The 110,123-nt window shown below is 69.0% G+C and carries 118 protein-coding genes and 1 tRNA gene (2 of these 119 running past the window's edge); 30 read left to right on the top strand and 89 right to left on the bottom strand.

The features are described 5' to 3' along the window. The 35 genes from AB0J87_RS01735 to AB0J87_RS01565 form a co-directional block, all read right to left on the bottom strand. A protein-coding gene (locus tag AB0J87_RS01735; protein ID WP_185070637.1) for an adenylate kinase crosses the window boundary here: on the bottom strand, window positions 1-306 show its 5' portion. It extends 345 nt beyond the left edge of the window; only the first 306 of its 651 coding nucleotides appear in the window; the start codon lies at window positions 304-306; its stop codon lies beyond the left edge, outside the window. Then, the gene (secY, locus tag AB0J87_RS01730) at window positions 306-1,610 is read right to left on the bottom strand and encodes a preprotein translocase subunit SecY (protein WP_350730995.1); all 1,305 of its coding nucleotides are present in this window, start codon (window positions 1,608-1,610) and stop codon (window positions 306-308) included. Before secY ends, AB0J87_RS01735 begins: the two co-directional genes overlap by 1 nt. Window positions 1,611-1,776: 166 nt before the next feature. Next, window positions 1,777-2,232, bottom strand: coding sequence for a 50S ribosomal protein L15 (gene rplO / locus AB0J87_RS01725; protein ID WP_350730993.1), 456 nt, complete (start codon window positions 2,230-2,232; stop codon window positions 1,777-1,779). Between the two features lie 2 nt (window positions 2,233-2,234). Beyond that, window positions 2,235-2,417: a 50S ribosomal protein L30 gene (gene rpmD, locus AB0J87_RS01720; RefSeq protein WP_080043226.1), complete on the bottom strand. Its 183-nt coding sequence runs from the start codon at window positions 2,415-2,417 to the stop codon at window positions 2,235-2,237. A gap of 2 nt (window positions 2,418-2,419) precedes the next feature. Next, on the bottom strand, window positions 2,420-3,049 hold the full coding sequence (rpsE, locus tag AB0J87_RS01715) for a 30S ribosomal protein S5 (protein ID WP_091090115.1): 630 nt from the start codon (window positions 3,047-3,049) through the stop codon (window positions 2,420-2,422). Between the two features lie 25 nt (window positions 3,050-3,074). Continuing rightward, window positions 3,075-3,458, bottom strand: a complete 384-nt coding sequence (rplR, locus tag AB0J87_RS01710; protein WP_185070632.1) for a 50S ribosomal protein L18 — start codon at window positions 3,456-3,458, stop codon at window positions 3,075-3,077. A 2-nt stretch (window positions 3,459-3,460) separates the two neighbouring features. Then, the gene (gene rplF / locus AB0J87_RS01705; RefSeq protein ID WP_192789899.1) at window positions 3,461-4,003 is read right to left on the bottom strand and encodes a 50S ribosomal protein L6; all 543 of its coding nucleotides are present in this window, start codon (window positions 4,001-4,003) and stop codon (window positions 3,461-3,463) included. Window positions 4,004-4,019: 16 nt separating this feature from the next. Beyond that, a complete protein-coding gene (rpsH, locus tag AB0J87_RS01700) occupies window positions 4,020-4,418 on the bottom strand; it encodes a 30S ribosomal protein S8 (RefSeq protein WP_192789898.1) in 399 nt (132 codons plus the stop codon). 155 nt (window positions 4,419-4,573) lie between these two features. Continuing rightward, window positions 4,574-4,759 (bottom strand): type Z 30S ribosomal protein S14, encoded by a 186-nt coding sequence (locus AB0J87_RS01695; RefSeq protein ID WP_020542298.1) that lies wholly within the window; start codon window positions 4,757-4,759, stop codon window positions 4,574-4,576. 4 nt (window positions 4,760-4,763) lie between these two features. Continuing rightward, window positions 4,764-5,339, bottom strand: coding sequence for a 50S ribosomal protein L5 (gene rplE, locus AB0J87_RS01690; protein WP_106253395.1), 576 nt, complete (start codon window positions 5,337-5,339; stop codon window positions 4,764-4,766). Then, window positions 5,339-5,632 (bottom strand): 50S ribosomal protein L24, encoded by a 294-nt coding sequence (gene rplX, locus AB0J87_RS01685; protein ID WP_350731450.1) that lies wholly within the window; start codon window positions 5,630-5,632, stop codon window positions 5,339-5,341. Before rplX ends, rplE begins: the two co-directional genes overlap by 1 nt. Window positions 5,633-5,640: 8 nt before the next feature. Further along, a complete protein-coding gene (gene rplN / locus AB0J87_RS01680; RefSeq protein WP_106253399.1) occupies window positions 5,641-6,012 on the bottom strand; it encodes a 50S ribosomal protein L14 in 372 nt (123 codons plus the stop codon). 196 nt (window positions 6,013-6,208) lie between these two features. Next, complete coding sequence (gene rpsQ / locus AB0J87_RS01675) at window positions 6,209-6,493, bottom strand: 30S ribosomal protein S17 (RefSeq protein WP_185070626.1); 285 nt, start codon at window positions 6,491-6,493, stop codon at window positions 6,209-6,211. Continuing rightward, a complete protein-coding gene (gene rpmC, locus AB0J87_RS01670) occupies window positions 6,486-6,722 on the bottom strand; it encodes a 50S ribosomal protein L29 (RefSeq protein WP_106253417.1) in 237 nt (78 codons plus the stop codon). The genes rpsQ and rpmC overlap by 8 nt, the downstream gene beginning before the upstream one ends. Continuing rightward, entirely contained in the window at window positions 6,722-7,141 is a 420-nt protein-coding gene (rplP, locus tag AB0J87_RS01665; protein ID WP_185070624.1) for a 50S ribosomal protein L16, read from the bottom strand. The genes rpmC and rplP overlap by 1 nt, the downstream gene beginning before the upstream one ends. Before the next feature lie 2 nt (window positions 7,142-7,143). After that, window positions 7,144-7,989: a 30S ribosomal protein S3 gene (rpsC, locus tag AB0J87_RS01660; RefSeq protein WP_363962198.1), complete on the bottom strand. Its 846-nt coding sequence runs from the start codon at window positions 7,987-7,989 to the stop codon at window positions 7,144-7,146. Then, window positions 7,989-8,342: a 50S ribosomal protein L22 gene (gene rplV, locus AB0J87_RS01655; protein WP_020542306.1), complete on the bottom strand. Its 354-nt coding sequence runs from the start codon at window positions 8,340-8,342 to the stop codon at window positions 7,989-7,991. The genes rpsC and rplV overlap by 1 nt, the downstream gene beginning before the upstream one ends. Window positions 8,343-8,366: 24 nt before the next feature. Further along, entirely contained in the window at window positions 8,367-8,645 is a 279-nt protein-coding gene (gene rpsS / locus AB0J87_RS01650) for a 30S ribosomal protein S19 (RefSeq protein ID WP_192789896.1), read from the bottom strand. An 11-nt stretch (window positions 8,646-8,656) separates the two neighbouring features. Next, on the bottom strand, window positions 8,657-9,493 hold the full coding sequence (gene rplB, locus AB0J87_RS01645; protein ID WP_192789895.1) for a 50S ribosomal protein L2: 837 nt from the start codon (window positions 9,491-9,493) through the stop codon (window positions 8,657-8,659). Between the two features lie 108 nt (window positions 9,494-9,601). Further along, on the bottom strand, window positions 9,602-9,904 hold the full coding sequence (gene rplW, locus AB0J87_RS01640; RefSeq protein ID WP_350730984.1) for a 50S ribosomal protein L23: 303 nt from the start codon (window positions 9,902-9,904) through the stop codon (window positions 9,602-9,604). Then, window positions 9,904-10,554 (bottom strand): 50S ribosomal protein L4, encoded by a 651-nt coding sequence (gene rplD, locus AB0J87_RS01635; RefSeq protein ID WP_363962197.1) that lies wholly within the window; start codon window positions 10,552-10,554, stop codon window positions 9,904-9,906. The genes rplW and rplD overlap by 1 nt, the downstream gene beginning before the upstream one ends. Next, window positions 10,551-11,204 (bottom strand): 50S ribosomal protein L3, encoded by a 654-nt coding sequence (gene rplC, locus AB0J87_RS01630; RefSeq protein WP_363962196.1) that lies wholly within the window; start codon window positions 11,202-11,204, stop codon window positions 10,551-10,553. The genes rplD and rplC overlap by 4 nt, the downstream gene beginning before the upstream one ends. 14 nt (window positions 11,205-11,218) lie before the next feature. Further along, on the bottom strand, window positions 11,219-11,527 hold the full coding sequence (rpsJ, locus tag AB0J87_RS01625; RefSeq protein WP_012887830.1) for a 30S ribosomal protein S10: 309 nt from the start codon (window positions 11,525-11,527) through the stop codon (window positions 11,219-11,221). 257 nt (window positions 11,528-11,784) lie between these two features. After that, window positions 11,785-12,978 (bottom strand): elongation factor Tu, encoded by a 1,194-nt coding sequence (gene tuf / locus AB0J87_RS01620; RefSeq protein WP_350730980.1) that lies wholly within the window; start codon window positions 12,976-12,978, stop codon window positions 11,785-11,787. A gap of 112 nt (window positions 12,979-13,090) precedes the next feature. Then, window positions 13,091-15,190: an elongation factor G gene (gene fusA / locus AB0J87_RS01615; RefSeq protein WP_350730978.1), complete on the bottom strand. Its 2,100-nt coding sequence runs from the start codon at window positions 15,188-15,190 to the stop codon at window positions 13,091-13,093. Window positions 15,191-15,229: 39 nt separating this feature from the next. After that, window positions 15,230-15,700, bottom strand: coding sequence for a 30S ribosomal protein S7 (gene rpsG, locus AB0J87_RS01610; RefSeq protein WP_043623423.1), 471 nt, complete (start codon window positions 15,698-15,700; stop codon window positions 15,230-15,232). 2 nt (window positions 15,701-15,702) lie between these two features. Beyond that, entirely contained in the window at window positions 15,703-16,077 is a 375-nt protein-coding gene (gene rpsL / locus AB0J87_RS01605; protein WP_020542315.1) for a 30S ribosomal protein S12, read from the bottom strand. 309 nt (window positions 16,078-16,386) lie between these two features. Continuing rightward, window positions 16,387-17,619 (bottom strand): amidohydrolase, encoded by a 1,233-nt coding sequence (locus AB0J87_RS01600; RefSeq protein WP_363962195.1) that lies wholly within the window; start codon window positions 17,617-17,619, stop codon window positions 16,387-16,389. Then, window positions 17,616-19,460 carry a TOMM precursor leader peptide-binding protein gene (locus AB0J87_RS01595; protein ID WP_363962194.1) on the bottom strand — a complete coding sequence of 615 codons (1,845 nt, stop codon included), beginning with the start codon at window positions 19,458-19,460 and terminating at the stop codon, window positions 17,616-17,618. Before AB0J87_RS01595 ends, AB0J87_RS01600 begins: the two co-directional genes overlap by 4 nt. Beyond that, window positions 19,453-21,267: a YcaO-like family protein gene (locus tag AB0J87_RS01590; protein ID WP_363962193.1), complete on the bottom strand. Its 1,815-nt coding sequence runs from the start codon at window positions 21,265-21,267 to the stop codon at window positions 19,453-19,455. Before AB0J87_RS01590 ends, AB0J87_RS01595 begins: the two co-directional genes overlap by 8 nt. Then, window positions 21,264-22,550, bottom strand: a complete 1,287-nt coding sequence (locus AB0J87_RS01585; protein WP_363962192.1) for a SagB family peptide dehydrogenase — start codon at window positions 22,548-22,550, stop codon at window positions 21,264-21,266. Before AB0J87_RS01585 ends, AB0J87_RS01590 begins: the two co-directional genes overlap by 4 nt. After that, window positions 22,547-23,506, bottom strand: a complete 960-nt coding sequence (locus AB0J87_RS01580; RefSeq protein ID WP_363962191.1) for a lantibiotic dehydratase C-terminal domain-containing protein — start codon at window positions 23,504-23,506, stop codon at window positions 22,547-22,549. The genes AB0J87_RS01585 and AB0J87_RS01580 overlap by 4 nt, the downstream gene beginning before the upstream one ends. After that, entirely contained in the window at window positions 23,503-24,318 is an 816-nt protein-coding gene (locus AB0J87_RS01575; protein WP_363962190.1) for a lantibiotic dehydratase C-terminal domain-containing protein, read from the bottom strand. The genes AB0J87_RS01580 and AB0J87_RS01575 overlap by 4 nt, the downstream gene beginning before the upstream one ends. Continuing rightward, on the bottom strand, window positions 24,315-26,867 hold the full coding sequence (locus AB0J87_RS01570) for a lantibiotic dehydratase (RefSeq protein WP_363962189.1): 2,553 nt from the start codon (window positions 26,865-26,867) through the stop codon (window positions 24,315-24,317). Before AB0J87_RS01570 ends, AB0J87_RS01575 begins: the two co-directional genes overlap by 4 nt. Before the next feature lie 78 nt (window positions 26,868-26,945). Then, window positions 26,946-27,095 carry a thiomuracin/GE37468 family thiazolyl RiPP peptide gene (locus AB0J87_RS01565; RefSeq protein WP_185070599.1) on the bottom strand — a complete coding sequence of 50 codons (150 nt, stop codon included), beginning with the start codon at window positions 27,093-27,095 and terminating at the stop codon, window positions 26,946-26,948. 346 nt (window positions 27,096-27,441) lie between these two features. Between AB0J87_RS01565 and AB0J87_RS01560 the strand changes: the two genes are divergently transcribed. Genes AB0J87_RS01560 through AB0J87_RS01545 form a run of 4 tightly spaced genes read left to right on the top strand, consistent with a single transcriptional unit; the run spans window position 27,442 to window position 31,772 of the window. Further along, a complete protein-coding gene (locus tag AB0J87_RS01560; RefSeq protein ID WP_363962188.1) occupies window positions 27,442-28,173 on the top strand; it encodes a helix-turn-helix domain-containing protein in 732 nt (243 codons plus the stop codon). Window positions 28,174-28,183: 10 nt separating this feature from the next. Beyond that, on the top strand, window positions 28,184-29,404 hold the full coding sequence (locus AB0J87_RS01555; protein WP_363962187.1) for a cytochrome P450: 1,221 nt from the start codon (window positions 28,184-28,186) through the stop codon (window positions 29,402-29,404). Continuing rightward, complete coding sequence (locus AB0J87_RS01550; protein WP_363962186.1) at window positions 29,401-30,564, top strand: cytochrome P450; 1,164 nt, start codon at window positions 29,401-29,403, stop codon at window positions 30,562-30,564. Before AB0J87_RS01555 ends, AB0J87_RS01550 begins: the two co-directional genes overlap by 4 nt. Continuing rightward, window positions 30,561-31,772, top strand: a complete 1,212-nt coding sequence (locus AB0J87_RS01545; RefSeq protein WP_363962185.1) for a coproporphyrinogen-III oxidase family protein — start codon at window positions 30,561-30,563, stop codon at window positions 31,770-31,772. The genes AB0J87_RS01550 and AB0J87_RS01545 overlap by 4 nt, the downstream gene beginning before the upstream one ends. Before the next feature lie 139 nt (window positions 31,773-31,911). Here the strand turns inward: AB0J87_RS01545 and AB0J87_RS01540 are convergent, their stop codons facing one another. From AB0J87_RS01540 to AB0J87_RS01515, 6 genes are all read right to left on the bottom strand, one after another. Continuing rightward, window positions 31,912-35,787, bottom strand: coding sequence for a DNA-directed RNA polymerase subunit beta' (locus AB0J87_RS01540; RefSeq protein ID WP_350730968.1), 3,876 nt, complete (start codon window positions 35,785-35,787; stop codon window positions 31,912-31,914). 17 nt (window positions 35,788-35,804) lie between these two features. Beyond that, complete coding sequence (gene rpoB / locus AB0J87_RS01535) at window positions 35,805-39,275, bottom strand: DNA-directed RNA polymerase subunit beta (protein ID WP_363962184.1); 3,471 nt, start codon at window positions 39,273-39,275, stop codon at window positions 35,805-35,807. A 436-nt stretch (window positions 39,276-39,711) separates the two neighbouring features. Beyond that, window positions 39,712-40,209, bottom strand: coding sequence for a hypothetical protein (locus AB0J87_RS01530; RefSeq protein WP_350733430.1), 498 nt, complete (start codon window positions 40,207-40,209; stop codon window positions 39,712-39,714). Window positions 40,210-40,225: 16 nt separating this feature from the next. Further along, entirely contained in the window at window positions 40,226-40,726 is a 501-nt protein-coding gene (locus AB0J87_RS01525; RefSeq protein WP_355204541.1) for a hypothetical protein, read from the bottom strand. A gap of 195 nt (window positions 40,727-40,921) precedes the next feature. Next, window positions 40,922-41,923: an ABC transporter ATP-binding protein gene (locus AB0J87_RS01520; protein ID WP_363962183.1), complete on the bottom strand. Its 1,002-nt coding sequence runs from the start codon at window positions 41,921-41,923 to the stop codon at window positions 40,922-40,924. Window positions 41,924-42,020: 97 nt separating this feature from the next. Then, a complete protein-coding gene (locus tag AB0J87_RS01515; protein WP_363962182.1) occupies window positions 42,021-42,587 on the bottom strand; it encodes a TetR family transcriptional regulator in 567 nt (188 codons plus the stop codon). Between the two features lie 90 nt (window positions 42,588-42,677). Here AB0J87_RS01515 and AB0J87_RS01510 point away from each other — a divergent pair, with 90 nt between their 5' ends. Continuing rightward, entirely contained in the window at window positions 42,678-43,085 is a 408-nt protein-coding gene (locus AB0J87_RS01510) for a nuclear transport factor 2 family protein (RefSeq protein WP_363962181.1), read from the top strand. Here the strand turns inward: AB0J87_RS01510 and AB0J87_RS01505 are convergent. The 9 genes from AB0J87_RS01505 to AB0J87_RS01465 form a co-directional block, all read right to left on the bottom strand. Next, window positions 43,072-44,961: a glycosyltransferase family 39 protein gene (locus AB0J87_RS01505; protein WP_363962180.1), complete on the bottom strand. Its 1,890-nt coding sequence runs from the start codon at window positions 44,959-44,961 to the stop codon at window positions 43,072-43,074. The genes AB0J87_RS01510 and AB0J87_RS01505 overlap by 14 nt on opposite strands. A 145-nt stretch (window positions 44,962-45,106) precedes the next feature. Beyond that, entirely contained in the window at window positions 45,107-45,496 is a 390-nt protein-coding gene (rplL, locus tag AB0J87_RS01500) for a 50S ribosomal protein L7/L12 (RefSeq protein ID WP_350733420.1), read from the bottom strand. Between the two features lie 72 nt (window positions 45,497-45,568). Continuing rightward, on the bottom strand, window positions 45,569-46,093 hold the full coding sequence (gene rplJ / locus AB0J87_RS01495; RefSeq protein WP_350733418.1) for a 50S ribosomal protein L10: 525 nt from the start codon (window positions 46,091-46,093) through the stop codon (window positions 45,569-45,571). Window positions 46,094-46,333: 240 nt separating this feature from the next. Continuing rightward, complete coding sequence (locus AB0J87_RS01490) at window positions 46,334-47,155, bottom strand: LppX_LprAFG lipoprotein (RefSeq protein WP_363962179.1); 822 nt, start codon at window positions 47,153-47,155, stop codon at window positions 46,334-46,336. 780 nt (window positions 47,156-47,935) lie between these two features. Then, window positions 47,936-48,655 carry a 50S ribosomal protein L1 gene (gene rplA, locus AB0J87_RS01485; protein WP_350733415.1) on the bottom strand — a complete coding sequence of 240 codons (720 nt, stop codon included), beginning with the start codon at window positions 48,653-48,655 and terminating at the stop codon, window positions 47,936-47,938. A gap of 58 nt (window positions 48,656-48,713) precedes the next feature. Continuing rightward, the gene (gene rplK / locus AB0J87_RS01480; RefSeq protein WP_138719455.1) at window positions 48,714-49,145 is read right to left on the bottom strand and encodes a 50S ribosomal protein L11; all 432 of its coding nucleotides are present in this window, start codon (window positions 49,143-49,145) and stop codon (window positions 48,714-48,716) included. A gap of 121 nt (window positions 49,146-49,266) precedes the next feature. Beyond that, complete coding sequence (gene nusG / locus AB0J87_RS01475) at window positions 49,267-50,031, bottom strand: transcription termination/antitermination protein NusG (protein ID WP_350733413.1); 765 nt, start codon at window positions 50,029-50,031, stop codon at window positions 49,267-49,269. A 66-nt stretch (window positions 50,032-50,097) separates the two neighbouring features. Further along, on the bottom strand, window positions 50,098-50,343 hold the full coding sequence (secE, locus tag AB0J87_RS01470) for a preprotein translocase subunit SecE (protein WP_357725570.1): 246 nt from the start codon (window positions 50,341-50,343) through the stop codon (window positions 50,098-50,100). A 78-nt stretch (window positions 50,344-50,421) separates the two neighbouring features. Beyond that, window positions 50,422-50,494 (bottom strand) — tRNA-Trp (locus AB0J87_RS01465). Window positions 50,495-50,655: 161 nt separating this feature from the next. On the opposite strand from AB0J87_RS01465, the gene AB0J87_RS01460 reads away from it, so the two are divergent. Further along, complete coding sequence (locus AB0J87_RS01460) at window positions 50,656-51,864, top strand: pyridoxal phosphate-dependent aminotransferase (RefSeq protein WP_350733411.1); 1,209 nt, start codon at window positions 50,656-50,658, stop codon at window positions 51,862-51,864. 4 nt (window positions 51,865-51,868) lie between these two features. Here AB0J87_RS01460 and AB0J87_RS01455 read toward each other — a convergent pair whose 3' ends face one another. The 4 genes from AB0J87_RS01455 to AB0J87_RS01440 are packed head-to-tail and all read right to left on the bottom strand — an operon-like array spanning window position 51,869 to window position 54,362. Further along, on the bottom strand, window positions 51,869-52,372 hold the full coding sequence (locus AB0J87_RS01455; RefSeq protein WP_363962178.1) for a hypothetical protein: 504 nt from the start codon (window positions 52,370-52,372) through the stop codon (window positions 51,869-51,871). Window positions 52,373-52,402: 30 nt separating this feature from the next. Next, entirely contained in the window at window positions 52,403-52,942 is a 540-nt protein-coding gene (locus AB0J87_RS01450) for a hypothetical protein (RefSeq protein ID WP_363962177.1), read from the bottom strand. Window positions 52,943-52,983: 41 nt separating this feature from the next. Then, window positions 52,984-53,865 carry a PASTA domain-containing protein gene (locus AB0J87_RS01445; protein WP_363962176.1) on the bottom strand — a complete coding sequence of 294 codons (882 nt, stop codon included), beginning with the start codon at window positions 53,863-53,865 and terminating at the stop codon, window positions 52,984-52,986. After that, window positions 53,862-54,362 carry a SigE family RNA polymerase sigma factor gene (locus AB0J87_RS01440; RefSeq protein ID WP_363962175.1) on the bottom strand — a complete coding sequence of 167 codons (501 nt, stop codon included), beginning with the start codon at window positions 54,360-54,362 and terminating at the stop codon, window positions 53,862-53,864. Before AB0J87_RS01440 ends, AB0J87_RS01445 begins: the two co-directional genes overlap by 4 nt. A 69-nt stretch (window positions 54,363-54,431) precedes the next feature. On the opposite strand from AB0J87_RS01440, the gene AB0J87_RS01435 reads away from it, so the two are divergent. Beyond that, window positions 54,432-55,454 (top strand): adenosine deaminase, encoded by a 1,023-nt coding sequence (locus tag AB0J87_RS01435; protein ID WP_363962174.1) that lies wholly within the window; start codon window positions 54,432-54,434, stop codon window positions 55,452-55,454. Here AB0J87_RS01435 and AB0J87_RS01430 read toward each other — a convergent pair. Then, window positions 55,443-56,228 carry a hypothetical protein gene (locus AB0J87_RS01430; protein WP_363962173.1) on the bottom strand — a complete coding sequence of 262 codons (786 nt, stop codon included), beginning with the start codon at window positions 56,226-56,228 and terminating at the stop codon, window positions 55,443-55,445. The two genes, AB0J87_RS01435 and AB0J87_RS01430, sit on opposite strands and share 12 nt — an antisense overlap. Continuing rightward, complete coding sequence (locus AB0J87_RS01425; RefSeq protein ID WP_363962172.1) at window positions 56,215-56,754, bottom strand: RNA polymerase sigma factor; 540 nt, start codon at window positions 56,752-56,754, stop codon at window positions 56,215-56,217. The genes AB0J87_RS01430 and AB0J87_RS01425 overlap by 14 nt, the downstream gene beginning before the upstream one ends. A 148-nt stretch (window positions 56,755-56,902) precedes the next feature. Between AB0J87_RS01425 and AB0J87_RS01420 the strand changes: the two genes are divergently transcribed. Beyond that, the gene (locus AB0J87_RS01420) at window positions 56,903-57,622 is read left to right on the top strand and encodes a methyltransferase domain-containing protein (RefSeq protein WP_363962171.1); all 720 of its coding nucleotides are present in this window, start codon (window positions 56,903-56,905) and stop codon (window positions 57,620-57,622) included. Between the two features lie 3 nt (window positions 57,623-57,625). On the opposite strand, the gene AB0J87_RS01415 is transcribed toward AB0J87_RS01420, so the two are convergent. From AB0J87_RS01415 to AB0J87_RS01395, 5 genes are all read right to left on the bottom strand, one after another. Continuing rightward, window positions 57,626-58,510: a carbohydrate ABC transporter permease gene (locus AB0J87_RS01415; protein ID WP_363962170.1), complete on the bottom strand. Its 885-nt coding sequence runs from the start codon at window positions 58,508-58,510 to the stop codon at window positions 57,626-57,628. Then, on the bottom strand, window positions 58,510-59,394 hold the full coding sequence (locus tag AB0J87_RS01410) for a sugar ABC transporter permease (RefSeq protein ID WP_363962169.1): 885 nt from the start codon (window positions 59,392-59,394) through the stop codon (window positions 58,510-58,512). The genes AB0J87_RS01415 and AB0J87_RS01410 overlap by 1 nt, the downstream gene beginning before the upstream one ends. Before the next feature lie 66 nt (window positions 59,395-59,460). Continuing rightward, entirely contained in the window at window positions 59,461-60,729 is a 1,269-nt protein-coding gene (locus tag AB0J87_RS01405; protein ID WP_350733392.1) for an extracellular solute-binding protein, read from the bottom strand. Between the two features lie 206 nt (window positions 60,730-60,935). Then, the gene (locus tag AB0J87_RS01400; RefSeq protein ID WP_363962168.1) at window positions 60,936-62,807 is read right to left on the bottom strand and encodes an acyl-CoA dehydrogenase family protein; all 1,872 of its coding nucleotides are present in this window, start codon (window positions 62,805-62,807) and stop codon (window positions 60,936-60,938) included. A 57-nt stretch (window positions 62,808-62,864) separates the two neighbouring features. Next, window positions 62,865-64,094: an amino acid permease gene (locus tag AB0J87_RS01395; RefSeq protein WP_363962167.1), complete on the bottom strand. Its 1,230-nt coding sequence runs from the start codon at window positions 64,092-64,094 to the stop codon at window positions 62,865-62,867. Between the two features lie 81 nt (window positions 64,095-64,175). Here AB0J87_RS01395 and AB0J87_RS01390 point away from each other — a divergent pair, with 81 nt between their 5' ends. Continuing rightward, window positions 64,176-64,631: an Lrp/AsnC family transcriptional regulator gene (locus AB0J87_RS01390; RefSeq protein WP_185070549.1), complete on the top strand. Its 456-nt coding sequence runs from the start codon at window positions 64,176-64,178 to the stop codon at window positions 64,629-64,631. Window positions 64,632-64,701: 70 nt separating this feature from the next. Further along, window positions 64,702-66,096 (top strand): serine hydrolase domain-containing protein, encoded by a 1,395-nt coding sequence (locus AB0J87_RS01385; RefSeq protein WP_363962166.1) that lies wholly within the window; start codon window positions 64,702-64,704, stop codon window positions 66,094-66,096. Between the two features lie 370 nt (window positions 66,097-66,466). Here AB0J87_RS01385 and AB0J87_RS01380 read toward each other — a convergent pair whose 3' ends face one another. The 6 genes from AB0J87_RS01380 to AB0J87_RS01355 all read right to left on the bottom strand — a co-directional run bounded on the left by AB0J87_RS01380 (window position 66,467) and on the right by AB0J87_RS01355 (window position 72,689). After that, on the bottom strand, window positions 66,467-67,612 hold the full coding sequence (locus AB0J87_RS01380; protein ID WP_357725541.1) for an acetyl-CoA C-acetyltransferase: 1,146 nt from the start codon (window positions 67,610-67,612) through the stop codon (window positions 66,467-66,469). A 62-nt stretch (window positions 67,613-67,674) separates the two neighbouring features. Further along, window positions 67,675-68,334 (bottom strand): hypothetical protein, encoded by a 660-nt coding sequence (locus tag AB0J87_RS01375; protein WP_363962165.1) that lies wholly within the window; start codon window positions 68,332-68,334, stop codon window positions 67,675-67,677. A gap of 27 nt (window positions 68,335-68,361) precedes the next feature. Beyond that, on the bottom strand, window positions 68,362-69,135 hold the full coding sequence (locus AB0J87_RS01370; RefSeq protein WP_363962164.1) for a class F sortase: 774 nt from the start codon (window positions 69,133-69,135) through the stop codon (window positions 68,362-68,364). A gap of 5 nt (window positions 69,136-69,140) precedes the next feature. Beyond that, a complete protein-coding gene (locus AB0J87_RS01365; protein WP_363962163.1) occupies window positions 69,141-70,406 on the bottom strand; it encodes a hypothetical protein in 1,266 nt (421 codons plus the stop codon). A gap of 175 nt (window positions 70,407-70,581) precedes the next feature. Beyond that, window positions 70,582-71,358 (bottom strand): class F sortase, encoded by a 777-nt coding sequence (locus AB0J87_RS01360; RefSeq protein ID WP_363962162.1) that lies wholly within the window; start codon window positions 71,356-71,358, stop codon window positions 70,582-70,584. After that, window positions 71,358-72,689, bottom strand: coding sequence for a hypothetical protein (locus tag AB0J87_RS01355; RefSeq protein ID WP_363962161.1), 1,332 nt, complete (start codon window positions 72,687-72,689; stop codon window positions 71,358-71,360). The genes AB0J87_RS01360 and AB0J87_RS01355 overlap by 1 nt, the downstream gene beginning before the upstream one ends. A 248-nt stretch (window positions 72,690-72,937) precedes the next feature. On the opposite strand from AB0J87_RS01355, the gene AB0J87_RS01350 reads away from it, so the two are divergent. Both AB0J87_RS01350 and AB0J87_RS01345 read left to right on the top strand, forming a co-directional pair. Continuing rightward, entirely contained in the window at window positions 72,938-74,083 is a 1,146-nt protein-coding gene (locus AB0J87_RS01350; RefSeq protein WP_363962160.1) for an acyl-CoA dehydrogenase family protein, read from the top strand. A 48-nt stretch (window positions 74,084-74,131) separates the two neighbouring features. Next, window positions 74,132-74,293, top strand: coding sequence for a hypothetical protein (locus tag AB0J87_RS01345; RefSeq protein ID WP_350733373.1), 162 nt, complete (start codon window positions 74,132-74,134; stop codon window positions 74,291-74,293). Here AB0J87_RS01345 and AB0J87_RS01340 read toward each other — a convergent pair. Then, a complete protein-coding gene (locus AB0J87_RS01340) occupies window positions 74,290-74,718 on the bottom strand; it encodes a MarR family winged helix-turn-helix transcriptional regulator (RefSeq protein WP_363962159.1) in 429 nt (142 codons plus the stop codon). The two genes, AB0J87_RS01345 and AB0J87_RS01340, sit on opposite strands and share 4 nt — an antisense overlap. 20 nt (window positions 74,719-74,738) lie before the next feature. Here AB0J87_RS01340 and AB0J87_RS01335 point away from each other — a divergent pair, with 20 nt between their 5' ends. Next, window positions 74,739-75,113 carry a MarR family transcriptional regulator gene (locus AB0J87_RS01335; RefSeq protein WP_363962158.1) on the top strand — a complete coding sequence of 125 codons (375 nt, stop codon included), beginning with the start codon at window positions 74,739-74,741 and terminating at the stop codon, window positions 75,111-75,113. Here AB0J87_RS01335 and AB0J87_RS01330 read toward each other — a convergent pair. From AB0J87_RS01330 to AB0J87_RS01310, 5 genes are all read right to left on the bottom strand, one after another. Next, window positions 75,107-76,561, bottom strand: a complete 1,455-nt coding sequence (locus tag AB0J87_RS01330) for a hypothetical protein (RefSeq protein ID WP_363962157.1) — start codon at window positions 76,559-76,561, stop codon at window positions 75,107-75,109. The genes AB0J87_RS01335 and AB0J87_RS01330 overlap by 7 nt on opposite strands. Continuing rightward, entirely contained in the window at window positions 76,545-78,419 is a 1,875-nt protein-coding gene (locus AB0J87_RS01325; protein WP_363962156.1) for a hypothetical protein, read from the bottom strand. The genes AB0J87_RS01330 and AB0J87_RS01325 overlap by 17 nt, the downstream gene beginning before the upstream one ends. Window positions 78,420-78,520: 101 nt before the next feature. Further along, entirely contained in the window at window positions 78,521-79,300 is a 780-nt protein-coding gene (locus AB0J87_RS01320; RefSeq protein ID WP_363962155.1) for an alpha/beta fold hydrolase, read from the bottom strand. Window positions 79,301-79,316: 16 nt separating this feature from the next. Next, entirely contained in the window at window positions 79,317-81,539 is a 2,223-nt protein-coding gene (locus tag AB0J87_RS01315) for a SpoIIE family protein phosphatase (protein ID WP_363962154.1), read from the bottom strand. A gap of 123 nt (window positions 81,540-81,662) precedes the next feature. After that, a complete protein-coding gene (locus AB0J87_RS01310) occupies window positions 81,663-82,367 on the bottom strand; it encodes a metal-dependent transcriptional regulator (protein WP_185070520.1) in 705 nt (234 codons plus the stop codon). A 102-nt stretch (window positions 82,368-82,469) separates the two neighbouring features. On the opposite strand from AB0J87_RS01310, the gene AB0J87_RS01305 reads away from it, so the two are divergent. Continuing rightward, entirely contained in the window at window positions 82,470-83,087 is a 618-nt protein-coding gene (locus AB0J87_RS01305) for a UdgX family uracil-DNA binding protein (protein ID WP_363962153.1), read from the top strand. A gap of 10 nt (window positions 83,088-83,097) precedes the next feature. Here the strand turns inward: AB0J87_RS01305 and AB0J87_RS01300 are convergent, their stop codons facing one another. After that, complete coding sequence (locus tag AB0J87_RS01300; protein ID WP_363962152.1) at window positions 83,098-84,333, bottom strand: MFS transporter; 1,236 nt, start codon at window positions 84,331-84,333, stop codon at window positions 83,098-83,100. Window positions 84,334-84,343: 10 nt separating this feature from the next. Continuing rightward, complete coding sequence (gene pdxH, locus AB0J87_RS01295; protein ID WP_363962151.1) at window positions 84,344-84,997, bottom strand: pyridoxamine 5'-phosphate oxidase; 654 nt, start codon at window positions 84,995-84,997, stop codon at window positions 84,344-84,346. Between the two features lie 256 nt (window positions 84,998-85,253). On the opposite strand from pdxH, the gene AB0J87_RS01290 reads away from it, so the two are divergent. Further along, complete coding sequence (locus AB0J87_RS01290) at window positions 85,254-86,360, top strand: citrate synthase 2 (RefSeq protein ID WP_350733356.1); 1,107 nt, start codon at window positions 85,254-85,256, stop codon at window positions 86,358-86,360. Window positions 86,361-86,497: 137 nt separating this feature from the next. Further along, entirely contained in the window at window positions 86,498-87,607 is a 1,110-nt protein-coding gene (serC, locus tag AB0J87_RS01285; protein ID WP_350733354.1) for a phosphoserine transaminase, read from the top strand. Here the strand turns inward: serC and AB0J87_RS01280 are convergent. Next, the gene (locus AB0J87_RS01280) at window positions 87,586-87,954 is read right to left on the bottom strand and encodes a BlaI/MecI/CopY family transcriptional regulator (RefSeq protein WP_363962150.1); all 369 of its coding nucleotides are present in this window, start codon (window positions 87,952-87,954) and stop codon (window positions 87,586-87,588) included. The genes serC and AB0J87_RS01280 overlap by 22 nt on opposite strands. Window positions 87,955-87,991: 37 nt before the next feature. Here AB0J87_RS01280 and AB0J87_RS01275 point away from each other — a divergent pair, with 37 nt between their 5' ends. After that, complete coding sequence (locus AB0J87_RS01275) at window positions 87,992-88,576, top strand: TIGR00645 family protein (protein WP_363962149.1); 585 nt, start codon at window positions 87,992-87,994, stop codon at window positions 88,574-88,576. Window positions 88,577-88,579: 3 nt separating this feature from the next. Here AB0J87_RS01275 and AB0J87_RS01270 read toward each other — a convergent pair whose 3' ends face one another. The 8 genes from AB0J87_RS01270 to AB0J87_RS01235 form a co-directional block, all read right to left on the bottom strand. Further along, on the bottom strand, window positions 88,580-89,203 hold the full coding sequence (locus tag AB0J87_RS01270; protein ID WP_350733349.1) for a rhomboid family intramembrane serine protease: 624 nt from the start codon (window positions 89,201-89,203) through the stop codon (window positions 88,580-88,582). A gap of 216 nt (window positions 89,204-89,419) precedes the next feature. Further along, window positions 89,420-90,184, bottom strand: a complete 765-nt coding sequence (locus AB0J87_RS01265; RefSeq protein ID WP_363962148.1) for a crotonase/enoyl-CoA hydratase family protein — start codon at window positions 90,182-90,184, stop codon at window positions 89,420-89,422. A gap of 7 nt (window positions 90,185-90,191) precedes the next feature. Continuing rightward, entirely contained in the window at window positions 90,192-90,965 is a 774-nt protein-coding gene (locus AB0J87_RS01260) for an SDR family NAD(P)-dependent oxidoreductase (protein ID WP_357725499.1), read from the bottom strand. 48 nt (window positions 90,966-91,013) lie between these two features. Then, window positions 91,014-91,352: an STAS domain-containing protein gene (locus AB0J87_RS01255; RefSeq protein ID WP_101785558.1), complete on the bottom strand. Its 339-nt coding sequence runs from the start codon at window positions 91,350-91,352 to the stop codon at window positions 91,014-91,016. Between the two features lie 95 nt (window positions 91,353-91,447). Next, window positions 91,448-92,197: an ABC transporter ATP-binding protein gene (locus AB0J87_RS01250; RefSeq protein ID WP_363962147.1), complete on the bottom strand. Its 750-nt coding sequence runs from the start codon at window positions 92,195-92,197 to the stop codon at window positions 91,448-91,450. Further along, window positions 92,179-92,934, bottom strand: coding sequence for a cobalt ECF transporter T component CbiQ (gene cbiQ / locus AB0J87_RS01245; RefSeq protein ID WP_363962146.1), 756 nt, complete (start codon window positions 92,932-92,934; stop codon window positions 92,179-92,181). The genes AB0J87_RS01250 and cbiQ overlap by 19 nt, the downstream gene beginning before the upstream one ends. A gap of 3 nt (window positions 92,935-92,937) precedes the next feature. Further along, entirely contained in the window at window positions 92,938-93,936 is a 999-nt protein-coding gene (locus tag AB0J87_RS01240) for an energy-coupling factor ABC transporter permease (RefSeq protein ID WP_363962145.1), read from the bottom strand. A gap of 68 nt (window positions 93,937-94,004) precedes the next feature. Continuing rightward, window positions 94,005-95,819 (bottom strand): glycosyltransferase family 2 protein, encoded by a 1,815-nt coding sequence (locus AB0J87_RS01235; protein ID WP_363962144.1) that lies wholly within the window; start codon window positions 95,817-95,819, stop codon window positions 94,005-94,007. Between the two features lie 325 nt (window positions 95,820-96,144). Here AB0J87_RS01235 and AB0J87_RS01230 point away from each other — a divergent pair, with 325 nt between their 5' ends. The 3 genes from AB0J87_RS01230 (at window position 96,145) to AB0J87_RS01220 (ending at window position 98,044) form a co-directional block, all read left to right on the top strand. Further along, window positions 96,145-96,486 (top strand): hypothetical protein, encoded by a 342-nt coding sequence (locus AB0J87_RS01230; protein WP_355204435.1) that lies wholly within the window; start codon window positions 96,145-96,147, stop codon window positions 96,484-96,486. A gap of 17 nt (window positions 96,487-96,503) precedes the next feature. Next, the gene (locus tag AB0J87_RS01225) at window positions 96,504-96,872 is read left to right on the top strand and encodes a ClpX C4-type zinc finger protein (RefSeq protein WP_363962143.1); all 369 of its coding nucleotides are present in this window, start codon (window positions 96,504-96,506) and stop codon (window positions 96,870-96,872) included. A gap of 155 nt (window positions 96,873-97,027) precedes the next feature. After that, on the top strand, window positions 97,028-98,044 hold the full coding sequence (locus AB0J87_RS01220) for a D-2-hydroxyacid dehydrogenase family protein (RefSeq protein WP_363962142.1): 1,017 nt from the start codon (window positions 97,028-97,030) through the stop codon (window positions 98,042-98,044). 6 nt (window positions 98,045-98,050) lie between these two features. On the opposite strand, the gene AB0J87_RS01215 is transcribed toward AB0J87_RS01220, so the two are convergent. Beyond that, window positions 98,051-98,620 carry a CGNR zinc finger domain-containing protein gene (locus tag AB0J87_RS01215; protein ID WP_363962141.1) on the bottom strand — a complete coding sequence of 190 codons (570 nt, stop codon included), beginning with the start codon at window positions 98,618-98,620 and terminating at the stop codon, window positions 98,051-98,053. A gap of 72 nt (window positions 98,621-98,692) precedes the next feature. Between AB0J87_RS01215 and AB0J87_RS01210 the strand changes: the two genes are divergently transcribed. The 5 genes from AB0J87_RS01210 (at window position 98,693) to AB0J87_RS01190 (ending at window position 103,184) form a co-directional block, all read left to right on the top strand. Then, a complete protein-coding gene (locus AB0J87_RS01210; protein ID WP_363962140.1) occupies window positions 98,693-99,451 on the top strand; it encodes a class I SAM-dependent methyltransferase in 759 nt (252 codons plus the stop codon). 39 nt (window positions 99,452-99,490) lie between these two features. Next, window positions 99,491-100,549, top strand: coding sequence for a dihydrodipicolinate reductase (locus tag AB0J87_RS01205; protein WP_363962139.1), 1,059 nt, complete (start codon window positions 99,491-99,493; stop codon window positions 100,547-100,549). Further along, window positions 100,546-101,046: a carboxymuconolactone decarboxylase family protein gene (locus AB0J87_RS01200; protein ID WP_363962138.1), complete on the top strand. Its 501-nt coding sequence runs from the start codon at window positions 100,546-100,548 to the stop codon at window positions 101,044-101,046. Before AB0J87_RS01205 ends, AB0J87_RS01200 begins: the two co-directional genes overlap by 4 nt. A 23-nt stretch (window positions 101,047-101,069) precedes the next feature. Further along, a complete protein-coding gene (locus tag AB0J87_RS01195; RefSeq protein WP_363962137.1) occupies window positions 101,070-102,686 on the top strand; it encodes a GMC oxidoreductase in 1,617 nt (538 codons plus the stop codon). Window positions 102,687-102,887: 201 nt separating this feature from the next. After that, window positions 102,888-103,184 carry an antibiotic biosynthesis monooxygenase gene (locus AB0J87_RS01190; RefSeq protein WP_192789828.1) on the top strand — a complete coding sequence of 99 codons (297 nt, stop codon included), beginning with the start codon at window positions 102,888-102,890 and terminating at the stop codon, window positions 103,182-103,184. A gap of 164 nt (window positions 103,185-103,348) precedes the next feature. On the opposite strand, the gene AB0J87_RS01185 is transcribed toward AB0J87_RS01190, so the two are convergent. Continuing rightward, window positions 103,349-103,900, bottom strand: a complete 552-nt coding sequence (locus AB0J87_RS01185) for a helix-turn-helix domain-containing protein (protein ID WP_363962136.1) — start codon at window positions 103,898-103,900, stop codon at window positions 103,349-103,351. A 61-nt stretch (window positions 103,901-103,961) separates the two neighbouring features. On the opposite strand from AB0J87_RS01185, the gene AB0J87_RS01180 reads away from it, so the two are divergent. Together AB0J87_RS01180 and AB0J87_RS01175 are read left to right on the top strand one after the other, a co-directional pair. Further along, complete coding sequence (locus AB0J87_RS01180; protein WP_363962135.1) at window positions 103,962-104,831, top strand: alpha/beta hydrolase; 870 nt, start codon at window positions 103,962-103,964, stop codon at window positions 104,829-104,831. Between the two features lie 10 nt (window positions 104,832-104,841). Next, on the top strand, window positions 104,842-105,564 hold the full coding sequence (locus tag AB0J87_RS01175; RefSeq protein WP_363962134.1) for a phytanoyl-CoA dioxygenase family protein: 723 nt from the start codon (window positions 104,842-104,844) through the stop codon (window positions 105,562-105,564). On the opposite strand, the gene AB0J87_RS01170 is transcribed toward AB0J87_RS01175, so the two are convergent. Then, entirely contained in the window at window positions 105,549-106,139 is a 591-nt protein-coding gene (locus AB0J87_RS01170; protein ID WP_363962133.1) for an AAA family ATPase, read from the bottom strand. The two genes, AB0J87_RS01175 and AB0J87_RS01170, sit on opposite strands and share 16 nt — an antisense overlap. Before the next feature lie 2 nt (window positions 106,140-106,141). After that, on the bottom strand, window positions 106,142-107,119 hold the full coding sequence (locus AB0J87_RS01165; RefSeq protein WP_363962132.1) for an AraC family transcriptional regulator: 978 nt from the start codon (window positions 107,117-107,119) through the stop codon (window positions 106,142-106,144). A 61-nt stretch (window positions 107,120-107,180) separates the two neighbouring features. On the opposite strand from AB0J87_RS01165, the gene AB0J87_RS01160 reads away from it, so the two are divergent. The 3 genes from AB0J87_RS01160 (at window position 107,181) to AB0J87_RS01150 (ending at window position 109,937) form a co-directional block, all read left to right on the top strand. Further along, a complete protein-coding gene (locus AB0J87_RS01160; protein ID WP_363962131.1) occupies window positions 107,181-108,083 on the top strand; it encodes an SDR family NAD(P)-dependent oxidoreductase in 903 nt (300 codons plus the stop codon). Window positions 108,084-108,134: 51 nt separating this feature from the next. Further along, window positions 108,135-108,803 carry an alpha/beta hydrolase gene (locus AB0J87_RS01155; protein WP_363962130.1) on the top strand — a complete coding sequence of 223 codons (669 nt, stop codon included), beginning with the start codon at window positions 108,135-108,137 and terminating at the stop codon, window positions 108,801-108,803. A 210-nt stretch (window positions 108,804-109,013) separates the two neighbouring features. After that, entirely contained in the window at window positions 109,014-109,937 is a 924-nt protein-coding gene (locus tag AB0J87_RS01150; protein WP_363962129.1) for a hypothetical protein, read from the top strand. Window positions 109,938-109,941: 4 nt separating this feature from the next. On the opposite strand, the gene AB0J87_RS01145 is transcribed toward AB0J87_RS01150, so the two are convergent. After that, a protein-coding gene (locus tag AB0J87_RS01145; protein ID WP_363962128.1) for an NAD(P)/FAD-dependent oxidoreductase crosses the window boundary here: on the bottom strand, window positions 109,942-110,123 show its end. 961 nt of this gene lie beyond the right edge of the window; the window shows 182 of its 1,143 coding nt (coding positions 962-1,143); the start codon falls outside the window, past its right edge; its stop codon occupies window positions 109,942-109,944.

Here is a 110,123-nt window from a genome sequence, read left to right as displayed (position 1 = left end):
GTCCTTGAGCATGTCGCGCAGGATCTCCGCCTGTGCGACGTTCCTCGGGAAGCCGTCGAGCAGGAACCCGTCCTGCGCGTCGTCCTCGGACAGACGGTCACGGACCATGGCGATGGTGACCTCGTCGGGCACCAGATCACCACGGTCCATGTACGTCTTGGCCAGCTTGCCAAGATCCGTGCCCCCCGAGACGTTGGCACGGAAGATGTCACCTGTCGAGATCTTCGGGATGGACAGGTTCGATGCGATGTACTGGGCCTGTGTCCCCTTACCCGCTCCGGGGGGCCCGACCAGAACGAGACGCACTACCGCAGGAAACCTTCGTAGTTACGCTGCTGGAGCTGGCTCTCGATCTGCTTAACGGTGTCAAGGCCGACGCCTACCATGATCAGAATACTCGTCCCTCCGAACGGGAAGTTCTGGCTCGCACCGGACACCGCCAGCGCGACGATCGGGACCATGGCGATCAGACCCAGATAGAGCGAGCCCGGCGCGGTCAGACGAGTGAGCACGAAGTTCAGGTATTCAGCCGTCGGCCTGCCAGGACGGATGCCCGGAATGAACCCACCGTACTTCTTCATGTTGTCGGCGACTTCAGTGGGGTTGAACGTGATGGACACGTAGAAGTACGTGAAGAAGATGATCAACACGAAGAACGTGGTCATGTAGATCGGCGTGTCACCGGTGGCCAGGTTCTGCGAGATCCAGCGGATGAACGCGTTGTCCGTGCTCTGGAAGAGCGACGTCAGCAGCTGCGGCAGGTAGAGCAGCGAGGACGCGAAGATGACCGGGATGATGCCGGCCTGGTTGACCTTCAGCGGAATGTAGGTGGACGTGCCGCCGTACATCCTGCGCCCGACCATCCGCTTGGCGTACTGGACCGGGATGCGACGCTGCGCCTGCTCGACGAAGACCACCGCGGCGATCATGAAGACACCGACGACCATGACGACCGTGAAGGTGAACTTGTTCGCCTGGAAGATGTTGGCCAGCTCGGACGGGAAGACCGCCACGACCTGCGTGAAGATCAGGATGGACATGCCGTTGCCGACACCGCGGTCGGTGATGAGCTCACCGAGCCACATGATCACGGACGTACCGGCGGTCATGATGACCACCATCGTCACGATCTGGAAGATGTTGTCGGGGTCGAGGAGCACGTCCTGCTGGCAGTTCGGGAACAGCTGCCCGGTGCGGGCCAGAGCGATGAAGGCGGTGGACTGCAGGACGGCAAGACCGATGGTCAGATAACGCGTATACTGCGTAATCTTGGTCTGACCGGCCTGTCCCTCCTTCTTCAGCGCCTCGAGACGCGGGATCACGACGACGAGTAGCTGGAGAATGATGCTCGCGGTGATGTACGGCATGATGCCCAGCGCGAACACCGACAGCTTCAGGAGCGCACCACCGCTGAAAAGCTGCACCATCCCGTAGATGTTGCCGGCGGCTCCGTTACGGGCCTGCTCGAAACAGGCGGCGAGGTTCTGGACGTGAACTCCCGGAGTCGGAAGAACCGAGCCGAGACGGAAAAGCGCGATGATGCCCAGGGTGAAGAGCAACTTTTTGCGCAGGTCCGGTGTCCGGAACGCCCGGGTAAACGCGGTCAGCACGGTCCCTCCTGCGCGCCTTTACGGCGGTGTGAGTATGCGATGGTGCGGGGATCTGCCATGTCTGTCTTAGGTCAGACGAGACGGTCAGAAGCCTGCCGTCTCGCGAACTCTAACGCACTACGGGCGTGGGGGCATTTGTCAAAGCCCCCACGCCTCGTAATAGCTCTTACAGCTCGGTAACGGAGCCACCCGCAGCGGCGATCTTCTCCTTCGCCGCGGACGAGAAGGCGTGAGCCTGAACGTTCACAGCGACGGAGATCTCGCCGGTGCCGAGCACCTTCACGAGCTGGTTCTTGCGGACAGCGCCCTTGGCGACCAGCGACTCGACGGTGACCTCGCCACCGTCGGGGAACAGCTCGCCGAGCTTGTCCAGGTTGACGACCTGGTAGGTCGTCTTGAACAGCGCGTTGGAGAAGCCCTTGAGCTTCGGCAGACGCCTCTGCAGCGGCACCTGGCCACCCTCGAAGCCGAGGGGGACCGTCGTACGGGCGTGGCTGCCCTTGGTGCCGCGACCGGACGTCTTGCCCTTCGACGCCTCGCCACGACCCTTGCGGATCTTGGCCTTGTTGGCGCCGGGGGCGGGACGCAGGTCGTGAATCTTGAGCGGAGCCTTGTCAGTCATGACTAGTCGACCTCTTCCACCTCGACGAGGTGCGTCACCACGGAGACCATCCCGCGAATCTCGGGCCGGTCCTCCTTGACGACGACGTCGCCGATTCGCTTCAGGCCAAGCGAACGCAGCGAGTCACGCTGGTTCTGCTTGCCACCGATCTTCGAGCGAACCTGAGTGATCTTCAGGCGTGCCATGACTAGCTCACCGCCTTCGCGGCCGCCGCCTCGGCGAGACCCTCACGCTGAGCCTTCAGCATGCGGGCCGGAGCGACGTCCTCGATCGGCAGGCCACGGCGGGCGGCGATCTCCTCGGGGCGCGAGAGGCCCTTCAGAGCCGCCACGGTGGCGTGCACGATGTTGATCGGGTTGTCGGAGCCGAGCGACTTCGACAGCACGTCGTGGATGCCGGCGCACTCCAGCACCGCACGCACCGGGCCACCGGCGATGACGCCGGTACCGGCCGAGGCCGGACGCAGGAAGACGACACCGGCCGCCTCCTCGCCCTGCACGGTGTGCGGGATGGTGCCCTGGATCCGAGGCACCTTGAAGAAGTGCTTCTTCGCCTCTTCGACGCCCTTGGCGATGGCCGCGGGCACTTCCTTGGCCTTGCCGTAGCCGACGCCGACCAGGCCGTTGCCGTCACCGACGACGACGAGGGCGGTGAAGCTGAAGCGACGACCACCCTTCACGACCTTGGCCACTCGGTTGATCTTCACTACGCGCTCGATGTACGAGACGCCCTTGTCGGCGGCGCCACCGCGGCGATCGTCACGACGGTCCCGCCGCTCGCCACCGGTGCCGCCACCGCGACGCGGAGCTGCAGCCATCAGTGGTTCCTCTTCTCAGTTGCCATCAGAATTCGAGCCCGCCTTCGCGGGCGCTGTCCGCCAGAGCCGCGATGCGGCCGGCGTAGCGGTTGCCACCGCGGTCGAAGACGACCTTGGTGATCCCGGCTTCCTTGGCCCGCTGAGCGAGGAGCTCGCCGACCTTCTTCGCCTTCTCGGTCTTGTCCGCCTCCAGCGTGCGCAGTGCCGCGTCCATGGTGGACGCGCTCACCAGCGTGTGGCCGACGGAGTCGTCCACGATCTGGACGAACATGTGACGCGTCGAGCGGTTGACGACCAGGCGCGGACGCTCGGCCGTACCGACGACGAACTTGCGGACGCGGCGGTGACGGCGAGCCCGCGAGACGGTGCGGGCAGCCGTGTGCTTGCTGAACGCAGTCTTCGGAGCCATGCCTACTTACCAGCCTTTCCGACCTTGCGGCGGATCTGTTCGCCCTGGTAGCGCACGCCCTTGCCCTTGTACGGGTCAGGCTTGCGCAGCTTGCGGATGTTGGCCGCGACCTCGCCGACCTTCTGCTTGTCGATGCCGTCCACGTGGAACAGGGTCGGCTTCTCGACGCGGAAGGTGACGCCCTCGGGGGCGTCCACGATGACCGGGTGACTGAAGCCCAGCGAGAACTCCAGCTGCGTCGGGCCCTTGGCCTGGACGCGGTAACCGACGCCGACGATCTCCAGAGACTTGGAGTAACCCTGGGTGACGCCCTGCACCATGTTGGCGATCAGCGTCCGGGACAGGCCGTGCAGCGCACGGACCTTGTTCTCGTCGTTGGGCCGGGAGACGGCGATGGCGCCGTCGTCGTCGCGAGCGACCGTGATGGGCTCGGCGACCTTGTGACTGAGCGTGCCCTTCGGGCCCTTGACCTGGACATCCTGGCCGGCGATCGTGATGTCTACGCCGCTGGGCACAGGGATGGGCAGCCGTCCGATTCTCGACATGCTGTGTTCCTCCCCTCTACCAGACGTAGGCGAGGACTTCCCCGCCCACGCCACGCTTGCCGGCCTGCTTGTCGGTCATGAGACCGGCGGACGTCGAGATGATCGCGACGCCCAGTCCGCCCAGGACTCGAGGCAGGTTGTCCTTCTTTGCATAAACCCGCAGACCGGGCTTGGAAACCCGGCGCAGGCCCGCGAGCGACCGCTCACGGGTGGGCCCGAACTTGAGCTCCACCACGAGGTTCTTGCCAACCTTGGCGTCTTCGACGGTCCAAGCCTGGATGTAACCCTCCTGCTGGAGGATCTCGGCGATGTGCGCCTTGATCTTCGAGTACGGCATCGTCACGCTGTCGTGGTACGCCGAATTCGCGTTACGCAGACGTGTGAGCATGTCTGCGATCGGGTCGGTCATCGTCATGGCCAGTGGCCTTCCTCGCCGCGGTTTCCAGTCGGCCAAGCAGCGCTCTGCCGGTGGACCTTCGGCGCGGTCATGGACGCTCTTCGAGAGCGCCCGGGTCTTCTTCTGAAAATATGATCACCCAGGGGCGGCACGGAGGCCGCCCCTAAGGTTATCTACCAGCTCGACTTGGTGATGCCGGGCAGCTCGCCCCGGTGCGCCATCTCGCGGAAGCACACGCGGCAGAGCCCGAACTTGCGGTAGACGGCGCGCGGCCGGCCACAACGCGAGCAACGGGTGTACGCCCGGACCTCGAACTTCTGCTTGCGCCCCGCCTTGGCGATCAGCGACTTCTTCGCCATTGGATCAGGCCTCCTTGAACGGGAAGCCGAGGAGCTTCAGCAGCGCCCGGCCCTGGTCGTCGTTCTTCGCCGTGGTCACGATCGTGATGTCCATGCCCCGCGGCCGGTCGACCTTGTCCTGGTCGACCTCGTGGAACATGACCTGCTCGGTCAGACCGAACGTGTAGTTGCCGTTGCCGTCGAACTGCTTGGGCGACAGGCCGCGGAAGTCCCGGATACGGGGCAGGGCCAGCGCCAGCAGGCGGTCGAGGAACTCCCACATGCGGTCGCCGCGCAGCGTGACGTGCGCGCCGATCGGCATGCCCTCGCGCAGCTTGAACTGGGCGATGGACTTGCGCGCCCGGACGACGGCCGGCTTCTGGCCGGTGATCACGGTGAGGTCGCGGACGGCGCCCTCGATGAGCTTCGAGTCGCGAGCCGCCTCGCCGACGCCCATGTTGACCTTGATCTTGGTCAGCGCGGGGATCTGCATGACGTTCTCGATGCCGAACTGCTCGCGAAGCTGGGCCGCGATCTCCTCGCGGTACTTCGTCTTGAGTCGCGGCGTCGGGCGCTCGGTCTCAGTGGTCGTGGCAGTCATCAGCTGTCCTCACCCGTCTCGTCGGCCTTCTTCTCGTCGGCCTTCTTCTCGGCGGGCTTCTCGTCCTTGAGCTTCTTCACGTTCGAGACGTGGATGGGGCCCTCCATGGTCTGCACGCCGCCGGTCTTGGCGCCGCGCGGACCCTGGTGGGTCTCCTTCGAGTGCTTCTTGATCATGTTGACGCCCTCGACCACCACACGGTCCTCGTGCGGGAGCGTGGCGATGACGTGACCCTTGGCACCCTTGTCCTTGCCGGCGATGACCTTGACCAGGTCACCCTTCTTCACATGCAGCTTCGGCATTACAGCACCTCCGGGGCGAGCGAGATGATGCGCATGAACTTCTTGTCGCGCAGCTCGCGGCCGACCGGGCCGAAGATACGAGTGCCACGAGGGTCACCGCTGTCCTTGATGATGACGGCGGCGTTCTCGTCGAAGCGGATGTAGGAGCCGTCGGGCCGGCGGCGCTCCTTGACCGTGCGGACGATGACGGCCTTGACCACGTCGCCCTTCTTGACGCCCGTGCTGCCCGGCAGCGCGTCCTTGACAGTGGCGACGATGATGTCGCCGATACCGGCGTAGCGTCGGCCCGAGCCACCGAGAACACGGATGCAAAGGATCTCCTTCGCGCCCGTGTTGTCGGCGACCTTGAGCCGCGACTCCTGCTGGATCACGTTGAACTCCTGTTAGTCGCGCCGGTTCTCATTTCTGAGCCTGGCGGAACCGTCGTTGTCTTGTTCCCACGGCCACAACGCCCGTAGGCGCCGCACCGCAGGCGACGCGAGGCCCGCATGTGGCCCCGCGTCCTTGGACGCCGTCATGGGGGCTCTCAGAGCCCCCACGAGGCGCGGTATATGTCGAGAAGGAGAGTTACTTCGCCTTCTCGAGGATCTCCACGACCCTCCACCGCTTGGTGGCGGAGAGGGGGCGGGTCTCCATGAGCAGCACGCGGTCGCCGACGCCGCAGGCGTTGGCCTCGTCGTGTGCCTTGTACTTGGTCGTACGGCGGATGACCTTGCCGTACAGACGGTGCTTGACGCGGTCCTCAACGGCGACGACGACGGTCTTGTCCATCTTGTCGCTCACCACGAGGCCCTCGCGGACCTTGCGGAAGTTCCGCTGCTCGTTCGTCTCGGTGGTCTCGGTCTCAGCCATCGCTCGTCTCCTTCTCGACCGTGACGATGCCCAGCTCGCGCTCGCGCATCACGGTGTAGATACGGGCGATCTCGCGGCGGACGGCGCGCAGCCGCCCGTGGCTCTCCAACTGACCGGTCGCCGCCTGGAAGCGGAGGTTGAACAGCTCCTCCTTGGCCTCCTTCAGCTTCTGGACGAGGGTGTCCTCGTCCTCGAGCCGCAGCTCGCCGGCGGTCAGGCCCTTAGCCATCACGCCTCACCCACTTCACGCTTAACGATCTTGCACTTCATCGGGAGCTTGTGGATCGCACGCTGAAGCGCTTCGCGGGCGATCGGCTCCGCCACGCCGGACAGCTCGAACATCACGCGTCCGGGCTTGACGTTGGCGATCCACCACTCCGGCGAACCCTTACCGGAACCCATGCGGGTCTCGGCAGGCTTCTTGGTGAGCGGACGGTCGGGGTAGATGTTGATCCACACCTTGCCGCCACGGCGGATGTGACGGGTCATGGCGATACGAGCGGACTCGATCTGACGGTTGGTCACGTAGGAGTGCTCAACCGCCTGGATGCCGAACTCGCCGAACGTGACCCTGGTGCCACCCTTGGCGGCTCCGCTGCGGTCAGGCCGGTGCTGCTTGCGGTGCTTGACCCTGCGCGGGATCAGCATGGTCAGCTCCCTTCAGCACCCGGCTGCGCAGCCGGGCCGGTCTCGGGGGCGGCCTGCGAGGCCGCCTCAGTGCGGGGGGCGCGGTCGCCACGGCCGCCGCCACGACGGGGGCGGTCGCCGCCACCACGACGCGGACGGTCGCCGCCGCCACCACGACGGTCGTCACGCTCGCGACGCTGGCCGGCACGAGCGCCGGCGGCAGCCGCCTCGCGCTCGGCGCGGCTGGTCGGAGCCTCGCCCTTGTAGATCCAGACCTTCACGCCGATGCGGCCGAAGGTCGTACGGGCCTCGTAGAAGCCGTAGTCGATGTCCGCGCGGAGGGTGTGCAGCGGCACGCGGCCCTCACGGTAGAACTCCGACCGCGACATCTCGGCGCCGCCCAGACGACCGGAGCACTGGACACGGATGCCCTTGGCGCCGGACTTCATGGCCGACTGCATCGCCTTGCGCATGGCGCGGCGGAACGAGACACGGCTGGACAGCTGCTCGGCAACGCCCTGCGCGACGAGCTGCGCGTCGATCTCCGGGTTCTTGACCTCGAGGATGTTGAGCTGGACCTGCTTCTTGGTCAGCTTCTCCAGGTCGCCGCGGATACGGTCCGCCTCGGCGCCGCGCCGGCCGATCACGATGCCGGGACGCGCGGTGTGGATGTCCACCTGCACGCGGTCCGTCGTGCGCTCGATCTCGACCTTGGAGATGCCGGCCCGCTCCATGCCCTTCTGCAGCATGCGGCGGATCGCCACGTCCTCGGCGACATAGGCCTTGTACAGCTTGTCGGCGTACCACCGGCTCTTGAAGTCGGTCGTGATGCCGAGGCGGAACCCGTGCGGGTTAACCTTCTGGCCCACTATCGGGTCCTTCCCTTCGGCTCGCGGGACTCCACGATCACAGTGATGTGGCTCGTCCGCTTGTTGATCCGATAGGCACGACCCTGGGCACGCGGGCGGAACCGCTTCAGCGTCGGGCCCTCGTCGACCCACGCCCGGCTGACGACGAGCGTCTGCGGGTCGAGGTCGAAGTTGTGCTCAGCGTTCGCCATGGCGCTGCTGAGCACCTTGTAGATCGGCTCGCTCGCCGACTGGGGAGCGAACTGCAGCACGGCCTGCGCCTCCGAAGCGGGCAGCCCGCGAATGAGGTCCACCACACGGCGGGCCTTCTGGGGCGTGACACGGACGAACCGCGCCTGAGCCCTGGCTTCCATCGCTTTCTCCTACTTCCGGGACGCTTACCGCCGGCTGCGGCGGTCTTCCTTGACGTGGCTACGGAAGGTCCGCGTGGGGGCGAACTCTCCCAGCTTGTGGCCGATCATCGACTCGGTGACGAAAACCGGGACGTGCTTGCGGCCGTCGTGCACGGCGATCGTGTGCCCGAGCATGTCGGGAACGATCATGGAGCGCCGCGACCACGTCTTGATGACGTTCTTGGTGCCCTTCTCGTTCTGGACGTCGACCTTCTTCTGAAGGTGACCGTCCACGAAGGGACCCTTCTTAAGGCTACGTGGCATTTCGGCTGCTCCTACCGCTTCTTCCTCTTGCTCCGACGACGGATGATCAGTCGGTCGCTGGCCTTGTTGGCCTGGCGGGTGCGCCCCTCGGGCTTGCCCTTCGGGTTCACCGGGTGGCGACCACCGGAGGTCTTGCCCTCACCACCACCGTGCGGGTGGTCGACGGGGTTCATCGCGACACCGCGGACGGTGGGGCGCTTGCCCTTCCACCGCATACGGCCGGCCTTGCCCCAGTTGATGTTGGCCTGCTCGGCGTTGCCGACCTGGCCCACCGTCGCCCGGCAGCGCACGTCGACCATGCGCATTTCGCCGGACGGCATACGCAGCGTGGCGTACTGGCCTTCCTTGGCGAGCAGCTGGATCTGTGCGCCCGCGGAGCGGCCGAGCTTGGCGCCGCCGCCCGGACGGAGCTCCACCGCGTGGATGAAGGTACCGGTCGGGATGTTGCGCAGCGGCAGGCAGTTGCCCGGCTTGATGTCGGCAGCGGGGCCGTTCTCGATACGGTCGCCCTGCTTGATGCCGGTCGGCGCGATGATGTAGCGCTTCTCGCCGTCGGCGTAGTGGAGCAGAGCGATGTTGGCGGTGCGGTTGGGGTCGTACTCGATGTGAGCGACCTTGGCCGGAATGCCGTCCTTGTCATGCCTACGGAAGTCGATGATCCGGTAGGCGCGCTTGTGACCGCCGCCCTGGTGGCGGGCGGTGACCCGGCCGTGTACGTTACGGCCGCCCTTGCTGTGAAGGGGCGCAAGCAGCGACTTCTCGGGCGTGCTGCGGGTGATCTCGGAGAAGTCCGAGACACTCGACCCGCGGCGACCCGGGGTCGTCGGCTTGTACTTACGGATGCCCATCTTTTTCGTTCATCCTTCGTCGGTTACATGGGTGAGCCCGCCGCGCGAAAGCGCGACGGTCTCGACCCCGCACAGGCCGTGCGGCCCGCACTCACTTCTATGGCGCTGCTAGCCGATCTGACCGAAGATGTCGATCCGATCGCCCTCGACCAGGCTCACGATCGCGCGCTTGGTGTCGGGACGCTTGCCGAAACCGGTACGGGTGCGCTTGCGCTTGCCCTGCCGGTTGATCGTGTTCACGCTGGTGACCTTGACCCCGAAGATCTGCTCAACAGCGATCTTGACCTGGGTCTTGTTCGCGGTGTTCTTCACCAGAAACGTGTACTTGTTGTTCTCATCGATCAGGCCGTAGCTCTTCTCAGAGACGACCGGCTTGATGATGATGTCGCGCGGGTCGGCGATCTTCTCCATCAGGCCTCTTCCTTCCCGCTGTCGCTCAGGCGAGCGACGACCTGGTCATACGCCTCCTGCGTGAAGACCACGTCGTCCGCCACGAGCACGTCGTACGTGTTGAGCTGCCCCGCGTCCAGCAGGTGGACCTCGGGAGCGTTACGCAGGCTCAGCCACGTCAGCTCGTCGGCCTCGTCGACCACGACGAGGACGCGCGGAGCCTGGGTGACCTTGCGCAGCGCCTCGAGGGCGGCCTTGGTCTTGGGCGTCTCGCCGGAGACCAGCGAGCTGACCACGTGGACGCGACCGCCGCCGGCCCGGTCGGAGAGGGCGCCACGCAGGGCGGCGGCCTTCATCTTCTTGGGCGTGCGCTGCGAGTAGTCGCGCGGCACGGGGCCGTGGACGGTGCCACCGCCGGTGAACTGCGGCGCACGGGTCGAGCCCTGACGGGCGCGGCCGGTGCCCTTCTGGCGGTACGGCTTCTTGCCGCCGCCGGAGACCTCACCGCGGGTCTTGGCCTTGTGGGTGCCCTGCCGGCGAGCGGCGAGCTGGGCCACGACCACCTGGTGGATCAGCGGCACGTTGACCTTGGCGCCGAAGATGTTCTCGGGCAGGTCGACGGTGCCGGCCTTCGCGCCGCTGGCGTCGAGGACGTCAATAGTGGTGCTCACTTGGCAGCCCCCTTCTTGGCAGAGGTGCGAACGAGGACCAGGCTTCCGTTGGCGCCGGGGATCGCACCCTTGATCAGGATGAGGCCCTTCTCGGCGTCCACGGAGTGAACCTTGAGGCTCTGCACGGTGGTGCGGACGTTACCCATCCGACCAGCCATGCGCAGACCCTTGAAAACGCGGCCCGGGGTGGCGCAGCCACCGATGGAACCCGGCGAACGGTGCTTGCGCTGCGTACCGTGCGACGCGCCCAGACCACCGAAGCCGTGCCGCTTCATGACACCGGCGAAGCCCTTGCCCTTGCTCTTGCCCGTCACGTCGACGAACTGGCCGGCCTCGAAGGTGTCGGCCAGCAGCTCCTGGCCCAGGGTGTAGTCGCTCGCGTCGTCGGTGCGGATCTCCGCGAAGTAACGGCGCGGGGTGATGTCGTGCTTACGCAGGTAGTCGCCGAGCGGCTTGTTGACCTTCCGGGGGTCGACCTGCCCGAAGCCGAGCTGGACGGCGGAGTAGCCGTCCTTCTCTGCAGTGCGGACGCGGGTCACCACACACGGACCGGCCTCGACCACGGTCACCGGCACCAGCCGGTTGTCCGCGTCGAAGACCTGGGTCATGCCGAGCTTCTTGCCCAGGACGCCCTTGATCGTCTTAGCCATGTCAGTGTGTTCCCTCAGAGCTTGATCGAAATGTCGACACCCGCGGGGAGGTCGAGCCGCATGAGCGAGTCAACCGTCTTGGGGGTCGGGTCGATGATGTCAATCAGCCGCTTGTGCGTGCGCATCTCGAAGTGCTCGCGGCTGTCCTTGTACTTGTGCGGCGAGCGGATGACGCAGTACACGTTCTTCTCGGTCGGCAGCGGCACCGGGCCCGCGACCTTCGCGCCAGTCCGCGTCACCGTCTCGACGATCTTCTTGGCCGAGCTGTCGATGACCTCGTGGTCATAGGCCTTAAGCCGGATGCGGATCTTCTGTCCCGCCATAGTGGCCTCGGTGTCCTTCGCTGTCGTCTGAAAAAGTATCGTGCGGCCTTATGCCGCTGTATTGGTGCAGGTCGAAGCCTGCTAGACCCCACGAGGCAGACGCAGTGGATCTGCCTTTTCTTCCGTGATCCGGCAGTGACTTCGGTCATATCTCTTCGGCCGAAGCAACTGCTGGATCACGGCCTTCACATGAGGTCCCTAACGTGGTTCGGCGGTCGGCTCCGAGTCCGGGGCCGACCGCCGCCCCGACGGTCTAGCTACTTGATGATCTTCACGACCCGGCCGGCGCCGACGGTGCGGCCACCCTCACGGATCGCGAACTTGAGGCCTTCCTCCATGGCGATGGGCTGGATCAGCTCAACGCGCATTTCGGTGTTGTCGCCCGGCATGACCATCTCCGTGCCCTCGGGGAGGTTCACGACACCGGTCACGTCAGTCGTACGGAAATAGAACTGCGGGCGGTAGTTGTTGAAGAACGGCGTGTGGCGGCCGCCCTCGTCCTTGGACAGGATGTAGACCTGGCCGTTGAACTCGGTGTGCGGGGTGGTCGTGCCCGGCTTGATGATGCACTGGCCGCGCTCGACGTCGTCGCGCTTGATGCCGCGGAGCAGCAGGGCGGCGTTGTCACCGGCGTGACCCTCGTCGAGCATCTTGTTGAACATCTCGATGCTGGTGACGGTGGTGGTCGTCTTCTCCGGCTTGATGCCGATGATGTCGACCTGCTCGTTGACCTTGACGATGCCGCGCTCGATACGACCGGTGACGACGGTGCCACGACCGGTGATCGAGAAGACGTCCTCGACCGGCATGAGGAACGGCTTGTCCGTCTCACGCGGGGGCTCGGGCACGTTCTCGTCGACGGCGTTCATCAGCTCGATGATGCTGTCGGCCCACTTCTGGTCGCCCTCGAGAGCCTTGAGAGCGGAGACGCGGACGACGGGCAGGTCGTCGCCGGGGAACTCCTGAGCGGACAGGAGCTCACGGACCTCCAGCTCGACGAGCTCGAGGATCTCCTCGTCGTCGACCATGTCGGCCTTGTTGAGGGCCACGACGATGTAGGGGACGCCGACCTGGCGGGCCAGGAGGACGTGCTCCTTCGTCTGCGGCATCGGGCCGTCGGTGGCGGCGACCACGAGGATGGCGCCGTCCATCTGGGCAGCACCGGTGATCATGTTCTTCACGTAGTCGGCGTGACCGGGGCAGTCAACGTGAGCGTAGTGACGCTTCTCGGTCTGGTACTCGACGTGCGCGATGGAGATCGTAATGCCGCGAGCCTTCTCCTCGGGCGCCTTGTCGATCTTGTCGAACGGGGTCGCCTTGTTCAGCTCGGGGAAACGGTCGTGAAGCACCTTGGTGATCGCCGCGGTCAGCGTGGTCTTGCCGTGGTCGATGTGTCCAATGGTGCCGATGTTCATGTGCGGCTTAGTCCGCTCGAACTTGGCCTTGCCCACTGGTTCTCTCCTTGAGAATCTGACTGACTTTCGTCTACACACTCGGGCCCGGGAACTCCCGAACCCCTTGGCGGCGGGGTGGCTCTCACCACCCCACCAGGGACCAGGACTTCTATTCGCCCCGGGCCTTCGCGACGATCTCCTTGGCGATGCCCGGGGGCACCTCCGAGTAGGAGTCGAACTGCATGCTGTAGCTCGCGCGCCCCTGCGTCTTGCTACGCAGGTCACCCACGTAGCCGAACATCTCAGACAGCGGCACGAGCGCCGTGACGACACGGGCGCCGGCCCGCTCGTCCATAGACTGGATCTGTCCGCGGCGACCGTTGAGGTCACCGATGACATCACCCATGTAGTCCTCGGGCGTGGTGACCTCGACGGCCATCATCGGCTCGAGAAGCACTGCGTCCGCCTTGCGCGCGGCCTCCTTGAAGGCCATCGAGCCGGCGATCTTGAACGCCATTTCCGAGGAGTCGACGTCGTGCGCGGCACCGTCGACGAGCGTCACCTTCACGCCCACCATCGGGTAGCCGGCCAGCACGCCGAACTCGGCGGCCTCCTGGGCGCCCGCGTCGACCGACGGGATGTACTCCCTCGGGACACGACCACCCGTGACCTTGTTCTCGAACTCGTAGCCGTCGTTGCCTTCACCCAGCGGCTCGAGGTTGATGATCACCCGCGCGAACTGACCGGAACCACCGGTCTGCTTCTTGTGGGTGTAGTCGAGCTTCTCCACCTTGCGGCGGATGGTCTCGCGGTAGGCCACCTGCGGGCGGCCGACGTTGGCCTCGACCTTGAACTCGCGACGCATGCGGTCGACGAGGATCTCCAGGTGAAGCTCGCCCATGCCCCAGATGACCGTCTGACCGGTCTCCTCGTCGCGGCGAACCTGGAAGGACGGGTCCTCCTCGGCCAGCCGCTGGATGGCGGTCGACAGCTTCTCCTGGTCGCCCTTGGTCTTGGGCTCGATGGCGACGTTGATGACCGGAGCCGGGAACGTCATCGACTCGAGCACGACCTGGTTGGTCGGGTCGGACAGGGTGTCGCCGGTCGTGGTGTCCTTCAGACCCATGACCGCGACGATCTGGCCGGCAATCGCCGTCGGGCGCTCCTCGCGCTTGTTGGCGTGCATCTGGTAGATCTTGCCGATCCGCTCCTTCTTACCCTTCACAGAGTTGACGACCTGTGAACCGGTCTCGAGCGTGCCCGAGTAGATGCGGATGTAGGTGAGCTTGCCCAGGTGCGGGTCGCTCGCGATCTTGAAGGCCAGAGCGGAGAACGGCTCGGTCGGGTCGGCGTGACGCTCGATGACCTTGTCCTCGTGGCCGACCGCGTGGCCCTTGAAGGCCGGGATGTCGGTCGGGGCCGGGAGGAAGGCGACGATCGCGTCGAGCAGGGGCTGCACGCCCTTGTTCTTGAACGCGGTGCCGCAGAGCACCGGGTTGATGGCGCTGGCCAGCGTGGCGCGGCGGATGGCCGCGACCAGCTGCTCCTCGGTGGGCTCGACGCCCTCGAGGAAGAGCTCCATCAGCTCGTCGTCGTTCTCGGCGACCGTCTCGATGAGGCGGTCACGCCACTCGCGAGCGGCCTCGGCGTGGTCGGCCGGGATGTCGACGGTGTCGTACATCTCGCCCTTGGCCGCCTCGGCGCTCCAGAGGTAACCCTTCATCTTGATGAGGTCGATGACGCCCTTGAAGTCGGCCTCAACGCCCCAGGGAAGCTGGATGACAGCCGGGGTCGCGCCCAGACGGCTGATCATCATGTCGACGCAGCGGTGGAACTCCGCGCCGACACGGTCCATCTTGTTGACGAAGCAGATCCGGGGGACGTCGTAGCGGTCAGCCTGGCGCCACACCGTCTCCGACTGCGGCTCGACACCCGCGACGCCGTCGAACACGGCGACGGCACCGTCGAGGACGCGGAGCGAACGCTCCACCTCGATGGTGAAGTCGACGTGACCCGGGGTGTCGATGATGTTGATGGTGTGACCGATCCACTCACAGGTGGTCGCGGCAGACGTGATCGTGATGCCGCGCTCCTGCTCCTGCTCCATCCAGTCCATCGTGGCAGCGCCCTCGTGGACCTCACCGATCTTGTAGTTGATACCGGTGTAGAACAGGATGCGCTCGGTCGTGGTGGTCTTGCCCGCGTCGATATGGGCCATGATCCCGATGTTTCGGACCTTGGCCAGGTCAAGAGCGGTCGTGGTGGCCACTTCTCTCGCGTCCTCGTCGTCTCGTCGAACCCGCCGGGGTTACCAGCGGTAGTGGGCGAAGGCCTTGTTGGACTCGGCCATCTTGTGGGTGTCCTCGCGCTTCTTGACACTCGCCCCAAGGCCGTTGCTGGCGTCGAGGAGCTCGTTCATGAGGCGCTCGGTCATGGTCTTCTCGCGGCGGGCGCGGGAGTACTGCACCAGCCAGCGCAGGGCCAGGGTGGTGCTGCGCGCGGCGCGCACCTCGACCGGCACCTGGTACGTGGCACCACCGACGCGGCGGCTGCGGACCTCGAGGGTCGGCTTGACGTTGTCGAGCGCGCGCTTCAGGGTGACGACCGGGTCGTTGCCGGTCTTCTCCCTGCAGCCCTCGAGGGCGCCGTACACGATGGACTGCGCGATGGAGCGCTTGCCGTCGAGAAGCACCTTGTTGATCAGGGCGGTCACCAGGGGCGAGCTGTAAACCGGGTCAGACATGAGCTGACGACGGCCAGGAGAACCCTTGCGAGGCATAGTTAGCTCTTCTCCTTCTTGGCGCCGTAGCGGCTGCGGGCCTGCTTGCGGTTGCGGACACCCTGGGTGTCCAGCGAGCCACGGATGATCTTGTAGCGAACACCGGGCAGGTCCTTCACACGACCGCCACGCACGAGCACGATGGAGTGCTCCTGCAGGTTGTGGCCCACACCCGGGATGTAGGCCGTGACCTCGATGCCGTTCGTGAGTCGAACGCGGGCCACCTTGCGCAGTGCCGAGTTGGGCTTCTTCGGGGTCGTGGTGTACACGCGCTGGCACACGCCGCGCCGCTGCGGACTCCCCTTGAGGGCAGGAGTCTTGGTCTTCGAGACCTTGTCCTGCCGGCCCTTGCGGACCAACTGCTGAATAGTGGGCACTGCCACTCCGTTTCGTGCCTTGGCCGGTGTTTCGTCAGTTGTGATGCATTTCGCAGGTACTGCCGGTGTCATGACCTGCTGATTTTTCTTGTCTCGGTGCCCCCGCGCTCGGGCGTGTCGCGCTATTCACGCAGACGTCCCGCGAGGTTTACGAGCCAGGAAGCCGTCCCGCGCTCGTAATGAGCGCACGGTCGAGAGCCCGCTAGAGACGGGCACGAAGCTCAAGACTACCCAGGCCTCTGCGACACGTCAAAGCGGCGCGGCAAAGCGGACAAGCCTTGCCACTCCAGGACGCCGAGACCGTTTTCATCAGTGCTCGGCTACTGCTCCGGGTCCATGATATCGGGATGGAGGGGCGAACTGTGACGGGTTCGCAAGGACTGCCAGGGCAGCCGTTTGCACGGCGGTGACCCCTGCCCTCAACGTGGGCAGGGGATCGGGGCGGAAAGTCCCGGTATGCGGGCGTCCGACCAGGCCGGAGGGTGGGGCCGCGCCTACGTACCAGTAGACGGAAGGGACGCCGTAGAGGGGGAAGTCCTCGCAGGCCGTGCCGCCTGGGGCGGTGACGACCGTGCCGAGCGCGGCCTCGTGGGCCCGGCGTACCAGGGCGGTGGCGGCGCGGTCGTTCACACCGGGCGGCACCCTGGAGACCACGATGACGCCGGCTCCCGCCGTCTCCTCCGCCAGCCGCGCGACGCGGGCGACGGCCCGGGTCACCGCGTCCTCCGTCGCGGCCCTGACCGTGATCCCCGCCTCGGCGAGGGTGGGGACGACGTTCGCGCGCTCGCCCGCGTGCAGCGTCCCCACGGTGACGATCGCCTGGTCGAACGCCGTCCGATCGAGCCGGTGGACGAGCTCGGCGACGGCCGCGACCGGATTGCGCCCGACGGCTTGGCCCACTTCTCCGGCGTGCCCGCCGTCTCCCGTGACGACGACGCGGAGTTCGGCGCCGGCCGCGGTGGGCGGCTCCGGGTAGGCGATCAGGCCCGCGGGGAACGGCGAGACGTGCTGGGCCAGCGCCACGTCCGGGACGCCGAACCGCTCGTACAGGCCGTCGGCCAGCATCGCCGCGGCGCCCTCCAGCGTCTCCTCCGCGGGCTGGCCGATCACGAGCACCGTGCCCCGCCAGTCGTCGGAGGCGGCCAGCCGCCGGGCGGCGCCGGCCAGGCAGGCGAGGTGGAGGTCGTGACCGCAGGCGTGGGAGACCGGGACCGTCCTGCCGTCGGGGGTCGTCGCGGTGGCGGTGCTTGCGTACGACAGACCGGTCTCCTCCTTGACGGGGAGCGCGTCCAGTTCGGCCCTGAGCATGACCGTGATCCCGTCGCCGCGGCACAGCCTCCCGACCACCCCATGGCCGCCGACCCCGGTCGTCACCTCGTACCCGGCCGCGACCAGCCGCCCCGCCAGGCGAGCGGCCGTCCTGTCCTCCTGCCAGGACAGCTCGGGGTGGGCGTGCAGGTCGGCCCGGAAGATCGCCAGGTCACGCAGCTCGGCGGTCACGGGAGACGACCCCGACGGCGCGGGGGACGGTTCGGCGGTCATGGGAAGGGGTGTGGGTCGGGGTTCAGGTCGACCGGGGTCAGGGGCGCGGTGCGGTGGCCGAGCCGGTACGGAACCTCCAGCGGACGCGTCAGACCGCGCACCCTGCGGTTGCGGTGGCCGAAGGTCATCGGGAGCGTGCCGGGGACCAGCACCTTGACGCAGGAGAAGCCGCAGGCCCGGTGCTCCGGCGTGGTCTGGTCGATGACGACGACGTCCATGCCCTCGGCGAGGAAGCGGTCCACCACCCGCGTGACGTCGAGATCGCCGGGCACGGTGAACGCCTCCATGTCGGGCAGGCGTCGCACGGCCGTGCCCTCGGTCAGGAACGTGAGCCGGTCGAAGGCGGCGTCGGCGCCGTACAGGGTGGAGTGGTCGTGCATCGTGGCCACCAGATCAGGATTTATCACCATCTCCTGGGCTCGGTGAACCTCGTCCGGATATCGGCGGATCAGGTCGGCCAGCAGCGGCCCGAGCTCGCTCAGCGCGCCGAGCACGGCCTTCTCCGGCACCAGATGGGCCCCGGCGGCGCACACCATGCGCGGCCTGCCCGGGTCGCCGTCCTGCCGCACGCCCATCGCCCACACGCTGGGGACGCCGTGCTCCATCGTCGTGTCGTACAGCTCGACCCGGTAGCCGGTCTCCGCGGTGATCGCGGCGGCCTGGAGCGGGATGGTGCGGTCCCGTGCCGTGCCGGGGTCGATCCGCGGCACCGGGAGCCGCCCGTACCAGGTCATGAGGAAGGCGTCCCGCTCGACCGTCTCCAGCAGCCCGTAGAGCAGGGCCTCGGCCATGCTGCCGCCGAGCGCGCACCCGTTCGAGATCTCGAACAGGAACGGCCGCTCCCGCCCCCGTACGTAGTAATAAGCCAGGCTCTCCGGCACGAGGATCGGCGCCCGCCGGCCGAAGGAGTACCCCCATACCCAGTCGCAGACGGCGTCCTCGGTGAACGGCCGGAACGCGAACCCCTCCCTCTCGTAGGACGAGGTGTCGTGCTCGCCCAGGGTTCGCGGGTCGAGCGCGTCCGCGGCCACCTCCGCGTAGGAGGCCCGCACGCGCGTGCGCTTGCCGCCGGGCTCGACGCCGCCCCACCGTTCGAGCGCTTCGAGCACGGCGGTGACCTCGCTGGCCCGGTAGCCGCGGGTGCGGCCCACGCCGGGCTCCGAACCGCCCTCGAACCGCAGCGGCAGCATCGCCCCGGCGATCACCAGGCCGCCGAGCGTGTCCCGGACGAGGGGTCTGATCAGCCCGCATTCGCCGTCCACGTACGTGTCGAGCAGCGCGCCGTGCTCGGCCGGCACGTCCCTGACCCGGTAGCCGGGAGGCCGCGGGGCGGCGCCGGGCTCGAACACGGCGGACGCGCGGTCGTCGTCCGGCAGGCCGCCGCAGTCGGGGCAGTGGGGTTCCGGCAGGAACGTGTGGCGTTCGGCGGTGAGCGTGCGCAGGTCGACGTGCCAGACGGCGCACCCGGGACCCTCGGCGGCGTGCGTGGCCAGGGCCGCGATCGTGCGGGCGGCCAGGCGGCCGAGGTACGGGGAGGCCCGCTCGGCGAGTTCGGGGCCGTGGACGGCCAGGACGGCGGCCCGATCGGCGCTGTCGGTCCTGACCCGGTTTCGGCGGGTCTCGAAGCAGGTCAGGCAGCCGGGTTCGCCGGGCCGTTGCAGCGGCCCGATGACGGCGACCCCGTACTCGACCCACACGGGCAGCCACGCGCCCCCGTCGCGCCGGGGGCCGCGCGCCCAGCCGTCGCAGGCGCTGATCGTCACCTCCTCCCGCCCGTCGCGGTCTTTCAGCGCGATCGTGATCTCCTCGGCCAGCAGGCCCGTCCCCATGACCTCAGCCATGGAGCGGCTCCGTGACGACGCGGACGACGTGCGGCATGAGCGCGTGTACCTCCCGGTCGTGATCCAGCGGAACGGCGCTGACCCGCAGCCCGGCGCCGGCCAGGGCGGCGGCGAGCTCACCGGCGCCGAGCCCGGCCGCCTCGGTGTCGACGGCGACCGGCGGCTCCTGCGCGACGGCCGGGCACAGCTCGGGCAGGGGCGCAGAGCCGGGAATGCCCTGGTACGCGGCCAGGATCCCTTCGAGCGTGGCCCGCAGCGCGGCCAAGGGCGTGACGCCCGCCGCCCGCGCCACCAGCCGCCCGGCGAGCGTCCCCGCGTACACGGGCACGCCCGAGGGGCCGGTGGCGTCCAGCACCTGGTACGGCAGCCCGATCGCGTCCAGCAGCGCCGCCGAACGCGCGGTCTCGTCGTCGGCCGCCCGCGCGCCGCCCACGTCCACGGCCGGCAGCGGCCCGCCGAACCCGGCCAGCGCCGCGCAGTGGTCCAGCAACCCCGCGACCAGCGCCTCATCGGCCGAGTAACCCGCGGCGGCCCCGGTGGCGTGCGGGTCCAGGAACACCGCGCGGGCGGGCAGCAGCACCTCACCGCCCTCGACGAGGTCACGGCCGCGCACGAATGCCTCGACCCGTCCCGCGGCGACGTCGTCCACCAGCGGGTCGGCCAGGCGGCCGTCATCCGGCGGCCGTTCCCCTTCGCCGGTCAGTGGTGTCCCCTCGGCCGTGACCAGGCGGCGGGGGTCGAGGGCGAGCAGCCCGTGCACGGTGATCGCCTTCAGCGCCGCCCGGTATCGCGCGGCGGCGAAGTCCGCCCCCACGCCGATCACCCGCGCCCGCGACCCTCCGAGGATCCCCATCGGATCGGCCACCGTGGTCACCGAAACGTGCAGCGGGAGCTGCCCGTACTCCCCCTCCTCGATCTCGGCGAACACTCCCGTCCGCGAGTCCATCAACCTGGCCGCCCGCCGCGAGAACTCCTCCTCGCCGAGCGGCCCCGCGCTCGCCCCCGTGCCGGGCGGCAGCGCCGACAGGTGCGGCAGGAAGGAGTGCGTACGCGTGCCGAACCCGTCCAGGTCCACCACGTGCAGACGCGGACCGCCGGACACGCGAGGCGTTCCGGACAGGCAGCGCCCCAGGTCCGCCACCACCTGCCCGGCGACTACGGCAGCGGCGACGGGCGACACGGAGACGTGCCCGGCGGTACGCGGGACGGCCTCCATGGCCGCCAGCCGCCGCCACCCGGCCGCCCACGGCGGGACGTCGCGCCCGACGACGCCGCTCTCGCTCCACCACGCCTCGCCCTCGCGCAGCAGCACGTGCGCGACGGGCAGTCCGCGCTCGGCGCTCAGCCGGTCGAGGCGCCCGGCGGCGGCCAGCCCGTCCGCGTCGGCCGCCGCGACGTGCACGAGCGCCCCGCCCGACGGCTCCCCCAGCACCTCCAGCCCCAGCCTGCGCATGGCGTCGGCCAGGGCGGGCGCCAGCTCGCCGAACCGGTCCGCGTCGGCCAGCAGCGAACACGTGGCGCCGGCCGCCACGGGCAGCACCCCGCGCTCCCCCGCGTCCTCCACCAGCCCGCGCTCGCGCAGCGTGGTCAGCAGGCTCGTCACGAACGCCCGCCGCTCGTCGGGCAGCTCCGCGGTCAGCTCGGCCACGGTCCTGCTCCCGTCGAGGTGCACGGCCAGCCGCTCCACCCATAGGTGGACGGAGGCCCCGTTCATCCGCACGACGCCTTCGCGGGTGAGGAAGGCGACACCGCCGGAGGTGGGCGCGAAGCGTACGTCGGCAGGAAGTCTGGGCTTGAAGTCGTTCAACGTGGTGCCTCCGCGGTTCCGATCATGAATTCGCCGACCGCGCACTCCTCCAGCGGGTCCCGTCCGGTCGCCTCGGCGAACGCGGCCGAGTCGCCGCTGCCGAGCCCGCAGGCCGCCAGGCCCATCGCCGTGGCCACGCAGTAGAGCGTCTGGTAGAGCACGCCCACGTGTTTGAGCGTCAGCGCGTACCCCATGCCTTCGTACTTCCACAGCAGCCGGCCGGCGCGGCTGGAGACCGCGAGCAGGACCTGGGGTGGGCGGCCGGTGGCGGCGCCGTGCCCGGCGACGGTCAGCAGCCGGCGTACGGCGGGATGGCCGGCCTCGCGTACCGGTCTGAGCACGTGGTCGTGCCCGTCGTAGTGGTACATGCCGGGTTCGAGCCCGGCCACGTTCCTGACGACGGGGTAGATCTCCAGCTCGTGGACGGACCCTCCGGAGGGGTACGGCTTGCGGGTGTACTCGACGCCGTCGGCCGTCCAGCACTCCCGCACCCTGGCCGTGCGGTACAGCAGCTCGCCGAGCAGGTCGAGGGTGATCGGGCGCGCGTCGTCGTGCTCGCGTACGGACCTGCGGCCCTCCAGCACGTCCGTGAGCGAGGGGTCCTTGAGCCGCAGCTCGTCCAGGTCGGGCGTGGGCAGCTCGATCGCCCGGCCGGGGTAGGGCCGGGGCCGTGCGGGCAGCGGGTCGAACCGGCCGCGGGCCCAGAACGTCCCGCCGAACCCGTCGCCCAGGTAGCCGCGGTGACCCACCCGGCTCCGATCATGGAACTCCAGCTCGTGCGGCGCCCACTGCCGGAACCGCAGCTCCCGCTCCTCGGCCCCCTCGGGCACCGCCAGCCCGGCCCACGCCAGGTCGGCCAGGACCTCGCCGCCGGGCCGGACCACGTCGCCGACCAGGGCGGGGTCGTGGACGTACAGGTCGCACCAGGCGAGCGGGGAGCTGACGACCAGCGCCTCCCCCTCGCGCCGCAGCATGGCGAACCTGGACAGAACCGGCCGCTCCGGCACCGCCGGCCGTGGCGGCGGCGGGCGCAACGGGTCGAGTGTGTAGAGCGGCGCGCCATCCCGGGTGATTGTGATCTTGAGCCAGCCTCCGGCGCGCAACCGTTCGACGAGCGGTCCCCCGGCCGTGCGGGGTCCGGCGGCCAGGTCGCGGAGCAGGTGAAGCTCATCCCCCGCGAGTTCGCCGAGGGTCTCGGCGTGCGGCCAGGCGAACAGGCGGGCCCCCGCGTCCAGCCGGGCCAGGTGCACTCCGGCGCGCAGCTCGTACCGTTCCCCGGTCATGAGGCCGCGGCCCGGTAGACGTCGTCGGCGGCGCTCGCGGCGAGGTGGCAGATCAGGAAGCGCTGGTCGGGCGTGAGGCCGATCCTGGTGAGGTGGAGGTACGCGCAGTTCAGGGCCAGGCGGTAGGCGGCGAAGGCGGGGGTGTCCTTCAGGGCGAGCCAGCGTTCGTCGGTCTCCAGGTGCCGGTGGAAGGGGGAGACCTGGGCGAGCGGGGGCTGGGTGGCGGGGCCGCCGGTGGCGTAGCGGAGGCTCAGGCGTCCCTCGTCAATGAGGATTCGGCCCCGGTCGTGGGTGTTCCGGATCGTACGCAGCCACGCGCCGGGCTCTGCGGCGCCGGTCAGGGCCTTGATCCTGGCGGTGAGCGGCTCCCTGTTGCGTTCGTAGTGGGCCTGCCATTGGGCGCGGACGCCTTCCGGCAGGCGCGACAGGTACGCCTCGGCGTGCGAGCGCAGCGAGGTCCTGGCGGCGGGCAGGCCGCCCTCCGACAGGTCGTGCGCCGTGGCGACCACCAGGTCGAAGGCGATGCCCGGCAGCGGTGTGCCGGCTCTGACCCGGTCGAGGGCGTCGAACGCGGCCTCGGTGGTGTCGGCGTAGAAGTCCGCGAGGAACCGGTCGAGCTCGGTGTCGAGTCCTGGGGGTTCGGCGGCGACGGTGTTGTCGGGCGCCCATGGCAGCAGCGGCCCTTGTTCGCCTTCCAGCTCGGCCAGGCGCTCGTGCAGGGGGAGCAGCGCCTGCGGGTCGGTGGTGCCGGCGGACGGGTCGGCGGCCAGATGGCGCTCGACCGCCCGGGCGATCTCCGTGGCGTCGCCGTCCACGAAGATCCGCAGATGCGGGCCGCGCACCCAGTGGCGCAGGAAATATCCCCGTATTTCATGCCAGGCCGGCCGGATCGCGTCCAGGATGAGGTCGTCCATCGGGCCGTCGTGATAGTCCACCCGCAGCCGCGTCCAGGTCATCCGACCCCCACCTCCGACTCCCGCGAGGCCCGGGACGCCAGGTGACGCAGCCGGGTCTCCTCCTGCACCCGGATCCCCAGCCTGTTGGCCAGCAGATGCGCGGCCAGGTCGACGGTCGCCCCCGTCCGCGCCGCGTCGAACCCCGCCGCCGCCAGCTCCTCCGCCAGCCCCGCGATCGAGGCGTACCAGGTGGCCACCACGCCACGGGGCTCACTCGGCGGAGGCCCCTGCGTCACCGTCCTGGCATGCTCGACCAGCGCCACCATCCGCTCGCGGGCCACATGCGACCCGGCATCAGCGGGTGGACCGAACATCCTGCCCTCCCCCGCGACCTGCCAGGCGACCAGCAGCATGGTCAGCCATGCCACGCTCCGCCTCTCGTGTCCGAGCCCTGCCTCGATCAGCTGGAGTGCGATCACGCTGGAGTCGTGGAAGTGCCGCTCCACGGCGTCGAGCGAGCGGCCCGTGCCGTAGCGGTCGTGTTCCGGCCGGTACGGGATGAGGTGGGCGGAGTCGTTCGGATAGAGACGCCGTGCGTAGCCCGGGACGCCTTCGCGGGCGGCGAGGGTCGCGGCGAGCCTGGCGTACTCCTCCGGGTCGATCACCGCCTCCGACGGATGCTCGCGCAGATACGCCTCGGCCCGCTCGACGACGTGCTCCGCCGGATGCGACCTGACCCTGATCCGCAGATGCGGGCCGCCCTCCCAGTAGCGCAGGAAGAAGCCGTCGTCGCCGAGGAGCGGCCCGGCCAGGCCGCTGATCATGTCGTCGAGCGGCCCCTGCGAGAAGACGTGCACACTGACCCAGCTCATCGGCCTCCCACCTCGATCAGGTATTCGGTCACCCGCTCCGGCCCCGGGTCGGGCAGCGCCTCCTCGAAGAGCGCGAACGCGCAGCCGCGTATCTGCCGCTCGAAGTTCCTGACCAGGAACAGGTTCGCCAGGTCCAGGAAGAGCGGTTTGCGCGCCTTGTCCTGCCCTTTGTCGCCCGTCTGCTCCGGCCAGGCGCGGACGAACGATCGGTGCGGTACGCCGTACCCGTCCGCCCAGGCGATCAGCCGCGTGAGGTACGCCGCGTCGCCCTCGCCCTTCGCGCGCACCGGCAGCGTGGCCCCCGGCGCCAGCCAGCGACGCCGCTGCACCACCACTCGCCCGGCCTCGACGCGCGGATATCGGGTCACCTCCGACGGGACCCGGCCCATCCGCACCAGCGGTGGCGAGCTGGGATGGAGCAGGTAGCCGGGGCCGAAGACCCGTTCGATGAACCGCGCGGCCGGCGGCAGCCGGAACTCGGCGGCCATCCCGAGATGCAACGGTACGACCCGGCGGCCGAGCCGCTTGGAACGCAGCTCGGGCAGGCCGCTGTCCGGGCAGAGCGTCACGTGCAGGTCCGTGAGCGGCAGCCGCAGGCCGGGCGGGCGCGTGCCGGGCGAGTGGGGGTAGTCGATCTCATATCGGGTGCTCGGCGGGCGCGCGTTGAGCGTGGAGCCCAGGTCGCCGGAGAACTCGGCGTAGACCGCACCCTCCGGGTCCTGGAGCCGGGGCGGCTCGGGGTGGCCGCCGGCGCGTTCGACGAGGTGGTCGAGCCTGCGCAGGGCTCGGCCGTGCCCGCCATGGACGACGTTGAGCACCAGGGTGTCGGCCACCGACTGTACGTAGCAGGCCGAGGAGGCGGGGATCGCGATCCAGGACGGCCACGACTCCAGCTGCGCGGCCAGCCGTCCGGGGGTGACGCGGCAGGTGCCGTCGGGGTCCTCCGCGTCCAGCGCCAGGCTTCTCGCCTCGGCCCTGAGGTGCTCCAGCTCCCGGATCCTGGGGAGGGCGGAGGTGGCCAGTGGCCGGGTCCAGGCGGCCGATGAGCCGAGGAACGCGCGCAACTCCCGGCCTGCCTCGCCGGTGCCGGCCAGCTCGCGCTGGATGTGGCGGTGGAGCGTGAGGAAGGGGACGGCCGGGTCGGGGCCGTACCGGGTGGTGAGGTAGTCGGCGACCGCCAGGCGCATGGGGTGCTTGGCGTCGAAAACGGCCAGCCAGCGGCGTACGACGTCGAGATCGGCAAGGCCGCCACGCCATCGCGCCGGATTAAGCCTCGCCACGGGCTCAACGCACACCGCGACCTCATGCACAACCGGCCGCCCCACACCACTGTCGCCACGATCACGGCCCACGACAGCGGCCCGGCCACCGCCTCGAGTGGCGCGCTTGGCATCAGCGCCGCCGGCTCCCCCAGCGGTGCCACCGCCACCAGCACCGCCCCAAGCGGCACGCTCGGCAGGGGCAGCGCTCTTGGTCGTATCAGCGGCGGCACGACAGGCGTGGGCGGCGGCGATCAATCGCGCGAGTTCGTGGCGGACGGTGGACGGGTCGGTGGCGCGTTCCGTGCGCCGGATGCCGTCCAGCAGGTCCGGGAGCGGGCTGTCGTCCGGGCGGGCCTCCAGGAGCCCGACCGTGAGCAGCTTGTCCAGAAATTTCGCGACTGCGGCAGGCTCAGCCCCCAGAACCTCGGCGAACCGGTCCCGCCGCACCCACTCCCCGCCCTCCGCGACACGCAGGCACGCGGCCACCGCCTCCGTCACCCCGATGGACACCAGCGCCTCCCCGGGAGGCGGCCCGATGAACTCCGCCATCCCGCCCGCGAGGGCGACCGACGGATTCACCCTGACCCAATCGTCCGAGAGCGTCCGGGCACCGTCTACCTCCAGCACCGGCACCACACCCTCCAGGTGCCGCTCGGCACCGCCCCACACCGCCCGCCCGGTGCTGGTGAAGGTGCTGTACGGGCTGGTCTTCACGGCGGCCCTGACCAGGTATTTGGCCAGCCTGAGCAGCTTCTGCGGCTTGGGGCGCCGGGCAGCGTCCGCGAGCCATCTCTCCAGGTCGGCCGCCAGCTCGCCACCGGCCAGCGCCAGCCCCCTGCGGAAGGCGGGCTCGGCCGCGGCGGCGCGCAGCCGTTCCTCCTTCTCCAGGGACTCCCGGGCGACGACCTCGGGCAGGCGGGCGCGCAGCCCGGCGCACTCGCGCGCACGCCGTACCCACTCCTCCACCTCACCCCTCAGCCCGTACGGCAGCGCCGCACCGGCCTCGGACCCCCACTCCCGCCCGGCGGGAAGACGCCCGGTGTGCAGCGCCCGCCGCAGCCCCACGAGCGCGGGCCGGGCCCCGGACGCGCCGAGGTGTCCGATGACGTCACCGAGCGCCACGGCCAGCCGCCGCCCGTCCGCCTCCACCCGGGCGGTCTCGGCGAGCAGCCGGGTCACCAGCGCATAGGACTCGTCCCATCGCAGGGATTCCAGCTCCGCGGCCGCGACCCCGCATGTGCGGACAGCGACCGGCGGGCCGTCGTTTTCCCGCTCAATAACCGTCATTACATGAGCCCCATTCGCTTTATTGGCGCCAAAAGGCAACAGGCGCGGGCGCCGCAACTGCGGCGCCCGCGTACCGCGTCAGGCGCTCGAGCAGGAGCAGCAGATGTAGCAGAAGCAGTTACACGAAGCTCCCACTTCGGTCATGCCGTGACCAGCAGTAAGGGACTCGACCGCAACACCGTCATCGGCGAGTTCGAAGACGTCCATGGGCAGATCGCTGAGGTCCATGCGGACTCTCCTTCCGGGGGTAAACGCCCCATCGACATTCCAGGCAAACGCACGGATGTGCATCGCACGGAGGTCATCGCCTGGTATAGGAACACCCTTGCGACATCGCCGACGCTAGGTGTACATATGGAACACGGTCAAGAATCCGAACTGTCTGACTAAAATCGAAAATCGGTCAGCCAGTCAGGGAGGGGGAACCTGACTGTTGAAATCGGGGCATTTCGAATATCTTCGAAACCGCCAGCTCTGACGGGCCCAGAGCACATCTCAAACGAAAAGCCCCCTAGTCGGTAGGGAATACCGGCTTATTGCGCACCAGCTCTTACGGGGAAGGGGCCATCGAGCCATGAGCGCTGTCTCAACGCGCAGCACGGGTGCCAGGACCAGCGACGATCGCGTACGCCGGACGATGGACGTCACCAGGAGCCTGCTCCTGCGATCCGGCTACAAGCGGACCACGATGGACGAGATCGCCCGCCGGGCGGACATCGGCAAGGGCACCATCTATCTCAGCTGGGACACGAAAGACGATCTCATAAGAACGCTCGTCATTCAGGAAATCGTCGGAGTCTGCCAGGACATTTCGCGAATAGCGATGCTTCGTCCTGCCGTCGCGCAGCTCTCGGAGTTCTCTCGCGAGCTGTTCACGCTCGTGTTCAAGTATCCACTCTTCCGAGCACTCTACACCTATGACAAAGAAACGATCGGAAGAGCCTGCGACGATCCACAGCTCGACTTCCAGTGTTATCGGTTCACGACGTTCACGCCATTTCGCGATTATCTCCGGATGCTCCACGAGAGCGGAATGTGGGATCCGTCCCACAGTTTCGCGCTGGACGCCCTGCTTTCCGGTTTCATCAAACTTCATCTGCACGCCGAGATCGCCGGCGCGCGACCCGATCTTGCCGCCCACGCCGACAGTCTGGCCGGTCTCATCAGGAGCTCTTTCGAACCTGCCGACCAGGTCCCGGCCGCAGAGCTGACCGATCCCGCCCGCCGTACCGTCGAGATCTTCGACGGCGCCGCGGCGAAATATCGGGCGAAACTCATCCCCCAACCCCTGGCCGCCTCCGTCTGAGGAGTCAATTGTGAACGAGACACACGTCCCGCCGGACCCGACGATGACGATGCCGGTCGACTCCCGGCCGCGTATCGAGGACGGCGGCCAGACCCTCCTCAAGTGGCTCGGCACGATGCGGGACGAACAACCGGTCTGGCGCGACGCATTCGGCATCTTCCATGTTTTCCGGCATGCGGCCGTACAGCGGGTGATGTCGGACTATGCGACGTTCTCCTCTGACATCAACCGGCTCCGGCCCGGCGGCGATCCGTTCAGCGGGGGCAGCCTGATGCTCACCGACCCGCCGGAGCACCGAAAGCTCCGCAAACTCATCAGCCAGGCGTTCACTCCGAAAATGTCCTCGGACATGGTGCCGCGGATCGCCGAGCTCACCACGGCGCTGCTGGACGAGATCGACGAGGACGAGTTCGACCTGGTCGAGAAGATCGCGCACCCACTGCCCGTGATGGTGATCGCCGAGCTGCTCGGCATCCCGATCCACGACCGCGAGCTGTTCCGCACCTGGGCCGATCGGCTGGTCGCGCTGCACGTCGAGGACCCGCGGGACATCGAGATCGGGCGGATGGTCGGCCAGGCCATGCGCGAAATGGGGGAATACGTCCTCACCCACGTACGCGAGCGCCGTACCCGTCCGCAGGACGACCTGGTCAGCCGGCTGGTCGCGGCCGAGGTGGACGGCGACCGGCTCACCGACGCCGAGATCGTCAACTCCTCCTGCCTGCTGCTGCTCGCCGGGCAGATCACCAGCACCATGGCGCTGGGGAACGCGTTCCTGTGCTTCCGTGACGAGCCCGGCGTGGAGAGCGTCGTACGGGCCGACCGGGAGCTGATCGCACCGGCCTTCGAGGAGGTGCTCCGGCTGCGCCCGCCGCTCACCCAGGCCGCCAGGCTCCCCACGGCCGACGTCGAGATCGACGGCACGCCGATCCCGGCCGGTTCCATGGTGATCAACTGGCTGCTGTCCGCGAACTACGACGAGCGCCAGTTCCCCGACCCGTACCGGCTCGACCCCGGCCGCCAGCCCAACCGCCAGTACGCCTTCGGCCACGGCATCCACTTCTGCCTGGGTGCGCCGCTGGCGAGGGTGGAGGGGAAGGTGGCGCTGGAGCTGGTGTTCGACCGGTTCGAGCAGGTCGAGATCGACCCGGACGCGGAGCTGTCTTACTACGAGGACCCCATGTTCGGCGTCAAGAGCCTGCCGGTACGCGTCAAGCGGGCGCCCCGATGACCGCCCCCGAGGGGCCGCCTTCGGCCACCGACGGCGGCACGTCCCTGTTCGCCTGGCTGCGCCAGATGCGCGACAGGCATCCGGTCTGGCGGGATTCCTATGGGATGTACCACGTCTTCCGCTACGACGACGTACGCGCCGTTCTGGCGGACCACGAGCGGTTCTCCTCCGACCGGACCAGGCTGATGGGACGGCAGCCGTTCGGCCAGGGCGGCATCACGATGATCGACCCGCCCGAACACCGCCACCAGCGCCGGCTGATCACCGCGGCCTTCACCCCGGGCTCCATCGCGACCCTCGAACCGCGCATCGCCGCGATCACCGACGAGCTCCTCGACTCGCTGCCCGGCCCCGACTTCGACCTGGTCGAGAGCCTGGCCTATCCCCTGCCCGTCACCGTGGTCGCCGAGCTGCTCGGCGTCCCGCCGTCCGATCGCGACCTGTTCCGCACCTGGTCGGACCGGCTCATGTCGCTCCAGGTGCCCGACTTCGCCGACCCGTCGCTGGCCGGGCGGGTGGCGGCGGCCATGGCGGAGATGAACGACTACCTGCGCGAGCACTGCGCGGACCGCCGTACCCGCCCCAGGGACGACCTGCTCACCCGCCTCGTCCACGCCGAGATCGACGGCGAGCGGCTCGACGCGGAGCAGGTCGTCAACACCGCGAGCCTGCTCCTCCTGGCCGGACACGTCACCACCACCGTGCTGATCGGCAACACCGTGCTCTGCCTGGCGGACACCCCCGAGGCCGCCCACCGGACAAGAGCCGACATGTCGCTCATCCCCCAGGCGCTGGAGGAGAGCATGCGCCTGCGCTCGCCGTTCATGCAGGCGGGCAGGGTGACCACGCAGGACCTACGGGTGGCCGGCGAGACCATCCCGGCCGACAGGTTCGTCATGGCCTGGCTCCTGTCCGCCAACCACGACGAACGCCACTTCGCCGACCCCGAGCGCTTCGACCTGGACCGGCGGCTCACCGGCCAGCTCGCGTTCGGCCACGGCGTGCACTTCTGCCTGGGCGCCCAGCTCGGGCGCCTGGAGGGCCGCATCGCGCTGGAGCGCCTGCTGAGCCGCTTCACCGAGCTCCGTCCCGAAAAGCGCTCCTTCTACGAGAGCCAGATCTTCGGCGTCAGGGAGATGCACGTGAGAGGTTCCTCATGACCAAGCCCCTGCTGATCTACGCGAACGTCCCCTTCTGCAACTCCAAGTGCCACTTCTGCGACTGGGTGGTCCAGGTCCCCGTACGCGACCTGCGGCTCGGCGCGCAGAGCCCCGGCCGCGTCGCCTACCTGGAGGCCATCAAGACCCAGATCCGCGTCCAGGCCCCCGCCCTGCGCGAGCACTACCACCCCGACATCGTCTACTGGGGCGGCGGCACGGCCAGCATCCTCGGCCTCCACGAGATCGAGTCCCTGTACGGCACGCTGTCCGCCGAGGTCGGCCTGAGCACGGTCAGGGAGGCCACGATCGAGGGCAGCCCGGAATCCCTCGACCGGGACAAACTACGCCTCCTGCGCGGGCTCGGCTTCAACCGGATCAGCATCGGCGTCCAGTCCTTCGACGACGCGCGCCTGCGCCGCCTCGGCCGCGCCCACGCCGCCGACCAGGCCCTCACCGCCGTCCAGGACGCCCACGAGGCCGGCTTCACCAACATCAACATCGACCTGATCGTCGGCTTCCCCGGGCAGACCGGCCAGGAGGTCGCCGACTCGGTCCGTACGGCCCTGACCCTGCCCATCAACCACTTCTCGATCTACCCCTACCGGGCCAGCCCCGGTACGGTGCTGCGCAAGCAGGTCCACCGGGGCGCCCAGCTGGACCTCAACCTCCAGCTCCAGGCGTACGGCATCGCCAGGGAGCTGCTGGAAGGGGCAGGCTTCCCCGAATACGCCATGTCCTACTTCGGCCACCCACGCTGCCAGTCGGACGAGGCGTACTACCAGCTCCGGATGGACTGGATCGGCTTCGGCTCGGGCGCCAACTCCCTGATCGGCCGCCGCTACCTGAGCTACGAGAAGGGCAAGCTGGCCCACTACAACGCCAACCCGCTGGCCTTCGACGTCAACGCCCCGGCCCACTCCCCACAGCTCACCCTCCACTTCCTGTCCCAGGCGCTCACGACGGCCGAGGGCCTGGACGCCCGCCTCTACCAGGAACGCACCGGCGTCCCCCTCCGCACGGCCTGCTCCGACCCCGAGGTGATGGCGTACCTGGAACGCATGAACGAGCGCGGCCGGGTCATCGTCGACCGCAACGGCATCCGCCTCCACCGCGACGACATCGCCCAGATCTTCATCGCCCTCACCTGGATCACCACCCCGGACACCACCACCAACGAGGTGATCCCCCTGACCCCCTCACCCACATAACCCCCCACGACCGCAGCCGGTGCGGGACGTGCGGTGGGCGGGGTGGGAGAGCCCGCCACACCAAACGGGCACGAAAAGCAGCGCGCCCGGGCCCCCGTAATCGGGAGCCCGGGCGCGTCACCCGGCGACTAGAAGAACATCACCGGTTGTACTGACCGAAGTCGTACTCCTCCAGCGGAACCGCCTCGCCACTGCCAGTCCCGAAGGTGTAGTCGGCGGCGGAGCCGTCGTAGCCACCCACGGTGTACATGGCCGCCTTGGCCTCCTCGGTCGGCTCCACCCGGATGTTCCGGTACTGGGGCATGCCCGTGCCGGCCGGGATGAGCTTACCGATGATGACGTTCTCCTTCAGGCCCAGCAGCGAGTCGGACTTGGCGTGGATCGCCGCGTCCGTCAGCACCCTGGTCGTCTCCTGGAAGGAGGCCGCCGACAGCCACGACTCGGTGGCCAGCGACGCCTTGGTGATGCCCATGAGGACCGGACGGCCGGCGGCCGGCGAGCCGCCCTCCGCCACCGTCTCGCGGTTCATCAGCTCGAAGCGCGGCCGCTCCACGAGCTCGCCGGGCAGCAGGTCGGTGTCACCGGACTCGAGCACGTTCACGCGCTTGAGCATCTGCCGCACGATGATCTCGATGTGCTTGTCGTGGATGGACACACCCTGCGACCGGTAGACCTGCTGGACCTCCGCCACCAGGTGCAGCTGCACGGCCCGCGGGCCGAGGATGCGCAGCACCTCGTTGGGGTTGACCGCACCGGCGACGAGCTGCTGCCCGACCGTGATCCGCTGACCGTCCTGCACGAGCAGGCGCGAGCGCATCGACACCGGGTAGGCGATCTCTTCCGAGCCGTCGTCCGGAGTGATGACGATCTTCCGGGTCTTGTCGGTCTCGTCGATGCGAGCCCGGCCCTCGGCCTCGGAGATCGGGGCGACACCCTTGGGGATGCGCGCCTCGAACAGCTCCGTGACACGGGGCAGACCGTGGGTGATGTCGGCGCCGGCCACACCACCGGTGTGGAACGTACGCATGGTCAGCTGCGTGCCAGGCTCACCGATCGACTGGGCGGCGATGATGCCGACCGCCTCGCCGACGTCCACGAGCTTGCCGGTGGCCAGCGAGCGGCCGTAGCAGGTCGCGCAGACACCGATCTTGGCCTCGCAGACGAGCGCGCTGCGGGTGCGGACGGTCTCGATGCCGGCCTGGACCAGCGCGGTGACGTGGTTGTCGTTGATGTCGACACCCGCCGCCGCGATGACCTTGCCGTCGACCTCGACGTCCTCGGCCAGGATGCGGCCGTGCACGTTGGACTCGGCGTTCTCGGCCTTGACCAGGTTGCCCGACGCGTCGCGCTCGCCGACGTGCAGCGGGACGGCGCGGTCGGTGCCGCAGTCGATCTCGCGCACGATGACGTCCTGCGCCACGTCCACCAGACGACGGGTCAGGTAGCCCGAGTCGGCGGTACGCAGGGCGGTGTCGGCCAGACCCTTCCGCTGACCGTGGGTGGAGATGAAGTACTCCAGCACCGACAGGCCCTCGCGGAACGAGGCCTTGATCGGCCGCGGGATCGTCTCACCCTTGGTGTTGGACACCAGGCCGCGGATACCGGCGATCTGCCGGACCTGCATCTTGTTACCACGGGCGCCGGAGTTGACCATCATCCAGACCGGGTTGGTCGCCGGGAAGGCGTTGACCATGTCGGTCTCGACGTCGGCCGTCGCGTGCGTCCAGATCTCGATGAGCTCCTGACGGCGCTCCTCGTCGGTGATCAGACCGCGCTCGTACTCCCGCTGGACCTTGTCGGCCCGGCGCTCGTAGTTTTCCATGATGTCGGTCTTGTTCGGCGGCGCGACGACGTCCTCGATCGAGATCGTGACACCGGAGCGCGTCGCCCAGCGGAAGCCGGCGTCCTTGAGCGCGTCGAGCGAAGCGGCGACCTCGATCTTGGGGTAGGTCTCCGCCAGCTCGTTCACGATCGTGGACAGCTGCTTCTTGCCGACCTGGAAGTCGACGAACGGGTAGCTGTCGGGCAGCGTCAGGTTGAACAGGCACCGGCCGAACGTGGTCTCCAGCCGGATCGGGTCACCCTGCTCCCAGCCCTCGGGCGCGACCCAGTCGCGCGGCGGCAGGATGTCCTTCATCCGGAGCTGGATCTTCGCCTGAATCTCCAGCTCGCGGCGGTCGAAGGCCATCTGCGCCTCGGCGATCGAGCCGAACACGCGGCCCTCGCCGATCGCGCCTTCCTTCTGGGTGGTCAGCCAGTAGAGGCCGATGACCATGTCCTGGGTGGGCATCGTCACGGGCTTGCCGTCGGCCGGCTTGAGGATGTTGTTGGTCGAGAGCATCAGGATGCGTGCCTCGGCCTGGGCCTCAGCCGACAGCGGCAGGTGCACGGCCATCTGGTCGCCGTCGAAGTCCGCGTTGAACGCGGTGCAGACGAGCGGGTGGATCTGGATGGCCTTGCCCTCGACCAGCTGCGGCTCGAACGCCTGGATGCCCAGACGGTGGAGCGTCGGAGCGCGGTTGAGCAGCACCGGGTGCTCGGTGATGACCTCTTCGAGCACGTCCCACACCACGGGGCGGGCGCGCTCGACCATCCGCTTGGCCGACTTGATGTTCTGCGCGTGGTTGAGGTCCACGAGCCGCTTCATCACGAACGGCTTGAACAGCTCCAGCGCCATCTGCTTGGGCAGACCGCACTGGTGCAGCTTGAGCTGCGGGCCGACGACGATGACCGAACGGCCGGAGTAGTCGACTCGCTTGCCCAGCAGGTTCTGGCGGAAACGACCCTGCTTACCCTTGAGCATGTCGCTCAGGGACTTCAGCGGCCTGTTGCCGGGACCGGTGACCGGGCGACCGCGACGGCCGTTGTCGAACAGCGCGTCGACGGCCTCCTGCAGCATCCGCTTCTCGTTGTTCACGATGATCTCGGGCGCGCCGAGGTCGAGCAGACGCTTGAGGCGGTTGTTCCGGTTGATGACCCGGCGGTAGAGGTCGTTGAGGTCGGAGGTCGCGAACCGGCCACCGTCGAGCTGCACCATCGGGCGCAGGTCCGGCGGGATGACCGGGATGCAGTCGAGCACCATGCCGCGCGGCGAGTTGGTGGTGTTGAGGAACGCCGACACCACCTTGAGCCGCTTGAGCGCGCGGGCCTTCTTCTGGCCCTTGCCGCTGCGGATCGTCTCGCGCAGGTTCTCAGACTCGACGTCGAGGTCGAAGCTGATCAGGCGGTCCTGGATCGCCTGCGCGCCCATGCCGCCCTTGAAGTAGCGGCCGAAGCGGTCGCGCATCTCGCGGTAGAGCAGCTCGTCGCCCTCGAGGTCCTGGACCTTGAGGTTCTTGAAGCGGCTCCAGACCTCGTCGAGCCGGTCCAGCTCGCGCTGGGCCCGGTCGCGGAGCTGACGCATCTCGCGCTCGGCGCCCTCGCGGACCTTGCGGCGCTGGTCGCCCTTGGCCCCGGCGGCCTCGAGCTCGGCCAGGTCGGCCTCGAGCTTCTTCTGCCGGGTCTCGACGTCGGCGTCACGGCGCTGCTCGATGTGCTGCCGCTCGACGGAGATCTTCGCCTCCAGCGAGGGCAGGTCACGCTCACGCATCTCGGTGTCGACATGCGTGATCATGTAGGCCGCGAAGTAGATGACCTTCTCCAGGTCCTTCGGGGCCAGGTCGAGCAGGTAGCCGAGGCGCGACGGGACGCCCTTGAAGTACCAGATGTGCGTGACCGGCGCGGCCAGCTCGATGTGACCCATCCGCTCACGACGCACCTTGGCGCGAGTCACCTCGACGCCACAGCGCTCACAGATGATGCCCTTGAAGCGGACGCGCTTGTACTTGCCGCAGTAGCACTCCCAGTCGCGGGTCGGACCGAAGATCTTCTCGCAGAAGAGCCCGTCCTTTTCCGGCTTGAGGGTGCGGTAGTTGATGGTCTCGGGCTTCTTGACCTCGCCGTGCGACCACTGACGGATGTCGTCGGCCGTCGCGAGGCCGATCCTGAGCTCGTCGAAGAAGTTGACGTCCAGCATTTTGTGCGATCTCCCCCTCAGACTTCTTCCACGCTGCTCGGCTCACGCCGGGACAGATCGATGCCGAGCTCTTCCGCCGCGCGGAAGACGTCCTCGTCCGTGTCGCGCATCTCGATGGACATGCCGTCGCTGGAGAGCACCTCGACATTGAGGCACAGCGACTGCATTTCCTTGATGAGGACCTTGAAGGACTCCGGAATGCCCGGCTCGGGAATGTTCTCGCCCTTGACGATGGCCTCGTAGACCTTCACCCGGCCGAGAACGTCGTCGGACTTGATGGTCAGCAGCTCCTGCAGGGCGTAGGCGGCGCCGTACGCCTCCAGCGCCCACACCTCCATCTCACCGAAGCGCTGGCCACCGAACTGCGCCTTACCACCCAGCGGCTGCTGGGTGATCATCGAGTACGGACCCGTCGAACGCGCGTGGATCTTGTCGTCGACCAGGTGCAGCAGCTTGAGGATGTAGATGTAGCCGACCGAGATGGGATACGGGAACGGCTCACCGGAACGGCCGTCGAACAGCTGCGCCTTGCCGCTGCGCTGCACCATCCGGTCACCGTCGCGGTTGGCGATGGTGTTATCGAGGAGACCGACGATCTCCTCCTCGTGGGCGCCGTCGAAGACCGGCGTGGCCATGTTGGTGCGCGGGGCCACCTTCTCGAAGCCCTTGTCACGCAGCCGCTCGGCCCATGCCTCGGCGACGCCGGAGATGTCCCAGCCGCGGGCGGCGATCCACCCCAGGTGGGTCTCCAGCACCTGGCCGACGTTCATCCGGCCGGGCACGCCCAGCGGGTTGAGGATGATGTCGACCGGCGTGCCGTCCTCCAGGAACGGCATGTCCTCCACGGGCAGGATCTTGGAGATGACGCCCTTGTTGCCGTGCCGGCCGGCCAGCTTGTCGCCGTCGGTGATCTTGCGCTTCTGGGCCACGTAGACGCGGACCAGCTCGTTCACACCGGGAGGCAGCTCGTCGCCCTCCTCGCGGGAGAACACGCGGACGCCGATGACCTTGCCCTGCTCGCCGTGCGGCACCTTCAGCGAGGTGTCACGGACTTCGCGGGCCTTCTCACCGAAGATCGCGCGCAGCAGCCGCTCCTCCGGCGTCAGCTCGGTCTCACCCTTGGGCGTGACCTTGCCGACCAGGATGTCACCGGGGACGACCTCGGCGCCGATGCGGATGATGCCGCGCTCGTCGAGGTCGGCCAGGACCTCCTCGGAGACGTTCGGGATGTCCCGGGTGATCTCCTCGGGGCCCAGCTTGGTGTCGCGGGCGTCGACCTCGTGCTCCTCGATGTGGATCGAGGACAGCACGTCGTCCTGCACCAGTCGCTGGGACAGGATGATCGCGTCTTCGTAGTTGTGGCCCTCCCACGGCATGAACGCCACCAGGAGGTTCTTGCCCAGCGCCATCTCGCCCTTGTCGGTGCAGGGACCGTCGGCGATGACCTGGTTGACCTCCACCCGGTCGCCCTCGGCGACGATGGGCTTCTGGTTGAACGAGGTGCCCTGGTTGGAGCGCTTGAACTTGGCGACACGGTAGGTGGTGCGCGTGCCGTCGTCGTTCATGACGGTGATGTAGTCGGCGGAGACCTCCTCGACCACACCCGCCTTCTCGGCGTTGATGACGTCGCCGGCGTCGGTCGCGGCACGGTATTCCATGCCGGTGCCGACCAGCGGCGACTCGCTCTTCAGCAGCGGCACGGACTGCCTCTGCATGTTGGAGCCCATGAGCGCGCGGTTGGCGTCGTCGTGCTCGAGGAAGGGGATCATCGCGGTGGCCACCGACACCATCTGGCGCGGCGACACGTCGATGTAGTCGACCTCCTCGGCCCGCATGAGCTCGGTCTCACCGCCCTTGGTGCGGACCAGGACGCGAGGCTCGGCGAACGAGCCGTCGGCGTTGAGCACCGTGTTGGCCTGCGCCTTGACGTAGCGGTCTTCCTCGTCGGCGGTCAGGTAATCGATCTGCTCGGTGACCTTGCCGTCGACGACCTTGCGGTAAGGCGTCTCGACGAACCCGAAGGCGTTGATCCGCCCGTAGGAGGCCAGCGAGCCGATGAGGCCGATGTTCGGACCTTCAGGGGTCTCGATCGGACACATCCGGCCGTAGTGGGACGGGTGCACGTCACGGACCTCGAAGCCGGCCCGCTCACGGGACAGACCACCGGGACCCAGCGCGGACAGACGCCGCTTGTGCGTCAGGCCGGCCAGCGGGTTGGTCTGGTCCATGAACTGCGACAGCTGCGAGGTGCCGAAGAACTCCTTGATCGACGCCACGACCGGGCGGATGTTGATCAGGGTCTGCGGCGTGATCGCCTCGACGTCCTGCGTGGTCATGCGCTCGCGAACGACGCGCTCCATACGGGCCAGGCCCAGGCGGACCTGGTTCTGGATGAGCTCGCCGACACTGCGCAGACGACGGTTGCCGAAGTGGTCGATGTCGTCGACCTCGACGATGATCTCGCGGTCGTTGGCACCCGGCATCGACTCCTCGCCCGCGTGCAGGCGGACGATGTACTCGATCGTGGCGACGATGTCGTCCTCGGTCAGGGTGCCCTGCGAGATCTCCGAGTCGACCCCGAGCTTCTTGTTGATCTTGTAACGACCGACCTTGGCCAGGTCGTACCGCTTGGGATTGAAATAGAGGTTCTCCAGCAGGGTCTGCGCCGACTCCTTGGTCGGCGGCTCACCCGGCCGCAGCTTGCGGTAGATGTCCAGCAGCGCGTCATCCTGGCCGGCCGTGTGGTCCTTCTCCAGGGTGGCCCGCATCGATTCGTACTGGCCGAACTTCTCGAGGATCTGCTCGCTGGTCCAGCCCAGCGCCTTGAGCAGCACCGTGACGGCCTGCTTGCGCTTGCGGTCGATGCGAACACCGACGCTGTCGCGCTTGTCGATCTCGAACTCCAGCCAGGCACCCCGCGACGGGATGACCTTGCAGCCGAACAGGTCCTTGTCGGACGTCTTGTCGACATTGCGTTCGAAGTAGACACCGGGCGAACGGACCAGCTGCGAGACCACGACACGCTCGGTGCCGTTGATGATGAATGTGCCCTTCGGCGTCATGAGCGGGAAATCGCCCATGAACACCGTCTGGCTCTTGATCTCACCGGTGGTGTTATTGATGAACTCCGCCGTCACGAACATCGGGGCGGAGAAGGTCATGTCCTTGTCTTTGCACTCATCTACTGAGTACTTCGGCGGCTCGAATCGGTGGTCGCGGAACGACAAGGACATGGTCCCCGAGAAGTCCTCGATCGGACTGATCTCTTCGAAGATCTCTTCGAGGCCCGACTGAGTCGGGACGTCCTTGCGCCCGGCCTGGCGAGCCGCCTCTACCCGGGCCTTCCACTTCTCGTTTCCGAGCAGCCAGTCGAACGACTCGGTCTGCAGAGCGAGAAGGTCAGGAACTTCGAGGGGCTCCTGGATGCGCGCGAATGACACGCGACGGGGACCAGCGGGTACGGCGGAGGCGTTGCGCGAGGCTGCCAACAGATGTCCTTCCGAGGGCTCGCGGCGGACTGACTACACGCACGCCAGACAACCTCGCAACGTGAGCAAGCGGAGCGGGTCGTCAAAGGGCAGCGCAAAGGGGCAGTGTAGCCGAACGGCACACGCCTGTCCACTTCGCTCTCGCTTCATGCTCCACGTTGGTCGCAGCATCGCCCGTTCAGGCGGAAACGTCAAGCCCACAAGCCCGACTTTTAGCCGACTAGGGGCCCGGACGCTGGGTTTTCTCCCCTGTGTGACCGGGCGCCTACCGCCAGGCCCAAGACGATACCCGCGAACGGGGGCGGTTAACGCTCCGTCACACCGGGGGCCGAACCCATGCCGACAACCGGTGTAGCTGTGACGGAGATACCCGCTCCAATGGCTTCGCTAAACCTGATTTTTGGTAACAATTGAACGAAGCGGCGCGCCGTAGGCGTCAGGCAGTCCCGAGCAGGGTCGACAGGTCGGCCACCAGCCAGCGTGATCCTTGCCGGACCATGACGAACCTGGCGCGGTTCTGGGTGAACTGTTGCTGTGGCGCGGCCTCGCCCGGAACGTTCTTGACCATACCCGTGTTCACGAACAGCAGAACCTCTACGCGATCGGGCGCCGCCCGCTCCACCGCCGCCCCCGCCACGGCCACGGTCTGCACGATCTTCTGCGCCTTGGCCCTGGACACCAGGGACGTGGTCAGCTCCTTGTAGTGCTTGGTCAACTCCCCGGTCGTGTGCGTCCCCGCCCGGGCCAGATCCTCCTCCACCGTCCGGTAGTCGTAGGAGAGCAGATCGGGCGCCACCTCCTTGGCCGCCGCCATCGCCTGCGTCCCGGCCGCGTCGGCCGCCCGCAGGTCGCGCAGGTTGAACCACATCGTGGGCACCAGCACCCCGGCCACCACCACGAGGATCCCCAGCAGCACGATCGTGACCGTCCTCACCTGGCCCTCCACCACCTCATGCCACCTGCACCGCCTTGGACACCAGCCAGGCGCCGCCGACCTTGGCCAGCTCCATCGACCAGCGGTAGTACCGCTCCTGCGGCGGGCTCTTGGAGCCGTCCCAGCGGATCTCCACGTCGGCCACGACCAGCACCTTGGCCGTGGTGCCGGCCAAGGAGGCCAGCCCCGTGGCACGCAGCACGCCGTGCTGGATGACCTTGTTCTGGACCGTGGTGGACTTGAGCTTGGCGGCGCTGGCCTCGTACTCCGCCCTGGCCGGCCCCGTCGAGGTGTCGAGGATGCGCCTGATGTCGGCGTCGACGGTCTTGTAGTCGAGCGAGATCAGGTTCTTCGCGTGGGTCCCCGCCGCCAGGAGCGCCGCCTGCTTGTCGCCTGCCCTGCCCTGCTCCTCGCGCGCCTGCGCGGCGATCCACACGCCCAGGCCGACCAGCACCGCGAGCACTCCGCTGAGCGCGGCGATCAGGATGCGGGCGGGCCGGGCGGCAAGTCCTGCCACGTCACTCACCCCTTCCCCAGCCGGTCGCCGGATCATAACCCCCGGCTCCGCGCTGGAGCCCCCGAACCAACCGAGACGGTAGAGGACGTGGCACGAATCGGGCAACGAGCCCGGATCTCCCCGATATGCCCTCAGGCGGCCCTCAGCTGCCCGCTGAGGGCCTGTCGCCGCCCTACCTGACAGGAAGTCAGGGGGTCACTGGACGCCGTGGAGGTGGGCGTTCACGAGGCGGGGATACTCCTCCAGCCAGTTACGCCCGCGTTCGTCGACGAACGACCCCTGCGGCGGGATCACGCCGTTGGCCGCCAGCCACGCCCCCGGCGGCTGCTGCGAGCGACGGATCCGGTTGCCGGTCGGCATGAGCTGCGGCGGGATCGGCGGCAGCACGCCGGGATCGAGCCCCATCTGGGCCTCGGCCTCCAGCTCGGAGAGGTCCTTCTCCTCCGACATGCCGATGGGGCCGTGCCTCCTGGCGTTGAGGAACTGCCGCACCACCGGCTCGTCGCTCGACAGCAGCATCTCGCGCGGGCCGAACATGACCAGCTCGCGCCTGAACAGCATCCCGATGCTGTCGGGGACCGTACGGGCGGTGTTGATGTCGTGCGTCACGATCAGGAACGTCGCCTCGATCTCGGCGTTGAGGTCGACGATGGTCTGGTTGAGCAGCGCGGTGCGGACCGGGTCGAGGCCGGAGTCGGGCTCGTCGAACAGGATGATCTCCGGGTCCAGCACCAGCGCCCTGGCCAGCCCGGCGCGCTTGCGCATGCCGCCGGAGATCTCCCCGGGCAGCTTGGACTCCGCGCCGACCAGGCCGACCAGCTCCACCTTCTCCATCACGATCTGGCGGATCTGCGACTCGGTCTTCTTGGTGTGCTCGCGCAGCGGGAAGGCGATGTTGTCGTAGAGGTTGAGCGAGCCGAACAGCGCCCCGTCCTGGAAGAGCACCCCGAACAGCCGGCGCAGCTCGTAGAGCTTGTTCTCGTTGCAGTTGGCCAGGTCGTAGCCGTCGATCCAGATGTGGCCGCGATCGGGCCGCAGCAGGCCCACCAGCGTCTTGAGGAAGACCGACTTCCCGGTGCCCGAGGGGCCGAGCAGGACGGAGATCTCGCCCGCGGGGAGCGTGAGCGAGACGTCCTCCCAGATGACCTGCCGGCCGAACGACTTGGTCAGCCCGTCGACCACGACCTCGACTCCCACTGGACACCTTCCGATCGCAGGCAGTATTCAGGGGCCTCTCAACCGTAACGGCGGCCGACCGAATTGGAACCCGTTCCAATAACTTGTTACGGCGCGGTTATGAGCCCTCCGGGCCGGCGAGCGCCTGCAGGCCGGGCCGCAGCAGCCGGGCGATCTCCTCCTGCGGCACCCCGCGCAGCTCGTCGAGGTCGAGCAGCTGATGCCCGACGGTCACGCCGAGCATGATCATCATCATCAGCGCCGCCCGCAGCCTCGCGTCCTCGCCCGGTACGACCTGGGCCAGCCGGTCGATCTGCTCACCCAGCACCTTGCGCGCCGAGACGGCCGCCTCGGGGTGCGTGAGCATGGACCGCATCATGGCCAGCGAGCTCTGCGGCAGCTCGCCCAGCTTCAGGCCGAGCGTGCCGAGCACCTGCTCGACCACCTCGTCGGCGCCCAGCGCGCCGTGCGCGACCGCCGCCACCCGCACGGCCCGCTGGAAGAGCTCCTGCTTGCTGCCGAAGTACTGCATCACGAGGGCGGGATCGACTTCGGCCCGCCTGGCGATGGCCCTGATGGTGGCCCGCTCGAACCCGACCTCGGCGAACAGCGCCCTGGCGGACTCCAGGATCCGCTCCTCGCTCCTGCGCCGCCGCTCGGCCCGCGGAAGCCCCTTCTCGACCACGCCCCGACTCTACATGCGTTGACCGACCTCGCCCATTCACTCTACGCTCGTTGAGTCAACGCCTGTTGAGCGAACTGGAAGGGATTCCCCATGTCCATCGAAGAGATCGTCACCGCCTACCACGCGGCCATGCTCCACAAGTCCGCCGACGAACTGGCCGGCCTCTACGCGGAGGACGGGCTGCACGAGTTCCCGTTCGGGGGGCTGGCGCCGTTCAAGGGGAGGGAGGAGATCCGCGCCGGGTACCGGGCGATGTGGGGCGCGATGCCGTTCAAGCCCGACGAGGTACGGCGGGTCTCGCTCCACCAGGCGACCGACCCGGAGGTCGTGCTGGTGGAGCAGGACACGTTCGTCACGGTCGCCGGGCAGTCGATCACCGTCCCGGGCCTGCTCGTGCTCAGGATCAGGAACGGCCTGATCATCCACACCAGGGACTACATGGACACCGGCGCCGTCACCCAGGTCCGCGCCGCCGCCGCCTCGCTCAAGCCTGCGTGAGGTCGAAGACCGTCGTCCCTCCCACGGTGGTGGCGGTGAAGGTCTCCTGCACCCAGGCCGCGATCCGGGCCGCGTCGTCGCTGCCGCCCGTGCTGCGGCCGCCCATCCCCATCCCCATCCCCGTGCCGACGAAGTAATGGATCTTCTTCTCGGCGACGTACTGCTTGAACTGCTCCAGCGTCGGCGCGGGGTCGGTGCCGTTGAAGCCGCCCACCGCCATCACCGGCGCGCCGGCGGCGAGCTGGTAGCCGGCCGCGTTGTTGGAGCCCACCGTCGCCGCCGCCCACGTGTACGCGGAGGCGTCCGTCTTCAGCAGCGCGGTCAGCTCGGCGGCCGGAGTGCCAGCGTTGAGCAGCCCGCCCATGCCGCCCCGCCCCATCCCCCGGCCACCGGGCGGTGCCTGGAACGCCTGCCGGCCGGCTGACGGGCCGTTCCCGGGCATCTGCCGGAACTGCCGGCCGCCGCCACCGAACCCGCCGGGCCCGCCGAAGCCCCTGCCACCGGTGGAGGGCCCCGCCGTCGGAATGGCTCCGGTGTGCGCCGACGAGGCCGTGTCCACCGCGTACGCGGCCGGACCCGCCAGGGACGCCAGGCACGCCACCACGGCGACGGCCACCACGACCAGGGCCCGGCGCGCGAACAACATCGCCAGGGCCGCCCCCAGCCCCGCCACCAGCACGACCACGCCCAGCCAGGAGTTCCACTCCGCGCTGCGCGACAGCAGCACGTACGACCACACGGCAGTGCCGGCCGTGATCACCGCCAGCGGCCGGTACGCCCGCCGCTCCCACAGGACGGCCGCCCCCATGCCCACCAGCACCGCGATCGCCGGAGCCAGGGCCACGGTGTAGTACGCGTGGAAGATGCCCTGCATCAGGCTGAAGACCAGCCCGGTCACGATCAGCCAGCTCCCCCAGACCCAGGTGGCGGCCCGGACCGGATCGACCCGCGGCGCCCGCCGGGTGACCCAGGTGACGGCGGCCAGGAGCACCAGCGCCGCCGGAAGCAGCCAGGCGATCTGCCCGCCCGCCTCGGTGTCGAACAGCCGCAGCCACCCGGCCTGCTGGTTCAGGTTGCCCAGCCCGCCGTAGTCGCCGCCGTTGAGCCGCCCGATCCCGTTGTAGCCGAGCGCCAGCTCCAGCACGCTGTTGGTCTGGGAACCCCCGATGTACGGCCGCTCGGAGGCCGGCACCAGCGCCACCGCCAGCACCCACCACCCGGCCGAGACCACCATGGCCACACCGGCCAGCGACAACTGCCACATCCGCCGCCAGAACGGCACCGGCGCCGTGACGAGATAAACCAGGGCGAACCCCGGCAACACCAGGAACGCCTGCAACATCTTCGCCAGGAACGCGAACCCGATCGCCGCCCCCGCCAGCACCAGCCACCGCGTGGCCCCGCGTTCCTGCGCCCGCACCACGCAGTACCCGGCGGCCGTCAGCAGCAGCACCAGCAGCGCGTCGGGGTTGTTGAACCTGAACATCAGCACGGCCACCGGCGTCAACGCCATCACGGCCCCGGCCAGCAGCCCGGCCCAGACGTTGGTCAACCTGCGCACGGACGCGTACACCAGCGCCACCGTGCCGACGCCCATGAGCGCCTGAGGAACGAGAATGGCCCAGGAATTGAGCCCGAACAGCCGCACGCTGAGCGCCATCGGCCACAAGGAGGCGGGCGTCTTGTCGACGGTTATCGCGTTCGCGGCGTCGGAGGACCCGAAGAAGAACGCCGTCCAGCTCTGGCTGCCCGCCTGAACGGCCGCCGAATAGAACGAATTTGCCCATCCGGAGGCGCCGAGACCCCAGATGTAGAGCACTCCGGTGCCTATGAGCAGGGCGGTCAGCGCCCAACGGGACTTCGCTTCGGTAACCACAGCTCGCACGCTAGGCAAGCCGCTTCGCGGCGCGATGAGACGGACATGAGAATCTCCTGAGCGAGGCCGCTCAGGGCACGAAAAAGGGGCGGCGGACATCCGGCACCAGGATGTCCCCGCCCCTTTTCAGCGAACAGAAACCGTCTTACTTGACGGTCACGGTGGCGCCGGCGCCCTCGAGGGCAGCCTTGGCCTTCTCCGCCTGCTCCTTGTTGACCTTGCCGTCGAAGACGGCCTTGGGAGCGCCGTCCACCAGGTCCTTGGCCTCCTTGAGGCCCAGGGACGTGAGGGCGCGGATCTCCTTGATGACCTGGATCTTCTTGTCGCCGGCAGCCTCGAGGATGACGTCGAACTCGTCCTGCTCCTCGACGGCCGGGGCCTCGGCGCCACCCGCGGGGGCGGCGGCGGCAACGGCGACGGGGGCGGCGGCCTTGACGTCGAAGACCTCTTCGAACTGCTTCACGAACTCGGACAGCTCGAGGAGGGTCATCTCCTTGAACGCGTCGAGCAGCTCGTCGGTGCTGAGCTTCGCCATGATGCTTATTCCTTACGTTCGGGACTTGCTGAAACTAGAAACGGGACCGCGGGTGTTGCGGCAACCCCCGTGTTACTCGCCCGCCTCGTCGCGCTTCGCGCGCAGGGCGTCGGCCAGCTGAGCCATCTGCGTGGGGAGCGCGGCGAACACAGCAGCGGCAGCGCTCTGCTTCGCCTTGAGCGCGCCAGCAAGCTTCGCGAGGAGGACCTCGCGGGACTCGAGGTCGGCGAGCTTGGTGATCTCGGTGGCGTCGAGCGTCTTGCCCTCGAGGACACCGCCCTTGATCACCAGAAGGGGATTGGCCTTGGCGAAGTCACGCAGACCCTTGGCGGCCTCGACAACGTCGCCGTTGACGAAGGCGATCGCGGTCGGACCGGCGAGCAGGTCATCGAGACCCGAGAATCCGGCCTGGTTGGCCGCAATCTTGGTCAGGGTGTTCTTCGCCACGGCGAACTTCGCATTCTCACCGAGAGACTTACGCAGCTCCTTGAGCTGCGCGACGGTGAGACCGCGGTACTCGGTCAGAACGGCGGCAGCGCTGCCTTCGAACTCACTCTTGAGCTCGGCAACCGCTGTCGCCTTATCCGCCCTCGCCATGGGCCTCCTTCCAGATGTGCCGCCGGCGAAGGCCCTGAAAATGAGAACAGCCCCGGGCGCAGGGCGCACACGGGGCTCACGCACATGGGTCACACCATGTGGGAAACTCGCATCACACCTGCGCGGGCCGTCCACAAGATGTGGATCCTTCGGTCGCCAGGCATTGAGGCACCTGACGACGACCGGCGGTCTTCGGCAACGACCAGAGTACGTCCTGGCCGCCGAGTTTCCAAATCGTTCTCAGTTGGTCGTGCCCTTGGGCATCTCCCCGACCTGGTCAGCGGGCGGGGCCTCGATGGTCACCGGCTCGTTGAAGCCCTTGAAGAGCAGGGTGGCGTCGAGCGTGGCGCCTTCCTTGGAGCCGTTCAGCGCGAGCTTGCGCGGCAGGCCGTCGGAGGCCACCCAGATGTCGAACTTGACGTCCTTGAGCTCCGCCAGGTTCGTACGCGCCTGCTCCTGCTGGTCGGCGGGCAGCAGCTGCACGGCCGCGTCCACCGGGAACGTGCCGCTGTAGTGCGTGGTGTCCGTGCCGTTGACGCTCTCGTTGCCGGCCGACTTCACGTCCTGCGAAGCCGTGACGAGCTTGGTCACGTTGCCCAGGTCGAACTGCTGGATCTTGCTCAGGTAGTCGTTCACCTGCGAGGAGTCGCCCATCTCGCTGAGCGATACCTTGATCCACGGCTTGGTCGCGCCCACGAGGTCCTTGAGCGCCTCCACCTTGACGTAGACGGTGTCGCCCTGCAGCACGGCGCGCACGCCGCCCGGCAGGCTCTTCCCGCCCATGTCGACGGTGTCCAGGGTGAGGTCGACGGCGAGCTGGGGCTTGCTCTGGTAGAGCATGCGCCCCTGCACCTTGCCCGAGCCCTCCTGCGGGTGCGTGACGTTCACCACGGCGTCGACCGTGTAGCTGCTGACCTCGGAGGTCTTCTGCGCGGCCTGCGCGAGCACCTCAGAGGCGGCCAGGTTGACCTGGATGGGCTGGGCGTTCGATCCACAACCGGCGACCGCCGCCACGACGAGCGCGGCACCGGCCGCAGTGAGTCCTATCGTGCGCTTCAGCATGTCTTGACCCTACTTTTAAGTGGCATCGCCGTTGCGACTTCCCCTCATAAATAAGGGAAAACCCAGGGTTATCCCCCACACCCCTCACACATTCCCTGCACAACTCGACTCAGCCCAGGCCCGCCTGCCTGAAGACCTCGTGCGAGCCACCCCGGCCCGGCGCCGCGGGGCGGAAAGCCACCACACCGCGATCACGGCCCTGCCCCCCGCCCGAGCGGCCCCATCCACCGCCCGAGCACGACCGACGCCGCCGCACGCGCGCTCCTTAGGCGCCCAGCCCCGCTTCGGGGCCGCCTGCGCGCAGGACGGAAGGCCGCCATCGCCATCGGATCACGGCCCCCACCGCCTGAGCGCGACCGACAGTGCCGGCACACGCCCGCCCGAAAGCCACCGGCAAGCCGCATCGAAGCGCCCGGCCCCGCGCGGGTCCCCGGGTTCGGGGGGCCGTCGTGCGGGCGGCCATCGTGCGAGCGGGCCGTGGGCGGTGGCCATCGTGCGGGCGGGCCGTGGCGCGGGCGGCTGTGGTGCGGGTGGGCCGTGGTGCGGGTGGCCGTGGTGCGGGCAGGCATCGTGCGGGCGGCCATCGTAAGAGCGGCCGTCGTGGCACAGGGCGCGTGAGTCCGGGCGCCCGTCCCGCGCCGCTGGGAGGCGATCCCCGTACGGCGGGGCGGTGGCCACGGCCCGCCGCGGGAAAACGGCCCTCCGCGAGAAACCACAGCTCGCCAGAGGAAAAAGAAAGAGCCCCGCCCGAAACCGGGCGAGGCTCGATCAGAAAAACGCTTACGCGTCGAGCTCAGCGGTGAGGCCGCGCGTGACGTTCGGGTCGACCGGGACGCCGGGGCCCATGGTCGTGGAGAACGTGACCTTCTTCAGGTAGCGCCCCTTGGCCGCGGACGGCTTGAGACGCAGCACCTCGTCAAGGGCGGCGGCGTAGTTCTCGATGAGCTGGCGCTCGCCGAACGACGTCTTGCCGATGATGAAGTGGAGGTTGGCCTGGCGGTCGGTGCGGAACTCGATCTTGCCGCCCTTGATCTCCGTGACGGCCTTGGCGACGTCGGGCGTCACCGTGCCGGTCTTGGGGTTGGGCATGAGACCGCGCGGACCGAGCACGCGGCCCAGGCGACCCACCTTGCCCATCATGTCGGGCGTGGCCACCACGGCGTCGAACTCGTTGAGCCGGTTGCCCTTGGAGATCTCGTCGATCAGCTCGTCGGCGCCGACGATGTCGGCACCCACCTCGCGGGCCGCCTCGGCACGGTCACCGGTCGCGAAGACCAGGACCCGGGCGGTCTTGCCGGTGCCGTGCGGGAGGTTGACCGTGCCGCGCACGATCTGGTCGGCCTTACGAGGGTCGACGCCCAGCCGCAGTGCGACCTCGACGGTGGCGTCGAACTTGGTGGTCGACGTCTCCTTGGCCAGCTTCGCTGCCTCGATGGGCGTGTAGAGCTTGTCGCGGTCGACCTTGCCGGCCGCGTCCTTGTGCGCCTTGCTGCGCTTCATTGCTAACTCCTAGTGGTACGCGGGCCCGAGGGCCCTCCCACAACGTCTGGAAAGGGTGTTACTCGGCGACGGTGATGCCCATCGACCGGGCGGTGCCGGCGATGATCTTCTCGGCCGCCTCGATGTCGTTGGCGTTGAGGTCGGGCATCTTCGTCTCGGCGATGCTGCGCAGCTGCTCGCGGCTGAGCTTGCCCACCTTGTCGCGGTGCGGGACCGCGCTGCCCTTGTCGAGACCCAGGGCCTTCTTGATCAGCTCAGGCGCCGGCGGCGTCTTCGTGATGAAGGTGAAGCTGCGGTCTTCGAAAATGGTGATCTCAACGGGGATGATGTTGCCCCGCTGGGACTCCGTCGCAGCGTTGTACTGCTTGACGAAGTCCATGATGTTCACACCGTGGGGACCGAGCGCGGTACCCACCGGCGGCGCCGGGGTGGCCTGTCCAGCGGGGAGCTGGACCTTCACCAGAGCGGCGATTTTCTTCTTCGGAGGCATTTGTCCTTCTCCGGGTCCTGATTGCGATGCCTGTCAGGGCCAGCGGATTGCAGCCCTGACACGTCGGAGGCCGCCCTCATGATCAGGCGGCCGACCGAACGTCTCAGTGTATGTGATTGTTCTAGATCTTCGAGACCTGGTTGAACGAGAGCTCGACCGGGGTCTCGCGGCCGAAGATCGAGACGAGCACCTTGAGCTTCTGCGACTCGGGGCTGATCTCGCTCACCGAGGCCGGCAGCGTGGCGAACGGGCCGTCCATGACCGTGACGGACTCGCCGATCTCGAACTCGACCGCGGGGCCGGCGCTCGCCTTGGAGGCGGCCTTCTTGGTCTCCTCGGTCGGCTCGGGCGCCAGCAGCTTGGCGACCTCGTCGAGGCTGAGCGGGCTCGGCTTGTTGGACAGGCCGACGAAGCCGGTCACACCGGGCGTGTTACGCACGGCGGCCCAGGACTCGTCGGTCAGCTCCATGCGCACCAGCACGTAGCCGGGCAGCACGCGCTCCTTGACCGGCACCTTCTTGCCGCTCTTGAACTCCTGGACGGTGTGCGTCGGCACCTCGACCTGGTAGATGTAGTCCTCCATGTTGAGCGACACGTTGCGGCTCTCGATGTTGGACTTCACGCGATTCTCGTAACCGGCGTAGGAGTGGATGACGTACCACTCACCGGGAAGGCCGCGCAGCGAGCTCTTGAACTCCTCGACGGGATCGACGTCGGGAAGAACCGTCTCGTCCTCGACGTCGGAAGCCTCGGCTGCCTCGTCGCTCTCCGCGACCTCGGCCTCCTCCTGGAGCTCCGCCTCCTCGGCGGACTCCTCAGTGGCCTCTTCCAGCTCGTCGTCCCACTCCTCGCGGGACTCGCCGGCCGGAACTGAAGACTCGGACACGGTGACTCTTCCTCTTTCGTCGTATCGAACTGGCGACTCCGTCAGCTGTCACCGGCGGCGTCTCGATCAGCCGCCGCCGAAGACCTTGAGGACTGCCCATCCCAGGGCGCTGTCGAGCCCGTACACGATCGCCACCATGATCAGAACGAATACCAGAACGACCGTGGTGTAGGTGATGAGATCCTTGCGTGTCGGCCAGATGACCTTGCGGAGCTCGTTGACGACCTGCCGATAGAAAAGGGCAGGCGAAGTGCGCGTCTTCTTTTCGCCACTCGGCTTGTCTGCGGTCTCGCCGCGCGTGTCGATCGCCACAGTCCTCACCTGAATCTGTCGTATCCAACGCAGTTTTGCGGCGCGCTTACACGCCCATTATTGCGCGGACCGCACTCGCAGGGCACGAGGGACTCGAACCCCCAACCGCCGGTTTTGGAGACCGGTGCGCTACCAATTGCGCCAGTGCCCTATGTCGCTAGACCAGACTACCCTGATCGACCCACTGCCTGGACCGAACCGCTCGCCGACATGCGGTGCGGAAGGACCGATCGAAAGCATACGGGTGATTGCCGGGTACGTCGAACCCAATCCCGATCGCCCAGGTCACCGAGCACATGGGACCATGGACCCATGTCCACCCGACCCCGCGTCTCCGCGAGAATCTCCGCTATTTCCGAGTCCGCCACGCTCGCCGTGGACGCCAAGGCCAAGGCGATGAAGGCGGCCGGGCGGCCCGTCATCGGCTTCGGCGCGGGCGAGCCCGACTTCCCGACGCCCGGCTACATCGTCGAGGCGGCGATCCAGGCCGCCCGCGAGCCGCGCTTCCACAAGTACACGCCGGCGGGCGGCCTGCCCGAGCTCAAGCAGGCCATCGCCGACAAGACCCGGCGCGACTCCGGCTACGCGGTCGAGGCCTCGCAGGTGCTGGTCACCAACGGCGGCAAGCAGGCGGTCTACGAGGCGTTCGCGACGCTGCTCGACCCGGGCGACGAGGTCCTGGTCGTGGCGCCCTACTGGACCACCTATCCCGAGGCGATCAAGCTGGCGGGCGGCGTGCAGGTCGACGTCGTGACCGACGAGTCCACCGGCTACCTGGCGAGCGTCGAGCAGCTGGAGGCCGCGCGCACCGAGCGGACGAAGGTCCTGCTGTTCGTGTCGCCGTGCAACCCGACGGGCGCGGTCTACTCCCGCGAGCAGACGGAGGCGATCGGCCGCTGGGCGGCCGAGCACGGCCTGTGGGTCGTCACGGACGAGATCTACGAGCACCTCGTGTACGGCGGCGCCGAGTTCACCAGCATCGCCACGGCCGTCCCCGAGCTCGGCGACCGGGTCGTGATCCTCAACGGCGTGGCCAAGACCTACGCGATGACCGGCTGGCGCGTGGGCTGGCTGATCGGCCCCTCCGACGTCGTCAAGGCGGCCACCAACCTGCAGTCCCACGCCACCTCCAACGTCGCCAACGTGTCCCAGGTGGCCGCGCTGGCCGCGGTGTCCGGCGACCTGTCGGCGGTGGCGGAGATGCGCACGGCGTTCGACCGGCGCCGCCAGACGATGGTCCGGATGCTCAACGAGATCCCGGGCGTTTTCTGCCCGGAACCGAAGGGGGCGTTCTACGCGTACCCGTCGGTCAAGGAGCTGATCGGCAAGGAGCTGCGCGGCCGGCGGCCGCAGTCGTCCGGCGAGCTGGCCGAGCTGATCCTGGAGGAGGCCGAGGTGGCCGTGGTGCCGGGCGAGGCGTTCGGCACGCCGGGCTACTTCCGCCTGTCGTACGCGCTGGGCGACGACGACCTGGTCGAGGGCGTCAGCCGGGTGGCCAAGCTGCTGTCAGAGGCGCACTAGTCGTTCAGGGTGCCTGGTCCAGGGCGACGCCGGCGGCGACGTGCCTGATCTGGGCGGCCAGGCCGGGCGTCGCGGCGATGTAGACCGCGGTGCCCGGCCGCTCCAGCCACATGAAGTTGCGCACGCCGGTGCGCGTGTTCCAGCGCAGCGCCGGCATGCCCCGGTACGCCGTCAGCGACGACCTGGCGACCAGCGTGACGAACTCCTCGGCGGTCCGCGCCCCGCACACGACGCCGACGTACATCTGCTCGTCCTCGCGCCGCCAGATCACGCCCTTGGCCTCCAGCGGGCGGGTGAGCGAGCCCAGGCGGCCGAACGAGCCCGCCCTGGTCATCCCATCGGGCATGGCGGGCAGCCCCACCTTGGTCTGGCCGCAGGCCAGCCAGACGCCCTGGTGCGGGGCGTGCGCGGAGGACGGCGGCGAGGCGATCGCCTCGGGCGCGGGCACGTCGTCCGCGCCGCACCCGTTCAGCGCGAACATGAGGAGCACCGCTGCCAGACGCCGCATCGACCCCCCAGGAACGCATGGAAAAGGCTCTTAGTCTCCTACAGGACTCTTGACTGAGGCAGCAATTGCCACCAGTTCGCCACCGAGGGAATCGCTGACCCGGATCCACGCCCCCGTGCCCGCGCGCTCCATCCAGATGATCATCCGGCCGCCGTTCGGATGCCTGCCGACCACGGCGGGCCTGCCGCGCACGGTGACGGGGCGGGCGTCGAGCAGGGCGGCCTTCCTGGTGTAACTCACCCAGTCGGCGGCGGGCTCGACCTGGGCCTCCACGAACCGCTGGGCCGAGCCGAACCTGGCCCACGACCCCTTCGGCTTGACGGGTCCCCCGCCGCTGCGCTCCAGCCCCGCGGGGAGGTAGGTGAGCCAGAGATCGTCGGAGACCACCGCGAGGGTGGCCTCGGCGACGGAGGCCCCGACCATGACAGGGCCCTCCACAGGGGCCGGGCGCGGACGCCCGAACCCCGAGGAGAAGAGCGCGTAGATGATCAGAGTTGTCGCCGCGAAGGCCAGCGCCGTGAGCGCCGCGCGGCCTCCCTGCCCGATACCCGCAGGCCCCTCAGGGATCATGCAAGGTTGATCCCCCGTTCGGCCTCATCCGTACCGCGGGTTCAGCCGGTCGCGCGGATGCCTTCCGCGATCTTCTTCGCCTCGGCCGGGCCGTCCACGTCCTTGGCGTAGTCGGGGCTGATGCACACCTCGACCGCGAGCCCGTCACGCAGCTTCCAGGCGATCGTGAGCGTGCCCTCCGACACGACCTCGCCGCCCTCGCCGAGCGTCGCCAGGCGCGCCTTCGCGCCGCCGATGTCCACGGTCTCGGCGCCGGCCTTGGGGAAGCGGGCCATGGCGCTCTTGGCGGCCTCTCCCTCGAACACGATCACCTGTACGGAGTAGCGCCCAGGCTCGTTGCCCGGCTTGTCATAAGTGGTGGTGAAACTGTGCTTGCCGAACCCGTCCTTGCCCGACCACTTGCCCCATTCGAGCCCTTCCGGCAGGTAATCCAGGCGGATGCCGCCGAACTCCCGCCCGTCACCCAGATCGCCCAGGTCCTGCGGCATCGTGACAGGAGGCGGCTCCAGGGTGAGCTCGACATGGCTGCCGGGCGCGACCTGCTCCCCGGCCGCGGGCTTCTGCCCGATCACCCGGTTGTTCCGCACCTCCTCCGCCGCCATGTCGGCCAGCAGCCCGGCCGCGCGCAGGAGGGGCACCGCCTCGGTGACGGGCTTGCCCGTCACGTCCGGCACGGTCACGTCGTTCCGCACCACGGCCCGGTCCTGACCGGTCGCGGCCTCCCCTCCGGCGGGTTCCCCGGAGTTCAGCGCCACGGGCACGGCCACCGCCACCGCCGCCGTGACGAGCGCCGCGCCCGCCACGCGGAAGCGGAGCACGCGCGAGCGGTTGCCGCGCCGTACGGACCTGCCCAGGTCCGGCGGGGCCTGCACGTCGGCGACGTGCGCCCTCATGGCGTCCGCGAGGTCGTCCTCGATCCTCATCTGGTCACTTCCTTTGCGACAGTCATGTTTTCGCGGACCCTGGCGAGCCCCCGCGCCGCCTGGCTCTTCACGGTCCCGACCGAGCAGCCCAGCAGGGCCGCGGTGTCCCCTTCCGACTGGTCCTCCCAGTAGCGCAGGACGAGCACGGCCCGCATCTTGGGCGGCAGCCTGCGCAGCTCCCTGATGAGCGCGTGGCGCAGGTCGAGGTCGGGAGCGTCGGCGGCGGTCTCGGGCGGCCGGGCGAAGGTGATCTCCTGCACGATCTTGCGCCGCCGCGCCTTGCTGATCGCCGCGTTCACGACGACCTTGCGCGCGTAGGCCTCCGGGTTGTCCCGCCTGATCCGCGGCCAGTGCCGGTAGACCTTCTCCAGCGCGTGCTGCACCAGGTCCTCGGCGTCGTGCTCGGTCGCTCCGCAGACCAGGATCGCGGTGCGCAGCAGCGAGGTGCTCCGGGCGGCCAGGAACTCGTCGAAGGCCGCTTCATCGTCATCTGTCATGAGCGAAGGTCCCCTTTCGCCCTCCCCAACGCGCGAAGCGGTCCCGGGGTTGAGTGGCAAGATATGCAAATGGCAAGGCCCTTGAACACGCTGCCCAAGGCGCATCTACACCTGCATTTCACCGGATCGATGCGGCATTCCACGCTTATCGAGCTGGCCAGGGAGCAGGGGCTGCACCTGCCGGACGCGTTGGAGGAGGACTGGCCGCCCAAGCTGCGGGCCACCGACGAGCGCGGGTGGTTCAGGTTCCAGCGGCTGTACGACATCGCCAGGTCCGTGCTGACCCGTTCCGAGCACGTCTACCGGCTGCTGCGCGAGACGGCCGAGGACGAGGCGGCGGCCGGGTCCCGGTGGCTGGAGATCCAGGTGGACCCGTCGGGGTACGCGCAGCGGTTCGGCGGGCTGACGGCGACGCTGGAGCTGACGCTGGACGCGGCGCGCCAGGCGGCCGAGCACGCGGGGATCGGGATCGCGGTGGTCGTGGCGGCCAACAGGACCCGCCACCCGCTCGACGCGAACACGCTGGCCCGGCTCGCCACCCAGTACGCCGGCAAGGGCGTGGTGGGGTTCGGGCTGTCCAACGACGAGCGGCGGGGCGAGGCGAGGGACTTCGAGCGGGCGTTCAGGATCGCCAAGCGGGGCGGGCTGCTGTCCGTGCCGCACGGGGGCGAGCTGCTGGGCCCGCGCAGCGTGGCGCAGTGCGTGGACGACCTGGACGCGGACCGGGTCGGGCACGGGGTGCGGGCGGCGGAGGACGAGCGGCTCATGCACCGGCTGGCCGACCGGCAGATCTGCTGCGAGGTCTGCCCCACCTCCAACGTGGGGCTGGGGGTGGCCGAGCGGGCCGCCGACGTGCCGCTGCGGCGGCTGTTCGACGCGGGCGTGCCGATCGCCCTGGGGTCCGACGACCCGCTGCTGTTCGGCGCGCGGCTGCTGAGCCAGTACGAGCTGGCCAGGGACGTCTACGGCTTCAGCGACGCGGAGCTGGCCGAGCTGGCCCGCCAGTCCCTACGCTCCTCCGCGGCCCCCGAGCCGGTGCGCAAGGAGCTGCTGGCGGGCGTGGACGAGTGGCTGACGGGCTCACCCGAGTGACGTGGCGACGCGGACGGCCTCTTCCTCGGTCTTGACGCCTTCCAGGCGGTAGTTCAGGGCGTCCTGCTGCCAGATGAGGGTGGGGCCCGCCTGGCGCAGGGGGATCTCGGTGCCGTCCTGGCGGCTGAGGTAGCCGAGGGGGTGCGCCCCCGGGACCCACCAGGCCTGGTACGGCCCGACCTTGGTGTAGTCGGGCCAGGGCGGGCCGAGCTTCTTGAAGAGCACCGGGTCCAGGCCGCCGTCGAACTGGTCGAGCCGGACGCCGCCCGGCCAGAACATCGACACGACCCGGCCCCTGTCGGACACCGTGGTGCGCTCGGGCCCCCCCAGCGCCTTCGGCGTCCTGACCTGGAACTTCACCTCGGCCTTCAGGCCGTCCCGGTCCACGGGGTGCTCGTACGGCAGGGGCGTGACGCCGGTGACGGCCTTGGGCGGTGTGTCGCCGATCCGGAGCTCGATCCCGGCGAACCGCAGGATCCGTACCACCGCCGCCCGCCCCTGGGGGGTCGCGGCCGTGATCGCGATGACGACGAGGACGACGGCCGTGACGACCTTCCACCTCGCGCGCCGGCGCCGCACCGGAGACGGAGAGTGCGTCCGGGTGAGGCCGTGGGCCGGATCGGGCACCTCACCGCGCGAGGCCTCGTCCGGAGCCTCCAGGCGGGCGCGTACGGCCGCGGCGACGTCGGCGGGCGGCGGGACGGGGACGTCGAGGAGGTCGCCGAGCGCCAGGAGTTCGGACTCCAGGTCGTCGAAAGGCTCACGCGAGCTCATTGCCCACCTCCTCCCTCAGCCGGGCCAGCCCCCGATGCGTGCTGGACTTGACGGTGCCCACGGGCCAGTCGAGCACCTGCGCCGTCTCCGCCTCGGTCAGCTGTAAGAAGTACCGGCAGACGACGGCCTGGCGTTCCCGCTCGGGCAGCCGGCGTACCGCCTCCAGCAGGCGCGAGCGCCGGTCGCCGGCCACCGCGGTGCCCTCGGGATCGTCGGGCGCGGCCACGGACGCCGTGGCGCTCAACCGTAAGGCCAGCTCGGAGCGGCGCCCCCGCGACCGGGTCAGGTTGTGGGTCTCGTTGGCCACGATCCGCAGCAGCCAGGGGCGGAACGGCGAGTTCCTGCGGAAGCCCGGCAGATGCCGGAACGCCTTGACGAACGCCTCCTGCACCACGTCCTCGGCCTCGTCCCCCGCCCCCAGCATGAAAGCGGTACGGTGGGCGAGCGCGCTGTAGCGGGCGACCAGCACCTCATAGGCGGCTTGGTCACCGGCGAGCGAGCGCTCGATCGCCTCGTCGTCGTCCATGGCGAGTCAGATTCCACCCCATTCGAGGTGCCCCGGGGAAGGGTCTTTCGCGTATCGGGTGAACGTCACCAGTGATCGGGGCATTAGACTCGGGCAATCCATGAGCCCCCCGAGAAGGAACGGGACTATGTCTGGGTATGACCGTGTAGTGCAACCGGCGGCCGGTGACGAGGCCCTGGAGAACCACCTAGGTGGGGACGAGGCCAAGAACTATCGGCAGTACGAGCTGGACATGGTCGCCCCGCATGTCGGCCGTTCGATGCTGGAGATCGGCTCCGGCCTCGGCCACTTCGCCGAGGCGTTCCTGCCGCGGCTCGACAGGCTGGTCGTGAGCGACTTCGACCCCTACTGCGTCGAGCAGCTGGAAAAGCGGTTCGCGGGCCGCGACGACATCGACGTCCTGCAGTTCGGGCTGCCGACGAACATCCCGCTCGAGGACAAGGTCGACACCGTCGTCATGATGAACGTCCTGGAGCACATCGAGGACGACGCCGAGGCGCTGCGCTCGCTGGCCCGGGTCACGCTGCCGGGCGGGCGGATCATCATCTGGGTCCCCGGCTACATGCAGCTCTACGGGGACTTCGACCGCAAGGTGGGCCACGTCCAGCGCTACACGCCCAAGACGCTCGGCGCGACGGTCGCCAAGGCGGGCCTGGACATCGAGGTGCTCAAGCCGATCAACTTCCTGGGCGGCATCGCCTGGTGGGCCGCCGTGCGCCGGGGCGGCGTCGGCTACCCCGACCCGCGCCTGGTCAAGATCTACGACCGTACGGTGGTCCCGACGACCCGCTTCATCGAGCGGTTCATCAGGCCACCGTTCGGCCAGACGGTCTTCTGCGTGGCACGGGTGCCCCAGCCCAAGGCGTAGGCGCTACTTGATCGACCCGGCCGTGAGGCCGCCCACCACCTTCCGCTCGATCAGCGCGAAGAGGATGATCACGGGGATGGTGGCGATCACCGACCCGGCGAACAGGTTCTGCCAGTCCACCTGGTACTGACCGATGAACGAGTTGAGCGCCACCGTGAGCGGCTGGTTCTCCGGCGTCGTGGTCAGCGTCAGGGCGACCACGAACTCGTTCCAGGCGGCGATGAAGGTGAAGATCAGCGCCGTGATCACGCCGGGCAGGGCCAGCGGCAGCGTGATCCTGAACAGCGCCCCGAAGCGCCCGTTCCCGTCGATGAACGCCGCCTCCTCCAACTCGCGCGGGATCGAGGCGAAGTACGCGTTCAGGATCCACACCGCGAACGCCAGGTTGAACCCGCCGTTCACGAGGATCAGCGACCAGATCGAGTCCACCAGCCCGAACTGGAAGAACTCGCGGTAGATGCCGACCAGCATGGCCGTGGGCTGGAACATCTGGGTGATCAGCACGAGGATCAGGAAGGCCGTGCGCCCCCTGAAGTTGTGCCGGGCCGAGTAGTACGCGGCCGGCAGCGCCACCAGGAGCACCAGCACGGTCGAGCCGCCGGCGACCTTGAGTGTCACCCACAGGTTGCCGGCCAGGCCGCCGGCCCAGAAGTTGGCGAGGTTCGACCACACCCACTCCTTCGGCCAGAACGACACCTCGCGCAGCGACTCCTGCGAGCGCAGCGAGGTGAGCAGCATCACCACGTACGGGAACAGGAAGACGAACGCGACGACGTACGCGGCGGCCGCGACGAGCACGGTCTTGAGCTTCGGCATCGTGCGCCGCGACGACGGCCTGACGTGCTGCCGCGGCCGGGTGGCCGGCGACGGCAGGGTCTTGATCGCCATCACGCCACCTCCTTGTTCCAGCGGGAGACCTTGAGGAAGATCGCGGTCAGGATGATCACCATGCCGAAGTTGACGACGGACATGGCCGCCGACTCGCCGATGTTCGAGCCCTTGAGGATGAACATGAGGATCGTCGAGGTGGCCGTGGAGTAGCCGGGCTGGCCGTGTGTCATGGCCCAGATGATCGGGAAGCTGTTGAAGACGTTCATGACGTTGATGAGCGCGGCCACGGTGAGCGCGGGCCTCAGCAGCGGCAGCGTGATCGACCAGTACGTCCGGAACCGGGTGGCTCCGTCCATCTTGGCCGCCTCATAGACGTCGGCGGGGATCGTCGCCAGCCCGGCCAGCAGCGCGTACGTGGTGAACGGCACCGACACGAAGACGGCCACGAACACCAGCCACGGCATCGCGGTGGAGGCGTCGCCGAGCTGGTCGGCCGAGGCCCCGCCCATCGCGTCGATCAGCCCCAGCTTCAGCCGGATCTGGTTGATCACGCCGACCTCGGGGTCGAGCATCCACTTGAAGATGATCGCCGTCATCAGCACCGACGCGGCCCACGGCGCGATCAGCGCCCACCGGGCCACCTTGCGCAGCGGGAAGTTCTGGTTGAACAGCTGGGCGAGGGCCAGCGAGATCAGCACGGTGAGCGCGACGACCGCGACCACCCAGATCACGCTGCGGACCATGATGTCGGCGAAGTCCTTCTCGCCGAACAGCTTCTCGTAGTTCGCGAAGCCGTTGCTCCCCTGAACCACCCCGAACCGGCTGATCTTGAGGAACGACGACCTGATCATCTCGATCACGGGCCAGAGCACGACCAGCGCGATCAGCACCACGGCGGGCCCTACCCACGCGAGGGGCTCCAGGGCGCGCATCCTTCTCATGAGAAACCTTCCAAGACGGTGCGGCCGGCACCGGTGAGAGCGCCGGCCGCACGGGCCCCCGACGTATCAGCCGGCCGCTTCGGCGGTCTTCTGCAGCTCACCGAGGACCTTGGCCGGGTCGTCCTTGACGGCCCCGCCGATGGTCTGCTTGATCGCCGGGTTCACCTCGGCCCACTTGGGGTCCTGGAAGGGGTAGAAGCTGGCGTTGGGCAGCGCGTCGAGGAACGGCTTGAGCTTCTCGTCGCCCGACAGCTTCTGGATGCCGCCGTTGGTGACGGGCAGCAGCTTGTACGTGTCCGAGATCTTCTGGGCGGCGCTGCCGGTGTAGAAGAAGTCGAAGAACTTCTTGATCTCGGCGCCGTGGCCGTTCTTGTTGAACGCCATGATCCAGTCCATGACGCCGAGCGTGGTGTCGAGCGGGCCGCTCTTGCCGGGGATCGGCGCGACGCCGTAGTTCTTCAGCCCGGCCGCGTCGAAGATCGGGATGGACATGGGGCCGCCGTTGACCATGCCGACCTTGCCCGCGCCGAAGTCCTCCCAGACCGTCTTACGGTCCTTGGTGCCCGGGTTGGGGGTGGTCAGGCCCGCGTCGACCAGGCCCTTCATGTACGTGAACGTCTCGACGTTCTGCGGCGAGTTGATCGCCCACTTGCCGGAGGCGTCCTTGTAGCCGCCGCCGTTGCCCAGCATCCACAGGAACGACTCGCCCTGGGCCTCCTCCTGGCCGAGCGGCAGGCCGAAGGGCTGCGTGACGCCGGCCTTCTTCAGCTTCTCGGCGTCGGCCTTCAGCTCGTCCCAGGTCTTCGGCGGCTCGGCGATGCCGGCCTTCTGGAACAGGTCCTTGTTGTAGAACAGCGCCCGCGCGGAGGAGACGAACGGGATGCCGTACGCGGTGCCGTCGACCTTGCCGAACTCGGCGAACTTCTGCAGCATGTCGCCCGAGACGTTCGGCGACAGCACCTCGTCCACCTTGTAGAGCAGCCCGTCCTTGACGAAGCCGGAGTAGTCGCCGGTCTGCAGGATGTCGGGCACCTGGCCGTTCTGGACCATGGTGGCGACCTGCTTGTCGATGTCGTTCCAGTTGATGACCTGGACGTCGACCTTGATGTTCGGGTTGGCCGCCTGGAACTCGTCCACGACGCCCTTCCAGAACGTCTCGCCCGAGTTCGGCTTGCCGGGGCCGTCGCCGTAGTCGGCGGCGACCATCTTCAGGGTGACCGGCCCGCCGCCCGACGCCTGCGTGTTGCCTCCGCCACCGCCGGAACCACCGGAGCCGCAGCTGGACAGGACCAGCATCGTGGCAAGGCCGAGAGCGGCGCCGCCCACAAGCTTCATGTTCACTGGAGATACCGCCTTCTCGTCGGACGGGTGCTGGTCCGTACCAGCCAACGGACCCCGTCCTGGGGGATGGGGCACGCGAGCGTACAGCTCGACGCGTTTGCGCCAGCGTAAGCCTGGATCGACAAGCCGGTCTATACCGGCTCGTATCAGTTTGAAAACGCTGAGGGCCGGAAAACCTCACAACCGGTCTAGACCGGGCGTCAGAGGATCTTTCTCCGGACGCTCTCTCCACCCTGCGGCGTGCCGATCCACGGGCCCTCGATGGAGGGGTCGAGGATGCCTTCCTCGACGAACCCGTAGCGGCCGTCGAGCACGTAGCCGGCCAGCCGCACGTCGCCCGCGTCGCTGTTGTCCCAGAGCCGCTCGAACAGCGCGTCCACGCGGCGTCGTGCCTGGTGGCAGAAGGTGTCGGCGAGCTCGTACGGCCGTCGCCCGAGGTCCCTGGAGTCCTCCTCCGCCTTGACGCACACGGCGGTCATGGCGAACAGCTCGGCCCCGATGTCCACGAGCCTGCCGAGGAACGACTGCTTGTGCTCCAGCCGGCCCTGCCAGCGCGACATGCCGTAGAAGGTGGACCGGGCCAGCTTGCGGCTGGTCCGCTCCACGAAGCGCAGGTGCGCGGCCAGCGGGCCGAAGTCGCCGTACGACGCGGGCAGGTTGCCGGTGCCGGCCACCAGCGTGGGCAGCCACCTGGCGTAGAAGCCGCCGGCCCGGCGCAGGGCCTGGGCGCGTTCCTGGCGCGAGGCCTCCGGGTTGATCAGCTCTCCGGCGGCCGACAGGTGCGCGTCCACCGCCTCCCGGGTGATCATCAGGCGCATGATCTCCGAGGAGCCCTCGAAGATGCGGTTGATGCGGGAGTCGCGCAGCATCTGCTCGGCGGGCACGCCGCGCTCGCCGCGCGCCACGAGCGACTCGGCGGTCTCGTAGCCTCGCCCGCCCCTGATCTGGACCAGTTCGTCGAGTGCCTGGTACGACAGCTCCGACGCGTACAGCTTGGCCAGCGCCGCCTCGATCCTGATGTCGTTGCGCTGGTCGTCGGCCAGGCGGCTGGTGAGCTCGCAGAGGGCTTCGAGCGCGTACGCGGTCGCCGCGATGAACGCGATCTTCGTGGCCACGGCCTCGTGCTCGCCGACCTTGCGCCCCCACTGCACACGCTCGTTGCCCCACTCGCGGGCGATCTTGACCGCCCACTTGGCGTTGCCCGCGCACGTGGCCGGCAGCGACAGGCGGCCCGTGTTGAGCGTGGTCAGGGCGATCTTCAGGCCCTGCCCCTCGCGCCCGATCAGGTTCTTGGCCGGCACCCTGACCTGGGAGAACTCGGTGACCCCGTTCTCGATGCCGCGCAGTCCCATGAAGCCGTTGCGCCGCTTGACCGTGATGCCGGGAGAGTCGGCCTCGACCACGAACGCGCTGATCTTCTTGCCGGTCCTGGCCATGACCACCAGGAGCTCGGCGACGACGCCGTTCGTCGTCCACAGCTTGACGCCGTCGAGCACGTAGTCGTCGCCGTCGCGGACGGCGGTGGTGGACAGGCGGGCCGGGTCGGAGCCCACGTCGGGCTCGGTCAGCAGGAACGCGGAGATCTCGCCCGCCGCGCACCTCGGCAGGAACTCCCGCTTCTGCTCCTCGGTCCCGAACAGCTTGAGCGGCTGCGGCACCCCGATCGACTGGTGCGCCGACAGCAGCGTGGCCAGCGCCGGGCAGTAGGAGCCGACGAGCATGAGGGTGCGGCAGTAGTACAGGTATGGCAGCCCGAGCCCGCCGTACTCCTCGCCGATCGTGATCCCGAAGGCCCCGAGCGCCGCGAGCCCCTTGACCACCTCGTCGGGCACCTGCGCGGTCCGCTCGATGAGCGCGGGATCGACATGGGCGTCGAGGTAGCGCCGCACCGCCCTGACGAACTCCTCACCCCGCTTGGTCGCCTCTTCGGACAGCGTCGGCACGGGGTACACGAGATCCAGCCGGTAGTCACCGAGGAAGAGCTGCTTGGCGAAGCTCGGCCGCGTCCACTCCTTCTCGCGCGCCTGCTCGCCGACCTCCCTGGACTCCGCGTACTTGGCGTGCTCGGTCATAGCACCTCCCGACGATCCGCCGTCCTGTGCTAGGAGTACTGCCCGCCTGACGGCGCCTCATCGCCTGATTCTGTACGAACGGCGAACATTCGCTTTCAGAGCCCCGATCGCCACCAAGGCGAGTACGGCGGGCACCACGAGATAGGCGCCGCAGAACACCAGCGCCACGAGCGACAGCCCCGCGCCCACCACGGCCGTGTTCCGGTGCCGCCCCGCGGGCAGCATCCGCACGGCCGCCACCACGCCCGCCGCCGTGACCGCGGCCAGGCAGGCCGAGGTGGCCCGCATGAGCAGGTCCAGATCCACCGCCCACACCAGCACGGGCACGCTGAGGACGGCGAGCAGCCCCAGGCTCCGGTACGGCGTCTCACCCGGCGCCCCGCCCTTGGCGAACCAGCCCGGCAGCGCCCCGTCCCTGGCCATGGCCGCACCCAGCCGGGAGGCCCCGGCCAGATAGGTGTTGACCGCGCCGAAGGTCAGCAGCACCGCCACCACCCCGGTGACCGGCCGCGCGGCCGGCCCGATGCCGGTCTCCAGCATGGCGGTGAGCGGCACGCCGGTCATGCCGGGGCCGAGCACGCCGACGGAGGTGACCGACACGCCCACGTACAGGATCCCGATCACGACGAGCGTCACCGCGGTGGCCCGGACCAGGCCGTTCCCCTTCCCGGCGAACTCGGCCGACAGGTGGCTGGCCGCCTCCCAGCCGACGAAGGCGAACAGGAGCACGCCGGCCGCGTCCGCCACGCCCGCGGCGCCGTACGGGGCGAAGGGGGTGAAGTTACCCGGGTCGGCGTGCGGCGCGGCGGTGATCACGGCGGTTGCCAGGAGCGCGACGAGCAGGACGACGAAGCCGATCTGCAGCCGTCCCGAGGTGCGCAGCCCGGCGGCGTTGGCGGCGAAGGCGGCTCCCAGGATCAGGCAGGCGGCCAGGGTGGCGTCCATGCCCAGCGTGGCCTCGACGTACTGGCCGCCGACCAGCGAGCCGGCGACGGTGCCGATGGGGACCGCGCCGTAGAACCACCAGCCGACCACGGCGGAGGCGTGCCGGCCGAACGCGAGCCCGGCGACGCTCGCCACTCCCCCGCCGTCGGGGTATCTGACGCCGAGCGCGGCGAAGGTCAGCGCGACGGGGACGCTCAGCGCGAGCAGCCCGGCCCAGGCCAGCACGGACGCGGGCCCCGCGGCAGCGGCGGCGAGGTGCGGCAGCACCAGCATCCCCGGCCCCAGGACCGCCCCGACCAGCAGTGCCGTGCCGTGTCCTGCGCCTATGCGATGTTCCGACATGCAGCCGAAACTAATGCACTCATTCGGCACTAACCCCTGTCAGTCGAACGAATGGCCGGAACCACATGACACCATCCACTCATGGACGAACTTGATTCGGAAATCGTGCGGCTGCTCCAAACGGATGCGCGGCAGTCCAACCGGGAGCTGGCCCGGCAGCTCGGCGTCGCGCCCTCGACCTGTCTGGAGCGGGTCAGGTCGCTCACCCGGCGCGGCGTCATCCGCGGCTACCACGCCGAGATCGACCCGGCCGCGCTCAACCGGAGCGTGCAGGCCATGGTCTCGGTCCAGGTACGGCCGCTGAGCCGGGCGGTGATCAACGCGTTCAAGTCGTCGGCGGCGGCGATGCCGGAGGTGCTCAGCGTGTTCGTGCTGGCGGGCGGGGACGACTTCCTCCTGCACGTGGCGGTGCAGGATCTGGACCACCTGCACTCGTTCCTGCTCGACCGGCTGAGCAAGCGCAAGGAGATCGTCGGCTTCCGCACGTCGGTGATCTTCCAGCAGGTGCACAACACCGTCCCGGAGCGCCTGACCTGACTTTCGTCAGGGGTGGTACTGGACGGTCGGCCGATCCGGAGGACGGGGGCGATTTCCTAGGTTTCTCTCCGTGATAGCAGTGAAGTCCCTCCTGATCGGCCTCTCGACGGCGCTGACCCTCGCCCCCGCCCCGCAGCCGACCTCCCAGACCATCGACGCCTACCTGCGCCAGGCCATGGAGTCCACCGGACTGCCCGGCATGTCCGTGGTCGTGACGCACAACGGCGAGGTCGTGCACGCGGCCGGCTACGGCCACGACTCCGAGGGGCGTCCCGTCACCGCGAACACCCCGATGCGCGTGGCCTCGGTCAGCAAGTCGTTCACCGCGATGGCCGTGATGACGCTCGTGGAGCGCGGCAGGATCAAGCTGGACGAGCCGGTGGCCGGGCAGCTGCCGGGGTTCAGGATGGCGGACCCGCGCGCGGCGGCGATCACCGTACGGCAACTGCTCAACCAGACCTCCGGGCTGTCGGACACGACGGTCGACATCGCCGCGGTGGAAGGCGCCACCTCGCTGGCCGACTACACCTCCCGGCTGTCCGGCTCCGAGCTCCGCGCCGACCCCGGCACCCGCTGGGAGTACTGCAACGTCAACTACGACCTGGCCGCGCGGCTGGTCGAGGTGGCCTCCGGGCAGCGGTTCGGCGACTACCTGCGGGAGCGGGTGTTCGGCCCGCTGGGCATGAAGTCCAGTGCCGTCAGCGACCAGGTCGTCCGGCCGGCCGACGGCTACAACTCGATCTTCGGCGCCTGGCTCCCGCGTGCCGAGCTGTCCGGCTTCCTCAACGACAGCGGCTCGGGCGGGGTCATCACCACGGCCGCCGACATGGGCAAGTGGCTGATCGCGCAGTCGGGCGACGGGCGCCCGCTGGTCAAGCGGGAGAGCCTGGACGCCATGCACACGCCGAGCAAGATCCGCGACTACGGCATGGGCTGGGGCGTCGAGCGGGAGACCGGGCAGCTCGTGCACTCGGGGAACCTGTTCACGTACAACGCCGTCGAGGCCGTCTCCCCCAAGACCGGCTACGGCTTCGCCGTCATGGCGAACGGGGCGGCGCTGACCGACGACACCTACACCGTCATGGAGGGGCTGACCGCCCTGAGCGAGGGCCGCGCCCCTGAGGTGCCCGGAGGCGACCGGCAGCTGTACGAGCTGGTGCTGGGCGTGCTCGCGATGGCCGCGGCCGGCCTCGGCGTCCTGGGCGTGCTGCGCGCCCGGCGCTGGGCCGCCCGGCGCGCGGGCAGGCGGGCCCAGTGGTGGGCGGAGTGGCGGCTGGTGCCCGTGCTGCTCCCCGTGGCCGTGCTGGCGGCGTATCCGGACCTGATCTCGTTCCTGATGAACGGGCGGGCGGTGACGTGGGCCCAGCTCACCTACTTCGCCGCGCCTCTGTCGATCATGCTGCTGGTGGCGGCGCTGTCGGGCGCGGCGGTGGCGACGGCCCGGCTGATGGCCGCCCGGCGTTAATTCGGTTGCACGGGATTACGGCCGGCCCGTACTGTCATGGACATGCGCCTTTACCTGTGATTCACCGCTGCTCAGCAGCGAGATCGCCCGTCATCCGTTCCAGACGCGGCAGCTGAGCTTGCCGACCGGCCTCCATGAGCCGCGTCGTGAGTCTGTGTAAAGGAGCTTCCTTATGCGAGTCCGTTCATCCAGGAAAAAGAACCTTCCCGGATTGCCCGTGACGCGGCCGATGCCCAAGATGCCGCAACGGCCGATCATGCCGCCCCGGCGCATCCCGCCGAAGGGCCGCTGAGACAACTACCAGGATGGTAGTTAGGCGAGCGCCGCCTCCACCGTACGCCAGGAGGCGGCGCTCGCACCCTTCATGCCTTCAGAGGCGCTCGATGATGGTGACGTTGGCCTGGCCGCCGCCCTCGCACATCGTCTGCAGCCCGTACCGGCCGCCCGTGCGCTCGAGCTCGTGCAGGAGCTTGGTCATCAGGATCGCGCCCGTGCCGCCGAGCGGGTGGCCGAGCGCGATGGCGCCGCCGTTCGGGTTGACCTTGGCCGGGTCGGCGCCTAGCTCGTGCGTCCAGGCCAGCGGCACCGGCGCGAACGCCTCGTTGATCTCCACCACGTCGATGTCGTCGATCGACATGCCGGCCTTCTCCAGCGCCCGCCGCGTGGCGGGGATGGGCGCGGTCAGCATGTAGACCGGGTCGTCGCCCATGAGGGCGAGCTGGTGGATGCGGGCCCGCGGCGTCAGGCCGTGGTCCCTGACCGCCTGCTCGGAGGCGATCAGCAGCGCGCCGGAGCCGTCGGAGATCTGCGAGGAGGTGGCGGCGGTGATCTGGCCGCCCTCCTTCAGCGTCTTGAGCGTGGCCATCTTCTCCAGCGTCGAGTCGGGCCGCGGCCCCTCGTCGTCCTCGACGCCGTTGACCGGGGCGATCTGGTCCTTGAAGTAGCCGTTGGCGATGGCCTTGGCGGCGCGCTGGTGGGACTCCAGCGCGAACCGCTCCAGCGTCTCCCGCGTGTAGCCCCACTTCTCGCACATCAGCTCCGCGCCGCGGAACTGCGAGATCTCCTGCTTGCCGTACCGTTCGACCCACTTCTCGCCGAACGGGAAGGGCATGCCCTTCTCCAGCGCGGCCGTGATCGACGAGCCCATCGGCACGATGCTCATCGACTCCACGCCGGCGGCCACGACCAGATCCTGGGTGCCGGACAGCACGCCCTGGGCGGCGAAGTGGATCGACTGCTGCGAGGAGCCGCACTGCCGGTCGATCGTGACGCCGGCGGTGGTCTCCGGCAGGCCCGCCGACAGCCAGGCGTTCCGCGCGATGTCCATGCTCTGGGGGCCGAACTGCATGACGCACCCCATGATGACGTCCTCGACCGCCGCGGGGTCGACGCCCGTGCGGTCGATCAGCGCCTTCAGCGTGTGCGCGGCCAGGTCAGTGGGGTGGACGGTGGAAAGGCCGCCCTTCTTCTTGCCGACCGGGGTGCGAACGGCCCCGACGATGTACGCCTCTGCCACAGTGCCTCCTGGAAACCGAGCATTATTCGGTTACTAGGGGCAGACTACAACAGAACGACGTTCTACTCACGCGTGGGCGGGACCAGGTCCTCCGCCGCGTCGACCCGGAACCGCCAGCGGTCCACGACCAGCCCGTTCAGCGCCTCGGCCAGCTCCAGGGCGAGCGCGCCGAGTTTGGCGGGCTCGCCGCCGCGCAGCTCGATCGCGGTCAGCTCGACGGCGAAGGGCAGGAGCTCCTGAACGGCGGGCGGCTGCCCCTTCTGCGGGACGAGCACGGCCCGGATGTCACCGGCCGTGAACGCGAACTCGTCCTCCTCGTCCGGCTCCAGCAGCGGCGCCAGCTCCTCGGCGGTCGGCCGCGCCGGAAGGATGACGGCGGGCCCGCTCTCCTCCTCGTCGGCGGGGTCGGTCACCTCGCCCCGGCACACCGCGAGCCCCTTGAGCCGGAAGGCCAGGCCTTCGGCGAGATAGCGGTCGAAGAAGTTCAGCGGCAGCGGCCCCTCGGCGGCCACCCTGACCGCCCACACCTTCTCCAGCTCACCACCGGTCAGCTCCGGCTCGGCCTCCACGGGCGCGTACACCCGCACGTCGGTGGCCACGATGTCGTCGCCGTCCTTCTTCGCGTCGGGGTCGGCGAGCCGCACGATGCGCAGCAGCTCGGCCGGATCCGGCTTGGCGGGCAGGGCCGCCGTCGGGCCGGTACGCAGTCTCCGCTTGGCCATCCAGCCCATAGCCCGCCTCCGCGCTTGTCAGCTTCGATAAGAGCTCGTCATCGTCGCGTAGACGATGACGTTGTCGTCGTAGTGGCCGATCGTGCGATCGTAGTTCCCACCGCAGGTGATCAGGTGAAGCTGAGCGTTCTCCTGGGGCCCGTAGACGCGCTGGGTCGGGAACGTCTTCTTGCTCGCCTGCTCGATGCCGCCGACGGTGAACACCGCGGTCGTCCTGTCCTGGCGCTGGATCTCGATGGTGTCGCCGTTCTTGAGCTCGGGGAGCCTGCTGAACACGGCGGGGCGCGTCCTGGTGTCCTTGTGCCCGAGGATCACGGCCGGCCCCGCCTCACCCGGGGTGGACATGCTCCGGTACCACCCCGCCAGGTTGGGGTTCTCGGACGGAGGCACCTCGATCGTCCCGTCCTTCTTCAGCCCGACGGACGTGATCGGCGCGTTGATCCCGAGCCTCTTGATCACGATCCGCTTGGGCGTGGACGGCATCATCGGGGGCGCGGGGTTGATCTGCGGCAGCGGCGGCGGCACGTCGGGTGCCGCCTGGAAGAGCGCCTGCTCGGGCTGCCCCGTGGACTTCCCGTCCGGCTGCGCCTGCAGCTTCAGGGTCTCCCGGTTGCTGCTCGCGAGCCCGTACTCCTGGGGGGAATTGAGCACGATCAGCAGCCCGGCCACGACGGTGACGACACCGGCGATGGCCGCCCCGATGAGCACGGTCCTGAGCGCCGCGCTCCCCCTGTCCGCGGGCGGCGGCACGTGCCCGCCATCGCCGCCGCCGTACGGATAGTGCCCCGACATGCCCGTCAGCCCCTGGTGGCGTTACGGCGCCGCATGACGAGCCCGCCGACGGCCGCGGCACCCACCAGCGCGGTGCCGGTCAGGATGAACATCCGCCCGTCGGGCCCCGCCTCACCACCACCACCGGTGTCGGCCCCAGCCTTGGGGGTCTTCGACTTCTTGCTGGAGGGGGTGACCGTCACCGTCGCGGTGCTGGTCTTGGTGGGCTTGGGGGTGGAAGTCGTGTTGGTGGGGGTGGAGGAGGTCGTCGGGCTGCTGGTGGAGGAGCCCACCGTGAAGGTGTACGCCTTGAGATTGGTCGTGGGGGCCTTGCAAGTGATCGCAGCCCCGGTCCCGGACGACGCAGTGCCGAACACCAGGTCGCCCGCGGTCAGCGAAACGGTGCCCGTAGTGGTGGGCTTGACCTTGATTATGACGCTGGGGAGCGTCGTGATGTCATCACCGACCATGACGCTACTCAGCGCATTTTCCCCAGTAGCGGAGGTCGGGGCGCCAGCCCCGCTTGCCTTGATGGTGACAAAGATCTTGCTGCTGCTGGGGAACCCAGTGGGGACCGTCAACGGTTCACCAGTGTTCTGGATGGCGCCCGTCCAAGTGATGGAGGCGTCCGCATTGGCGGTGGCGTTAGTCGGCGTTGTCATGCCGACCTTGATCTGGACGTTGGCGGGATAGTCGGTACCGGTCTGGCTGGGGAGCCGACAGTCGTAGGTGACGATGTCATCGCCCCCGCCGCTTCCACCGCCCGTTTGGACCGTAATCGATAGGCTCGTGGGCGCAGCGGACTTATACATGCACTCCGTGACGCTCGCCTGCCCACCGCTCGGGGTAGCGGTCAGCTTCAGGCCCTTCGTGGTGCTCACGGTTCCCGGCGAGATCGTGATCGGGCCACCACTGCTCGGGGCCGTCACCGTAGCCGACATCGTTGGGGGCGATGGCGTGTAAGTCGTGCCTGCCGTAGTAACCGTGCCAGTGTGGATCTTCTGCAAGGCGGTGGGCGTGCCGCCACCCCCGATGGTGAGGTCGCCTTGAATCGTGACCTGCGTGTTCGCCGCGAGCGAAGTGGCGGTAAACGAGGGCAACGTCCACTTGACGTCAGCCGTCTTTCCGGGCTCCACCGTTTCAGGCGCAGCGATCGTGACCTTGACATCAGTCGCCGTGAAGACACCACCTGTAGCGCAGGTGTAGGTGACTTCCATCGTCTTGTCCGCGGCGGCCTGGGCTGGGGACGACAGGGCTAACACCGAACCGACAAAGAGGACCAGCGTGCTCACGAGCCCCAAGGCCGACGTCTTATGGGCGAGGCGGCGCCACGCCTGGGACATAAGCACGGGTCCATCTCCGTTCAAGGCAAGTTTCAACAGTCGTGCCAGAATTCCAGCCGTTGGTCACGGTTAGGTTGAGATCCTACGAACTGTCCCTGTCAAGTTCCCGTAAACCGCCAAAACCCTAGCCCTTCTTCTTGGACAACGTCGCGTATACGACGATGTTGTCCGTGTAACTGTGCGCCGTCTTGTTGAAGACCCCACCGCACGTGACGAGCCGCAACTGAGCGTTGGTCGTGTTCCCGTACACCCGCGACGTCGGGAACGACGACTTGCTCGCCTGCTCGATCCCGCTCACCGTGAACCGCGTGACCTTGCCGTCCGACCGGTACACGTAGATCTGGTCGCCCTTGGCCAGCTCCCGGAGGCGGTCGAAGACGGCGGGGCCCTTGCGGGTGCTGACGTGGCCGTTGATGACCGAGGGGCCGAGCTCGCCGGGCACCGGGGAGCCCTTGTACCAGCCCGTCTGGTTGGGCTTGGTCAGGGGCGGGGTGCCGAGCTTGCCCTTGCTGTCCACGGTGACGGCCCCGATGGGCGCGTTCACCTTGATCTTGGGGATCTTGATGCGGGTCGGCCTGGACCGGGTGGACTTGGCCTTGGTCGAGGGGATCGGGGACACGACCGGGACCGCCGGGAGCGGGGGCGGCGCGTCCAGGCGGGCCGGGGTCAAAGGGATGCCCTTGCCGCCGGGGCCCACGGTGGGCGGGAGCACGAACGCGCCCGCGTTCGCCACCTCCGCCTGCGTCGGCGTGTCCTGCGCCGCCGCCAGCGAGCCCGAGGCGTCGTCGGGGGTGGTGGGCCACAGCGAGAGCATGCTCACCATGACCAGGCCGACGCCGCCCAGCGAGCCGGCGATCAGCAATCCGGGCAGTGCCCGCTGCATCGGTGTCTGCTCGGTCATCAGAGCGCTCCTCCCGCGTGCGCGGCCCTGCGCCGGCGCAGCAGCAATCCGCCGCCCGCGCCGCCGATCACCAGCGCGGCCATCAGCCCGTACGGTCTGTCCTCGCGATCCGGCGCCTCACCGCTGTCCACGCCGCCCTTGGGGGTGTTGGCGACCTGCGCCCGGTAGTACTTGGTCGCGGTCGGCCCGGTGGCCTTGGGCGTGGCCGTGGCCGAACTGGTGCCGGTGGCGCTGGGGATCACGATCACGCGCCCGAGGCCGATGTCGGTGGTCCGGTTGTTCGGGGTGGTGTGGGTCCCGGTGGGCGTCGGGTTGGTCGGGTTGGTCGTCGGACTGTTCGTGGAGGTGTTCGTGGGGCTGACGGGCGGCGACTGCGTGCCGGTGGGGCCCGACTTGTCCCGTACGGTCACCACGACCGACACCGGCGAGCTGGCCAGATTGCACTTCGCGCCGTGGTAGCCGGTGGGGGTCTTGGACGTGTTGGTGGTCACGCGGAAGGCGTCCACCCAGGCCGGCTTGTTCGCGGCGTTCTCAATCTTGATCTTGTGCTGGCCGTACGTCAGCGGCGCGGACGTCCAGAGCGTCTGGCCGCCGTCCATGTCGTCGTTGACCGGCACGTCGTCGTCGGAGCGGGAGGGGTCGACCGTGGCCCGCTTCTCGCCGTCGATGTAGATGTCGACCGGGCCCGCGTCCTTGTCGGTCGGCCCGATGTACTCCACGCCGGTCCCGATGAAGGTCAGCTCGGCGGAGGCGCCGATCTGGTCGGTCTGGTGCAGGTCGTTGTGCACGTGGTTCTCGGAGCCGGGACGGTCGTCCAGGGAGATCCAGCCGCTGCTGTAGACGATCCCCATGTCGGAGGGGTTGTCGGCGTCGTCGCCGTCGTTGACCACCACGCTGCCGTCCGGAGGGGTGAAGTCCAGCTCGATGTCCTTGGGTGTGACCGTGATGGTGCCCGGCTTGTCGGTCAGGCCGGGGTCGTTCATGGTCTCGGGGAGGGACAGGAAGCTGTCGGGGCGCAGCGCTTTCTCGGGGTTGGCGCTGCCCTTGGGCTGCAGGATGCCCTGCCAGCTGCTGGTGAGCTGCACGTTTCCGGTGCCGTGCACCTGGCCGCCGGCGGGGAAGTAGCCGGGCGACTGCAGCCGGCTGCCGTTGGCGTAGTGGAGCTTCCAGGTGAAGTTGAGCGGGTCTCCGACGACCAGGTCCGTGGCGAAGGTGAGGTTGGTCTTCAGGCGGACGGGACCGTTCCTGACGATGCTGTTGGCACCGGACGCCACGCAGTCGTACTCGACGACAAGGTCGGCCGGCGCGGCGGCGGCCGGTGTGCCCGGCAACACCACGATTCCTAAAGCCGCCACCGATCCGACCGATCCGGCGATCAACGCTTTGCGCCACCGACTCACGGGAGACTCCGATCAGTCACAAATAGACCGAGGGTAGATCTTAGAGTCGAAAACACCCCCAACACATGCCGATCGCGGCAACGTCCAGCACTTGTGATGAAGCCGTGTCCACAGGTATCCGCCGTACCGGGAAAGGGGGTATACCTGCCAGTAACAGAACCCTGTTCGGGAGGACCACAATGCGGCGAGACCTCTTCGACGAGGAGCACCTGCTCTTCCGCGAGACCGTGCGCGAGTTCATGGCCCGTGAGGTCGTGCCGCACCACGCTCAGTGGGAGAAGGACGGCATCGTCCCGCGCGAGGTCTGGAAGAAGGCCGGGGAGCTCGGGATGTTCGGGTTCTCGGTGCCCGAGGAGCACGGCGGGGCCGGGGTCACGGACTTCCGCTACAACGCCGTGATCGTCGAGGAGATCCTCCGGAACGGCGCCTCCGGGCTCGGGTTCTCGTTGCACAACGACGTCATGGCGCCGTACCTCGTGGATCTGACGAACGACGAGCAGAAGCAGCGGTGGCTGCCCGGTTTCGCGAGCGGCGAGCTGATCAGCGCGATCGCGATGAGCGAGCCGGGGGCCGGCAGCGACCTGCAGGGGATCAGGACCACGGCCCTCCGCGAGGGGGACCACTACCTGGTCAACGGGCAGAAGACGTTCATCACGAACGGGATCAACGCCGACCTGGTCGTCGTCGTGGCGAAGACCGACCCCGACGCGGGCGCCAGGGGGACCACGCTGATCGTGGTCGAGCGCGGCATGGAGGGGTTCGAGCGGGGGCGCAATCTCGAGAAGATCGGGATGAAGGCCCAGGACACGGCCGAGCTGTTCTTCGAGAACGTACGCGTGCCCGTCGCCAACCGCCTGGGCCCGCGCGACGGCGAGGGCTTCTTCCAGCTCATGAACAACCTCCCGCAGGAGCGCCTGTCGATCGCCGTGGCGGCGGTGGCCGCGGCGGAGGCCGTGCTGGAGGAGACCATCGAGTACTGCAAGACCCGGCAGGCCTTCGGGCGGAGCATCGGCTCGTTCCAGAACACCCGGTTCGTGCTGGCGGAGCTGGCCACCGAGACCGAGATCGCCCGCCACTACGTGGACAAGTGCATCCTGGCGCTCAACGCCGGGCAACTCGACGCGGTGGACGCGGCCAAGGCCAAGTGGTGGACCACCGAGCTGCAGAACAAGGTCATCGACCGCTGCCTCCAGCTCCACGGCGGGTACGGCTACATGATGGAGTACCCGGTCGCCAAGGCGTGGATCGACAGCCGGGTGCAGACGATCTACGGCGGCACCACCGAGATCATGAAGGAGATCATCGGCCGGTCCTTCGGATTCTGACCGCTTCCGGCCTCACGGGAAGGCGGTCCGCACCGCATACTGGACACCATGGACGGCGGCCTGATCCTCCTGGCTTTCCTGGCGTTGCTGTTCGCCTGGGGCCTCAACCGTGTGCGCCGGGCGATCCGCCTGGGGCCGGTGGCCTATGGCGGCGTGATGATCGTGTTCGTCATCGTCATGCTCCTCTTGTGGGGCCAGACCAAGGTCTAACCGGACAGCCCCTCGACGAAGCGGGTGAGCAGCCGGGCGAACTCCGCCCGGTCCTCCTCCGGCCAGTCCTCCATGACCGCCGCGAACGCCGCCTGCCTGGCCCGGTGGGCCTGCTCCAGCGCCGCCTGCCCGGCCTCGGTCAGCACCAGCCACGCCCTGCGCCCGTCGGCCTGATCGGCCTCCCGCCTGACGAGGCCCGCCGCCACGGCCGCCGCCACCAGCCGGCTGGCCCTCGGCTGATCGACGCTGAGCGCCTGCGCGACCGTGGACACGGTGACGGACCCGCCGGTGCCCTCGATCACGTCGAGCACCTCGTACTCCGGCCCCACGACGCCCTGCTGCCGCGCCAGCACCCGCCGGCTCTGCCGCCGCCTGATCGCGACCATCGCCCGCTCGACCGCGGCAATATACTTGTCTTCATACATATTGTTGTTATCCTACATCTATGGACAAGCCCATCGGCCACTGGCTGAAGCATCTCGACAACCTGCTGGAAGACGCCATGGAGCAGGCACTCCAGACCACCACCCGCCGGGAGTGGCAGGTGCTCAACCAAGCGGCCCAGGAAAGCACGTACACCATGCCGTTCACCGGGCCGTTCACCGGGCCGTTCACCGGCGTGGACGAGGCCGTGGAGCGGCTCACCGCCAGGGGCTGGCTGGCGGACGGCGGGCTCACCGACGCGGGCAGGGCCGCGCACGAGGAGATCTCCGAGAAGGTCGGCCGATTCCGGCAGAAGGTGCTCGAAGGGGTGAGCCCGCAGGAGTACGTGGCCACCGTCGACGTGCTCCGCCGCATGTCGGCCAACCTCGATCACTGACGCGAGGCCCCCGCCGGCTCGGGGGACGACCACGCGGCGAAGACGGTGGCGCCGTAGGGGGTGAGCCGCAGGACGGGGATCTCCCTCCTGAGCGGATTGCCGTCGCGGTCGATCGTGATGTCGCCGCTGGCACCCTGAACGTCGATGGTGCCGCTGCGCAGCATGGCCGCCACCTCCTGCGGCCCGAGCTTCGCCAGATCGTCCTTCGCGTACCTGTCGATGGCCTTGATCGCGACGTACACGGCGTCGTGGTTCATGATCGCGTGGCCGTCGTCGAGCGATTCCGTGGGGAACAGCCGCACATATCCCTTCTCATCGCCATTCCCGAACCTCGCCTTGATCGCGGGCAGCACGCGGCTGCCGTGGTCGGTGACGTTCGCGGAATGGGCCAGGGCGGTGTAGTACAGCCGGATCTTGCCGCCGTTGTCCTCCCAGATGGGGCTCTTGACGAGGTGGGCCTGCTCGCTGGTGTCGTCCCCGGCGAAGACGCTGATGTCGCGCTGCACGCAGGGGCGCGACAGGCTGAGACCGCGTAACAGCGCGGGCAGGCCTCGGGCGCGACCGGCGTAGAAGACGGCGTTGGCGTCGGAACCGCAGATCGTGTCCGCGATGTTCCCGATGACCGTGCTGGAGGCGTTGACCGTCGAGTCGAACGTCAGCGCCCGGCCGCGCCTCTTGGCGTCGACGACGCGGGCGAGGGTCCTGTCGTAGGCCTCGCCCAGCGTCCGGCTGTAGCTGTCGCCGGATTTGGTGTCCATGACGACGACCGGCTTGAGCGCGGGAACGGCCCGCTCGGCGAAGCGCACGAGAGCCGCCGCCTCGTCGCTGTTCAGCGGCGCCATCCGTACCAGTGCCTCGTGACGCTGCAGCTCGTCCGAGGTGATCACGGCCGCCACCATCGCGATCTTGCCCTTGCTGAGCCGGTCGATCACGCGCTTGGTGGCTTCGACGCTGTTCCCGAGCCCGGTGACGGCGAGGATGCGTTCGTTCTGGACGCGGCCCTCCAGGTCCGTGACCGTGTCCTCCCACGCGTCCGAGCTGATGTTGCCGACGAGCAGCCTGATGTACGGCGCCGCGGACTGCTCCCTGTTCCGCCACAACTGCGCCAGATGTGACCCCTGGAGGGCATGCCGGATGGTGTCGAGGCCCATCCCCGTCTCGGTCACATCGCCCGACATCGGGAGCAGCACCAGGATGGTGACGTACTCACCCGGATGCTTCGAGATCACGTCGTCGTTCTCCGCGTGGATGCGCTCCATGATGCCGACCAGGCTCGGGTCGAAGGCGTCGCTCGCGTCGGTGAGCCTGGACGGCGCGCGGAAGGCGAAGGTGAGGCCTGTCGCGACGAGCAGGGCGACGAGGGCGACGCGCACGGTCCACTGCCGGCGGCGACGCTTGACGTAGGTGGGAGCGGGCCCGATCTGGAGGCTGTCAGGGATGTCGCTCATACCTCTCGGCCTCTCGGTTGAGGATCGACCCGCCGGTCGTCGTGAGGCCCGCCAGCTGCCTGAACTCGTGCGCGATCTCCGTGGCGCGCCGGCCCGGGGGGTCGAGAACGGGATCGAGCCAGAACCACCGGGCCACCACCAGCTTCCTGATCATGGAAGTCCGGTCCCGCCGTTCCGTGTCGGCCGAGCTCACCGCCAGTGAGTCGTACAACGCCGCCAACGGCCGGTCCAGGGGCAGGCGGTTGGGGGCCGCGGTCACCTGCTCGTAGAGCTGAACCCACTCCGGCAGGCGACTGCCGCGGCGGCCGATCACGTCGAGCTGCCCGAACCTCTCGTTCAGGAACGCCACGACGGCCTCCAGCCGCGGATCGTCCCCGTCCGTCACCCGGGCCAGCGTGTGATAGGCGGCCGAGGCGTCGTCGGCCACCTCCTGCCTGCGGTAGAACCTCTCCATCGTCTCGTGGACCTGGTCCCAGCGCTCCGGCTCCGCGGCGAGGTGGTGCAGCAGCAGCCTTCTGAGCCAGGGATGGAGGACGGTGATCTCCTCACCGCCGGAGCTGGAGCGCTCCCAGCCGCCTCCTCGGCTCTCCGCGGCGCTCTGCGTGGTGAGCCACAGCCGCTCGGCCAGCTCGCGGCGGAGGTGCGAGGCGGTGCTCGCCCCGTCGAGCAGCGCGTTCTCGGCGTCGTCCACGTTCCTGGCCGCCGACCAGGCCATGAGCAGGTCACGCCGGGGCAGGTGGTCGGGCATCAGCCGGCGCAGGGCGTCCTTTTCGTGCAGGATGGCGCGGAACTCGTCGTCGTCCTCGGCCTTCCCGAGCAGATCGCCCAGTTCGCGGGCGGCGTACGGGTAGCCCCCGGTCAGCTCGTGGACGGCGCGCTCGTGAACCGCCGCGGTCCCGCCGGCCGGGAGGCCGGGCATGAGCGCGGGATACCACCAGCGCTGTTCCCCGTCGCCGCGCCGCTCCACCCAGTCCTCGTACGTGGCCGCGGCGAGCCGCGGCGGCCGGCGGGCCTCCGGCGTTCCCGGGCACGCCCAGCCCGTCATCCCCTTCGGCCAGGTCCTCGACGCGGCCACGACCACCAGGGGGTCCGCGCTCGCGCCGGCTCTGGAGCGCCTGTCCCTGGCGGCGACCAGCGCCTGCAGGAAGGCACAGCCCGCCGGGCTGTCGGCGTCGTCCAGCAGCAGGAGGCAGTTGCGCGCGTGGCGCGGCTTCGCCCACGCCTGGGCGAGGTCCTCGAGGAACGCCTCGACGAGGATCCCCCGCGCGCCCTCCGCCCGCTCCCCGCCGATCTGCTGCTCCTGTACGAGATTCAGGACGTCACCGCCGAGCCGTTCCGAGAGCCACGCCCTGGCCACGCGGTGAACCCGATCGGCGGCGTCCAGATGGCGCCCCAGCAGCTCCGTGACATAAACCAGAAATTTCAGCCAAATGCCAATGTTCGGCAATAAGGAGGCGATATCTCGCCACTGCGCCGCGTCATTGGGATCAATGCGCGCCTTGCGCTGAAGACGTAGCTGCAGCTGATCTTCGAGTTGCGAACGCGGCAATTTCGGATCGAGACCGAGCACCACCAGCGTGAAAACCGTACGGGGCAGCCGCACCTTGTCGAGCGCCGCCAGGTCATAGGCGATCCGCTGGATCACGTCGGCGACGGTGCTGCCGTGCGCCGGGTGGAGCGCCAGGTTGACCGCCGGAGAGGGCGGTTTCCGCACGCTGTGCGAGATCTGCGTGAGGGTCGCGCTCTTCCCGGTGCCCGCCAGTCCGAGCAGAAAAATGACGGGCAGCTCGTGCTGCCCGGGAGGATGAGTTTTCTGGAGGCACCCTCGCAACAACGGGTACCAGGAGTCGTCCGCCATGAATTCCGCCATATGGCCATACCGGGAAATCGACCACCGCTCCCTCTTGAGCGCTCGATACCGGGAAACCTATCCCATCCCTTTGGCGGGGGTCAGAGAAATTACGAAATGGCGCTGGATTCCAGAATGACGCGGGCGACGAGGTCGGGGTCGTCGCTCATGGGCACGTGACCGCACCCTTTCAACAGCTTGACCCGCTGCCCCGACCAGCGGGCCGCGCGCACGGCCTGGCGGCGCAGCAGGAGCCGGTCGTGCTCGCCCCACGCGATCGTGATGGGCGACTTCGGCGGGGCGGGCGGCATCAGGCCGGCGAACGACTCCAGCGTCTCGTCGAAGCCGCTCGCCCAGGCCAGCGCCTGCATGGCCGCGACGTGCGCGGTGGCGGAGAGCCTGGCGGGGTGGGCGACCAGGATCCCGGTCGAGACGGCCCGCAGCAGCGGGTTCTCGGCCACCTTGGCGGTATGCCTCGCGGGGATCGACCGGGCCGAGGCGCGCAGGGCGCGCAGCGCGGACTGGCAGTAGAGCAGCTCGGGCCGGGACCAGAAGCCGGCCGGCGACAGCGCGGTGGCCGTGCGTACGACGCCGCGCGAGGCCAGCTCCAGCGCGATGTAGCCGCCGAGCGAGTTGCCCGCCACGTGCGGCTCGCGCACGCCGAGCACCGCGCAGAACGACTCGACCGCGTCGGCCAGCGACTCCGCGGTGTAGGTGACACCCTCGGGCAGGCCCGGGGATCTGCCGAAGCCGGGCAGGTCGAGCGCGATCACCGTACGCGCGGCCGCCAGGCGGTCCAGCACCGGCAACCATGCCTGCCAGTGATGGCCGATCCCGTGGATGAGGATCAGCGGCGCGCCGGTGCCCCGTCGTTCGAAGGCCAGCTCCATACGGCCAGCTAATCACTCATCTCCCGCGAGTGGGAATCTCGAACCAGACGGCTTTGCCTTCCCTGGTAGGACGCGATCCCCAGCGCCTGGCCAGCTGGTCGACGAGGTAGAGGCCGCGCCCGCCCTCGTCGTTCTCCCCCGCGCTCCGGATGCGCGGCAGGCGCAGGTCCTGGTCGAAGACCTCGACCCAGACCGACTCCTCGCCCCTGCGCAGCCTCAGCGTGAACTCCTTGTCGCCGACCACTTCGTCCTCGAAGCCCGGCACGTCCCAGGACTCGTCGAACGGCAGCGGCGGCCCCTCCACGACCAGCTCCCTGCGGGGCACGGTGGCGGTGGCGGCGTGCAGCACGACGTTGGTCACGACCTCGGAGACGAGCAGGCAGGCCAGCTCGGCCCGCTCCTCGGGCACGTTCCAGCTCGAGAACGCCTCCGACGCCATGCGGCGCGCCTCGCCCACCATGATCGGCTGGGCGGGGAACGTGCGCTCCTCGACGTCGAGGTCGACGTCGCTGGAGCGGACGACCAGGATCGCCATGTCGTCGTCGATCTCGCCGGGCACGGCCACCGTGGCGGTGTCGGCGATGCGCTCGACCTCGGCGCCGGACATCTTGGCGAGCTTCTCGCAGAGCACGCCGAGCGTCTCTTCCTCGCTCGGCACCTGGCCGTCGCGGCCCGGGCGGCGGTCGACCAGGCCGTCGGTGTAGAGCAGCAGCGCCGCGCCCGGCGGCAGCGTGCGCGTCTCCTCCTTGTAGACCAGGTCGGCGTGCAGGCCCTTGGCGTGGACGCCGAGCGGCTGGCCGACCTCCTCGATGTCGAGCTCCACGCACTGGCCGTCGACCAGCAGCAGCGGCGGCGCGTGGCCCGCGTTGGCGAAGGACAGCTGGCGCGACCAGGCGTCGTAGACCAGATACTGGCAGGTCACGATGGGCGGGATGCTGACCTCGGCGCCGTTGTCGTCGTGCTCGGGCGTGGCGATGATGCGGGTCCACTCGTCGAGCCTGGCCAGGATGTCGGCCGGCGACTTGTCGTCCTGAGCGAAGGCGCGCAGCGCGGCCCTGAGCTGGCCCATGATGGCCGCCGCCTTGGCGCCCCGGCCCTCGACGTCGCCGATCACGATGCCGACCCGGCCCGCCGACAGCGGGATCACGTCGTACCAGTCGCCGCCGACCTGGGTCTGGATGCCCTGGCCGTGGGAGGCGAGCGGGGCCGCCGGGTAGTAGCGCACCGCGATCTGCAGGCCGTCGAGCTGCGGCAGCGCCCGGGGCAGCAGGTATTTCTGGAACGACTCCGCCGTGTGGCGCTCCTCCTCGAACAGCAGCGCGTTGTCGATGGCGAGCGCGACCCGGGTGGCGATGGCGCCGACGAAGTCGCGGTCGAAGGCGTCGTAGTGGGGGCTGCGCCGGTCGGTGAGGTTGGACAGGCCCAGATACATCAGCCCGAGCGTCTCGCCGCGCACCAGCAGGGGGGCGACGATGGCGGAGGTCATGCCGATCTCGCCGCACAGGCGGGCGCTGCCCTCGCTGGTGGCCGGGTAGCTGCTGGTGGCGAAGCTCTCGACCAGGATCGTCTCCTGGCGGCGCAGCGCCGTGTCGGCGTAGTGGCCGGAGGGGTAGCGGATCTCCGCGCCCAGCGGCTTCCAGGTGCCCGACGGCGGCGTCCATCCCTGGACGTGCTGGGAGACCCGGCGGACGAGCCGGTCGCCCTCCATCAGCTCGATGAAGCAGTGGTCGGCGAACTGGGGCACCAGCATCTCGGCGACCCGCTTGAGCGTCTCCTCGACGTAGAGCGAGCCCGCCAGCCGCTCGCCGATGCGCTCCAGCAGGCCGAAGCGGTCCTTCTCCCGCTCGTTGCTGCGCAGCGCCTCGCGGGCCATGATGACGATGCCCGTCACCGAGCCCGAGGTGTGGCGCAGCGGCACGGCCTGGGCGCGTACGTAGACGATGGTCCCGTCGCCGCGCCTGACGTCGAACGTGCCCTCCCACACGCCGCCCTTGAGCACGTGCTTGGCCAGCTCGACCGCCAGCGGGTGGTCCTTCTCCATGATCCCGAGGGACAGGACGGACGCGTCACGTGAAGGCGACTTGCCCTGACGGCCGAAGAGCTTCTCGGCGAAGGGGTTCCAATAGAGGAGATTGCTGAAACGGTCGGTGACGATCACCGCCATCTCAGCGTGATCGAGCACAGATCCGGCACCCAGGTGATCAGCCGTTTCCTGTGACAGATCCCCCCATCGATTCATCCGGAGACCACTCCTTGGGGTGGCATGCACGCAAAGTGGACCACGGGCGCTCCTGCAACAGTCTTGGCCAGGGGAGAGTGGAGGGCCTCCCAGGAGGGATTCAACCAAGCCGCTGCGCGCGCGTCAGCGCTTGGAGACAAAAACGTGCGCGGCGACATCGCGCGGAAGCTCCGCGGGAGTGTCGTTCGCGTCACCGTCACCTGTCACCCGCACACCGTCGTCGCTCGCCGCGAGCGTCACCTCGCGTCCGGGTTGTATCCCAACTTGCTTGAGTTTAAGCATCACAGCAGGATCGCTTTGCACTTGTTCGCTAATTCGACGCACGACGACCGGCGTGTCCCTCGGACCCGCCAGGTCTGACATCGATGTCAGCACCCCGGCGCCGCCCTCGGGGGGCTCCTTGGCGCCCAGCTCCGCGAGCCCGGGGATGGGGTTTCCGTGCGGGCAGACGGTGGGGTTGTCGAGCAGGGTCACCAGGCGGGCCTCGACCGACTCCGACATGACGTGCTCCCAGCGGCACGCCTCGATGTGCACCTCTTCCCAGGGAAGGCCGATCACCTGGGTGAGCAGGCACTCAGCCAGCCGGTGCTTGCGCATGACCCGCGTGGCCAGCGTGCGGCCCAGATCGGTCATGGACAGGTGGCGGTCGCCCTCGACGCGGACGAGGCCGTCACGCTCCATGCGGGCGACGGTCTGGCTCACGGTGGGGCCGCTCTGCTGCAGCCGCTCCGCGATGCGGGCGCGAAGAGGGACGATGCCCTCCTCCTCGAGCTCGTAAATCGTGCGGAGGTACATCTCGGTCGTGTCGATCAGGCCGTGTGCGGTCAAGGCAGTCCTCCCAATCAAATATTACGCCGGTCGTGGCGGGGACTGGGCCCGTCCGCAGCGGGCACAGAAGTCACACGAACCCTATTGGGAGAACGACCGACGATGGTTAAGGACGGAAACAAAGGAGCGGCCGAGTTCCTTCCCGACCAGCTCGATCTCGACTCGCTGCGGCGCGCGGCGGCCTGCTGCCAGGGCTGCGGGCTCTACCTGCACGCCACCCAGACCGTTTTCGGCGAGGGTCCGCAGCGGGCCCGGTTCATGCTCGTGGGCGAGGAGCCAGGAGATCAGGAGGACCGGCAGGGACACCCGTTCGTGGGCCCGGCCGGGCGCATTCTGGACAAGGGACTGGAAGAGGCCGGAATCGAGCGCGAGGACGTTTACGTCACCAACGCCGTCAAGCATTTCTCCTTCACCCTTCGCGGAAAGCGGCGGATCCACCAGAGGCCGACGGCCGGCGAGATCGACGCCTGCCATCCGTGGCTCGACGCGGAGCTGGCCCTCGTGCGACCGGAGGTGATCGTGGTGCTCGGGGCGACGGCGGCCAGGGCGCTGCTCGGGCGGGAGTTCCGCGTGACGCACCACCGGGGCGAGCCGGTGCCGCTCGGCGACGCGCTGGCCGTGGCCACGGTGCACCCGTCCGCCGTGCTGCGCGCGCCCGACAGGGACCAGGCGTACGCGGGCTTCCTGGCCGACCTGAAGGTGGCCGCCCAGGTCGTCTGACCTCTGACCTTTATCGAGCCCGGTAATTGCGGAAGGCGGGCGCGGACAGGCCGACGAGCAGCACCGTGACGGCACAGGCGATGCCGCCGCCCACCCAGGCCCCGCTGACCCCCAGCTCCGTCGCCGTCGCACCGGCCCGCAGGTCGCCCAGACGCGGCCCGCCCGCCACGACCACCATGAACGCCCCCTGCAGCCGCCCCCGCATCTCGTCGGGCGCGTACAGCTGCAGGATGGACTGCCGCCAGACCGACGAGATCACGTCCGCCACCCCGCCCACGGCCATGAACGCCACCACCAGCCAGAGCTCGCTCGCCAGTCCCGCGGCGGCCACGGCCAGGCCCCAGACGGCGATCACGACGACGAGCGCGACCCCCTGCCGCGAGACCCGCCCCACCCAGCCGGAGAACAGCGCCCCGGCCACCGAGCCGATGGCCATGGCGGAGCTCATCCAGCCGAGCGCGTACATCGAGCCGCCGAACCTGTCGGCGGTCAGCTCGGGGAAGAGCGCGCGCGGCAGGGCGAACACCATCGCGATGATGTCCACGACGAACGACATCAGCAGCACCGGGCTCCTGACGATGAAGCTGAGGCCCTCCAGCACCGCCCCGGCACCCGGACGTCGCACTTCGCCCAATGGGGGCAGTGAGGGCAGCCTGAGGGCCGCGTAGAGGCTCGCGGTGAAGAGCAGGGCGTCCATCGCGTACGCCGCCGCGAACCCGCCGGAGGCAAGCACGACCGCGCCGATCATCGGACCCGCGACCGCGCCGATGCTGAAGACGAGCGAGTTGAGCGCGTTCGCGGCGGGCACCAGCTCCTTCTCCAGGATCCTGGGGATGATCGCGCCCCTGGTCGGGCTGGTGATCGCGAAACCGGTGGCGTTCAGGGCGACCGCGGCGAAGATCAGGTAGACGTTCCTCATGCCGAGCAGCGCCTGCCCGAGGATGAGGAGCGTCGCCGTCCACGCGATGAGCGAGCCGACGATGAGCAGCTTGCGCCGGTCCACGGCGTCGGCGACCGCCCCTCCCCACAGGCCGAAGACGACCAGCGGGATCAGGTTGGCCATCCCCAGCAGCCCCACGTAGAACGAGGAGTGGGTGAGCTCCCAGACCTGCTGGCCGACGGCCACGACGGTCGCCCCGACGCCGACGTGCGAGACGGCCTGGCCGAGCCAGAGCCGCCGGTACTCGGGCGCGCCGAGTGGCCGGGTGTCTACCAGATGACGCTTGACCAGCTCCGCGATCGCCACTCCATGAACACTAAGGTGCCAGTCTTTCCAGGACCCAACCGGGTCGTGTCCGCCGATAACGGAGCCTGTCGTGCATCCGGTCGAGCTGTCCCTGCCAGAACTCCATCTCGATCGGGTAGACCCGGAAACCTCCCCAGAAGTCGGGCACCGGCGGACTCTCCGGCCAGCGTTCGGCCAGCTCCGTGTAGCGCTCGTCCAGCTCCTCCCTGGACCGTACGACGGCCGACTGCCGCGACGCCCAGGCGCCGATGCGCGAGCCGTACGGGCGCGAGTTGTAGTACTCGGCCGACTCCTCGTGGGAGATCCGCGTCACAGTGCCCTCGATGCGTACCTGGCGGCGGATCGGATGCCAGGGGAACAGCAGTGACGCTCGGGGGTTCTCGCCCAGGTCGCGGCCCTTGCGCGACTCGTAGTTGGTGTAGAAGACGAAACCGCGTTCGTCGTAGCCCTTCAGCAGGACCGTCCTGGCGCTCGGGCGGCCGCCGGACGAGGCGGTGGCCAGGACCATGGCATTGGGTTCAGGCAGGCCGGACTCGAGCGCGTCCTGGAGCCAGAAGGTGAATTGCTCCATGGGGTCGGACGCGAGGTCGGATTCGAGCAGCGGCCGGCCCTCGTACGTTCGGCGAAGCCCCGCCAGCACGGGCGGGCGCGGGGTGGCATCCACGAGACGGTATTCTTGCGCGCTTGCGTGGTAGATCCCATGCAACCCCCCTCACCAGCGGGTTTGGCCTTACGGCGGGTCCCGAGACCGAGCACGACCTGGGAAGGGGTTAAATTGACCCGCCGGTATCTCGACATCAACAGAGCGGAGAAGCTCGGGGGCGAGAACGAGGGCAACGATGCCAACGACCCCCCGAAGCGGCCCCGACTATTGGCACAGCATTGCCCAAACATGGCAAGGGAAAGGGAGGCGGCCGAGTATGTCCGACTTCAAACCCGGGCTCGAAGGCGTCGTAGCTTTCGAGACCGAGATCGCGGAACCGGACAAAGAAGGGGGCGCCCTTCGATACCGGGGCGTCGACATTGAGGAGCTGGTCGGCCGCGTCCCGTTCGGGGCCGTTTGGGGCCTGCTGGTCGACAACAAGTTCCAGCCGGGCCTGCCCCCGGCGGAGCCGTACCCCATCCCTGTCCACTCCGGTGACATCCGCGTAGACGTGCAGAGCGCCCTGGCCATGCTGGCTCCGGCCTACGGCTTCAAGCCCCTGCTCGACATCACCGACGAGGAGGCCCGCGACCAGCTCGCCCGCGCCTCCGTCATGGCCCTCTCCTTCGTCGCGCAGTCCGCGCGCGGCCTCGGCCTGCCGATGGTGCCGCAGAGCCGGGTCGACGAGGCCGAGACCATCGTCGAACGTTTCATGATCCGCTGGCGCGGTGAGCCTGATCCCAAGCATGTCAAGGCCATCGACGCTTACTGGACCTCCGCCGCCGAGCACGGCATGAACGCCTCCACGTTCACCGCCCGCGTCATCGCCTCCACCGGGGCCGACGTGGCGGCAGCGCTCTCCGGCGCCGTCGGCGCCATGTCGGGCCCGCTGCACGGCGGCGCCCCGGCCCGCGTCCTGCACATGATCGAGGGCGTCGAGCAGCTCGGCGACGCCAAGAAGTACGTCCAGAGCGAGCTCGACAAGGGCAACCGGCTCATGGGCTTCGGGCACCGCGTCTACCGCGCCGAGGACCCCCGCGCCCGCGTGCTCCGCCGCACCGCCAAGGAGCTCGACGCCCCCCGCTACGAGGTCGCCGCGGCGCTGGAGCAGGCCGCGCTGGACGAGTTGCACGCCCGCAAGCCCGACCGGGTGCTGGCCACCAACGTCGAGTACTGGGCGGCCGTGGTGCTGGACTTCGCCGAGGTGCCCTCCCACATGTTCACCTCGATGTTCACCTGCGCGCGCACGGCCGGCTGGGCCGCGCACGTCCTGGAGCAGAAGCTCACGGGCCGCCTCGTGCGCCCGAGCGCCAACTACGTCGGCCCCGCCTCGCGTCCCCTGAGCGACGTCCCCGGCGCCGCCGAGGTCACCGGCAAGAACTGACAGGATCGGCCCCGGCACGTCCGCCTCACCACGAGTTCGGCGGCGACCGGGGCCTTTTCGTCAGTTTTGGGTGTGGGCTTCTTCTCAGATTCCGCCCCGGTCCCTTGCCAGCCCCGCGGGATCAGTACCCTGGTCAAGTGGCTGACATCGTGATTCCCGCTGACATCAAGCCCGCCGACGGCCGCTTCGGCTGCGGGCCCTCGAAGGTACGCACCGAGCAACTGGCCGCGCTCGCCGCCTCCGGCGCGAGCCTCATGGGCACCTCCCACCGCCAGAAGCCGGTCAAGAACCTGGTCGGCCGCGTACGCTCCGGGCTCGCCGACCTGTTCTCGCTGCCCGAGGGCTACCAGGTCGTGCTGGGCAACGGCGGCACCACGGCGTTCTGGGACATCGCCGCCTTCGGGCTGATCCGCGACAGGTCGCAGCACCTGTCGTTCGGCGAGTTCTCCTCGAAGTTCGCGACGGTGGCCAAGAAGGCCCCGTGGCTGGGCGAGCCGAGCGTCATCAAGTCCGAGGTCGGCACCTACCCGACGGCCGTGGCCGAGGAGGGCGTGGACGTCTACGCGCTCACCCACAACGAGACCTCGACCGGCGTCGCCATGCCCATCAAGCGCGTGGGCTCCGACGACTCGCTGGTGCTCGTGGACGCCACCTCCGGCGCCGGCGGCCTGCCCGTCGACATCGCCGAGACCGACGTCTACTACTTCGCTCCGCAGAAGAGCTTCGCCTCCGACGGCGGCCTGTGGATCGCGATCATGTCGCCGCGGGCGCTGGCCAGGGTCGAGGAGATCGCCGCGACCGGCCGTTACGTGCCGGAGTTCTTCAGCCTGCCGGTCGCGATCGACAACTCCTCGAAGGACCAGACCTACAACACGCCGGCCGTGGCCACGCTGTTCCTGCTGGCCGACCAGCTCGACTGGATGAACTCCAACGGCGGCCTGGCCTGGACCACCGCCCGCACGGGCGAGTCCAGCCAGCGCCTCTACACCTGGGCGGAGAAGTCGGCGTACGCCACGCCGTTCGCCGCTCCGGAGTTCCGCTCCCAGGTCGTCGGCACGATCGACTTCGCCGACTCCGTCGACGCCGCCGCCGTGGCCAAGGTGCTGCGCGCCAACGGCATCGTCGACACCGAGCCGTACCGCAAGCTGGGCCGCAACCAGCTGCGCGTCGCGATGTTCCCGGCGATCGACCCGGCCGACATCGAGGCGCTGACGGTCTGCGTCGACTACGTGGTCGAGCGCCTCTGACGGCGTGACAGCTCTTCCATGAGGGCGAGCGCGTCCTCCTCCTCGACTCTCTGCGCGAACCTGGCCAGCACCGGCAACCTGTCGCCGCCGGCCGAGAGCGCTTCGAGCATGAGGTCGGTGACGTGCTCGTCCCTCGACTTGACCGCGGCGTAGCGGAACGCGTTGCGGTAGGGCGTACGTTCGAGCAGCCCCTTCTTCACCAGCCGCTCGGCCACGGTCTGCACCGTCGTGTACGCCAGTTCGCGCTCCTCGTTGAGCCTGACCAGCAGCTCCCTGACGCGCATCGGTTTCCGGGCATCCCACAGCACGTCCATGATCGCGCGTTCCAGGGACCCCAGGCTCGCCAACTGACCAACCCTCCGGTTCGATTAGTAGGAAACATTGTTGCCCGAAAAAGTCAGATCCGGCCAGGGGATCTCACGGCCGAAGAGCCTCGGCTATCTGATGTTCGCCAGCCGATGGCTCCAGGTCCCGCTCTATCTGGGCCTCATCGTGGCCCAGGCGGTGTACGTCTGGCAGTTCGCGCTGGAGCTCTGGCACCTGATCGAGACGGTGTTCCTGCACACCGCGCCGGTCACCGCGGCGACGCCGTCGCCCGAGGTCGTGGTCATGCTCACGGTCCTGGCGCTCATCGACGTAGTGATGATCTCCAACCTGCTGATCATGGTGATCATCGGCGGCTACGAGACCTTCGTCTCCCGCATCAACCTCAACGACCATCCCGACGAGCCCGAGTGGCTCTCCCACGTCAACGCGAACGTCCTGAAGGTCAAGCTGGCCACGGCCATCGTCGGCATCTCGTCAGTGCACCTGCTGCAGACGTTCATCAGGGCCCAGTCGACGCCCAACGACAAGATCATGTGGCAGACGATCATGCACCTGGCCTTCGTGGCCTCGGCCATCGGCCTCGCCTACATCGACCGCCTGCTCGCCACCTCCCCGGCGGAGCACACGCGGCCACATCTCTGACCCTCAGTACGCCGGGATCTCGCGGCCCTTGCGCCGCAGCACCCAGCCGGCCACCACGCCGCCGATGAGCCCGAACAGGTGGCCCTGCCAGGAGATGCCCTGCTGGTTGGGCAGCAGGCCGGCCAGGATCCCCCAGTACGCGAAGCCCACGCCGACGGCGATGGCGATGTCGAGCAGCCTGCGGTCGAACAGGCCGCGGGCCAGGATGAACCCGAAGTAGCCGAAGATCAGGCCGCTGGCGCCGACCGTGTAGACGTTGGGGCTGGTCAGCCAGGTGCCGAAGCCGCCGATGAGGATGATCAGCACGCTGGCCCACAGGAACTTGCGCAGGTCACGCAGGCCGGCCAGGAAACCGAGGACCAGCAGCGGGAGCGAGTTGGCCATGAGATGGCCGAAGCCGCCGTGCAGGAACGGGGCGAACAGGATGCCGATCAGGCCGTCGGGCTCCCATCCGATGATGCCGAACTCGCGGTCGAGCCTGCCGTTCAGCACGAAGTCGAAGCCCTCGACGACCCACATCACGGCCAGCATGGCGACCACGACGGCGAGCGCGCTGAGAGCACCGGACAGGAGCGCCCCGGCGCCGCGCTTGGCCGACTCGAACCTGTGACCCGAATAGTCGCTCATGCGCTCTCCCGGTACGTTGCCTTCTCTTTCTTTACCGTAGCCAGGAACACTTATGCACGCGCTAAAAGCCCGCGCCTGACGCAATCCGGCAACCCCGAGGCCCCCGCATCCGCGAGAAGCGGGCTGAGGCCCTCGGGGGGAGCGGCGGACGGCACCGAGGAGGCGGGAGAGTGGCTGGGGGGCTCTCCCGCCCGTAAGAGGCCGGGCGCGGGACGGTTACTCGCCCGTCCAGCGGGGGGCGCGCTTCTCGGCGAAGGCGGCCGCGCCCTCCATGGCGTCCTTCGAGCCGAACACCGGCCCGACGATCGCCCCCTGCTTGGCGAACATCTCCTCCAGCGACCAGTCCTGCGACTCGATGATCACCTTCTTGGTCGCGGCGAGCGCCAGCGGCGCGTTGGCGGCGATCTTGCGGGCCAGCTCCAGCGCCCCCTCCAACGCCTCCCCCGGCACGGTGATCCGGTTGACCAGCCCGAGCTCGTACAGCCGCGCCGCCGGATAGTGATCGCCGGTCAGGGCGATCTCCATGGCCACGTGGTACGGGATCCGGCGCGGCAGCCGCATGACGCCGCCCGCGCCCGCCACCAGCCCGCGCTTGGGCTCCGGCAGCCCGAACTTGGCCTCCGACGACGCCACGATGACGTCGCACGACAGCGCCAGCTCGAACCCGCCCGCGAGCGCGTACCCCTCCACGGCGGCCACCAGCGGCTTCTTCGGCGGCGACTCGGCGAGCCCGCCGAAGCCGCGCCCCTCGACCACCGGGAAGTCGCCGGACAGGAACCCCTTGAGGTCCATGCCCGCGGAGAAGGTGCCACAGGCACCGGTCAGGACATAAGCGGAAATGTCGGGGCGGGCGTCGAGCGCGTCCAGCGCCTCGGCGATCCCCCGCGCCACCGCCCCGTTCACGGCATTCCGCGCTTTAGGGCGATTTATCGTGATTACGGCGACGTTATCGGATTCCTCGACGAGCACTTCGTCAGACAACAAGACCTCACTTGGGCTGGAAGCGGATGCCGCCGTCGAAGCGGATGACCTCGGCGTTCATGTAGTCGTTCTGGATCAGCGAGTGCACCAGGTGCGCGAACTCGTCGGCCCGCCCCATGCGCTTGGGGAACACCACCGGCGCCACGAGCTTGGCCTTGAACTCCTCGGAGTTCGCCGTGAAGCCGTAGATGGGCGTGTCGATGATGCCCGGGCAGATCGTGTTCACCCGCACGCCGATCGCGGCCAGGTCGCGCGCCGCGGGCACCGTCATGCCCACGATGCCGCCCTTGGAGGCCGAGTACGCAAGCTGCCCCGTCTGCCCCTCCAGCGCCGCCACGGAGGCCGTGTTGACCACCACGCCCCGCTGCCCGTCAGCGTCGGCCGGCTCCGTCTTGGCGATCGCCGCGGCGCCGATGCGCATGAGGTTGAACGTGCCGATCAGGTTGACCTCGATGACCTTGCGGTACGTGGCCGGGTTGTGCGGGCTGCCGTCACGGTTGACCGTACGCTCGGCCCAGCCGATGCCGGCGCTGTTGACCACCACGCGCAGCGGCTTGCCGGTGGCCACGGCGGCGTCCACGGCCGCCTGCACCTGCTCGTCGTCCGACACGTCGGTCTTGACGAACACCCCGCCGATCTCGTCGGCGACGGTCTTGCCGCGCTCCTCGTTGAGGTCGGCGACGACGACCGTGGCGCCGGCGCGGGCCAGCTCGCGGGCCGTCGCCTCCCCGAGGCCGCTGGCGCCGCCGGAGATGATTGCTGCAGATCCGTTCACGTCCATATCCCGGACCCTAACCCGCCGACCGAATGAAGTTCTACTCGGGGGGCGTCAAATCTCACCCACAGCGCTGTCGACGTCGGAATAGACCTTGATGCGCCGGTCGAGCCCCGTCGTACGGAGAATGCGCGCCACCGGCGCCTGGGGCGCCGCCAGGGACACGCCGCCGCCCTCGCCCGTCGCCAGCCGCCAGGCCTCGATCAGCACCGACAGGCCGCTGGAGTCCATGAACGACAGCTGCTGCAGGTCGAGCACCAGCCTGGCGCTGTCCTGCTTGATCGCGTCACGCACCTCGTCGCGCAGGAACGGTGCGGTGAACAGGTCGAGCTCTCCCTCAACGGCCACCACCACGGCATCACCAAGGGCGTGTCGCGCAAGCCGCAGCTTCATTTGGCCCCTCCTCGATGAGCCACTGTACTTCGACATCCCCGGGTCCCGGGCATGCACAAACTATGAAGAGGCGGGCAGGACGCGGATAAATGCCCTCACACCGCAGGGATCGCGAATCCGTATGGAAGCTCCAGGCGGTGCTCGGCCAGCAGTTCCGCGTCCGAGAGCAGCTCACGCGTGGGGCCGTCGGCGGCGATGACGCCGCCGGAAAGGATCAGTGAACGTTCACACAATTCCAGCGCGTACGGAAGGTCGTGCGTGACCATGAGCACCGTCACGTCGAGCGAGCGCAGGATCTCGGCCAGCTCCCTGCGGGCGGCCGGGTCGAGGTTGGACGAGGGCTCGTCGAGCACCAGGATCTCCGGCGCCATGGCCAGCACGGTCGCCACCGCCACCCGGCGCCGCTGCCCGAACGACAGGTGGTGCGGCGGCCGGTCGATGGCCTCCAGCATGCCGACCCGCTCCAGCGCGTCCTTGACCACGCGGTCGAGGTCCTCGCCGCGCATGCCCGCGTTGGCCGGGCCGAAGGCGACGTCGTCCCTGACCGTGGGCATGAAGAGCTGGTCGTCCGGGTCCTGGAAGACCAGGCCGACGCGCTGCCTGACCTCCTTCAGCGTGTCCTTGCGCACCGGCGTGCCGGCCACGGTGACGCTTCCGTGCCCCGGGGTGAGAATCCCGTTGAGATGCATGACGAGGGTGGTCTTGCCGGCGCCGTTCGGGCCGAGCAGGGCCACGCGCTCGCCGCGGCCGATCGACAGGTCCACGCCGAACAGCGCCTGCGTGCCGTCGGGATAGGCGTAGGCGAGCTGCCGGACGTCGAGAGAGTTCACCACGAGAGTCCCCATACTGCGAGGGCCACGACCGGCAGAGCCAGAGCGATGCCCCATTGACGTACAGATGCCGAAATATCTTGGATCACCGGCATCTGGCCGGTGTATCCGCGGCTGAGCATGGCCAGATGCACGCGCTCGCCCCGCTCGTACGAACGGATGAACAGCGCCCCGGCGGACCGGGCGATCACCGGGACATGCCGCAGATCACGTGCCTCGAACCCGCGCGACTCCCTGGCCACCCGCATCCGCCGCATCTCGTCCATGATCACGTCCATGTACCTCAGCATGAACATGGCGATCTGCACCAGCAGGGCCGGCAGCCGCAGCCGCTGGGCGCCGATCAGGATCACCCGCGGCTCGGTGGTGGCCGCGAGCAGGATGGAGGCGATCACGCCGAGCGTGGCCTTGGCCAGGATGTTCCAGGCCGCCCAGAGGCCGGGCACGCTCAGCGAGAGCCCGAGGACCGTTGTCCGCTCCCCCAGCCCGATGACCGGGATGAGGAAGGCGAACAGCACGAACGGCACCTCGATCACCATCCGCCGCAGCACGTACGCCGGCGGCACCCGCGCGGCCACCGCCACGGCCCCCAGCAGGGCGGCGTAGACCGCGAACGCCCAGAACCGCTCCCTCGGCGTGGCCACCACGACGATCGCGAAGGCGAAGACGGCCAGCAGCTTGCACTGCGGCGGCAGCCGGTGCACGACCGAGTCGCCCGGCAGGTAGAGCTGGTGATGGTGCCCCGCGCCCACGCGTCACACCTTGGCCGCGTCGCGGCCGCGGGCGGCGTACGCCACGGCCCCGGCGATGAGCAGCACGAGCCCGACGCCGATGATCCCGGCCACGCCGACGGGGATGCCGCCGACCTCGCCGTAGTCTGCCAGCCCCCACGTCACCAGGTGGTCGGTCGCCTGGCCGAGGAAGCCCTTGTTCTCGGCGACCGCCTCCAGCCCGTCGGGCGAGGACGAGGCGAAGAACGACACGACCCCGGCCAGGACCAGCGTCAGGCCGACCCCTCCGAGGAGGAACGGCTTGAGCATGCCGGGCGCGGCGGCCGGCTCCTGCCCGCCCACGGTGGTGGTCTCGCCTTCGGCACCGCGCAGGACCAGGGGTTTGGTCAGGCCGCGGGCGCCGTACACGAGGTCGGGCCGCACGGCCAGGACCGCGCCGACGGTCATGGCCGTGATCAGCGCCTCGCCGATCCCGATCAGGACGTGCACGCCTCCCATGGCCGCCGCCACCGCGCCCACCTCGATCGGCGCGGTCCCCCCGATCCAGAACAGCAGCGTGAACGCCAGCGCGGAGGCCGGCACCGAGACCAGCGCCGCCAGGAACGCCGCCACCGCCACGCGTCCCCTGGACAGCCCCGCCACCAGCCGGAAGATCCCCCAGCCGACCACCACGGTGACGACGCCCATGATCGTGATGTTGATGCCGAGCGCGGTCAGCCCGCCGTCGGCGAAGAACACGCCCTGCACGAGGAGGACCACGGCCATACACAGCACACCCGTGTACGGCCCGACGAGTATCGCGGCCAGCGCACCGCCCAGCAGGTGGCCGCTGGTGCCGGCGGCGACGGGGAAGTTGAGCATCTGGACGGCGAAGATGAAGGCCGCGACGAGCCCGGCCATGGGAGCGGTCCGGTCGTCGAGCTCGCGCCGTGCCCCGCGTAGGCAGACGGTGACTCCGGCCGCCGCCACCACCCCGGCCGAGATGGACGTCGCGGCGTTGAAGAAGCCATCTGGTACGTGCACGGCACACCTCCTGCAAGAGCAAACGGTCCTACTTTAGGACATCGTCTTGCACCTGCATATAGATGGCATTAGCGCATGATTCGCCTGATGATCATCCTCGCCGTGAGCCGCCGCACCACGGTGCTCAGCCGTCCCTTCCCCGAGGTCGCGTACGGCCGCACGCTCCTGAGCACCGCCGCGCCCCACCACCGGCGCGGCGCCGCCACCGTCTCGGCGTCGGTCTCGATCCTGAACCGCGCGGGCGGCCCGCCCAGATCCAGCTCCAGGTACGCGTCCCAGGTGCCGGGCGGCAGCCAGCCCACCCCGAGCCTGGCCACGAAACCGCCTCCGGGCAGCGCCACAACGGGCTCGACCCGCTCACGGCCGCTGCGCCGCTCGCGCCAGACGACCCGCTTGACCGCCGAGGCGGCGGGTGCGGCGCCCGCGACGCAGACCTCGCCGTCGACGATCAGCCGGTGCCCGAGCGCCCACCGCGTCCTGATGAGCCGCACCGAGCCGGGCACCCCGACCACGTGGCCGCCGACGTCGATGCTGAGGTTGCCGTTGTCCCTGGTGAAGTACGGCAGGGCGACGGCGGTGCCGATCAGCCGGGGCGGCGGGCGGTTGACGCCGCTGTCGCGTTCGGCCCCGAGCCTGCCGAGCCGCACCACGCCTTCGACCTCGACCGCCACCCGCAGGTCCCAGATCCCCGAGCCGAGCGCGGACACGTTCACCCGCGCCGTGAACTCGTTCCCTTTGCGCTCGGCCGGGACGACCACCTCGGCGGCCGGGTCGTGCCGCCCGCGCAGCACCACGGCCAGTCCGTCGTCCCCGCCGATGCCGTCGAGCCCGGCCGATCCCGTCACCACGAGGCCGTCGCCGTCCCAGCACAGCCCGGTCAGCCTGCGCCGCACGGCGGCGCTCTCGATGCGGGCCAGGCGCACGAGGCGGTCGATGTCGTCGAGCGCCGCCGCCCGCTGCCTGTCGACGCTGTTGAGCAGCTCGTGCACGCCGGGGGTGTACCACTCGTCGCACAGGGCGGCCACCTCCCGCGCGATGTCCTTGCGCCGCACGTCGTCGCTCTCCAGGAACACCTGCCCGAGCTGCGCGAACACGTCCAGCCTGAAGTGCCGGCGCAGCAGGTGGTCGCGGAGCGGACCGGGCTCGACGTGCCCGGCCATGAGCCGGATCGGCGCCTTGATCATGGCCAGCCAGGCGAGCGGGTCCCTGCTGTCGCGCTGCTGCATGATGCTGGTGCCGTCGGGCCTGGACACGAGGTGGTAGCAGTCGTAGTCGGCCACCACGGAGACGGCGCCGGCGTGGCAGTAGGCGTGCACGGTGAAGAGGATGTCCTCGCCCACGAGCATGCCCTCGCCGAACCTGATGCGGTGGCGTTCGAGCAGCTCCCTCCTGAACAGCTTGAAGCAGCACAGGCTGTTGTAGACATTGCTGTCGCCGATGGTCACCCGCTCCGCGCTCTGCTGGAACATCGACGCCGGCGCCCGCCTGCCGTGGCCCACGATCTTGCCGAGGACGATGTCGGAGCCGTTCCTGTCGGCCATGGCGACCATGCGCTCCAGCGCCTCGGGGCCGAGGTAGTCGTCGGCGTCGCAGAAGAACACGTACCGGCCCGAGGCGTGCTCGATGCCGACGTTACGCGGCCGGCCCGCGCTGCCGCTGCCGTCGATGTGGACGACCTTGACGCTGGCCCGGTGATAGGCGGCGTAGAGGTCGAGGAGCTCGGCGCTGCCGTCCGTGGAGCCGTCGTCGACGACGATGAGCTCCTTCTTCACGCGCTGCACGAGCACGGAGGTGAGGCATCTGTCGAGGTAGGCCCGGCAGTTGTGTGCCGGGATGACGACGCTCACGTCGACCGCGTCGTCACCGTTCCCCGTTTCAGACATCCGCCACCACCGCCACCACTTCAGAGAGTCACGTTGCGCTGCCGTCCGGCTTCAGTATGTGACGAGCCCGGGCCTCCGCGAGGGCCGATCGTATGTCTTCACCCCCGCTTTTGCAGCCAACGGAGATATACGGCATTCCACTAATAGGCCCTGGCAGTACCACATTTATCCTGGACCGAATGAGTTTCAGGGATGAGGTTTTCCTACCGAGGAATAGAAACCTCTCCGCCAGGATCATTCAGCCACCCCCGGGCGTTCCCCGGTGATCCTCTCGATGGGCTTGCGCGTCTACAGTTAGGCAACCTTGACCGGGAGGTGGCGGGAAATGGCATCGGATCTCCGCAGGCGGGCGTCGGACGACTCGCCCGTGCACTCTGCTGAGTTCATCGTCTCCGCGGCTCGCTTGGAAGAGCTGCATCAGTGCTCCGCCGTGCTCCGCCGTACGAGGTTGCGCGCCGAGGAGATCGTGGACGAGGCACGGACCTTGCTGGCGGAGGCCGAGCAACGCGGCGACGCCGACCGCGTCCTGGAGCTGCGCGCCCAGTTGGAACAGGCGCGCGCGCTGTACGGCAAGGTGCTGAACGCGTACGTGACGATCTGTCGCAAGATCGCCGAGGAGCGTCAGGCCATCCTGCAGGAGCAGATGGGGTTGTCAGGTGCGGCCTGACGGGCTAATGTCAGGGCATGCCTGACGACTGGAAGGACAAGATCCGCTGCTCTTTCTGCCACAAGAAGAGCACGGAGGTGAAGAAGATGATTGCCGGTCCCGGTGTGCACATTTGTGACGAATGCATCGAACTGTGCAATGAAATCCTCACCCAGGAGCGCCTCGCCACCTCTACCGAGCCCCGCCTCCCGATGTGGGAGTCCCTGACAGAGGAGCAAATACTCGAGCATCTTCCGAAAATCGCCGCCGTGCAGGCACAGGTGGACGACAACCTGCGCGACTGGGTGGCGCATCTTCGCGGCAGGGACGTCAGCTGGGAACGCATCGGCGCCTCCCTCGGCATGACGCGGCAATCCGCGTGGGAACGGTTCAGGAGCGAGACCTGACAGGTGAACCGTTGTGACATGTGGGGCGTCCTATGGTCAGGGAGGCCCGACATGCGCGTCCTACACGGGCTCACGGCGCCCGATCTGGAGGAGCTCCAGCTCGAGCTGATCCTGATCCTGGCGCTGCACGACGAGGCAGAGCGACTCGCTGCCGAATGAACGGGCTCCAGCTCCCCGGGCGTACCGGGGAGCTGGAGCAGGGGACCGGATCCTCCGTAGGATTGCTGGTCATGCTGCGCTGCGCCGTGCTTGACGACTACCAGGGAGTGGCTCTCGGCCTGGCCGACTGGTCGAGGGTGCGGGTGACCAGCTTCCGCGACCACTTCACCGCCAGGGACGACCTCGTGGCCGCCCTCCGCGACTACGAGATCGTGGTCATCATGCGGGAGCGCACGCCGTTCCCGGCCGAAGTGCTCGACCGGCTGCCCAACCTGCGGCTGCTCATCACCTCGGGCATGCGCAACGCGTCCGTCGACGTGGCCGCCGCGCGGGCGCGCGGCGTCACGGTCTGCGGCACGGCCAGCGGCTCGACCGCGCCGGTGGAGCTGACCTGGGCGCTGATCCTCGGCCTCGCCCGCCACCTGCTCCCCGAGGCGACGGCCCTGCGCGCGAACGGACCCTGGCAGAGCACCGTCGGCACGGACCTCCATGGCCGCACGCTCGGGCTGCTGGGACTCGGCAAGATCGGGTCCCGGATGGCGGCGATCGGCCGGGCGTTCGGCATGGACGTCGTGGCGTGGAGCCAGCACCTGACCGAGGAGCGCACGGACGCCCTCGGCGTGCGGCTCGCCCCCGGGAAGGATGCGCTGCTGTCCGAGTCCGATGTCGTCTCCGTCCACCTGGTGCTGAGCGACCGCACGCGGGGGCTGATCGGGGAGCGGGAGCTGTCGCTGATGCGGCCGGCCTCCTACCTGGTCAACACCTCGCGGGCGGCGATCGTCGACCAGGAGGCGCTGGTGGCGGCGCTGCGGGCGGGGCGCATCGCGGGGGCCGGGCTGGACGTGTTCGAGCTGGAGCCGCTGCCCGCCGGCCACGCGTTCCGCACGCTGCCCAACGTGCTGGCCACACCGCATCTGGGATACGTGACGGAGCTGAACTACGGCACGTACTTCCGCGAGGCCGTCGAGGACATCGACGCCTTCCTCGCCGGCGCCCCGATCAGAACCCTCTAGCCCCGGTCAGTCGGCCCGGCTCCTGGCGCGGAAGGCGGCTGTCTTGACGCGGTTCTGGCAGGCCGTGGAGCAGAACCTCCGGGTGCCGTTGCGCGAGACGTCCACGTAGACCCGGTCGCAGTGCGGCGCGGTGCAGACCCCCAGGCGGTCGCTGAACTCGCTGCCCAGCACGATCGCCAGCCCGGTGGCGCAGCTCGCCGCCCACTCGCCCGCCAGCGTGCCGCCCGGGCCGTGGAAGTGCAGGTGCCAGGGCTCGCCGTCGTGCCGCTCCAGCATCGGCCTGGCGTGGCTCTCCTCCAGCAGCGCGTTCACCTCGGTGGCGGCGGCGTCGATGTCGTTGGCGGCCACGGCGGCGAAGACCGTCCGCAGGCGGGCGGCCACCTCCGCCAGCTCGGCGCCCTCCGCGTCGGTGACCTCGCGATGATCCGGATAGACCGTGCGCAGGCTCTCGGTGGCGGCGGCACCGGCGCTGCCCGGCGCCGGATAAGCGCGTCCCCGCTGCTCGCCGGGGGTCAGCGCGTTGACGATCGCCACCGTGGTCCTGACCACGCCATCCGTGTGACTGTTGTAATCCAATTGACCGGTTACACCTTCATGTTCTAGCTTGTAACTGTCCAAAGCATAAACGACAGTCACAAGGAGACGTACGTGCTCACTCACGATGCCGCATTGGAGTGGATCGCGCGCTGGGACCGCCAGCAGGAGGGTTACCTCCCCGACCGCGAGGAGCGCTTCACCGTCCTGATCGACGCCGTGGAGGCGCTGGACCGGCCGGACCCGGTGGTGATCGACCTGGGTTGCGGCCCCGGATCCCTGTCGGCCCGGCTGCTCGACCGCCTGCCCAAGGCGAAGGTGATCTCGGTGGACGCCGACCCGCTGCTGCTCGGGCTCGGGCGGGCCGCGTACCCGGGGCTGACGTTCGTCTCGGCGGACCTGCGTACCGGCGGCTGGACGGAACTGCTTGGACTGGACGGGCCCGCCGACGCCGCGATCAGCACGACGGCGCTGCACTGGATCTCCGCCGCCGAGCTCAAGGGCGTGTACGGCGAGGTGGCGAGCGTGCTGCGGCCCGGCGGGCTGCTGCTCAACGGCGACCACATGGACACCGACGACACCTCCCCCGCTCTCTCCCGCCTTGAGCGCGCCGTCCACGACAGGGAGACGGAGCGGGCGTTCGGCGCGAACCCGCCGGAGGACTGGCGGACCTGGTGGGACGCGGTCGAGGCGGACCCGGCCTTCGCCGAGCTCAACGAGGCGCGCCGCACCACGGCCGGGGCCTCCCACCACGGCTCGGAGTCGCACCTGCTGTCGCATCACGTCGAGGCGCTGCGGGAGGCCGGCTTCTCGGAGGCCGGCACGCTCTGGCAGCGGGGGAACAACCGCCTGCTGTGCGCCGTACGCGGCTGACCCCTATACGACTAACCAAGCGCTTGCTACGCTCCGCCCATGATGTCCACGGTTGTCTGGGGCACGGGCAACGTCGGCCGCGCGGCCATCCGCGCGGTCGAGGCCCATCCGGGGCTGAAACTCACAGCCGTACTCGTCCACGATCCGGACAAGGTCGGCAGGGACGCCGGCGACCTCGGCGGGCTCGGCCACGAGCTCGGGGTCGCCGCCACCGACGACGTCGAGGCCGTCCTGGGCGCGAGCCCCCGCGCGGTGGTCTACGCGGCCTCCGGCGACCTCCGCCCTCAGGAGGCACTCGACGACGTGACCAGGGCGATCCGCGCCGGAGCCGTCGTCGTCACCCCCTCCCTCTACGCGCTCTACGACCAGCGCAACGCCCCGCCCGAGCTGCGCGAGCCGGTGCTGGCCGCCATCGGCGAGGGCGGCGGCTCGCTGTTCGTCTCGGGGATCGACCCCGGCTGGGGCAACGACGTGCTGCCGTTGCTGATCAGCGGGCTCGGCTCCACCATCGACGCGATCCGCTGCCAGGAGATCTTCGACTACTCCACGTACGACCAGCCCGACTCCGTCCGGTACCTGGTCGGCATGGGCCAGCCGATGGACTACGAGCCGCCGATGATCGCGCCGACCGTCCCGACCATGGTGTGGGGCGGCCAGGTACGGCTGATGGCCAGGGCGCTCGGCGTCGAGCTCGACGAGATCCGCGAGACCCGGGACCGGCGCGCGCTCGACGCCACGGTGGGCGAGTTCGAGGCGGGGACGCAGGGCGCGGTCCGGTTCGAGGTGCAGGGCATCGTCGAGGGCGAGCCCCGCATCGTCGTCGAGCACGTCACCCGCATCCATTCGTCCTGCGCGCCCGACTGGCCGACGGCCCCGAACGGCGTGGGCGCGCACCGCGTGATCATCGAGGGCCGGCCGCGCATCGAGGTCACGGTGGAGGCCACCGACGAGGGCGGCAACCTGTCCGCCGGAGGGAACGCCACCGCGGTCGCCCGCCTGGTGGGCGCCATCGACTGGCTCGCGGACGCCGGACCCGGACTGTACGACGCGCTGGACGTCCCGCTGCGACCCGGCACCCTCGGAGGAGAACGACCGTGAACATCGACATTCCCGCAGGCAAGGACCCGATCTCGTACGTGTGGGGCGAGATGGTCCCCGGCATCGGGATCGCCGCCTCGAAGTTCTCGATGTCGGTGTACACCCACACGACCCTCGGACTGCGCGAGTTCGAGGCCGCGCGGCTGCGGATCGCGCAGATCAACGGGTGCGCCTTCTGCCTCGACTGGCGTACGGAGCGGGACGGGCAGAAGGTCGAGGACACGTTCGCCGACGCGGTCACGGAGTGGCGCACGACCGACGCGTTCGACGACCGCACCCGCCTGGCGGCCGAGTACGCCGAGCGGTACACCCTGGACCACCACGGCCTGGACGAGGAGTTCTGGGCCCGGATGACGGCGCACTACAGCCAGCTCGAGATCGTGGAGCTGAGCATGTGCCTCGGCTCGTGGCTGGCGTTCGGCCGCCTCAACCACGTACTGGGCCTCGACACCGCATGCACGCTGACCGGCGGCTCATCGCCCACCCCCCGATTATGAGAACTCACGAAGTGAGGGACCGCATGCGCAGCACCGGAAAGACCTCGACCCCCGACATCTCCCGCCGCGGCTTCCTCATCGGAACCGGGTCCCTCCTGGGCGCGGCGGCCCTCAGCCACCCGGCCGCCGCCGCTGCCGGTCCGATCGCTGACGGGGCCCGCGTGCCCGTCCTGGTCATCGGCACCGGGTACGGCGGCTCGGTGGCCGCCCTGCGCCTGGCCCAGGCGGGTGTCAACGTCCACATGATCGAGATGGGCATGGCCTGGGACACCCCCGGCTCCGACGGCAAGATCTTCTGCAACACGCTCCAGCCGGACAACCGCTCCTACTGGCTCCGCACCCGGACGAAGGCCCCGCTCAACTACTTCCTCGGCTTCCCCATCGACCGGGACATCCCCCGCTACACCGGCGTGCTGGACGCCGAGGAGTTCAGCGGCATCACGGTCTACCAGGGCCGCGGCGTCGGCGGCGGCTCGCTGGTGAACGGCGGCATGGCCGTCACCCCCAAGCGCGAGAACTTCGCCGCCATCCTCCCCTCGGTGAACCCCGCCGAGATGTACGACACCTACTACCCCCGCGCGAACACCGGCCTCGGCGTCGGCACCGTGGACCCCGCCTGGTTCGACTCCACCGACTGCTACCAGTACGCCCGCGTGGGCCGCAAGCACGCCCAGCGCTCCGGCTTCCCGTTCACCTTCGTACCGGACGTGTACGACTGGGACTACATGGAGCAGGAGGCCGCCGGCACGGTCACCAAGTCGGCCCTGGCCGGCGAGATCCTGTACGGCAACAACTACGGCAAGAAGTCCCTGCAGAAGACGTACCTCGCCCGGGCCGCGGCCACCGGCAGGGTCACCGTCTCCCCCCTGCACCGGGTGACCTCGGTCGTTCCCGCGTCCGGCGGCGCCTACACGGTGACCATCGAGCAGCTGAACACGAGCGGCGACACCACGGCCACCAAGACCGTGACCGCGGACCGGGTGTTCTTCGCGGCCGGCAGCGTGGGCAGCAGCAAGTTACTGGTCAAGCTGAAGGCCACCGGCGCGCTGCCCAACCTGAACGGCGAGATCGGCAAGGGCTGGGGTGACAACGGCAACGTCATGTGCGGCCGCGCCAACCACCTCTGGGACCCGACCGGATCGCTCCAGTCGTCGATCCCGTGCTCCGGCATCGACAACTGGGCCGCGGGCGGCGCCTTCGCGGAGATCGCCCCGCTGCCCACCGGGATCGAGACCTTCGCGTCGTTCTATCTCTCCATCACCAAGAACCCGAACCGGGCCCAGTTCACCTGGAACGCCGCGACGGGAAAGGTGGACCTGAACTGGCAGACGGCCTGGAAACAACCGGCCATCGACATGGCGAAGACCATTTTCGACAAAATCAATTCGAAAGAGGGGACGATTTACCGGACCGATCTGTTCGGCGTCTACAAGATCTGGGGCGACCATCTGACGTACCATCCGCTCGGCGGCGCGGTCCTGAACAAGGCGACCGACAATTACGGGCGCCTGACCGCCTACCCCGGCCTGTACGTCATCGACGGGGCGCTGATCCCGGGCAACACCAGCGTCAACCCGTTCGTCACCATCACGGCCCTGGCCGAGCGGAACATCGAGAAAATCATCGCCACCGACCTGTGAAAGATTTGAGGCCCGCATCTCTGCGGGCCTCAAATCCAAGCGTCGTGTCATCGCTTGGATCAATGATGACCTCGGTTACACGTGATCGTCAAGCTAATCCCATGGCATGGCATAGAAACAGCAGCCTTTTACGCCGATATTTTCCCTTATATCGCCGCCCCGGCCGCCTATGGTGGAATGAAAGCCGCTGAGGAGGCTGCGATGAGAGAGCACTTCGTCTGGGTGACGACGCGCCGCATCAGGCCGGGGGCGTTGGAGGAGTTCGAGAGGGCCTGGCGCCCGGACCCGTACCCGGAGGGTCTGCGCCACGCGTACGCGTACTGGTCGGAGGACGGGCAGGAGATCACCGGGGTGTCGTTCTGGGACTCGAAGGAGGCCTGCGACTCCTGGCGCAGCTCCGAGGCCGAGAACCGGCGCCGCGAGATCATGAGCCCTTACGTCCTCGAGGAGCGCGAAGGCTTCTACCAGGGCCGCGAACTCGGCGTCCCCGTACGGTGAACCACCGGCCCGCCGCCCGGCGGGCCGTCACTGGACTCGGCCTCCGCCACCTCAAGATCAGCCATTGAGGGGTGGCACGGCATCGGAGAAGGCACCCGCGGAGACCCTGATATCGGCCGACGGTCTCCGTCCTGGGAAGTAGGCCGTTCGGCCACCCGCCTCCCTCAGTGACCGGGCGCGTCCGGGGGCGGCTGCTCGGCGGGGAACAGGATCGCGCTGAGCAGGTACGGCGCGCGGTCCGGCGCGGGAGCGTTGACGACCCGGTTCCGCAGCACCGCGAGCAGGTCGGTGAGCATCTCGGCGAGCTCGTCCGGGCTGAGCCACAGCGTCCCCTGCCGATAGGACACCGAGTCGGCGACCGGGTCGGCGCCGTCGCGGTCCAGGTAGGCGTTGAACTCGGCGATCAGGGCTGCCATCGCCGCGGCGAATCCACGGCGGTGGTCGTCGAGCGACATCGCGGACGCGGCGCCGGCGTCGATCGCGGGCCGGTCCTGGCGCAGCCGGTAGCTCCGCTCGACGGCACCGCGTACCCGCTGCTCGCCCTCCACCTCGAGAAACCCGCCCTCGGCCAGCAGGGCGACCTGCCGGTAGACGGTCACCTTCGACACCTCGGGCATGCGGGCGCACAACTGCGCGGTCGTCAGCACCTGTCCTGCCGACAGGGCGTGCACGATGCGCAGCCGTACCGGATGCAGCAGCAGCTCAACGGCGTCCATGGTCCAACGATTTCATATGAGATACCATTATCCAAAATGAAAACGGTCGGGAGGAGCGGGCATGCGAGATGAATCGGGGCGGGCGGTGCCGGTGAACGGCCGGCGCGTCTATGTCGAGGAGTCCGGCCAGGGGCATGACCGGGCGGTGGTCTTCGAGGCGGGCGGAGGCTGCGGCCGGACCTTCTGGGATCCGGTGCTGCCGCTGCTGGCCGACACGGCGCACCTGGTGGCCTACGACCGTGCCGGGCGCGCGCTCAGCGGCCGCGTCACCCAGCGGCTCAGCATCGATGACATGGCCGCCGATCTGATCGCGATGACCGAGGCCGTCGTCCCGGGCGAGTTCGTGCTCGTCGCGCACAGCATGGGCGGGCTGGTCGCCCGCCGCGCCGCCGAGCGCCTGGGGCCTCGGCTGCGGGGCCTGCTGCTGGCCGACGTCCTGCCGGAGACCTCACCGGTGTACGACACCTGGGACCAGACCGCCAAGAAGATCGACCGCATGCTGGCGGTGACGCAGACGCTCAGCCGGTTCACTCCTCTGGCACGCCTGTTCACCGGTAACGTGCGGCGCCTGTTCTCCGCCGACACCTACCGGACCATGCTCGCCGAGGACTTCACCCCCGCCGGGACCTCCCAGACCCGCAAGGAGATCCAGGCGGTGGCCGCCGCCATCCCGCAGTTCCGCGCCCGGCCGCCCCAACTCCCGAAATGCCCGACGATCGTGCTGTCGGTGACCCGCGCAGAAAGAGGGCGGGAACGTCAGCACGCCGCCAACCGCGAGCACCAGCGCCGCTACGCCGAGACCCTGCCCGACGGGCGCCACGAGGACGTCGCCTCGGGGCACTTCATCCAGGCCGAGCAGCCCCGACTGATCGCGGACCGGACACGACAGCTCCTGACGGCCTCCCGAAAAATGGATGGACACGGCTGTTAGCGTCCCTGGCATGAGCATTGTTGACATTGACCGCTTTGTCGCCGACGGGTTCGTGAAGCTGGAAGAGGCGGCCCCGCGCGAGGTCGGCGACGCCGCCCGGGCGTTGCTGTGGCGGCAGACCGGTCTGTCACCGCAGGACCCGGCCACCTGGAAGGAACCGGTGGTGTGGGCCGCGGACCTCACGGGTGAGGGCGCGCTCGGGGAGTTCATCCGGAGTCCCCGGCTCGCCGAGGCTCTCGACGAGCTCTGCGGGGCCGGTGGCTGGGTGCCGCGTGGTTCGCTCGGCATGGTGCCGATCCGATTCCCGCGCCTCCCGCCCGCCGACGACAGAGGCTGGCACATCGATGCCAATGCCGCCCAGCCGGACGGCGGCTACCTGTGCAGCGGGCAGCCGGAGACGATGCTGCTGCTGATCCTGCTGTCGGAGGTCGGCCCCGACGACGCGCCGACCCGGATCAGGGTCGGTTCACACCGGGACGCGGCCGCGACGTTGGCGGGGCGCGTGCTGGACCCGTTCGAGGCCGGACCGCTGGTGGACGCGGCCAGTTCACACCGTCCGCTCGCGTACGCGACGGGCCGGCCGGGCGACATCTACCTGGTCCATCCCTTCACCGTCCACGCCGCCGACGAACACCGGGGCGACGAGCCGAGGTTCATGGCCCAGGCGCCCGTCTTCCTGACCGAACCGGTGACTCCGGAGGGGGGCAACGCACTGGCTCAGGCCATTTCGTGAGCTCCCGAGGTCAGCACGCGCCGCGTGCCCCTCGATCGCCAGGCGGTCATCACCGACTGCACAAGTGCGTCCGAAACGCCCTGGCTGGTGTCCAGCTCGTGGTCGTACGGACCGAACGTGTGGATGCCGTCGACCTCGACGTGCTCACGCCCCTCCCCGATGCGGCGGTCCCCGCGCTCGCGTTCTCTCCGATCGATCTCCGCAAGGTCGCAATGCACCCCGATGAGGAACACGTCGAAGTCCGCCAGCAGCTGTGACAACTCCTCGCGCCACGTGGGGAATTCGATGATGTGCTCCACGATCAGGTCGTTGCCCGCGCTCGCCAGGGCGGGCAGGCACCGGTGAAAGCCTTGGAAGAAACGCGGCCGCATCTCGTGCCACCACGAGAAGGGACCCTCGTGGTCACGCCGCTCCGGGAGCATGCCGCTCGCCACGAACTGGTCGGACGAGACATACAGAAACGGCTCATCGAGCGCGCGCTGCAGGGCCTTGGCCAGGGTCGATTTCCCGGAACTGGAGGCCCCGCTGAGAATGATGACGCGTCCCGGGCCTCGAGTCGGTGGGGTGGGTTCCATGCTCACACGATGGCAGACCGCTCCCGAGCCATGTCCTGTCGTACGGCTGTGTATGGCCCGATCCGGCGACGATACTCGCGCGGAGACGCGCCGGTGACCCGCTTGAACGCGTTGCTCAGCGCGCTCTCCGAGCCGTAGCCGACCGTACGGGCGATCATCGCCACCGTGTCGTCCCCACGCCGCAGGCGGTCGGTGGCCAGTTCGATCCGCCAGCCGGTCAGGTAGTCCAGCGGGCTCTGCCCGACGGTTCGCTTGAAGCGGGCAGCGAGCGTCGACCGGGACACCGCCGCGGACTCGGCCAGCTCGGCGACCGTCCAGGCGTGGGCCGGCCGGGCGTGCATGGCCCGCAGCGCCGGGGCCACGACCGGGTCGGTGAGCCCGGCCATCCAGCCGGACACCGCGCCCGGCCCGGCGACGGCCAGGTGCAGGCGCAGCAGGTGGATCAGCATGACCAGGGCGAGATGCTCGGTGACCAGGGTCGAGGCGAGCGACCGGTCGCGCAGTTCGGCGTCGATCTGCTCGAGCGCCCAGCGTACGGTCGCGGCCTCGGCGGTGCGGCCGGGTACGTGGATCACCGGCGGCAGCGCGTCGAGCAGCAGGTCGCGGGCCCGCTCTCCGAAGTCGAACCGCCCGCCGATGAGGACCGCGTCCTCGCCGGTCCCCACCCGGGCCACGCCGTCGGTGGCCGCCGCGAAGACCGGGCCGGCCGGGACCGGCCGCACCTCCGGGCCGCTGGCCAGGGTGAAGGCGCGCGGCTGGGTGAGCAGGAAGCAGTCGCCCTCGGCCAGATCGATCGGCTCCGGCACGCCGTCGACGGTGAGCAGGCAGCGGCCGCGGCGCACCGCCACGAACTTGACCGCCGGCGGCGGGCCGTACGACATCGCCCACTCGCCACCGGCGACCAGCCTGACGGACAGGCGGCTGTTCGTGCCGACGAGAGCGAGGACGTCTTCGAGGGGATCGGCTTGCTGGACGCTCACTCAACTATGTTGGATCCTGAACCATTCCGAGTCCAAATCCTGGTCCCTACCGTTGCGGGTTATGACACGTATGGGCACCCCGTTCGACGCCAGGACCACGGCCGCCGAGATCCTCGCCGGCGTTGACCTCACCGGCCGGCGGATCATCGTCACCGGCGGAGCCTCCGGGATCGGCCTGGAGACCGTACGGGCGCTGCGGGGCGCGGGAGCCGAGGTCACCGTCGCGACCCGCAACCCCACGGGCGACCAGCGGGCCCTGGACCTGAGCGATCTCGGCTCGGTGCGCGCGTTCGTGGCCGGCTGGACCGGGCCGGTGCACGCGATCGTGGCGAACGCCGGGATCATGGCGTTGCCCACCCGCCAGGTCGCCGCCAACGGCTGGGAACTGCAGCTGGCGACGAACTTCCTCGGGCACTTCGCACTGATCACCGGCCTGCGGGAGAACCTGCGGCAGGCCGGGGACGCGCGGGTGGTCATGGTGAGTTCGGGCGCCCAGCTGCTGTCGCCGTTCGACTTCGACGATCCGCACTTCGAGCGCCGCCCGTACGACCCGTGGGTCGCGTACGCGCAGTCGAAGACGGCCGATGCGCTGCTCGCGGTCGGCGCCGCCCGGCGCTGGGCCGCCGACGGCATCACCGCGAACGCCTTCGAACCCGGCTACATCCACACCAACCTGCAGCGGCACCTCGACGACGACACCATGCGGGCGGCGGGCGCGATGGACGACGAGGGGAACCTGGTGACCCCGGACTACTACAAGACCCCGGAGCAGGGCGCCTCCACCTCGGTGCTGCTCGCCGCGTCCCCGCTGCTGGACGGCGTGACCGGCCGGTACTTCTCCTCGGACAACCAGGAGGCCGAGGAGGTGCCGGGCGCGACCGCGGGCGTCGCCGCCTGGTCGGTGGACCCGGCCGCCGCGGACCGCCTCTGGGAGTACGCGCTCACAGCGGCAGCGGCCCACTGACCGCGGCCTCATCACCGACCTGTACCGCACGAAAACCATGGAGCACCATTGATGACCACCGTGATGCTTGTCCACGGCGCCTGGCACCAGCCGACCACCTGGGCGAAGCTCGAGACCGAGTTGCACGCGCTCGGCCATGCCACGCACACCCCGGCGCTCCCGAGCGCCGGAGAACATCCCACCGCGGGCGCGCATGACGACGCCGCCATGCTGGCCGCGGAACTGGCGTCGCTCGCCGGACCGGTCGTCCTGCTCGGCCACTCCTACGGGGGCATCCCGATCACCGAGGCCGCCGCCGGAGCCGGCAATGTCGACCGGCTGATCTACCTCGCCGCCTACATGCCGGACAAGGGACAGTCGATGTACACCCTCCACGGCATCCCCGATCCCGAAGACACGGGCGGCCTGTTCCCGCTCGTCGACGAACCGCGTACCTCGCTCTACGGCGACCTGCCCGATGGGGAGGCCGAGCAGGCGGTGAGCAGGTTGGTGAACCAGACCGTCCGATCGTTCGCCGAGAAGGTCGACGCAGCCGCCTGGCGGGACATCCCGTCCACGTACATCATCACAGAGCAGGACAAGGCCATCCCTCCCGCGCTGCAGGAGCAGATGGCGGCCCGAGCGGCCGAGATCCGCCGCCTGCCTGTCGGTCACTCTCCGTTCCTGTCCCAGCCACGCCGGCTGGCCGCCCTCATCGACGAAATCGTACGGCCGGCCTGAACGGCATCGATTCTCCACAAGTCACCATCGCGGGCGCCGGGGCGGACCTACCATGATCACGATATGCCCCCGACAGCCAGGAGAGATCACATGCTCGGCCGTTTCACGTTCGGCCTGGTGAGCGCACTCGTACTCGCCACAGACCCAGCCTCGGCTGCCGCACCCCTGCCCCAGCCGACGAAAGGCCCGTTACCGGGCGTAACGGAACGGATGGGAGACGGCCAGGTCAGGAAGGGCCAGGCCGCGGTCGCCGCCGACCTGAACGGCCGCCCTGTCCGGTTCACGTCCTACCGCACCACCGACTTCCAGCCGCAGGGGAACCCGTTCACGCTGTGGGCCTGGCAGCCGGACCGGCGGCGGTTCGTCAAGACCGACTACGGGGAGATGGCGGTCTCCCCCGGCGGACGCTGGACGGTCGCGCACCTGGAGACCCCGAGAGAACAGGTCAAGGACCGCCTGCGGATCACCGACCGGAACACCGGCGAGAGCCGGGACATCGACATCGAGCTCACCGAGTACACGCCCGCCAGCACCGAGAACGGCGGCACCCAGTATCCCCAGATGCGCTGGCCCCGATGGTCGCCGGACGGCAAGAAGCTGCTGTTCACCGTCAGTCTGGCCCGGCAGGGCGACCGCTCGGCAGGAGTACTGATCCTCGACCTGCCCGACTTCACGCCCCGCTTCATCAAGATCCACAAGGCGCTGGTCACCGTCGGCGGTTTCGAGTGGAACCAGGACGGCACCCGCTTCCTGGTCAGGCACGGCAGGCTCGGCAGCACGACCGTCCGCCTGTACGACCTCCAGGGCAAGGCCGCCAAGGAATACCAGGTGCGAGGCAGGCCGGGCGGTGACGGGCGCGGCGTCTTCTCCCCGTCCGGCAAGCGGTTCGTCACCGCCTGCCTGCCGCTGGAGAAGGCCGCCTGCGTGTGGGACGCGGCGACCGGCAAGGCCGTGACGAGACTTCCCATCGTCGGGGGCGGGCGTCCCACAACCCTCGGCTGGTACGACGAGAAGCACCTGCTCATCTCCACTGCGGCCGGCATCGGGATCATGGACCTGACGGGACGCGTGACCGAGACCCTGCTCAAGCTCGGCAAGAACTCCGAGATCTACCCGCACTTCAGCGCCACGTAGCCGTTCATCGCTCCCAGGAGTGGTTGATCGCAGCGTCCACAAGCTGTGGATCGACACCCGGAAACGAACCGTCACCGAACAGGATCCGCGCCGCCACGGCACGACCGGCACGACCACGCAGCACGGCCACCGCCGCCTCCGCCGCGGCGGGGGACCGGATACCGGCGAACACCCGGCGCAACAGCA

The organism is Nonomuraea sp. NPDC049625 (assembly GCF_040675285.1).
GTDB lineage: Bacteria > Actinomycetota > Actinomycetes > Streptosporangiales > Streptosporangiaceae > Nonomuraea > Nonomuraea angiospora_A.
Note: the sequence above shows the minus strand (reverse complement) of the source record. Positions and strands in the feature narration are given on the sequence as shown.

What these genes read in the sequence shown, in the direction of transcription:
- rplV (WP_020542306.1), bottom strand. Translation starts at nt 8,342, where the DNA reads ATGGAAGCCAGGGCTCAGGCGCGGTTCGTCCGTGTCACGCCCCAGAAG.
- rpsH (WP_192789898.1), bottom strand. Translation starts at nt 4,418, where the DNA reads ATGACGATGACCGACCCGATCGCAGACATGCTCACACGTCTGCGTAAC.
- AB0J87_RS01260 (WP_357725499.1), bottom strand. Translation starts at nt 90,965, where the DNA reads ATGGACGTGAACGGATCTGCAGCAATCATCTCCGGCGGCGCCAGCGGC.
- AB0J87_RS01460 (WP_350733411.1), top strand. Translation starts at nt 50,656, where the DNA reads ATGTCCACCCGACCCCGCGTCTCCGCGAGAATCTCCGCTATTTCCGAG.
- rplC (WP_363962196.1), bottom strand. Translation starts at nt 11,204, where the DNA reads ATGGCTAAGACGATCAAGGGCGTCCTGGGCAAGAAGCTCGGCATGACC.
- AB0J87_RS01270 (WP_350733349.1), bottom strand. Translation starts at nt 89,203, where the DNA reads ATGAGCGACTATTCGGGTCACAGGTTCGAGTCGGCCAAGCGCGGCGCC.
- AB0J87_RS01370 (WP_363962164.1), bottom strand. Translation starts at nt 69,135, where the DNA reads ATGTCGGGGCACTATCCGTACGGCGGCGGCGATGGCGGGCACGTGCCG.
- rplW (WP_350730984.1), bottom strand. Translation starts at nt 9,904, where the DNA reads ATGGAGAAGATCGCCGACCCGCGCGACATCATCATCAAGCCGGTCGTC.
- AB0J87_RS01570 (WP_363962189.1), bottom strand. Translation starts at nt 26,867, where the DNA reads ATGACGGTTATTGAGCGGGAAAACGACGGCCCGCCGGTCGCTGTCCGC.
- AB0J87_RS01600 (WP_363962195.1), bottom strand. Translation starts at nt 17,619, where the DNA reads ATGACCGCCGAACCGTCCCCCGCGCCGTCGGGGTCGTCTCCCGTGACC.
- AB0J87_RS01340 (WP_363962159.1), bottom strand. Translation starts at nt 74,718, where the DNA reads ATGTATGAAGACAAGTATATTGCCGCGGTCGAGCGGGCGATGGTCGCG.
- rpmD (WP_080043226.1), bottom strand. Translation starts at nt 2,417, where the DNA reads ATGGCACGCCTGAAGATCACTCAGGTTCGCTCGAAGATCGGTGGCAAG.
- rplP (WP_185070624.1), bottom strand. Translation starts at nt 7,141, where the DNA reads ATGCTGATCCCGCGCAGGGTCAAGCACCGCAAGCAGCACCGGCCTGAC.
- AB0J87_RS01330 (WP_363962157.1), bottom strand. Translation starts at nt 76,561, where the DNA reads ATGAGCGACATCCCTGACAGCCTCCAGATCGGGCCCGCTCCCACCTAC.
- rpmC (WP_106253417.1), bottom strand. Translation starts at nt 6,722, where the DNA reads ATGGCTAAGGGCCTGACCGCCGGCGAGCTGCGGCTCGAGGACGAGGAC.
- AB0J87_RS01550 (WP_363962186.1), top strand. Translation starts at nt 29,401, where the DNA reads ATGACCGCCCCCGAGGGGCCGCCTTCGGCCACCGACGGCGGCACGTCC.
- AB0J87_RS01580 (WP_363962191.1), bottom strand. Translation starts at nt 23,506, where the DNA reads ATGACCTGGACGCGGCTGCGGGTGGACTATCACGACGGCCCGATGGAC.
- AB0J87_RS01510 (WP_363962181.1), top strand. Translation starts at nt 42,678, where the DNA reads ATGTCCATCGAAGAGATCGTCACCGCCTACCACGCGGCCATGCTCCAC.
- AB0J87_RS01315 (WP_363962154.1), bottom strand. Translation starts at nt 81,539, where the DNA reads ATGAATCGATGGGGGGATCTGTCACAGGAAACGGCTGATCACCTGGGT.
- AB0J87_RS01185 (WP_363962136.1), bottom strand. Translation starts at nt 103,900, where the DNA reads ATGGACGCCGTTGAGCTGCTGCTGCATCCGGTACGGCTGCGCATCGTG.
- rplR (WP_185070632.1), bottom strand. Translation starts at nt 3,458, where the DNA reads ATGGCTCCGAAGACTGCGTTCAGCAAGCACACGGCTGCCCGCACCGTC.
- AB0J87_RS01400 (WP_363962168.1), bottom strand. Translation starts at nt 62,807, where the DNA reads ATGACCGAGCACGCCAAGTACGCGGAGTCCAGGGAGGTCGGCGAGCAG.
- AB0J87_RS01305 (WP_363962153.1), top strand. Translation starts at nt 82,470, where the DNA reads ATGGTTAAGGACGGAAACAAAGGAGCGGCCGAGTTCCTTCCCGACCAG.
- rplL (WP_350733420.1), bottom strand. Translation starts at nt 45,496, where the DNA reads ATGGCGAAGCTCAGCACCGACGAGCTGCTCGACGCGTTCAAGGAGATG.
- AB0J87_RS01150 (WP_363962129.1), top strand. Translation starts at nt 109,014, where the DNA reads ATGGGAGACGGCCAGGTCAGGAAGGGCCAGGCCGCGGTCGCCGCCGAC.
- AB0J87_RS01565 (WP_185070599.1), bottom strand. Translation starts at nt 27,095, where the DNA reads ATGGACCTCAGCGATCTGCCCATGGACGTCTTCGAACTCGCCGATGAC.
- AB0J87_RS01560 (WP_363962188.1), top strand. Translation starts at nt 27,442, where the DNA reads ATGAGCGCTGTCTCAACGCGCAGCACGGGTGCCAGGACCAGCGACGAT.
- AB0J87_RS01540 (WP_350730968.1), bottom strand. Translation starts at nt 35,787, where the DNA reads ATGCTGGACGTCAACTTCTTCGACGAGCTCAGGATCGGCCTCGCGACG.
- AB0J87_RS01695 (WP_020542298.1), bottom strand. Translation starts at nt 4,759, where the DNA reads ATGGCGAAGAAGTCGCTGATCGCCAAGGCGGGGCGCAAGCAGAAGTTC.
- AB0J87_RS01410 (WP_363962169.1), bottom strand. Translation starts at nt 59,394, where the DNA reads ATGAGAAGGATGCGCGCCCTGGAGCCCCTCGCGTGGGTAGGGCCCGCC.
- rplJ (WP_350733418.1), bottom strand. Translation starts at nt 46,093, where the DNA reads ATGGCGAGGGCGGATAAGGCGACAGCGGTTGCCGAGCTCAAGAGTGAG.
- AB0J87_RS01415 (WP_363962170.1), bottom strand. Translation starts at nt 58,510, where the DNA reads ATGGCGATCAAGACCCTGCCGTCGCCGGCCACCCGGCCGCGGCAGCAC.
- AB0J87_RS01375 (WP_363962165.1), bottom strand. Translation starts at nt 68,334, where the DNA reads ATGGCCAAGCGGAGACTGCGTACCGGCCCGACGGCGGCCCTGCCCGCC.
- rpsS (WP_192789896.1), bottom strand. Translation starts at nt 8,645, where the DNA reads ATGCCACGTAGCCTTAAGAAGGGTCCCTTCGTGGACGGTCACCTTCAG.
- AB0J87_RS01430 (WP_363962173.1), bottom strand. Translation starts at nt 56,228, where the DNA reads ATGAGCTCGCGTGAGCCTTTCGACGACCTGGAGTCCGAACTCCTGGCG.
- AB0J87_RS01320 (WP_363962155.1), bottom strand. Translation starts at nt 79,300, where the DNA reads ATGGAGCTGGCCTTCGAACGACGGGGCACCGGCGCGCCGCTGATCCTC.
- AB0J87_RS01545 (WP_363962185.1), top strand. Translation starts at nt 30,561, where the DNA reads ATGACCAAGCCCCTGCTGATCTACGCGAACGTCCCCTTCTGCAACTCC.
- AB0J87_RS01490 (WP_363962179.1), bottom strand. Translation starts at nt 47,155, where the DNA reads ATGCTGAAGCGCACGATAGGACTCACTGCGGCCGGTGCCGCGCTCGTC.
- AB0J87_RS01595 (WP_363962194.1), bottom strand. Translation starts at nt 19,460, where the DNA reads ATGGCTGAGGTCATGGGGACGGGCCTGCTGGCCGAGGAGATCACGATC.
- AB0J87_RS01425 (WP_363962172.1), bottom strand. Translation starts at nt 56,754, where the DNA reads ATGGACGACGACGAGGCGATCGAGCGCTCGCTCGCCGGTGACCAAGCC.
- rplO (WP_350730993.1), bottom strand. Translation starts at nt 2,232, where the DNA reads ATGACTGACAAGGCTCCGCTCAAGATTCACGACCTGCGTCCCGCCCCC.
- AB0J87_RS01175 (WP_363962134.1), top strand. Translation starts at nt 104,842, where the DNA reads ATGAGCATTGTTGACATTGACCGCTTTGTCGCCGACGGGTTCGTGAAG.
- AB0J87_RS01325 (WP_363962156.1), bottom strand. Translation starts at nt 78,419, where the DNA reads ATGGCGGACGACTCCTGGTACCCGTTGTTGCGAGGGTGCCTCCAGAAA.
- AB0J87_RS01190 (WP_192789828.1), top strand. Translation starts at nt 102,888, where the DNA reads ATGAGAGAGCACTTCGTCTGGGTGACGACGCGCCGCATCAGGCCGGGG.
- AB0J87_RS01250 (WP_363962147.1), bottom strand. Translation starts at nt 92,197, where the DNA reads ATGGGGACTCTCGTGGTGAACTCTCTCGACGTCCGGCAGCTCGCCTAC.
- AB0J87_RS01440 (WP_363962175.1), bottom strand. Translation starts at nt 54,362, where the DNA reads ATGACAGATGACGATGAAGCGGCCTTCGACGAGTTCCTGGCCGCCCGG.
- AB0J87_RS01235 (WP_363962144.1), bottom strand. Translation starts at nt 95,819, where the DNA reads ATGTCTGAAACGGGGAACGGTGACGACGCGGTCGACGTGAGCGTCGTC.
- AB0J87_RS01335 (WP_363962158.1), top strand. Translation starts at nt 74,739, where the DNA reads ATGGACAAGCCCATCGGCCACTGGCTGAAGCATCTCGACAACCTGCTG.
- rplE (WP_106253395.1), bottom strand. Translation starts at nt 5,339, where the DNA reads ATGACTGCCACGACCACTGAGACCGAGCGCCCGACGCCGCGACTCAAG.
- AB0J87_RS01455 (WP_363962178.1), bottom strand. Translation starts at nt 52,372, where the DNA reads ATGCGGCGTCTGGCAGCGGTGCTCCTCATGTTCGCGCTGAACGGGTGC.
- AB0J87_RS01585 (WP_363962192.1), bottom strand. Translation starts at nt 22,550, where the DNA reads ATGACCGGGGAACGGTACGAGCTGCGCGCCGGAGTGCACCTGGCCCGG.
- AB0J87_RS01450 (WP_363962177.1), bottom strand. Translation starts at nt 52,942, where the DNA reads ATGATCCCTGAGGGGCCTGCGGGTATCGGGCAGGGAGGCCGCGCGGCG.
- rpsE (WP_091090115.1), bottom strand. Translation starts at nt 3,049, where the DNA reads ATGGCTGCAGCTCCGCGTCGCGGTGGCGGCACCGGTGGCGAGCGGCGG.
- AB0J87_RS01160 (WP_363962131.1), top strand. Translation starts at nt 107,181, where the DNA reads ATGACACGTATGGGCACCCCGTTCGACGCCAGGACCACGGCCGCCGAG.
- AB0J87_RS01180 (WP_363962135.1), top strand. Translation starts at nt 103,962, where the DNA reads ATGCGAGATGAATCGGGGCGGGCGGTGCCGGTGAACGGCCGGCGCGTC.
- AB0J87_RS01290 (WP_350733356.1), top strand. Translation starts at nt 85,254, where the DNA reads ATGTCCGACTTCAAACCCGGGCTCGAAGGCGTCGTAGCTTTCGAGACC.
- AB0J87_RS01225 (WP_363962143.1), top strand. Translation starts at nt 96,504, where the DNA reads ATGCCTGACGACTGGAAGGACAAGATCCGCTGCTCTTTCTGCCACAAG.
- AB0J87_RS01435 (WP_363962174.1), top strand. Translation starts at nt 54,432, where the DNA reads ATGGCAAGGCCCTTGAACACGCTGCCCAAGGCGCATCTACACCTGCAT.
- rpsQ (WP_185070626.1), bottom strand. Translation starts at nt 6,493, where the DNA reads ATGGCTGAGACCGAGACCACCGAGACGAACGAGCAGCGGAACTTCCGC.
- AB0J87_RS01345 (WP_350733373.1), top strand. Translation starts at nt 74,132, where the DNA reads ATGGACGGCGGCCTGATCCTCCTGGCTTTCCTGGCGTTGCTGTTCGCC.
- rplA (WP_350733415.1), bottom strand. Translation starts at nt 48,655, where the DNA reads ATGAAGCGCAGCAAGGCGCACAAGGACGCGGCCGGCAAGGTCGACCGC.
- AB0J87_RS01350 (WP_363962160.1), top strand. Translation starts at nt 72,938, where the DNA reads ATGCGGCGAGACCTCTTCGACGAGGAGCACCTGCTCTTCCGCGAGACC.
- AB0J87_RS01195 (WP_363962137.1), top strand. Translation starts at nt 101,070, where the DNA reads ATGCGCAGCACCGGAAAGACCTCGACCCCCGACATCTCCCGCCGCGGC.
- AB0J87_RS01395 (WP_363962167.1), bottom strand. Translation starts at nt 64,094, where the DNA reads ATGTCGGAACATCGCATAGGCGCAGGACACGGCACGGCACTGCTGGTC.
- AB0J87_RS01230 (WP_355204435.1), top strand. Translation starts at nt 96,145, where the DNA reads ATGGCATCGGATCTCCGCAGGCGGGCGTCGGACGACTCGCCCGTGCAC.
- rpsG (WP_043623423.1), bottom strand. Translation starts at nt 15,700, where the DNA reads ATGCCTCGCAAGGGTTCTCCTGGCCGTCGTCAGCTCATGTCTGACCCG.
- rplF (WP_192789899.1), bottom strand. Translation starts at nt 4,003, where the DNA reads ATGTCGAGAATCGGACGGCTGCCCATCCCTGTGCCCAGCGGCGTAGAC.
- AB0J87_RS01205 (WP_363962139.1), top strand. Translation starts at nt 99,491, where the DNA reads ATGATGTCCACGGTTGTCTGGGGCACGGGCAACGTCGGCCGCGCGGCC.
- AB0J87_RS01220 (WP_363962142.1), top strand. Translation starts at nt 97,028, where the DNA reads ATGAACGGGCTCCAGCTCCCCGGGCGTACCGGGGAGCTGGAGCAGGGG.
- rpsJ (WP_012887830.1), bottom strand. Translation starts at nt 11,527, where the DNA reads ATGGCGGGACAGAAGATCCGCATCCGGCTTAAGGCCTATGACCACGAG.
- AB0J87_RS01575 (WP_363962190.1), bottom strand. Translation starts at nt 24,318, where the DNA reads ATGAGCTGGGTCAGTGTGCACGTCTTCTCGCAGGGGCCGCTCGACGAC.
- AB0J87_RS01445 (WP_363962176.1), bottom strand. Translation starts at nt 53,865, where the DNA reads ATGAGGATCGAGGACGACCTCGCGGACGCCATGAGGGCGCACGTCGCC.
- AB0J87_RS01360 (WP_363962162.1), bottom strand. Translation starts at nt 71,358, where the DNA reads ATGACCGAGCAGACACCGATGCAGCGGGCACTGCCCGGATTGCTGATC.
- AB0J87_RS01170 (WP_363962133.1), bottom strand. Translation starts at nt 106,139, where the DNA reads ATGGAACCCACCCCACCGACTCGAGGCCCGGGACGCGTCATCATTCTC.
- AB0J87_RS01405 (WP_350733392.1), bottom strand. Translation starts at nt 60,729, where the DNA reads ATGAAGCTTGTGGGCGGCGCCGCTCTCGGCCTTGCCACGATGCTGGTC.
- rplB (WP_192789895.1), bottom strand. Translation starts at nt 9,493, where the DNA reads ATGGGCATCCGTAAGTACAAGCCGACGACCCCGGGTCGCCGCGGGTCG.
- AB0J87_RS01255 (WP_101785558.1), bottom strand. Translation starts at nt 91,352, where the DNA reads ATGAAGCTGCGGCTTGCGCGACACGCCCTTGGTGATGCCGTGGTGGTG.
- AB0J87_RS01155 (WP_363962130.1), top strand. Translation starts at nt 108,135, where the DNA reads ATGACCACCGTGATGCTTGTCCACGGCGCCTGGCACCAGCCGACCACC.
- AB0J87_RS01390 (WP_185070549.1), top strand. Translation starts at nt 64,176, where the DNA reads ATGGACGAACTTGATTCGGAAATCGTGCGGCTGCTCCAAACGGATGCG.
- rplK (WP_138719455.1), bottom strand. Translation starts at nt 49,145, where the DNA reads ATGCCTCCGAAGAAGAAAATCGCCGCTCTGGTGAAGGTCCAGCTCCCC.